Source organism: Burkholderia cepacia complex sp. TUM26381, from assembly GCF_057439935.1.
The window spans coordinates 1,479,731-1,591,890 of sequence record NZ_CM172007.1 but is presented as its reverse complement, the minus strand read 5'-3'; the positions used below and the strand labels follow the sequence as shown (position 1 = coordinate 1,591,890).

Annotated in this window: 106 protein-coding genes, 1 pseudogene and 2 riboswitches (2 of these 109 running past the window's edge); of the genes and pseudogenes, 44 read left to right on the top strand and 63 right to left on the bottom strand. The window is 67.4% G+C overall.

All coding sequences use genetic code 11. From position 1 onward, the window contains the following. Positions 1-364: the end of an alpha/beta hydrolase family protein gene (locus ACWMMN_RS23900; RefSeq protein WP_174992129.1), read on the top strand. Its footprint begins 554 nt before the window's first position; only the last 364 of its 918 coding nucleotides appear in the window; the start codon falls outside the window, past its left edge; the stop codon is at positions 362-364. Next, positions 361-792 (top strand): MarR family winged helix-turn-helix transcriptional regulator, encoded by a 432-nt coding sequence (locus ACWMMN_RS23895; protein ID WP_059240503.1) that lies wholly within the window; start codon positions 361-363, stop codon positions 790-792. Before ACWMMN_RS23900 ends, ACWMMN_RS23895 begins: the two co-directional genes overlap by 4 nt. 105 nt (positions 793-897) lie before the next feature. Here ACWMMN_RS23895 and ACWMMN_RS23890 read toward each other — a convergent pair whose 3' ends face one another. Next, on the bottom strand, positions 898-1,404 hold the full coding sequence (locus tag ACWMMN_RS23890; RefSeq protein WP_174992128.1) for a 6,7-dimethyl-8-ribityllumazine synthase: 507 nt from the start codon (positions 1,402-1,404) through the stop codon (positions 898-900). A 66-nt stretch (positions 1,405-1,470) separates the two neighbouring features. After that, positions 1,471-1,627: riboswitch (FMN riboswitch) on the bottom strand. Between the two features lie 367 nt (positions 1,628-1,994). Here ACWMMN_RS23890 and ACWMMN_RS23885 point away from each other — a divergent pair. The 3 genes from ACWMMN_RS23885 to otsA all read left to right on the top strand — a co-directional run bounded on the left by ACWMMN_RS23885 (position 1,995) and on the right by otsA (position 8,199). Beyond that, positions 1,995-4,076: a TonB-dependent receptor gene (locus tag ACWMMN_RS23885; RefSeq protein ID WP_486424042.1), complete on the top strand. Its 2,082-nt coding sequence runs from the start codon at positions 1,995-1,997 to the stop codon at positions 4,074-4,076. A gap of 465 nt (positions 4,077-4,541) precedes the next feature. Beyond that, positions 4,542-6,161 (top strand): methyl-accepting chemotaxis protein, encoded by a 1,620-nt coding sequence (locus tag ACWMMN_RS23880; RefSeq protein ID WP_486424041.1) that lies wholly within the window; start codon positions 4,542-4,544, stop codon positions 6,159-6,161. 631 nt (positions 6,162-6,792) lie between these two features. Then, positions 6,793-8,199 carry an alpha,alpha-trehalose-phosphate synthase (UDP-forming) gene (gene otsA, locus ACWMMN_RS23875; protein ID WP_059240498.1) on the top strand — a complete coding sequence of 469 codons (1,407 nt, stop codon included), beginning with the start codon at positions 6,793-6,795 and terminating at the stop codon, positions 8,197-8,199. Positions 8,200-8,214: 15 nt separating this feature from the next. On the opposite strand, the gene ACWMMN_RS23870 is transcribed toward otsA, so the two are convergent. Then, positions 8,215-8,682, bottom strand: coding sequence for an OsmC family protein (locus tag ACWMMN_RS23870; protein WP_059240497.1), 468 nt, complete (start codon positions 8,680-8,682; stop codon positions 8,215-8,217). Between the two features lie 85 nt (positions 8,683-8,767). After that, complete coding sequence (ftsH, locus tag ACWMMN_RS23865; protein ID WP_486424040.1) at positions 8,768-10,741, bottom strand: ATP-dependent zinc metalloprotease FtsH; 1,974 nt, start codon at positions 10,739-10,741, stop codon at positions 8,768-8,770. A gap of 472 nt (positions 10,742-11,213) precedes the next feature. Here ftsH and ACWMMN_RS23860 point away from each other — a divergent pair, with 472 nt between their 5' ends. After that, a complete protein-coding gene (locus ACWMMN_RS23860) occupies positions 11,214-12,878 on the top strand; it encodes an acid phosphatase (protein WP_174992125.1) in 1,665 nt (554 codons plus the stop codon). Positions 12,879-12,980: 102 nt separating this feature from the next. On the opposite strand, the gene ACWMMN_RS23855 is transcribed toward ACWMMN_RS23860, so the two are convergent. Next, a complete protein-coding gene (locus tag ACWMMN_RS23855) occupies positions 12,981-14,477 on the bottom strand; it encodes an FAD-dependent oxidoreductase (protein WP_059240494.1) in 1,497 nt (498 codons plus the stop codon). Positions 14,478-14,760: 283 nt separating this feature from the next. Next, positions 14,761-14,970: a hypothetical protein gene (locus tag ACWMMN_RS23850; RefSeq protein WP_059240987.1), complete on the bottom strand. Its 210-nt coding sequence runs from the start codon at positions 14,968-14,970 to the stop codon at positions 14,761-14,763. Between the two features lie 460 nt (positions 14,971-15,430). On the opposite strand from ACWMMN_RS23850, the gene ACWMMN_RS23845 reads away from it, so the two are divergent. The 5 genes from ACWMMN_RS23845 (at position 15,431) to ACWMMN_RS23825 (ending at position 19,368) form a co-directional block, all read left to right on the top strand. Then, a complete protein-coding gene (locus ACWMMN_RS23845) occupies positions 15,431-15,847 on the top strand; it encodes a nuclear transport factor 2 family protein (protein WP_486424039.1) in 417 nt (138 codons plus the stop codon). A gap of 3 nt (positions 15,848-15,850) precedes the next feature. After that, on the top strand, positions 15,851-16,708 hold the full coding sequence (locus tag ACWMMN_RS23840) for an SDR family NAD(P)-dependent oxidoreductase (RefSeq protein WP_486424038.1): 858 nt from the start codon (positions 15,851-15,853) through the stop codon (positions 16,706-16,708). Positions 16,709-16,754: 46 nt separating this feature from the next. Next, complete coding sequence (locus ACWMMN_RS23835; RefSeq protein WP_174992123.1) at positions 16,755-17,513, top strand: SDR family oxidoreductase; 759 nt, start codon at positions 16,755-16,757, stop codon at positions 17,511-17,513. Positions 17,514-17,550: 37 nt separating this feature from the next. Then, positions 17,551-18,387 (top strand): SDR family NAD(P)-dependent oxidoreductase, encoded by an 837-nt coding sequence (locus ACWMMN_RS23830; protein ID WP_059240490.1) that lies wholly within the window; start codon positions 17,551-17,553, stop codon positions 18,385-18,387. Between the two features lie 72 nt (positions 18,388-18,459). Next, positions 18,460-19,368 (top strand): NAD-dependent epimerase/dehydratase family protein, encoded by a 909-nt coding sequence (locus tag ACWMMN_RS23825; protein WP_059240489.1) that lies wholly within the window; start codon positions 18,460-18,462, stop codon positions 19,366-19,368. 90 nt (positions 19,369-19,458) lie between these two features. Here the strand turns inward: ACWMMN_RS23825 and ACWMMN_RS23820 are convergent, their stop codons facing one another. The 5 genes from ACWMMN_RS23820 to ACWMMN_RS23800 all read right to left on the bottom strand — a co-directional run bounded on the left by ACWMMN_RS23820 (position 19,459) and on the right by ACWMMN_RS23800 (position 24,904). Beyond that, the gene (locus tag ACWMMN_RS23820; protein ID WP_059240488.1) at positions 19,459-21,324 is read right to left on the bottom strand and encodes a phosphoenolpyruvate carboxykinase (GTP); all 1,866 of its coding nucleotides are present in this window, start codon (positions 21,322-21,324) and stop codon (positions 19,459-19,461) included. Between the two features lie 526 nt (positions 21,325-21,850). Continuing rightward, positions 21,851-22,627, bottom strand: a complete 777-nt coding sequence (locus tag ACWMMN_RS23815; RefSeq protein ID WP_059240986.1) for a glucose 1-dehydrogenase — start codon at positions 22,625-22,627, stop codon at positions 21,851-21,853. A gap of 94 nt (positions 22,628-22,721) precedes the next feature. Beyond that, a complete protein-coding gene (locus ACWMMN_RS23810) occupies positions 22,722-23,477 on the bottom strand; it encodes an SDR family NAD(P)-dependent oxidoreductase (RefSeq protein ID WP_059240487.1) in 756 nt (251 codons plus the stop codon). A 9-nt stretch (positions 23,478-23,486) separates the two neighbouring features. After that, a complete protein-coding gene (locus ACWMMN_RS23805; RefSeq protein ID WP_059240486.1) occupies positions 23,487-24,353 on the bottom strand; it encodes an SDR family NAD(P)-dependent oxidoreductase in 867 nt (288 codons plus the stop codon). Positions 24,354-24,403: 50 nt separating this feature from the next. After that, positions 24,404-24,904, bottom strand: a complete 501-nt coding sequence (locus ACWMMN_RS23800) for a nuclear transport factor 2 family protein (protein ID WP_174992120.1) — start codon at positions 24,902-24,904, stop codon at positions 24,404-24,406. A 192-nt stretch (positions 24,905-25,096) separates the two neighbouring features. On the opposite strand from ACWMMN_RS23800, the gene ACWMMN_RS23795 reads away from it, so the two are divergent. Together ACWMMN_RS23795 and ACWMMN_RS23790 are read left to right on the top strand one after the other, a co-directional pair. Next, the gene (locus ACWMMN_RS23795; protein WP_486424037.1) at positions 25,097-25,609 is read left to right on the top strand and encodes a nuclear transport factor 2 family protein; all 513 of its coding nucleotides are present in this window, start codon (positions 25,097-25,099) and stop codon (positions 25,607-25,609) included. 50 nt (positions 25,610-25,659) lie between these two features. Continuing rightward, positions 25,660-26,376: an EthD domain-containing protein gene (locus ACWMMN_RS23790; RefSeq protein WP_059240484.1), complete on the top strand. Its 717-nt coding sequence runs from the start codon at positions 25,660-25,662 to the stop codon at positions 26,374-26,376. Positions 26,377-26,448: 72 nt separating this feature from the next. On the opposite strand, the gene ACWMMN_RS23785 is transcribed toward ACWMMN_RS23790, so the two are convergent. Next, positions 26,449-28,032, bottom strand: a complete 1,584-nt coding sequence (locus ACWMMN_RS23785) for an isocitrate lyase (RefSeq protein WP_059240483.1) — start codon at positions 28,030-28,032, stop codon at positions 26,449-26,451. Positions 28,033-28,436: 404 nt separating this feature from the next. On the opposite strand from ACWMMN_RS23785, the gene ACWMMN_RS23780 reads away from it, so the two are divergent. The 4 genes from ACWMMN_RS23780 to ACWMMN_RS23765 all read left to right on the top strand — a co-directional run bounded on the left by ACWMMN_RS23780 (position 28,437) and on the right by ACWMMN_RS23765 (position 30,972). Then, complete coding sequence (locus ACWMMN_RS23780; protein ID WP_059240482.1) at positions 28,437-28,946, top strand: YbaK/prolyl-tRNA synthetase associated domain-containing protein; 510 nt, start codon at positions 28,437-28,439, stop codon at positions 28,944-28,946. Further along, positions 28,943-29,581, top strand: coding sequence for a helix-turn-helix transcriptional regulator (locus ACWMMN_RS23775; protein WP_059240481.1), 639 nt, complete (start codon positions 28,943-28,945; stop codon positions 29,579-29,581). The genes ACWMMN_RS23780 and ACWMMN_RS23775 overlap by 4 nt, the downstream gene beginning before the upstream one ends. A 50-nt stretch (positions 29,582-29,631) precedes the next feature. Continuing rightward, the gene (locus tag ACWMMN_RS23770; RefSeq protein WP_059240480.1) at positions 29,632-30,606 is read left to right on the top strand and encodes a threo-3-hydroxy-L-aspartate ammonia-lyase; all 975 of its coding nucleotides are present in this window, start codon (positions 29,632-29,634) and stop codon (positions 30,604-30,606) included. A gap of 117 nt (positions 30,607-30,723) precedes the next feature. Continuing rightward, on the top strand, positions 30,724-30,972 hold the full coding sequence (locus ACWMMN_RS23765) for a hypothetical protein (RefSeq protein WP_059240479.1): 249 nt from the start codon (positions 30,724-30,726) through the stop codon (positions 30,970-30,972). 42 nt (positions 30,973-31,014) lie between these two features. Here the strand turns inward: ACWMMN_RS23765 and ACWMMN_RS23760 are convergent, their stop codons facing one another. The 5 genes from ACWMMN_RS23760 to ACWMMN_RS23740 are packed head-to-tail and all read right to left on the bottom strand — an operon-like array spanning position 31,015 to position 34,754. Beyond that, the gene (locus ACWMMN_RS23760; protein WP_059240478.1) at positions 31,015-31,839 is read right to left on the bottom strand and encodes an SDR family NAD(P)-dependent oxidoreductase; all 825 of its coding nucleotides are present in this window, start codon (positions 31,837-31,839) and stop codon (positions 31,015-31,017) included. 5 nt (positions 31,840-31,844) lie between these two features. Next, entirely contained in the window at positions 31,845-32,720 is an 876-nt protein-coding gene (locus ACWMMN_RS23755) for an SDR family NAD(P)-dependent oxidoreductase (protein WP_342704917.1), read from the bottom strand. 30 nt (positions 32,721-32,750) lie between these two features. After that, positions 32,751-33,743, bottom strand: a complete 993-nt coding sequence (locus tag ACWMMN_RS23750; RefSeq protein WP_256086343.1) for an NADP-dependent oxidoreductase — start codon at positions 33,741-33,743, stop codon at positions 32,751-32,753. 44 nt (positions 33,744-33,787) lie between these two features. Beyond that, positions 33,788-34,420: a Dabb family protein gene (locus ACWMMN_RS23745; protein WP_256086342.1), complete on the bottom strand. Its 633-nt coding sequence runs from the start codon at positions 34,418-34,420 to the stop codon at positions 33,788-33,790. After that, positions 34,410-34,754, bottom strand: coding sequence for a hypothetical protein (locus ACWMMN_RS23740; RefSeq protein ID WP_174992115.1), 345 nt, complete (start codon positions 34,752-34,754; stop codon positions 34,410-34,412). Before ACWMMN_RS23740 ends, ACWMMN_RS23745 begins: the two co-directional genes overlap by 11 nt. Before the next feature lie 166 nt (positions 34,755-34,920). Between ACWMMN_RS23740 and ACWMMN_RS23735 the strand changes: the two genes are divergently transcribed. From ACWMMN_RS23735 to ACWMMN_RS23720, 4 genes are all read left to right on the top strand, one after another. Then, a complete protein-coding gene (locus tag ACWMMN_RS23735; protein WP_256086341.1) occupies positions 34,921-35,979 on the top strand; it encodes an AraC family transcriptional regulator in 1,059 nt (352 codons plus the stop codon). Between the two features lie 89 nt (positions 35,980-36,068). After that, a riboswitch (cobalamin riboswitch) is annotated at positions 36,069-36,261 on the top strand. 215 nt (positions 36,262-36,476) lie between these two features. Next, complete coding sequence (locus tag ACWMMN_RS23730; RefSeq protein ID WP_486424036.1) at positions 36,477-38,405, top strand: TonB-dependent receptor domain-containing protein; 1,929 nt, start codon at positions 36,477-36,479, stop codon at positions 38,403-38,405. Positions 38,406-38,536: 131 nt separating this feature from the next. Next, complete coding sequence (locus tag ACWMMN_RS23725; RefSeq protein ID WP_486424035.1) at positions 38,537-39,088, top strand: TetR/AcrR family transcriptional regulator; 552 nt, start codon at positions 38,537-38,539, stop codon at positions 39,086-39,088. A 22-nt stretch (positions 39,089-39,110) separates the two neighbouring features. Continuing rightward, the gene (locus tag ACWMMN_RS23720) at positions 39,111-40,121 is read left to right on the top strand and encodes an alpha/beta hydrolase (protein WP_256086339.1); all 1,011 of its coding nucleotides are present in this window, start codon (positions 39,111-39,113) and stop codon (positions 40,119-40,121) included. Positions 40,122-40,135: 14 nt separating this feature from the next. Here the strand turns inward: ACWMMN_RS23720 and ACWMMN_RS23715 are convergent, their stop codons facing one another. Beyond that, positions 40,136-40,774 (bottom strand): LysE family translocator, encoded by a 639-nt coding sequence (locus tag ACWMMN_RS23715; protein WP_256086338.1) that lies wholly within the window; start codon positions 40,772-40,774, stop codon positions 40,136-40,138. 116 nt (positions 40,775-40,890) lie between these two features. On the opposite strand from ACWMMN_RS23715, the gene ACWMMN_RS23710 reads away from it, so the two are divergent. Further along, positions 40,891-41,352, top strand: a complete 462-nt coding sequence (locus ACWMMN_RS23710; protein ID WP_174991136.1) for an Lrp/AsnC family transcriptional regulator — start codon at positions 40,891-40,893, stop codon at positions 41,350-41,352. A 338-nt stretch (positions 41,353-41,690) separates the two neighbouring features. Here the strand turns inward: ACWMMN_RS23710 and ACWMMN_RS23705 are convergent, their stop codons facing one another. Continuing rightward, positions 41,691-43,040 (bottom strand): collagen-like triple helix repeat-containing protein, encoded by a 1,350-nt coding sequence (locus ACWMMN_RS23705; protein WP_486424034.1) that lies wholly within the window; start codon positions 43,038-43,040, stop codon positions 41,691-41,693. Positions 43,041-43,387: 347 nt separating this feature from the next. Between ACWMMN_RS23705 and ACWMMN_RS23700 the strand changes: the two genes are divergently transcribed. Beyond that, complete coding sequence (locus tag ACWMMN_RS23700) at positions 43,388-43,843, top strand: cupin domain-containing protein (RefSeq protein ID WP_059240465.1); 456 nt, start codon at positions 43,388-43,390, stop codon at positions 43,841-43,843. A gap of 9 nt (positions 43,844-43,852) precedes the next feature. On the opposite strand, the pseudogene ACWMMN_RS23695 reads toward ACWMMN_RS23700, so the two are convergent. The 5 genes and pseudogenes from ACWMMN_RS23695 to ACWMMN_RS23675 all read right to left on the bottom strand — a co-directional run bounded on the left by ACWMMN_RS23695 (position 43,853) and on the right by ACWMMN_RS23675 (position 47,204). Continuing rightward, positions 43,853-44,206, bottom strand: a pseudogene (locus ACWMMN_RS23695) (copper-binding protein). Positions 44,207-44,297: 91 nt separating this feature from the next. Next, a complete protein-coding gene (locus tag ACWMMN_RS23690) occupies positions 44,298-45,089 on the bottom strand; it encodes a DUF2182 domain-containing protein (RefSeq protein ID WP_486424033.1) in 792 nt (263 codons plus the stop codon). Continuing rightward, positions 45,086-45,730, bottom strand: coding sequence for a DUF1326 domain-containing protein (locus ACWMMN_RS23685; RefSeq protein WP_059240463.1), 645 nt, complete (start codon positions 45,728-45,730; stop codon positions 45,086-45,088). The genes ACWMMN_RS23690 and ACWMMN_RS23685 overlap by 4 nt, the downstream gene beginning before the upstream one ends. A 167-nt stretch (positions 45,731-45,897) precedes the next feature. Further along, positions 45,898-46,197, bottom strand: coding sequence for a hypothetical protein (locus ACWMMN_RS23680; protein ID WP_059240462.1), 300 nt, complete (start codon positions 46,195-46,197; stop codon positions 45,898-45,900). Positions 46,198-46,301: 104 nt separating this feature from the next. Continuing rightward, positions 46,302-47,204, bottom strand: coding sequence for a LysR family transcriptional regulator (locus ACWMMN_RS23675; protein WP_486424032.1), 903 nt, complete (start codon positions 47,202-47,204; stop codon positions 46,302-46,304). Positions 47,205-47,418: 214 nt separating this feature from the next. Here ACWMMN_RS23675 and ACWMMN_RS23670 point away from each other — a divergent pair, with 214 nt between their 5' ends. The 3 genes from ACWMMN_RS23670 (at position 47,419) to ACWMMN_RS23660 (ending at position 51,316) form a co-directional block, all read left to right on the top strand. Then, positions 47,419-49,188 (top strand): adenine deaminase C-terminal domain-containing protein, encoded by a 1,770-nt coding sequence (locus ACWMMN_RS23670; RefSeq protein ID WP_233464088.1) that lies wholly within the window; start codon positions 47,419-47,421, stop codon positions 49,186-49,188. A 185-nt stretch (positions 49,189-49,373) separates the two neighbouring features. Continuing rightward, complete coding sequence (locus tag ACWMMN_RS23665; protein ID WP_059240459.1) at positions 49,374-50,084, top strand: YczE/YyaS/YitT family protein; 711 nt, start codon at positions 49,374-49,376, stop codon at positions 50,082-50,084. Between the two features lie 155 nt (positions 50,085-50,239). Beyond that, positions 50,240-51,316, top strand: coding sequence for a porin (locus ACWMMN_RS23660; protein WP_486424093.1), 1,077 nt, complete (start codon positions 50,240-50,242; stop codon positions 51,314-51,316). A 103-nt stretch (positions 51,317-51,419) separates the two neighbouring features. Here ACWMMN_RS23660 and ACWMMN_RS23655 read toward each other — a convergent pair whose 3' ends face one another. From ACWMMN_RS23655 to ACWMMN_RS23630, 6 genes are all read right to left on the bottom strand, one after another. Then, on the bottom strand, positions 51,420-51,668 hold the full coding sequence (locus tag ACWMMN_RS23655; protein WP_059240458.1) for a hypothetical protein: 249 nt from the start codon (positions 51,666-51,668) through the stop codon (positions 51,420-51,422). A 115-nt stretch (positions 51,669-51,783) separates the two neighbouring features. Further along, entirely contained in the window at positions 51,784-52,311 is a 528-nt protein-coding gene (locus ACWMMN_RS23650; protein ID WP_174991144.1) for an acyltransferase, read from the bottom strand. A 2-nt stretch (positions 52,312-52,313) separates the two neighbouring features. Next, a complete protein-coding gene (locus ACWMMN_RS23645) occupies positions 52,314-53,258 on the bottom strand; it encodes an electron transfer flavoprotein subunit alpha/FixB family protein (protein ID WP_340624907.1) in 945 nt (314 codons plus the stop codon). Positions 53,259-53,274: 16 nt separating this feature from the next. Then, a complete protein-coding gene (locus ACWMMN_RS23640; RefSeq protein WP_486424031.1) occupies positions 53,275-54,024 on the bottom strand; it encodes an electron transfer flavoprotein subunit beta/FixA family protein in 750 nt (249 codons plus the stop codon). A gap of 38 nt (positions 54,025-54,062) precedes the next feature. Further along, the gene (locus ACWMMN_RS23635; protein ID WP_059240454.1) at positions 54,063-54,851 is read right to left on the bottom strand and encodes an SDR family NAD(P)-dependent oxidoreductase; all 789 of its coding nucleotides are present in this window, start codon (positions 54,849-54,851) and stop codon (positions 54,063-54,065) included. A gap of 62 nt (positions 54,852-54,913) precedes the next feature. Further along, the gene (locus ACWMMN_RS23630) at positions 54,914-55,750 is read right to left on the bottom strand and encodes an alpha/beta fold hydrolase (RefSeq protein WP_059240453.1); all 837 of its coding nucleotides are present in this window, start codon (positions 55,748-55,750) and stop codon (positions 54,914-54,916) included. 137 nt (positions 55,751-55,887) lie between these two features. Here ACWMMN_RS23630 and ACWMMN_RS23625 point away from each other — a divergent pair, with 137 nt between their 5' ends. The 6 genes from ACWMMN_RS23625 to dmpG all read left to right on the top strand — a co-directional run bounded on the left by ACWMMN_RS23625 (position 55,888) and on the right by dmpG (position 62,653). Then, entirely contained in the window at positions 55,888-56,667 is a 780-nt protein-coding gene (locus ACWMMN_RS23625) for an SDR family oxidoreductase (RefSeq protein WP_486424030.1), read from the top strand. Positions 56,668-56,821: 154 nt separating this feature from the next. Then, positions 56,822-58,387: a DUF1302 domain-containing protein gene (locus ACWMMN_RS23620; protein ID WP_174991150.1), complete on the top strand. Its 1,566-nt coding sequence runs from the start codon at positions 56,822-56,824 to the stop codon at positions 58,385-58,387. Between the two features lie 37 nt (positions 58,388-58,424). After that, positions 58,425-59,807 (top strand): DUF1329 domain-containing protein, encoded by a 1,383-nt coding sequence (locus ACWMMN_RS23615; protein ID WP_059240450.1) that lies wholly within the window; start codon positions 58,425-58,427, stop codon positions 59,805-59,807. A 102-nt stretch (positions 59,808-59,909) separates the two neighbouring features. Next, the gene (gene dmpE, locus ACWMMN_RS23610) at positions 59,910-60,692 is read left to right on the top strand and encodes a 2-oxopent-4-enoate hydratase (protein ID WP_340624903.1); all 783 of its coding nucleotides are present in this window, start codon (positions 59,910-59,912) and stop codon (positions 60,690-60,692) included. Between the two features lie 13 nt (positions 60,693-60,705). Continuing rightward, complete coding sequence (locus tag ACWMMN_RS23605; RefSeq protein ID WP_059240448.1) at positions 60,706-61,605, top strand: acetaldehyde dehydrogenase (acetylating); 900 nt, start codon at positions 60,706-60,708, stop codon at positions 61,603-61,605. 16 nt (positions 61,606-61,621) lie between these two features. Beyond that, complete coding sequence (gene dmpG / locus ACWMMN_RS23600; RefSeq protein ID WP_340624902.1) at positions 61,622-62,653, top strand: 4-hydroxy-2-oxovalerate aldolase; 1,032 nt, start codon at positions 61,622-61,624, stop codon at positions 62,651-62,653. Positions 62,654-62,795: 142 nt separating this feature from the next. On the opposite strand, the gene ACWMMN_RS23595 is transcribed toward dmpG, so the two are convergent. Then, positions 62,796-63,080, bottom strand: a complete 285-nt coding sequence (locus ACWMMN_RS23595) for an HU family DNA-binding protein (RefSeq protein WP_059240446.1) — start codon at positions 63,078-63,080, stop codon at positions 62,796-62,798. 639 nt (positions 63,081-63,719) lie between these two features. Here ACWMMN_RS23595 and ACWMMN_RS23590 point away from each other — a divergent pair. Continuing rightward, the gene (locus tag ACWMMN_RS23590) at positions 63,720-64,796 is read left to right on the top strand and encodes a porin (RefSeq protein ID WP_256086332.1); all 1,077 of its coding nucleotides are present in this window, start codon (positions 63,720-63,722) and stop codon (positions 64,794-64,796) included. Between the two features lie 401 nt (positions 64,797-65,197). After that, a complete protein-coding gene (locus ACWMMN_RS23585; protein ID WP_486424029.1) occupies positions 65,198-66,577 on the top strand; it encodes an MFS transporter in 1,380 nt (459 codons plus the stop codon). Positions 66,578-66,620: 43 nt separating this feature from the next. Here ACWMMN_RS23585 and ACWMMN_RS23580 read toward each other — a convergent pair whose 3' ends face one another. The 3 genes from ACWMMN_RS23580 to ACWMMN_RS23570 form a co-directional block, all read right to left on the bottom strand. Further along, positions 66,621-66,863 carry a hypothetical protein gene (locus ACWMMN_RS23580; protein ID WP_486424028.1) on the bottom strand — a complete coding sequence of 81 codons (243 nt, stop codon included), beginning with the start codon at positions 66,861-66,863 and terminating at the stop codon, positions 66,621-66,623. Next, entirely contained in the window at positions 66,860-68,107 is a 1,248-nt protein-coding gene (locus tag ACWMMN_RS23575; RefSeq protein ID WP_174991157.1) for an alkaline phosphatase family protein, read from the bottom strand. Before ACWMMN_RS23575 ends, ACWMMN_RS23580 begins: the two co-directional genes overlap by 4 nt. A 170-nt stretch (positions 68,108-68,277) precedes the next feature. Beyond that, positions 68,278-69,174 carry an AraC family transcriptional regulator gene (locus ACWMMN_RS23570; RefSeq protein ID WP_256086331.1) on the bottom strand — a complete coding sequence of 299 codons (897 nt, stop codon included), beginning with the start codon at positions 69,172-69,174 and terminating at the stop codon, positions 68,278-68,280. Positions 69,175-69,341: 167 nt separating this feature from the next. Here ACWMMN_RS23570 and ACWMMN_RS23565 point away from each other — a divergent pair, with 167 nt between their 5' ends. Both ACWMMN_RS23565 and ACWMMN_RS23560 read left to right on the top strand, forming a co-directional pair. Further along, positions 69,342-70,121: an SDR family NAD(P)-dependent oxidoreductase gene (locus ACWMMN_RS23565; protein WP_174991161.1), complete on the top strand. Its 780-nt coding sequence runs from the start codon at positions 69,342-69,344 to the stop codon at positions 70,119-70,121. A gap of 113 nt (positions 70,122-70,234) precedes the next feature. Continuing rightward, a complete protein-coding gene (locus tag ACWMMN_RS23560; protein ID WP_059240440.1) occupies positions 70,235-71,044 on the top strand; it encodes an alpha/beta fold hydrolase in 810 nt (269 codons plus the stop codon). 171 nt (positions 71,045-71,215) lie between these two features. On the opposite strand, the gene infA is transcribed toward ACWMMN_RS23560, so the two are convergent. The 20 genes from infA to ACWMMN_RS23460 form a co-directional block, all read right to left on the bottom strand. Then, positions 71,216-71,479, bottom strand: a complete 264-nt coding sequence (infA, locus tag ACWMMN_RS23555; RefSeq protein ID WP_006483034.1) for a translation initiation factor IF-1 — start codon at positions 71,477-71,479, stop codon at positions 71,216-71,218. 467 nt (positions 71,480-71,946) lie between these two features. Further along, positions 71,947-72,150: a cold-shock protein gene (locus tag ACWMMN_RS23550; protein WP_006483056.1), complete on the bottom strand. Its 204-nt coding sequence runs from the start codon at positions 72,148-72,150 to the stop codon at positions 71,947-71,949. Between the two features lie 281 nt (positions 72,151-72,431). Further along, on the bottom strand, positions 72,432-73,511 hold the full coding sequence (locus ACWMMN_RS23545) for a 3-ketosteroid-9-alpha-monooxygenase, oxygenase component (RefSeq protein ID WP_059240439.1): 1,080 nt from the start codon (positions 73,509-73,511) through the stop codon (positions 72,432-72,434). Between the two features lie 67 nt (positions 73,512-73,578). Beyond that, on the bottom strand, positions 73,579-76,041 hold the full coding sequence (locus ACWMMN_RS23540) for an efflux RND transporter permease subunit (protein ID WP_486424027.1): 2,463 nt from the start codon (positions 76,039-76,041) through the stop codon (positions 73,579-73,581). 94 nt (positions 76,042-76,135) lie between these two features. Then, positions 76,136-77,098: a WD40/YVTN/BNR-like repeat-containing protein gene (locus ACWMMN_RS23535; RefSeq protein WP_174991163.1), complete on the bottom strand. Its 963-nt coding sequence runs from the start codon at positions 77,096-77,098 to the stop codon at positions 76,136-76,138. Between the two features lie 149 nt (positions 77,099-77,247). Further along, positions 77,248-78,453, bottom strand: a complete 1,206-nt coding sequence (locus ACWMMN_RS23530; RefSeq protein WP_486424026.1) for an acetyl-CoA C-acyltransferase — start codon at positions 78,451-78,453, stop codon at positions 77,248-77,250. A gap of 17 nt (positions 78,454-78,470) precedes the next feature. After that, the gene (locus ACWMMN_RS23525) at positions 78,471-78,956 is read right to left on the bottom strand and encodes a MaoC family dehydratase (RefSeq protein WP_342705994.1); all 486 of its coding nucleotides are present in this window, start codon (positions 78,954-78,956) and stop codon (positions 78,471-78,473) included. Beyond that, entirely contained in the window at positions 78,956-79,756 is an 801-nt protein-coding gene (locus ACWMMN_RS23520) for an SDR family oxidoreductase (RefSeq protein ID WP_059240434.1), read from the bottom strand. Before ACWMMN_RS23520 ends, ACWMMN_RS23525 begins: the two co-directional genes overlap by 1 nt. Next, positions 79,753-80,949 (bottom strand): acyl-CoA dehydrogenase family protein, encoded by a 1,197-nt coding sequence (locus ACWMMN_RS23515; protein WP_486424025.1) that lies wholly within the window; start codon positions 80,947-80,949, stop codon positions 79,753-79,755. Before ACWMMN_RS23515 ends, ACWMMN_RS23520 begins: the two co-directional genes overlap by 4 nt. Beyond that, positions 80,946-82,178 carry an acyl-CoA dehydrogenase family protein gene (locus tag ACWMMN_RS23510; protein WP_486424024.1) on the bottom strand — a complete coding sequence of 411 codons (1,233 nt, stop codon included), beginning with the start codon at positions 82,176-82,178 and terminating at the stop codon, positions 80,946-80,948. The genes ACWMMN_RS23515 and ACWMMN_RS23510 overlap by 4 nt, the downstream gene beginning before the upstream one ends. Before the next feature lie 3 nt (positions 82,179-82,181). Then, positions 82,182-83,060 carry an SDR family oxidoreductase gene (locus ACWMMN_RS23505; protein ID WP_486424023.1) on the bottom strand — a complete coding sequence of 293 codons (879 nt, stop codon included), beginning with the start codon at positions 83,058-83,060 and terminating at the stop codon, positions 82,182-82,184. A gap of 33 nt (positions 83,061-83,093) precedes the next feature. Next, positions 83,094-84,245 (bottom strand): acetyl-CoA C-acetyltransferase, encoded by a 1,152-nt coding sequence (locus ACWMMN_RS23500; protein ID WP_059240430.1) that lies wholly within the window; start codon positions 84,243-84,245, stop codon positions 83,094-83,096. After that, positions 84,242-85,312, bottom strand: a complete 1,071-nt coding sequence (locus ACWMMN_RS23495) for an acyl-CoA dehydrogenase family protein (protein ID WP_342704952.1) — start codon at positions 85,310-85,312, stop codon at positions 84,242-84,244. Before ACWMMN_RS23495 ends, ACWMMN_RS23500 begins: the two co-directional genes overlap by 4 nt. Positions 85,313-85,347: 35 nt before the next feature. Next, positions 85,348-86,517 (bottom strand): acyl-CoA dehydrogenase family protein, encoded by a 1,170-nt coding sequence (locus ACWMMN_RS23490; RefSeq protein ID WP_059240428.1) that lies wholly within the window; start codon positions 86,515-86,517, stop codon positions 85,348-85,350. After that, a complete protein-coding gene (locus tag ACWMMN_RS23485) occupies positions 86,514-87,329 on the bottom strand; it encodes an enoyl-CoA hydratase family protein (protein WP_174991171.1) in 816 nt (271 codons plus the stop codon). The genes ACWMMN_RS23490 and ACWMMN_RS23485 overlap by 4 nt, the downstream gene beginning before the upstream one ends. Positions 87,330-87,348: 19 nt before the next feature. Beyond that, positions 87,349-88,449: an NAD(P)H-dependent flavin oxidoreductase gene (locus ACWMMN_RS23480; RefSeq protein ID WP_174991172.1), complete on the bottom strand. Its 1,101-nt coding sequence runs from the start codon at positions 88,447-88,449 to the stop codon at positions 87,349-87,351. Beyond that, positions 88,446-89,366, bottom strand: a complete 921-nt coding sequence (locus tag ACWMMN_RS23475; RefSeq protein ID WP_059240425.1) for an enoyl-CoA hydratase — start codon at positions 89,364-89,366, stop codon at positions 88,446-88,448. The genes ACWMMN_RS23480 and ACWMMN_RS23475 overlap by 4 nt, the downstream gene beginning before the upstream one ends. Before the next feature lie 8 nt (positions 89,367-89,374). Next, a complete protein-coding gene (locus ACWMMN_RS23470) occupies positions 89,375-90,172 on the bottom strand; it encodes a CoA-transferase subunit beta (RefSeq protein WP_486424022.1) in 798 nt (265 codons plus the stop codon). Positions 90,173-90,182: 10 nt separating this feature from the next. Then, positions 90,183-91,076 carry a CoA transferase subunit A gene (locus ACWMMN_RS23465; protein ID WP_486424021.1) on the bottom strand — a complete coding sequence of 298 codons (894 nt, stop codon included), beginning with the start codon at positions 91,074-91,076 and terminating at the stop codon, positions 90,183-90,185. Positions 91,077-91,085: 9 nt separating this feature from the next. After that, complete coding sequence (locus ACWMMN_RS23460; RefSeq protein ID WP_059240422.1) at positions 91,086-91,982, bottom strand: VOC family protein; 897 nt, start codon at positions 91,980-91,982, stop codon at positions 91,086-91,088. A gap of 314 nt (positions 91,983-92,296) precedes the next feature. Between ACWMMN_RS23460 and ACWMMN_RS23455 the strand changes: the two genes are divergently transcribed. Continuing rightward, positions 92,297-93,541: an acyltransferase family protein gene (locus ACWMMN_RS23455; protein WP_486424020.1), complete on the top strand. Its 1,245-nt coding sequence runs from the start codon at positions 92,297-92,299 to the stop codon at positions 93,539-93,541. Positions 93,542-93,677: 136 nt separating this feature from the next. Here the strand turns inward: ACWMMN_RS23455 and ACWMMN_RS23450 are convergent, their stop codons facing one another. Then, the gene (locus ACWMMN_RS23450; RefSeq protein WP_486424019.1) at positions 93,678-94,418 is read right to left on the bottom strand and encodes a hypothetical protein; all 741 of its coding nucleotides are present in this window, start codon (positions 94,416-94,418) and stop codon (positions 93,678-93,680) included. 935 nt (positions 94,419-95,353) lie between these two features. Between ACWMMN_RS23450 and ACWMMN_RS23445 the strand changes: the two genes are divergently transcribed. The 3 genes from ACWMMN_RS23445 (at position 95,354) to ACWMMN_RS23435 (ending at position 98,176) form a co-directional block, all read left to right on the top strand. Continuing rightward, positions 95,354-96,079 carry a lysozyme inhibitor LprI family protein gene (locus ACWMMN_RS23445; RefSeq protein ID WP_486424018.1) on the top strand — a complete coding sequence of 242 codons (726 nt, stop codon included), beginning with the start codon at positions 95,354-95,356 and terminating at the stop codon, positions 96,077-96,079. Positions 96,080-96,302: 223 nt separating this feature from the next. After that, entirely contained in the window at positions 96,303-96,968 is a 666-nt protein-coding gene (locus ACWMMN_RS23440; RefSeq protein ID WP_486424017.1) for a class I SAM-dependent methyltransferase, read from the top strand. Between the two features lie 11 nt (positions 96,969-96,979). Next, positions 96,980-98,176: an acyltransferase family protein gene (locus ACWMMN_RS23435; RefSeq protein ID WP_233464091.1), complete on the top strand. Its 1,197-nt coding sequence runs from the start codon at positions 96,980-96,982 to the stop codon at positions 98,174-98,176. 131 nt (positions 98,177-98,307) lie between these two features. Here ACWMMN_RS23435 and ACWMMN_RS23430 read toward each other — a convergent pair whose 3' ends face one another. The 7 genes from ACWMMN_RS23430 to ACWMMN_RS23400 all read right to left on the bottom strand — a co-directional run bounded on the left by ACWMMN_RS23430 (position 98,308) and on the right by ACWMMN_RS23400 (position 106,586). Further along, positions 98,308-99,081, bottom strand: coding sequence for an SDR family NAD(P)-dependent oxidoreductase (locus ACWMMN_RS23430; protein ID WP_059240418.1), 774 nt, complete (start codon positions 99,079-99,081; stop codon positions 98,308-98,310). Positions 99,082-99,113: 32 nt separating this feature from the next. Next, positions 99,114-100,700: a FadD3 family acyl-CoA ligase gene (locus tag ACWMMN_RS23425; protein WP_486424016.1), complete on the bottom strand. Its 1,587-nt coding sequence runs from the start codon at positions 100,698-100,700 to the stop codon at positions 99,114-99,116. A 39-nt stretch (positions 100,701-100,739) separates the two neighbouring features. Further along, entirely contained in the window at positions 100,740-101,783 is a 1,044-nt protein-coding gene (locus ACWMMN_RS23420) for a ferredoxin--NADP reductase (protein WP_174991179.1), read from the bottom strand. Positions 101,784-101,798: 15 nt separating this feature from the next. After that, a complete protein-coding gene (locus tag ACWMMN_RS23415) occupies positions 101,799-102,317 on the bottom strand; it encodes a flavin reductase family protein (RefSeq protein ID WP_059240415.1) in 519 nt (172 codons plus the stop codon). After that, the gene (locus tag ACWMMN_RS23410; RefSeq protein WP_486424015.1) at positions 102,314-104,074 is read right to left on the bottom strand and encodes an FAD-dependent oxidoreductase; all 1,761 of its coding nucleotides are present in this window, start codon (positions 104,072-104,074) and stop codon (positions 102,314-102,316) included. The genes ACWMMN_RS23415 and ACWMMN_RS23410 overlap by 4 nt, the downstream gene beginning before the upstream one ends. Positions 104,075-104,084: 10 nt before the next feature. Then, entirely contained in the window at positions 104,085-105,278 is a 1,194-nt protein-coding gene (locus ACWMMN_RS23405) for an acyl-CoA dehydrogenase family protein (RefSeq protein ID WP_174991180.1), read from the bottom strand. A gap of 168 nt (positions 105,279-105,446) precedes the next feature. Then, positions 105,447-106,586 (bottom strand): LLM class flavin-dependent oxidoreductase, encoded by a 1,140-nt coding sequence (locus ACWMMN_RS23400; protein WP_059240412.1) that lies wholly within the window; start codon positions 106,584-106,586, stop codon positions 105,447-105,449. A gap of 260 nt (positions 106,587-106,846) precedes the next feature. Between ACWMMN_RS23400 and ACWMMN_RS23395 the strand changes: the two genes are divergently transcribed. Further along, complete coding sequence (locus tag ACWMMN_RS23395; protein ID WP_047903137.1) at positions 106,847-107,197, top strand: VOC family protein; 351 nt, start codon at positions 106,847-106,849, stop codon at positions 107,195-107,197. A 47-nt stretch (positions 107,198-107,244) separates the two neighbouring features. Here ACWMMN_RS23395 and ACWMMN_RS23390 read toward each other — a convergent pair whose 3' ends face one another. Continuing rightward, positions 107,245-108,105 carry a LysR family transcriptional regulator gene (locus ACWMMN_RS23390; protein WP_059240411.1) on the bottom strand — a complete coding sequence of 287 codons (861 nt, stop codon included), beginning with the start codon at positions 108,103-108,105 and terminating at the stop codon, positions 107,245-107,247. A 158-nt stretch (positions 108,106-108,263) separates the two neighbouring features. On the opposite strand from ACWMMN_RS23390, the gene ACWMMN_RS23385 reads away from it, so the two are divergent. Continuing rightward, complete coding sequence (locus ACWMMN_RS23385; protein ID WP_486424014.1) at positions 108,264-109,652, top strand: DHA2 family efflux MFS transporter permease subunit; 1,389 nt, start codon at positions 108,264-108,266, stop codon at positions 109,650-109,652. Between the two features lie 9 nt (positions 109,653-109,661). Here the strand turns inward: ACWMMN_RS23385 and ACWMMN_RS23380 are convergent, their stop codons facing one another. After that, positions 109,662-110,042 carry a DUF4377 domain-containing protein gene (locus tag ACWMMN_RS23380; protein WP_059240409.1) on the bottom strand — a complete coding sequence of 127 codons (381 nt, stop codon included), beginning with the start codon at positions 110,040-110,042 and terminating at the stop codon, positions 109,662-109,664. Between the two features lie 222 nt (positions 110,043-110,264). On the opposite strand from ACWMMN_RS23380, the gene ACWMMN_RS23375 reads away from it, so the two are divergent. Both ACWMMN_RS23375 and ACWMMN_RS23370 read left to right on the top strand, forming a co-directional pair. Further along, positions 110,265-111,440, top strand: coding sequence for a helix-turn-helix transcriptional regulator (locus ACWMMN_RS23375; RefSeq protein WP_059240408.1), 1,176 nt, complete (start codon positions 110,265-110,267; stop codon positions 111,438-111,440). Positions 111,441-111,592: 152 nt separating this feature from the next. Beyond that, positions 111,593-112,160 carry the beginning of a tyrosine-type recombinase/integrase gene (locus tag ACWMMN_RS23370; RefSeq protein ID WP_059240981.1) on the top strand. 626 nt of this gene lie beyond the right edge of the window, so 568 of the gene's 1,194 nt are visible here — the first part of the coding sequence; it begins with the start codon at positions 111,593-111,595; its stop codon lies beyond the right edge, outside the window.

The following is a 112,160-nucleotide window of genomic DNA, read 5'->3' as shown; positions in this document are numbered from 1 at the left end:
CCGCGAATGGAGCCGCTGGACGACGCTGCCGCACTATTTCTTCGACGATCCGACGCTCGGCGCGGCCGAACGTTTCTCGAAGCAACGGTTGCCCATCCTCGCACTCGGTTTCAACGACGATCCGTGGGCCAACCCGGCCGCGATCGGCCTGCTGGTAAGCTATCTGACCCGCGCGAAGGTCGAACGCCGTCAGATCGATCCGCACGCGGCGGGCAGCGGCCCGGTCGGGCACATGGGCTTCTTTCGCAGCCGGCCCGGCACCGTGCTGTGGCCCGACGTCGCCGACTGGCTCGCGCAGGCGCTCGACACGCCACGCACCGCGGGCCGTCCCTCCCTTTCCATTGCAGCCGGGAACCCAGCTTGAGCGAAGACCGACGACTGTTTTTCATGTTGAACATCGGCCAGCGGCGCGTGCAGCGCTGGATCGACCGCAAGGCCGAAACCGAGACGCGCGCGAGCGCCGCGCAGGCCGGCGCGTTGTTCTGTCTCGCGAAGCAGGATGGTGCGCTGATCGGCGAAGTCGGCGCCGCGCTACAGCTCGCGCCGTCCGCGATGACGGGCCTTGCCGACCGGATGGCGAAAGCCGGCCTCATCACGCGTCATGCCGATTCCGACGACGGCCGCGCAACGCGGCTGTACCTGACCGACGAAGGCCATGCGGCGCTCAAGCGAGCGCGCGTGCTGCTGCGCGAACTGAACGGCAAGCTGTGCGACGGGTTTTCCGACGACGAACTCGATGTCGTCGCGCGCTGGCTGCACGCGTTGCAGGAGCGGTTTCCGGCAGAGCGCTGAGCGAAGGCGGCAACATCGTGTCGTTGCCGCCTTCGCTGACACCCCGCGAAAGTTGACATGCGTGCCGCCGCGCAAGCAACGCGGCGGCACGCACACCGCAACGCGTCAGGCAGCCTGCGGAATTGCAGCGACCACGGGTTCCGCTTTCAGCGCCGCGACCTTGCCGATCGTATCGACGCAGGCATGCGCGAGTTCCGCGCCCTTCACGAGGAAGTGCTCGTGGAAGTAGGCGACATGCTCGGCGCCGTGGAAATGATGCGGCGTCAGCACCGCCGACAGCACCACCACGCCGGTTTCGAGCTGCACCTGCATGAGGCCGGAAATCACCGCTTGCGCGACGAAGTCATGGCGATAGATGCCGCCGTCGACCACCAGGCCGGCGCACGCGATGGCCGCGTACTTGCCGGTTTTCGCGAGCAATTTGGCATGCAGCGGAATTTCGAAAGCGCCTGCCACTTCGAAGAAATCGCAATCCGCCTGGCTCAGGTTCGCGTTGGCGAGCCCGTCGACGAACGCGTTTCGGCACTGGTCGACGATCTCCTTGTGCCAGCACGACTGGACAAAAGCGATACGCGGCGCGGCAGTTTGGGAGGGGGAAGCAAGTTGGGTCATCGATGGGTCCTGTGTGAGTTGAATGGGCGCACAGGGACAAGCCGCGTACCTTGCGTACGCAACGAACCCCGCTCTCTCTCATCCGGACTTTAACCGTCGGCCCCGGAATCAAACCGGGTCTGCTGACCTTGCCGGACACATGCGTGCCGGCAAGCGCTCGCGGGCTACGCGCAATCGCGCGATTACCGCCGGTGGGGAATTTCACCCCGCCCTGAGAACGTTCGCGGCACATTGGCCGCGCCGGAAATCTATCACACTCTCGACGTGCAGGCGCATGGACATCGCCGCTCGCCTCATGCGCTCGGCGCACCCCGTCCCACGTTTCCCGCCATCGCCCCTCCGCTCCAGCCGCCCTTTTCACCGATCCGACAGAAACCCGACGGGAACCTGCCATCCGGCTTGGAATTTGAAATGATATAACATATCATTTCGGGTGCTCGTCCGCCCGACGCTGTTCCACTGTGGGTGGCCGGGCCTCGCCGAGCCATGTTCCAACGGGTCACTGCGCGTCATTGACGCAACAATATATCGTATCTAGCGGTGACCCGTATCGCTCGTTATCCGATCCGATTCCAACCGATTCACCGACCATGCGCGACCTCCCTCGTCTACCGCTTCGCCCGCTCTCGTCTCTTTCGCTGATGCTGTTCGCCGCCGTCGCCCACGCGCAGACCGATACGCCCGCGTCGTCGAATCCGGCACCGGCCGCCGCCCCGCTCGCGCCGATCTTCGTGACCGCGAACCCGCTCGGCGACACCGAGCCGATCGCGCCGACCGTGCAGCTTTCCGGCGATGCGCTGACGCGCCGCCAGGCCGATTCGCTCGGCGAAACGCTCAACGGGCTGCCCGGCGTGTCGACCACGACCTACGGACCGATGGTCGGCCGCCCGATCATCCGCGGAATGGACGGCGACCGGATCCGGCTGCTGCAGAACGGCGTCGCGGCCTACGACGCGTCGTCGCTGTCGTACGACCATGCGGTGCCGCAGGATCCGCTGTCGATCGAACGCGTCGAAATCGTACGCGGCCCGGCCGCGCTACTGTACGGCGGCAACGCGGTCGGCGGCGTGGTCAACACGATCGACAACCGGATCCCGCGCGAAGCGATCCAGGGCGTGACCGGCGCGCTCGACGCGCGCTACGGCGGCGCCAATTCCGTGCGCGCCGGTGCCGCGCAAGTCGAAGGCGGCAATGGCCGCTTCGCGTTCCACGTCGACGCGTTCGACCGCGAAACGAGCAAGCTGCGGATTCCCGGTTACGCGCGCAGCAGCCCGCAACGCGCGATCGACGGCCCCGACACGCCGCAGCCGGAAGGCAACGTGCCGAACAGCGACGGCCGCGTGCATGGCGGCGCGCTCGGCGCGTCGTACACGTGGGCCGACGGGTTCGCGGGCCTGTCGTACAGCGGTTACGAATCGAACTACGGCTCCGTCGCCGAAAGCGACGTGCGGCTGCGGATGCGGCAGGAACGCCTCGCGTTCGCGTCCGAGATCCGCAACCTGAGCGGGCCGTTCACGCAGCTGAAATTCGATTTCGCTTACACCGACTACCGTCACAAGGAAGTCGACAACGGCGAAACGGCGACCACCTTCCGCAATCGCGGCTACGAGGCGCGCATCGAGGCGCGGCATCGCAAGATCGGCCCGTTCGAAGGCGCGATCGGCGTGCAGTTCGGCCAGAACACGTTCTCCGCGCTCGGCGACGAAATGCTCGTGCCGTCCACGCGCACGAACAGCGTCGCGCTGTTCGGCCTCGAGGAATGGCAGGTCGTCCCGGCGCTGAAGCTGAGCCTCGGCGGCCGCTTCGAGCATGTGAAGGTCGATCCCGATCCGGCCGGCGTCGAGAAATTCGCGGGCGCGCAGCCGCGCGACTTCAACGCGGGCAGCCTGTCGGCCGGCGCGCTGTTCTCGCTGACGCCGGTATGGTCGGTCGCGGCGAACGTCGCGTACACCGAACGCGCGCCGACCTTCTACGAGCTGTATTCGAACGGCCCGCACGATGCGACCGGCCAGTTCCTGATCGGCAACCCGAACGCGTCGAAGGAAAAAGCCGTGTCGACCGACCTGTCGCTGCGCTATGCGAGCGGGCCGAACCGCGGCAGCGTCGGCGTGTTCTACAACCGCTTCTCGAACTACCTGACCGAGTACAACACGGGCCGCGTCGTGAACGACGACGGCGAACCCGCCGCACCCGGCACCGACGGCTCGCTCAACGAGGCGATCTATCGCGGCGTGCGCGCCGAGTTCTACGGCATCGAGCTGGACGGCAAATGGCGCGCGTTCTCGCGACGCGGCCATACGGTCGATCTCGAACTGACGGCCGACTACACGCATGCGCGCAACGTCGACACGGGCCAACCGCTGCCGCGCATCGCCCCGCTGCGCGCGACGCTCGCGGCCGACTACGGTTACGGCCCGTTCGGCGCGCGCGCGCAGGTCACGCACGCGTGGTCGCAGCATCGCGTGCCCGACAACGACTTCTCGACGGACGGCTACACGTCGCTCGGCGTGATGCTGACCTACAAGTTCCGCGTCGGCCCGACGCACTGGCTCGCGTACCTGCGCGGCGACAACCTGACGAACCAGGAAATTCGCTACTCGACGTCGGTCGTGCGCGGCTTCGCACCGCAAGGCGGCCGCAGCGCGATGGCCGGGTTGCGCACCACGTTCTGACCCCACACGGCTCGCGGCGCCCGCCGCGAGCTTGTCGGGCGCGCCGACATGGCGCGCCCGCCTCTGTTAATCCTCCCATCGCGCCAATCGAGCGGCGCACGCCGAGCACCCGCATCGGCGTCCTTCCGGGATTCGTCGAAAACGAAATTCCGTTATTCATCCATAAATCGAAACAAAATCATCAGACGATTATTGGTTAAAAGACGTTTCTTGTTTCACCAATAAAACCGGTTTCAAATTCCACGTATAAACCCTTTAATTACGGGCGACCCAAGGCTTTTTGATCGAGATCAAGAACGCCCAGCTGGCAACGGTTTCAGCACTAAAAAAATTAATATCAGGGTTTTCGAAGGGTAAAGAAATATCCCGTATACCCGTTAATGCCGGCACGAGCCCGTATCTGGTCGAACAATAAATTCCATTTGCCAACCACTCGCGCAGAGGCACAACGTGAAAATCGCCAGAATGAGCATCAAAACAAAACTCCTTGGCGGCTTCGGCTTGCTCGCCGCGGTCGTCGTGATCGTGTCGGGCATGGCCCTCAAGGCACTGTCCGATACGAATGCCGAGTTTTCCCGCTACATGAACGGCATCAGCGCGCGGGCGAACCTGTCCGCGCAAATCCGCACCGCAGTCGACCGTCGCGCGATCGCCGCGCGCAACCTCGTGCTGGTGACCAAACCGTCCGACGTCGAGGTCGAACTCGCCGAAGTGAACCAGGCGCACAAGGATGTGCAGGAACATCTCGCGAAGCTCAAGGACATGATGGCGAACGCGACCGACACCTCCGATCGCGCACGCGAACTGGTGGGCGACATCGTGCGGATCGAAGGCAGCTACGGGCCGGTCGCGCTGCGCATCGTCGGGCTCGCGCAGGCCGGCAAGAAGGACGAGGCAACCGCCGACATCGACGACAATTGCCGCCCGCTGCTCGCGCAGCTGGTGCGCGCGACCGACGCATACGCAACCTATACGCATGAACGCGAACTCGCGATCGCGCAGCAATTCGCGGACCGCTACGTGATGGAGCGCAACCTGCTGGCCGGCATCTGCCTGATCGCGGTCGCGGTCGCGGTCGCCGGCGGCCTGTGGCTGACGCGCAAGATCACGGTGCCGATCGGCTCGGCGGTGGATGTCGCGCGCACGGTGGCGGACGGCGATCTCGGCAGCCGTATCCAGGTGAGCGGCAACGACGAGACGCGCGACCTGCTCGAAGCGCTGCGGACGATGAACGAGCGGCTGATCGGCATCGTCGGCCGCGTGCGCGATTCGTCGAACAGCATCGCGCATGCGGTGAGCGAAATCGCGTCGGGCAACCTCGACCTGAGCCAGCGCACCGAGGAACAGGCCGCGTCGCTGCAGGAAACCGCGGCGACGATGGAGCAGTTCACGTCGACGGTGCGGCTGAATGCGGAAAACGCGCAACAGGCGAGCACGCTCGCCGCGAATGCGTCGGACGTCGCGCAGCGCGGCAGCTCGGTGGTCGGCCGCGTGGTGGATACGATGACGGAGATCGGCCTCAGCTCGTCGAAGATCGCCGACATCACGGGCATCATCGAAGGCATCGCGTTCCAGACCAACATCCTCGCGCTGAACGCCGCCGTCGAAGCGGCGCGCGCGGGCGAACAGGGCCGCGGCTTCGCGGTCGTCGCGAGCGAGGTGCGCAGTCTCGCGCAGCGTTCGTCGACGGCGGCGAAGGAAATCAAGGAGCTGATCTCCGTGTCGGTGCAGACGATCCAGGACGGCTCGGCGCTCGCGGGTGAAGCCGGCAAGACGATGTCCGACGTCACGCAGGCCGTCGCGCGCGTGACGGACATCATGGGCGAGATCGCCGCTGCGTCGGCCGAACAGAGCCGCGGCATCGACCAGGTGAACCTGACGATCACGCAGATGGACGAGACGACGCAACAGAACGCGGCGCTCGTCGAGCAGGCTGCAGCCGCATCGAAGTCGCTCGAGGCGCAGGGCCGCGAACTGTCCGAAACGGTCGCCGCGTTCCGGATGCCGTGCGGGGCACACGCGGCGGCGTCGGGCACGCATCCGCAGGGAGCCGACATGCGGCACTGGCAACCGGCCACCGCGTAACGAAACGCGAAAGAGACGACGATGCGCACGCTGTTCCGCTCATCCGCCTGCATCGTGCGTACGTGCACCGCACGATGCGCGGCCACGCGCGGGACGCGGTTCGGCAGCGCATCGTCGCCATCCGGTGCGCGAAGGATCACGCGCGCACAACGACGCGCAGCGCCGGTCCGCGTCGCGCGTTCGCGGCCCACTTTCAGGTAGATCGCGCATCGGCATCGGCGCGCCCGGCATCGGCTTTCATTGCCGCCGATCCCCATTCCGTCGTGCGCACATGCACGTCGTCGCGGACGATCGCACGTCATGCGTCCGCACGCTGCCTTGCGTCGCGCACGCTGCGTTCGCAGCGACGCGCAAGTTTCGATCCTGCCCGCATTTCGTGCGTTGCCACACCGGCGTCATGGAAATCGCGCTGCATTCGCACTCGCGACGTTCGTCGATACAGACTTTTAAAACGAACGAATGACGAGTATGCTTAAAAAAGCACCCCCCGTTCGGACGGCGAATCGCGTGCCCTGACTCCCGTCCGTTCGCATTGCGGCCCCATCGCATCGCGCCCCGCGCGTCGATGGCGGCGTCTGCTTCTCGCGCCTCGGCCGCACGAATCTTTCCCCAACAATTATCAGGAGAGCTAGTGAGCCGACTCGTCGTCGTATCCAATCGCATCGCAGACCCCCGTAAAGCCGCGGCCGGCGGCCTCGCCGTTGCCGTGAAGGACAGCCTGCAGGAAACCGGCGGCGTATGGTTCGGCTGGAGCGGCAAGCTACGCGGCGGCGACGATCAGCCTACGCATGGCGACGACGTGCAGATCCAGAACGTCGGCGGCATCCAGCTCGCGACGATCGACCTCGATCCGCAGGATTACGACGCGTACTACCTCGGCTATTCGAACAACGTGCTGTGGCCGGTGTTTCACTACCGGCTCGATCTCGCACAGTTCGACCGGCGCTTCGCCGACGGCTACCGGCGTGTGAACCAGTTGTTCGCGCGCAAGCTGCGCACGCTGCTGCGGCCCGACGACACCATCTGGGTTCACGATTACCAGCTGATTCCGCTCGCCGCCGAGCTGCGCGCGATGGGCTGCACGAATCCGATCGGCTTCTTCCTGCACATTCCGATGCCGCCGCCGCCGATCATGGCCGCGATCCCGGAACACGAATGGCTGATGCGTTCGCTGTTCGCGTACGACCTCGTCGGCTTCCAGACCGAATCGGATCTGCTCCACTTCGAACATTACGTCGAAGCGGAAGCGGGCGCGGCGCGGTTGCAGGATGGCCGGCTGCACGCGTTCGGCCGCACGCTGTCGGCCGGTGCATTCCCGATCGGCATCAACGTCGACGAATTCGAATCGCTCGCGCGCGATCGTGACGGCATCGACATGTTCGACCGGATGCGCGACGAATATTCGCGCCGCCAGTTGCTCGTCGGCGTCGACCGGCTCGATTACACGAAAGGGTTGCCGCAGCGCGTGCATGCGTTCCGCCAGTTGCTCGAACAGTATCCGGAGAACCGCGACCGCGCGACGCTGATCCAGATCGCTGCACCGAGCCGCGAGGATCTCGGCGCGTACGACGACCTGCGGCGCGAGATGGACAGCCTGTGCGGCGCGATCAACGGCGACTACGGCGAGCTCGAATGGATGCCGATGCGCTACATTCACCGCACCGTCGCACGCAAGCGCCTGCCGGGCCTGTATCGCGCGAGCCGCGTCGCGCTCGTCACGCCGCTGCGCGACGGGATGAACCTCGTCGCGAAGGAATTCCTCGCCGCGCAGGACGCGGCCGATCCGGGCGTACTCGTGCTGTCGCGTTTCGCCGGTGCGGCCGAGCAATTGAAGCCGGCGCTGCTCGTCAATCCGTACGACACGCAAGGCACCGCGCAGGCGATCCAGCGCGCGCTCACGATGCCGCTCGAGGAACGCCGCCAGCGTCACTCGGCGCTGATGGCGATCGTGCGCAAGACCGACGTGCACTGGTGGCGCACGCGTTTTCTCGACGCGCTCACCGAAGCAGCCGAAGTCGCGGCCGCGACCGAATCCTGACGCGCCGACGCGCGCTTACGCATCCGTCGCCGCGAATTCGAGCGTCGCGCCGTTCATGTCGCACACGTCGACCGAAATCGGGATGCCCGCGCGCATGCTCTCGGTCACCACGCAATACGCATCGAACCGGTCGAGCACGCGCGTCGCCGCCGCGAGATCGGCCCACGTCTTGCCGATCGACAGCCGCACGGCCATCGCCCCCACGCGCACCCGCCCTGCTTCGTTCTGCACCATGTCGACGTCGATATGCGCGGCAATCGGCTGTGGATCGACGTGCTGCTTGTCGAATGCGAACAGCAGGCTCGCCGACAGACAGCTCGCAACAGCCGCGGCCAGCAACCGGATCGGGTTCGGCCCGCATCCTTCGCCGAGCGGCGGCGGTTCGTCGGTGAGCACCGGCGCCAGCGTCGTGCCGGCAAACCTGACTTCGAAGCGGAAACGCGCCTGCTGCGCGACATCCACCGATACGTGCGCGTCGCTCATGGCGACTCCGTGACTGGAAAGAGGGAAAGAAAGCGCGGCGCATCGACAGGTCGACGCGCGCCGCCCGCAGGTCGGCGCAGCGCGTTCAGCGATCGGGGTCGCGCGGCCGGCCGTACGCGACGAAATCGCGCTCGACCGCAGAAGCCTGCTCCGTTTCGATGGCGCCGCCGCGTGCGCCCGCTTCGTCGGGGGGCGCCGACGGGGCCGACGACGCGTCGACGCGCCCGTCGATCAGCGCCTGAAGCGCGTCGCGTTCGAGCACCTCGCATTGCAGCAGCCGTTGCGCGATGCGTTCGAGTGCATCGCGGCGCTCGCCGAGCGTCGCGGCCACCCGCGCATGCGCATCGGTCAGCAGCGTGCGCACTTCGTCGTCGATCATCCGTGCCGTGTGCTCGCTGCAGCGGCCGTCGCCCGCATGCCAGGCGCCCGGCATGCCCTGGCGCGCATCGCCGTCGTCGAACGTCGCGAGTCCGATCTTCTCGCTCATCCCGTACTGCATGACCATGTGACGCGCCATCGCGGTCGCGCGTTCGAGATCGTTCTGCGCGCCGGTCGATACATCGCCGAACACCAGCTCTTCGGCCACGCGCCCGCCGAGCAGCGCATCGATCCGGTCGAGCAGTTCGCTCCGGCGCAGCACGTAGCGATCCTCGGTCGGCACCTGCTGCGTATAGCCGAGCGCGGCGACGCCGCGCGGAATGATCGACACCTTCTTCACCGGGTCGCAATGCGCGCGGCTTTCCGCGACGAGCGCGTGACCGGCTTCGTGATACGCGATGGTCAGCTTCTCCTGCGCGTTCATCACGCGGCTCTTGCGCTCGAGGCCCGTCAGCGCGCGGTCGATCGCCTCGTCGAAATCGGCCATGCCGATCGCCGGCTTACCGAGTTCGGCCGCATGCAGCGCGGCCTCGTTGACGACGTTCGCCAGATCGGCGCCGACGAAGCCCGGCGTACGCGACGCGAGCTCGCCAAGGTCCACGTCGGCTGCGAGCTTCACGCGCTTCACGTGCACGCCGAGAATCTGCCGACGGCCGTTCACGTCGGGCCGGTCGATCGCGATGTGGCGATCGAAGCGGCCCGGCCGCAGCAACGCGGGATCGAGAATCTCCGGCCGGTTCGTCGCGGCCATGATGATCACGCCGGAGCCGGCCTGGAAGCCGTCCATCTCGACGAGCAGCTGGTTGAGCGTCTGCTCGCGTTCGTCGTTGCCCGACATCGGGCCGACGCCGCGCACCTTGCCGAGCGCATCGAGCTCGTCGACGAACACGATGCACGGCGCCTTCTGCTGCGCCTGCTCGAACAGGTCGCGCACGCGCGCCGCCCCCACGCCGACGAACATCTCGACGAACGCCGAGCCGCTGATCGAGAAGAACGGCACGGCCGCTTCGCCGGCCACCGCACGCGCGAGCAGCGTCTTGCCGGTGCCCGGTGCGCCGACGACGAGCACGCCCTTCGGGATCTTGCCGCCGAGACGCTGGTAACGGTCGGGATTGCGCAGGAACGCGACGAGCTGCTGCAGCTCGGCTTTCGCTTCGTCGATGCCCGCGATGTCGTCGAACGTGATGCCGGTTTCCTGCTGCACGTACACGCGCGCGCGGCTCTTGCCCATCCCGGTGAAGTCCTGCAGCCCGCCGCGCCGGCGCAGCATCATGTTCCACACGAACACGAACAGCACGAGCGGCAGCAGCCACGACGCGAGCGCGGCGATCCAGCCCGTGTCGGGCGTGCCGTGATAACGGATGCCGGCGGCGGTCAGCGTGTCGGTCAGGTGCTCGTCGGTCACGCGGTTGGTCGTGAAGCGCCACGGCGCGCCGGCCTGCTGCACGGCTGCGGCCTCGGATGCCGGCAGCATCGTGCCGGCCCGCGGCATCTTCAGCGTGCCCGAGATCGACGCGGGGCCGACCTCGAGATCGTCGACGAGCCGCGCGGCGACGAGCGTGTGGAAATCGCTGTACGCGATCGATGCCGACGACGGGTGCAGCATCAGCAACTGCGCGGCGAACAGCACGAAGAAGCCCGCCGCGATCAGCAATCCCGGGTAGTCGAATTTCCTGTCCATGGCATCGGGCCAGCCTCGTGTGCTGCGCGGCGTGCGCTCACGCGGGCACGCGCGCGCAACCGGCACGCGGCATCGGCGGCCCTGCGAAAACGGCATCCATCCGCGCCATCGTCGCCTCGCTGTGTCGCCTTGTTTCGTCGCATCGACGACGCCGCGACGACACCGTCGGCCGGCGCCGCCGGGCGATCCTCGCCCGGGCGGCACGCCGCGACGCGCCGCCCCTGAATCCAGTCTAGCTCGCGCAAAGGCGTCGCGCATTGCCCGCCGCGCGAGTCGATTCGTCCGACAAACGGCTTTCATTCGCGGCACTCGCCGCGTTATAGTCGCGTTCGTGACATTTTTATGACAATTCGATCGCCGGCCTTTCCGCGCCGCGCCCGGCATTGCATTTCGTCACGCATCGCGGCAGCCTGAGCGACGCCGCCGCACATCGAACGATACCGCCCACCCGCCCATTCGAGGAGCCCACGACGTGACCGACACCCCCGATCGCCCCGACGACCTTCCCGCCGATCCCGACCGCCGCCGCGTACTCGGCGGCCTCGCCGCGCTCGGCGCCGGTGTCGCGCTCAGCGGCTGCGAAACCACCGCCGGCAGCGCGCCGCGTTCGGCCGCCGACCTGCGCATCGACGAGGCGTTGCGCCAGCGCGTACGCCACATCGTCGTGATCTATGCGGAAAACCGCAGCTTCTCGAACCTGTACGGCGATTTCCCCGGCGTGCAGCACCCGCTCAGCGAAGTGCGGCCCGAACACGCGCAACAACTCGATCGCGACGGCAAGACGCCGCTGCCCGTGCTGCCGAAGATCTGGGGCGGGCTCGTGCCGCAGGCGCAGGAAGTGGACGGCAAGCGCTATGCGATCGCCGAGCGCGACATCGACAAGCTGCCGAACGCGCCGTTCCGGATCGCGGACGCCCAGGGCAAGCCGCTGCCGAACAGCGTGATCACGCGCGACCTGTGGCACCGCTTCTATCAGAACCAGATGCAGATCGCGGCCGGCCGCAACAACCAGTTCGCCGCGTGGGCCGATTCGGGCGGCCTCGTGATGGGCCATTACCGCAATTCGGCCGATTCGCTGCGGCTGTGGAATCTCGCGCGGCAATACACGCTGTGCGATAACTTCTTCATGGCGGCCTTCGGCGGATCGTGGATGAACCACATGTTCCTGATCTCCGCGCAGCCGCCGCTGTATCCGGACGCGCACAAGCATCCGCATGCGGCGAAGCTGCTGTCGAAGGTCGAAGGCAACGATCCGGCCGGCACGCGCCTGAAACTCGCCGACGATTCGCCTGCGTCCGCACTCGAAGGCCCGCCGAAGTTCGCGGGCGACGGCCCGCTGACGCCGGACGGCTACGGCGTGAACACGATGGCGCCGCCGTACCAGCCGAGCTACGTGCCGCCGCCCGATCCGGGCAACGCGGCGTATGCGGACCCGGCCGACCATCGCGTGATGCCGCCGCAGGGCTATGCGACGATCGGCGACCGCCTGTCGGAAAAGAACGTCGACTGGGCGTGGTACAGCGGCGCGTGGCAGTACGCGCTCGAACATCGCGATACGGGCACCGTGCCGGATTTCCAGTACCACCACCAGCCGTTCAACTACTTCGTGAAATACGCGCCGGGCACCGAGGCCCGCCGCCAGCACCTGCGCGACGCGGGGCTCGGCGACGCGCCGTCGACCAACCATTTCATCGCCGACATCGACGCGGGCCGCCTGCCGGCCGTCACGTTCTACAAGCCGCAGGGCAACCTGAACATGCATGCCGGCTACGCGGACATCGAATCGGGCGACCGTCACATCGCGACGGTGATCGACCATATCCGGCGCGGGCCGCAATGGGAAAACACCGTGATCGTGATGACGCACGACGAGAACGGCGGCTGGTGGGATCACGTCGCGCCGCCGGTAGGCGACCGCTGGGGCCCCGGCTCGCGGATTCCGGCGATCGTGATCTCGCCGTTCGCGAAGAAGGGTTTCGTCGATCACACGCTGTACGACACGAACTCGATCCTGCGCTTCATCAGCCGCGTGCACGGACTCGCGCCGCTCGACGGCGTGGTCGTGCGCAACCAGGCGTTCGCCGCGCGCGGTGCGACCCCGCCGGGCGATCTCACGAACGCGCTCGACCTCGGGTGACGGCCGGTTGGTCGCGCGATCGGTGATTGCGTGACCGCTTGAACCGACGACGCCCCGGGCAATGCGATCGATTGCCCGGGGCGTCTTTCGTTTACGGCACCGCTACGCGGCGCTGCGCAATGCGTCCCGCACGGCCTGCGCCGCGTGACGGCCGGCCTGCCGGCCGAAGAACGTCGAGTCGGCCAGCGACAGCCCCGAGCTGTACCCGGCGCCCCAGCGCGGCAGCCCGCACGTCGTCCGGCCGGCCGCGTAGAGGCCCGGCACCGGCGCGCGCGCCGCATCGAGCACCTGCCCGGTCGGCAGCGTATCGAGCCCGCCGAGCGTGAAGTGCGGATAGAACGCGTAGTCGATCCGGCAATCGAGCGCGACGAACGGCGGCTCGATCAGCGGCTGCAGCCATTTCTTCGCCTTGTGGAACAGCGGATCGGCGCCTTCGGCCGCATGGCGGTTGTAGACGTCGACGGTCGCCGTCAGCGTGCCGGCCGGCATCTGCAGGTCGCGCTCGACTTCCTCCCACGTTTCCCCGGCCGCCGCGATGCCGATTCGCGCGATCGCGGGCGGCGCCTCGTAGGTCGCCTGATCGACGAGCAGGTAGATGCGGTCGTCGGCCTGATGGAACGCGTGATGGCCCGTGCGGCCGTGATAGCCGTCCTCGTTGATGAAACGCTGCCCGCGCGCGTTCACGAAGATCCCCTTGATCAGCGCTTCGGGCGCATAGAACGGCAGGCTGACGAAGCCCTGGTCCATGTGGATCGCCGCACCGCCCGCGCTCTGGCCGAGCAGGATGCCCGAGCCGTCGTCGCCCGGGCTGCCGATCGGCTCGTCCGAGCGCAGGAACTGCGGCGCGTGCCGGCGCACCATGTCGCGGTTCATCGCGAAGCCGCCCGCGCACAGGATCACCGCACGGCGCGCCCGCACGAACGCGGTCTCGCCGTACGCGCGCAGCACGGCGCCGCATACCGTGCCGCCGTCGTCGACGATCAGCGCGATCGCGCGCGTGTCGTAGCGCGTGGCCACGCCGAGCGCCGCGACGCGCCCGGCCAGCACGCGCATCAGCATCTGCCCGCCGCCCCAGCCCGGCCATTGCGGCGTGTGGCCGCGCGGGCACGGCTTCGCGGCTTCGCTGAACGGCCAGGCTTCCTCGCTGCCCGACCAGATCAGGCAGTCGTCGGTTTCCGGTTCGACGATCCGCTCGGCGATGAACGTGTTCTTGTAGGTCAGGCCCTGCGCGACGAGCCAGTCGTGGTGCGCAAGGCTCTCGTTCGCATAGACGCGCACCTTCGCCTCGTCGGCGTCGCGGCCGCCCGCGAGCATCAGGTAGCGGTACAGATCCTCGGTGTCGTCGGTGAAGCCGGCCTGCCGCTGTGCGGGCGTGCCGCCGCTGCCGCCGAGGTAGATCTCGCCGCCCGACAGCGCGCTCGTGCCGCCGTAGCTCGACGCGCGCTCGACGATCAGCGTGTCGGCGCCGGCGCTCGCGGCCTCGATCGCCGCGCACGCGCCGGCCGCGCCGAAGCCGACGATCACGACATCGTGTTCGGCATCCCAGCGAGGCACGTCGCGCAGGTTCAGGGGGTGGTTCAGGGAATAGTCAGATGACATGAGGAAGGCGTCAGCGTGAAGGGAATCTGCGGAAAGCGGCAGTCGTGGCACGAGCCCGCCGGCACACGGCGTGACGCGGAGCAGCGCGGTCGATACGAACACGCTGCGATGCGAGCGCAGCCGCGTGCGGCGTCTTGCGCGGTGGAAAGCGAACGGCCGTCGAACGGCGTGAAGCCGAACCGGCCGCGCGATCCGGTAGGACACGCGACGATTGCGTCGCGGCCTCGGCGCACCGTCACGCCGCGACGGCGCCATTCCTGCGCGGCGCGTGGCCGCGCCGGCGTCACATGCCGCGCAACGCGGCGAAACCGAAGTGCGACGGATCGATCGGCACACACCCGGTCGGCAGGCCGTTCGGATCGACCGAACGGCATTGCAGGATGCCGGCCGCATACGGCGGCGACGGGACTTCGTCGGCGCCGTATCGCGCCATCGCGATGGCAGCGAACGTGCCCATCGCCAGTACGCACAGCTTGCGAGTCGTCAGTCTCATGATCGTCGTCCTCTCCGGTTGGCCGCTGGTGCGGTTCGTGTCCGGCGCGCATCGCTTGCTGCGCCGGATGACTGCACGGTAGCCAGCGCCCGGCCGCAAGCCATCGTCCATTTCGACTAGGGGCAAACGCTGAGCGGATGCGGCATCGCATGCCGCGCTGCACCACGACGGTCAGCGGAATTTCGCGCAGGAAGGAAACACGGCACGCCGGACGCCTTTCTCGACCGGGCGGACCCATCGTCAGACGCATGCGTGATCTGGTTCGCCGCATCGCACCATCAACACGCGATCGCACGATGCGCGGCGGTCGACCCCGGTGTTTTCCCCGACCCTCGCCCTGCTCCGTATGGATGATGAGTCGCGACCGGTCCGATGCGAACCTGCGCATCGACGTCGCAATGCCGTCGCGTCCGCACTCGCGGCGCGGCTGACTCTTTCCGTTTTTCCACGGGAGCACTGCATGACCGATTCGAATCCCCGCCACGCGCTGTACGACCTGGCGTGCCGTTACGCGCAAGCCGTCGACCGGCGCGACTGGCCACGCCTCACTTCCCTCTTCACCGCCGATGCCACGCTGGCCGGCCCCGGTTTCCGCTTCGACGACCGCGATGCGATCGTCGCGGGCATGCGCGTGATCGAGCGCTACGACGCAACCCAGCATCACGTGCACAACCAGCTCGTCACGCTCGCCGGCGGCGAGGCCGATGTCGAGACCTACGGCATCGCGTGCCACGTGTACGTGCGCGACGGCGTGAAGCGCAAGCTCGACTGGGGGCTGCGCTATCGCGACCGCTGCGTGTTCGACGGCGGCTCGTGGCGCTTCGCCGCGCGCACGCTGCACGTCGACTGGTCCCAGGACCTGCCGCTGGAGGGCTGAACGATGCGCACCTCTGCTCCTCTCGCCGGCCGCACCGCGCTCGTCACGGGCGGCGCGGGCGGCATCGGCGCGGCCTGTGCACAGGCGCTCGTCGCCGACGGCGCGGCCGTCGTGCTGATGGGTCGCCGCCGCGATGCGCTCGAGCGCGCACAACGGCAACTGACCGATGCGACACCCGGCAGCCGCGTCGCGATCCATGCGGGCGACGCGGGCGACGAAGGCGACCTGCAAGCCGCGCTCGACTGCGCCTGGGCGCTCGACAACCGCCTCGACATCGTCGTGCCGACCGTCGGCGGCGCCGGCTTCCGGCCGCTGCTGCTGCACGATACCGACAGCTTCCGCGCGGAAATCGACCTGAACCTGCACAGCGCGTTCGCCGCGATCCGTCATGCCGCGCCGCGGCTCGCCGACAGCGGCGGCGGCGCGATCGTCTGCATCTCGTCGACAGCCGCGCAGATCAATTTCCGCTGGCTGTCCGCGTACTGCACCGCGAAGGCCGCGCTCGAAGCGCTGGTGCGCGGCGCGGCCGAGGAACTGGCCGGCGCGAAGATCCGCGTGAACGCGGTACGCCCGGGCCTCACGCGTTCCGAAGCCACGGCGCCGATGTTCGACAACCCGGCGCTCGTCGACAGCTTTCTCGAACAGATTCCGCTGGGCACGCTCGGCGAACCCGACGCGATCGCGCACGCGGTGCGCTATCTCGCGGGCCCCGAGTCGGGCTGGGTGACCGGCCAGAGCTTCGCGGTCGACGGCGGCCACGAACTGCGTACCAACCCGCGCGTCGACGACACGATCGCGCAGATCTACGGCACGGCCGCGCTCGATGCGATCAAGGCCGGCCGCGCACCGGGCGCCGCATGAGCGCCCGCCTTCCCTCACCCACCCCCACAAAGGACACCGACCGACCATGAATCGAGTCGCAAACAAGGTCGCGCTGATCACCGGCGCGGCAAGCGGCGTCGGCCGCGCGGATGCACTGTTGCTCGCCGCCGAAGGCGCGCGCGTCGTCTTGACCGACATCGACGAAGACGCGGGCCGTGCGCTCGCCCGCGAGATCGGCGACGCAGCGCTGTTCGTACGTCACGACATTGCCGACGAAGACGGCTGGCAGCACGCGATCGCATCGACGCTCGACCGCTTCGGCCGCCTCGACGTGCTCGTCAACAACGCGGCGATCTGCCCGGTCGGCTCGATCGAGGACACCAGCCTCGACACGTGGCGGCGCGTGATGCGCACCAATGCCGACGGCTACTTCCTCGGCTGCAAGTACGCGATCGGCGCGATGAAGGGCAACGACACGCCGGGCTCGATCGTGATGATGTCGTCGGTTGCCGCACTCGGCGGGCTGCCGATGATGTGCGCGTACACCGGGTCGAAAGGCGCGGTGACGGCGCTCGCGCGCAGCGTCGCCGTGCACTGCAAGCGCAGCGGCTACCGGATCCGCTGCAACTCGATCCATCCGGACGGGATCTGGACGCCGATGACGCAGGCGCTGATGCCCGACCTTGACCCGGTCGCGCTCGGCATCGGCAGCGATCCGATGGCGCGCATGTGCGACCCGCAGGACGTCGCGAATCTCGTGCTGTTCCTTGCGTCCGACGAATCGCGTTTCGTCAACGGTGCGGAACTGCGGATCGACAACGCGCAACTGGTGTCGTCGCTGTGACGCGCCCCGGCACTTTCCCGTTCGAAGGAGTCCCCAGATGATTTCATTCACCGGCAAGACCGTGCTGGTCACCGGCGGCGGCGCGGGCATCGGCCGCGCCTGTGCGGAAGCGTTCGGCGCGGCCGGCGCGCGCGTGGCCGTGGCCGAAATCGACGCGGCGCGCGCGCAGGACGTGCGGGCCGCCCTCGAAGCGGCCGGCGTCGATGCGCTCGTCGGCACCGTGGACGTCACGCGCCGCGACGAGGTCGATGCATTCGCGCGGACGATCGACGCACGCTTCGGCGGCCTCGACGTGCTCGTCAACAACGTCGGCGATTTCCTGCAGATCGCGAAACCATTCGAGGATTGCACCGACGACGACATCGAGCGGCTGTTCGACGTGAACCTGCGCCAGGTGTTCACGGTCACGCGCGCGATGCTGCCGTTGCTGCGCCAGCGCGGCGCGGGCAGCAGCATCGTCGGCGTGTCGTCGATCGAAGGCTTCCGCGCGATTCCGAACTGCGCCGTGTACGCATCGTTCAAGGCCGCGTTGACCGGCTTCACGAAAAGCCTCGCACTCGAACTCGGGCCGGCCGGCATCCGCGTGAACCAGATCGCGCCGGAAACCACCGAGACGCCGCAGGTGCCCGTCACCGCGATGGTCGCGGCCGAACACCACAGCCACATCCCGCGCTGGATTCCGCTCGGACGTTTCGGCGCGGCCGGCGATATCGCGGGCGCCGCGCTGTACCTCGCGAGCCCGCTCGCCGCCTGGGTCACCGGCACGACGCTGCACGTCGACGGCGGCGCCCTCGCCGCAGCCGGCTGGTATCGCGACCCCAACGGCTTCTGGACCAACATGCCCGTCGTCACGGGCAACGGCTTCAATTTCTGAACGGCGCAACGCACGCGCGCCACTTCATCCGTTCAATTTACGCGGCGCGTCTGCGCCGCCACCGGAGACACCATGAAGATCCTGATCGTCGGCGGCACCGGCCTCATCGGCGGCCATGCCGCGCTGCACCTGCAAGCGCAGGGCAATCACGTCACGCTCGCCGCACGCAAGCCGCCTGCGGCCGGCAGCGCGCTCGCGCAGTTCGACGTGCTGCAGCGCGACTACGTGGCCGGCAACTTCACGCGCGACGATCTCGCGCCATTCGACGCGGTCGTGTTCGCGGCCGGCAACGACATCCGGCACCTGCCGCCCGGCACGGACGAAGCCGCGCACTGGGAACGCGCGAATGTCGACGCCGTGCCGCGTTTCTTCGCGCTCGCCCGCGACGCGGGCGTGAAACGCGCGGTGCTGGTCGGCAGCTTCTATCCGCAGGTCGCACCGGCGCTCGTCGACACGGTGCCGTACGTGCGCTCGCGCCATCTCGCCGACGAACGCGTGCGCGCGCTCGCGACGCCGTCGTTCGCGGTATGCAGCGTGAATGCGCCGTTCGTCGTCGGGTCGGTGCCGGGGCTGCGCAACGAGATGTTCGCCGCGTACACGGGCTATGCGCAGGGGCAATTCGCCGGGCTGCCGGTGTACGGCCCGGCCGGCGGTAGCAACTTCATCTCGACGCAATCGCTGTCGGAAGCGATCTGGGGCGCGCTGCAGCGCGGCGAAGCGGGCAAGGCCTACCTCGTCGGCGACGAGAACCTGAGCTTCGCCGACTACTTCGCCGCGTTCTTCCGCGCGGCCGGCAACCCGCAAGACGTCCCGTCGCTCGACCAGGAGCATCCGCTGCTGCCCGATATCGCGATCTACACGGGGCGCGGCAACGTCGTGTCGTACGAGCCCGATGCGGCGGACCTCGCGCTGCTGCGCTACCGGCGCGGCGACGTGCAGCGGGCAGTCGACGAAGTCGTCGCGCATTGCGGCGCGCAGTAAGCAACGCGGATGCAAAAACGTCCCGCCGCCGGCAATGCATGCCGGCGGCGGGACGTCAGGAGCGATGCGTCGATACGCCGACGCGGATCGTTACGCGCCGAGGCGCTGCTCGATCTTCATCATCGTATCGGTCATTTCAGCCGGCAAACGCAGCTTCAGCGTATCGAACAGCGCTGCATGCAGCTTCAGCTCCTCGCGCCATTCGTCGGCGTTCATCGACGTCACCGCGTCGAACTGGTCGCGCGTGAAATCGAGGCCGTCCCAATGCAGGTCTTCATACGCAGGCGACACGCCGAACGCATGCTCGCCGCCGCCGCCGGTGCCTTCGAGACGATCGAGCATCCACTTCAGCACGCGCATGTTCTCGCCGAAGCCCGGCCACACGAACTTGCCGTTCGCGTCCTTGCGGAACCAGTTCACGCAGTAGATCTTCGGCAACGTCGCCCCCGTGGCTTCGAGCTGCTTGCCGAGTTTGAGCCAGTGCGCGAAATAATCGCTGACGTTGTAGCCGCAGAACGGCAGCATCGCGAACGGATCGCGACGCACGATACCCTGCTGGCCGACCGCGGCGGCCGTCGTTTCCGAGCCCATCGTCGCGGCCATGTACACGCCTTCGATCCAGTCGCGCGCCTCGGTCACGAGCGGCACCGTCGTCGAGCGGCGGCCACCGAAGATGAACGCGTCGATCGGCACGCCGGCCGGATTCTCCCAGTCGCCGTCGATCGACGGGCACTGCGCGGCCGGTGCGGTGAAGCGCGAGTTCGGATGCGCGGCCTTGCGGCCCGTTTCCTTGCCGATTTCCGGCGTCCACGGGTTGCCTTGCCAGTCGGTCAGCTTCGCGGGCGGTGCGTCGGTCAGCCCTTCCCACCACACGTCGCCGTCTTCCGTCAGCGCGACGTTCGTGAAGATCACGTTGCCGGTCAGCGTCGAGATCGCGTTCGGGTTCGTCTTCACACCGGTGCCCGGCGCCACGCCGAAGAAACCGGCTTCCGGATTGATCGCATACAGGCGGCCGTCGCGACCGGGTTTCAGCCACGCGATGTCGTCGCCGATCGTCGTGACCTTCCAGCCGTTGAAACCCTGCGGCGGGATCAGCATCGCGAAGTTGGTCTTGCCGCAGGCGGACGGGAACGCGGCCGCGACGTGATACTTCTTGCCAGCCGGCGACGTCACGCCGAGGATCAGCATGTGTTCCGCGAGCCAGCCCTGGTCGCGGCCCATCGTCGACGCGATGCGCAGTGCGAAGCACTTCTTGCCGAGCAGCGCGTTGCCGCCGTAGCCCGAGCCGAAGCTCCAGATCTCGCGCGTTTCGGGGAAATGCACGATGTACTTGACCGGATTGCACGGCCACGGCACGTCCTGCTGGCCGGCTTCGAGCGGATGACCGACGCTGTGCACGCACGGCACGAATTCGCCGTCCTCGCCGAGCACGTCGTATACGTCGCGGCCCATGCGCGTCATGATCCGCATGTTCACCGCCACGTACGGGCTGTCGGACAGTTCGACGCCGACGTGCGCGATCGGCGAGCCGAGCGGGCCCATCGAGAACGGCACGACGTACAGCGTGCGGCCACGCATCGAGCCGCGGAACAGCCCGTTGAGCGTCTCGCGCATTTCGGCCGGCTCGATCCAGTTGTTGGTCGGGCCGACGTCGTCGCGCGAAGCGGCGCAGATGAACGTGCGATCCTCGACGCGCGCAACGTCCGACGGATCGGATTGCGCGAGATACGAGTTCGGGCGCTTCGCCGGGTTCAGGCGCGTGAGCGTGCCCTGGTCGACCATCGCCTGGCACAGCGCGTCGTTTTCTTCCTGCGAACCGTCACACCACACGACGCGCTCGGGCTCCGTCAGTGCCGCGATGCGCGACACCCAGTCGATCAGCTTGCGATGTTTGACGAAAGCCGGCGGAGCGATCAGCGGGCCGTGTGTTGCTTCGGCCATAGTGTTTTGCGACATGGGAATGTCTCCAGATTATTGGGCGGGGATGGGGGGTGCGGGGCGAGCCCGCGAGATGGGGTATGCGATTGGAGCGCAGGAGGAGACAGCACGCAGGACGGGACGCGCGAGCGGAGCGCGCGTCGATGCCGCGATGCGTGCGAGAGAAGGTGAAGTCTCGTTAGAGGGTGCGAACGCGAGTTTCGCCATGCAAGCAACCTGCCATACAACTCCATTCCGGCCAGCATACCATCGCCGTTATTGGACGGACGTTGCGTTGCAACAAGAAACAACTGTGACCGCGGGCCGGCACGCCCGTTGCGAGCCGGTCTTTTTCGACGGCGCCGTTGCGCGCGCTTTGGGGACGAAACGGCCGGAACGTCCGCCGGCCGTGGGTTTCGCGGGCACGGCAATTTCGCTGTGCCGTCCCCGCGTGACGCAAACGCGAATGCGCGCCGGGCGAATTCACGTTTTCGCTACTCAGGCAAACCCTGAATTAGGTTGCGTACACAAACATCCGGATTGAATGCCCGATGCACGCCCCCGCTCAAAACGGTGCGCCGGGCAATCCGGGGTAATACGCGCCCGCCGCCATCCCGCCGTCGACGGCCAGTTCCGCGCCGTTGCAATACGACGCCTCGTCGCTCGCGAGGAACAGCGTCGCGCGCGCGATTTCTTCGGGCAATCCGACGCGCTGCTGCGGCACGTTCGCGTAGTGCTTGTTGATTTCCTCGAGTGGCGCGCCGGTCGGATTCGACATCGCGGTGTTCACGCCGCCCGGATGGATCGAATTCACGCGCACGCCCTGATGGCCCAGTTCGAGCGCCGCGACCTTGGTCAGCCCGCGCACGCCCCATTTGCTCGACACGTACGCCGCCAGCGCATTCACGCCGCGCAGCCCGTCCACCGACGAGATATTGACGATCGACCCGCTCTTCTGCGCAATCATGCGCGGCGCAATCGTGCGGATGCCGACGAACGTGCCGACGAGATTGATCGACACCGCGCGTTCGAAATCGCGTTTCGACAGCTCGGTGATGCCGCCGAACGTCAGCACGGCCGCGTTGTTGACGAGCACGTCGATGCGGCCGAACTGCTCGACGGTCGCCTCCGTCACGCGCACCCAGCTCGCTTCGTCGGCCACGTCGAGCCGCATGAAGCGCGCCGCGTCGCCGAGTTCGCGCGCGAGCGCTTCGCCTTCCGCGTCGAGCACGTCGCCGATCACGACGCGCGCGCCCTCTTCGACGAACAGCCTGCACGTCGCCGCACCCATGCCGCGCGCGCCACCCGTGACGATCGCCACCTTTCCTGCCAGTCGACCCATGTCGTTCTCCATTCGATTCCGGTTTGCCGGCCGCCTTGCGCATGCAAGCGCGCAGTTGCCGAATTCATGATTGGTTGGTACCGGCTGTGCGCCATCAGCCCCAGTAGGCCTGCCCGCCATCGAGCGGCAACGTCGCGCCCGTCAGGTAGGCGGCATCGCGACTCGCGAGAAACACGATCGCGCGCCCGATGTCCTGCTCGCAGTCGCCGACGCGACCCAGCGGAATCGTGCGGAAGAATGCCGCGGCTTCCTGCGGATTCGCCTCGACCCAGCCTTTCAGGCCCGGCGACAGCGCATGCGGCGCGACCGCGTTCACGCGGATGCCGTCCGCGCCCCATTCGCATGCGGCCGCGCGCGTCAACGCACGAATCGCTTCCTTGGTTGCCGCGTATGCGCCGTACCCCGACGCATCCCAGCGCACCGCGGCCGACGACGCGAAGTTGACGATTACGCCGTCGCCCTTCAGATGCGGATGGCACGCGCGCATCATCCGCAGCGTCGCGATCGGCCCCGATTCGAGCCCCGCCATGAAATCCGCGTCGGTCACGTCGAGCAGGCGGCCGAGCGGCACGACCTGCGCGTTGTTGACCAGGATCTGCACGCCGCCGAGCCGTTCGGCGACAGCATCGACGCACTGTGCGATCTGCGCGGCGTCCATCACGTCGCACACGAACGGCTCCGCCACGCCGCCGCGCGCGTGGATCGCCTCGCAAGTGGCAAGCAGCTTGTCGCGCGTGCGGCCGACCACCGCGACGTGCGCGCCTTCGGCCGCGAGCGCATGCGCGACGCCCTGGCCGACGCCCTGCCCTGCGCCCGTCACGAGCGCGACCTTGCCCTTCAGGATGCCCATGCGCGCTCCTTAAGCGACGATCGCCGGATGCGCCTGCACGGGCCCGCCGAGCAGTTCGCGATACGACGGCGGCTGCTTGCCGTCGAGATCGGCAATGCCGTACTGCAGCGCGGCTTCCGCACCGACGAGCACTTGCCCCGACAGCGCCATGCGCTGCGGATCGCCGTGAATCGCGTGAATCACGCGCCCCGTGAACTCCGGGCTTTCGGCGACGAGCGAGAACTCCTGGTACAGATCGGGGTGTTCTTCCCACACGCGCGTCGTGCGCTCGGTGCGCAGCGGGCCCATCCAGATCGACACGGCCGCGACGTCGAACGGCTTCAGGTCGACGGCCATGTCCTTCGCGAACTTGTCGACGCCGGATTTCTGCGCGCCGTACGCCGCGCCGTGCATGTAGCAGCTCGCGCCGAACGACGACGTGAACGCGATCAGCCCGCTGCGGCGCTTCGCCATCAGCGGTGCCGCATGCCAGCTCGCGACATACGCCGAGCGCAGCCCGACATCGAGGATGTTCACGAGGTCGAGCGACTTCTCCCAGAACGGGCCCGGCAGGATCAGCTGGTCGTGCAGGTAAGTCGCGTTGTTGACGAGGATGTCGAGCCGCCCGCAGTCGCGCTCGACGCGTTCGAACAGCGCCTTCACCTGGGCGTCGTCCGCGTGGTCGCAGGCCACCGCGATCCCTCGGCCGCCGAGCGCGTCGATCTCGCGCGCGGTTTCGTGGATCGTGCCGGGCAGCGGCGCATCGCCTTCGTTCTGCGAACGGCCCGTCACGTAGACGGTCATGCCGGCCGCGCCGAGCGCGCGCGCGATGCCCTTGCCCGCGCCGCGCGATGCGCCCGTCACGACGGCGACCGGCGCCTCGTGGTTCTGTGTCATGTTCGATGTCTCCTGTGGAATGTCCGCCACGACCGTGGCAATCGTGCGCGTCAGGCGGCCGGCGGCTGCGCGCCGGCGAACAGCACGCCGGGTGCATCGCCCTCGTAACGGACCGACAGCGTCGACGTGACGACGCAGCGCGTGGCCGCGATCTTCCATTCGCCGTCGACCTTCCGGTACGCGTCGTCGTAGTACGCGCCGAGCTGCGTGAGCGTGCGCGCGTGCGTGTCGATCATCTGGTAGTGCAGGCCCCACGTGCCGCGCGCATGCGTGTCGTCGAGCACGGCGATGTCGGGATTCACGCCGTGATGCATCTCGACGATGTGCGGATGGCAACCGAGCTGCTCGAACACGTCGACGAGCGCGTCGCGCGTGTCGAACGTGCCGATCCGCCCGTAGTCGATCTGCACGGGGCCGGCCACGAAGCAATCGCGCATCCCTTGCGGATCCTTGCGGTCGCAGCACGTGAAATAGCGCGCCTTCAGCCGGCGGATCGCGTCGGCGTCTTCGAGCCGGCGCACGCGCGTTTCCAGCGATTCGATGAGGGTCATCCCGTCTCCTTGTTCGGTGCTGGCGCGGTTCGAAGGCCGCGTCGATGCCACGTTACCGCCGCGCGATGCATCGGCCATCACCCGTTCGGATTAAGCCGGCGGTTCATGTGTATTCCGCTTTCGTCCGAACAGACGATGTGATGCGGGCGGCTTCGTTCCTACCATCGAACAACACCACCACGAGACACGGCGATGGACGACACGACCCGCACGCTCCACGAGTACGAGCAGATCCGACAATTGAAGTACCGGTATTTCCGCGCGGTCGATACGCACGACTGGGTGCTGCTCGCGGCGTGCCTGACCGAGGACTGCGAGGCGCGGCTGTATGGCGGCCGTTATGCGTACGACGGCCGCGACGCGTTCGTGTCGAGCCTGCGCGAGCTGATCGGCAAGCCGACTTTCCTGACGATGCATCACGGCCATCACCCGGAACTCACGCTGGTGTCAGCCGATCACGCGTGCGGCGTGTGGTTTCTCGAGGATCACGCGATCAATCTCGAGGACAACTACCTGTTGCACGGCACCGCGTTCTACGACGACCAGTACGTGAAACGCGACGGCGTGTGGCGCATTCACGCGACGCGTCACGAGCGGCTGTTCGAAACCGTCACGTCGCCGATCCCGCCGTCGCTCACGCTGACCGCGAACCGGTTCGCGCCGGGCGCGCATCAGGCGGCCGGATCGACGGCAACCGCTTCCTGAACCCCGGCGGCAACGCCGCCGATCCCGTCATTCCCTCTGGAGCCGGAACAATGGAGAAAGTCATTTACGTGTTGTGGCGCGATACGCAGGCCGCGCCCGATCGGTGGAACCGCACGGTGCGCGCGCAGCTCGCCGACACGCTGCTGTCGCTCGGTGCGCACGGCGTGCAGGTGAACGTCGTCGATGAAGATGTCGCGCCGGCCGCCGGCCTGAAGCAGACCAACACGCACCCGGGCATCGACGGGATCGTCGCGGTGTGGATGGACAGCGCGAACGCGAGGTTCCGCCAGCCGTTCGACGAGGCGGTGCGCGCGGCGGTCCCGCACATGGCCGCGTACCTCGTCACCGAGTCGCAGCCGATTCCGAACACGCGCTTCCCCGCGCGGCCCGGCGAACGCACGACCGGCTTCTCGCAGCTCGCGTTCCTGAAGCGGCCGCCGCGTCTCACGCACGAAGCGTGGCTCGACGTGTGGCACGGCCATCACACGCGCGTCGCGATCGATACGCAGGACAATTTCCTGTACGTGCAGAACGTCGTCGTGCGTGCGCTCACGCATGCGGCGCCCGGCTACGACGCGATCGTCGAGGAATGCTTCCCGGCTGCCGCGATGACCGATCCGCACGCGTTCTTCGATGCGGTCGGCGATGAGGAGAAATTCCAGCGCAACGTGGCTGAAATGATGGACAGCTGCGGGCGCTTCATCGATTTCGACAAGATCGACGTGGTGCCGACGAGCCAGTACGTCGTGAAGGCCGTGCGCGGATAACGCGCCAGGATCGAGCGGATAAAAAAACGCCAGCCCCGGGGGGCTGGCGTTGTGCTTCGGTTCTGACGACGATCAGAACTGGTTCATCGTGTTGTCCTTGCCCGCCGCCTTGAGCGCCGCGTCGCCGCTGAAGTATTCCTTGTGGTCGTCGCCGATGTCCGAACCGGACATGTTCTGATGCTTCACGCAGGCGATGCCCTGGCGGATTTCCTTGCGCTGCACGCCTGCCACGTAGCCCAGCATGCCCTGGTCGCCGAAGTATTCCTTGGCCAGGTTGTCGGTCGACAGTGCAGCCGTGTGGTACGTCGGCAGCGTGATCAGGTGGTGGAAGATGCCTGCTTCACGCGATGCATCGGCCTGGAACGTACGGATCTTCTCGTCGGCCAGTGCCGCCAGTTCCGTCTGGTCGTATTCCACGCTCATCAGCTGCGCACGGTCGTAGGCCGACACGTCCTTGCCTTCTGCCTTCAGCGCGTCGTACGCCTGCTGACGGAAGTTCAGCGTCCAGTTGAACGACGGGCTGTTGTTGTACACCAGCTTCGCGTTCGGGATCACCTTGCGGATCTCGCTGACCATGCCGCCGATCTGCGCGATATGCGGTTTTTCGGTTTCGATCCACAGCAGGTCGGCGCCGTTCTGCAGCGACGTGATGCAGTCGAGCACGCAACGCGCTTCGCCCGTGCCGGCGCGGAACTGGAACAGGTTGCTCGGCAGGCGCTTCGGACGCAGCAGCTTGCCGTCGCGCTTGATGACGACGTCACCGTTACCCAGTTGGTCGGCCGACAGCTCTTCGCAATCGAGGAACGCGTTGTACTGGTCGCCCAGGTCGCCCGGCGTGGCCGTCACGGCGATCTGCTTGGTCAGGCCGGCGCCCAGCGAGTCGGTACGGGCGACGATGATGCCGTCGTCCACGCCCAGCTCCAGGAACGCGTAGCGGATCGCGCGGATCTTCGCGAGGAAGTCTTCATGGGGCACCGTGACCTTGCCGTCCTGATGGCCGCACTGCTTCTCGTCCGACACCTGGTTTTCGATCTGGATGCAGCAGGCGCCCGCTTCGATGAACTGCTTGGCCAGCAGGTAGGTTGCTTCCGCGTTGCCGAAGCCGGCGTCGATGTCGGCGATGATCGGCACGACGTGCGTCACGTGGTTGTCGATCTTTTCCTGGATCGCAGCCTTGGCCGTCGCGTCCTTCGCCGCATCCAGCTCGCGGAACAGGCCGCCCAGCTCACGGGCGTCGGCCTGGCGCAGGAACGTGTACAGCTCGCGGATCAGCGCGCTGACCGAAGTCTTTTCGTGCATCGACTGGTCCGGCAGCGGGCCGAACTCCGAGCGCAGCGCGGCGACCATCCAGCCCGACAGGTACAGGTAACGGCGTTCGGTGCTGTTGAAGTGCTTCTTGATGGAGATCATCTTCTGCTGGCCGATGAAGCCGTGCCAGCAACCCAGCGACTGCGTGTACTTGGCCGGGTCGGCATCGTACGCGGCCATGTCGGCGCGCATGATCTTCGCGGTGTACTTCGCGATGTCCAGGCCCGTCTTGAACTTGTTCTGGGCACGCATGCGAGCGGCGTACTCGGGGCTGATGGCATTCCACGCGGTGCCGTGGTTTTCCTTCAAGCCAGCCACTGCCTTGATGTCGTCTTGGTACTGGGACATGTCAATCTCCTGGGAACGAAGCGCATTTGAGTAAAGGGTTCAGCCTGCCCGCTTCGTGTGACGAAGCGAACTGCATGGACTCAATATTAATCCTGTCCGGTGCGCTTTCGGACAAGTCTTATATAAGACATAAGATATAAATTTTCCTTGTTTTTCAATGAGATAGCCGATCGATTTTGCGATGCAAAACAAGTTTTCAAGCGGCGAAAAGGAGACGCGACGGGAATTCCGCGCGCATTTCGCAATGTGAAAAGACCTTTCGCAGTTGGAGAAAGGCCGGGCGCGGCGGCGCCTGCATTCGCCACATCGCATGACAAAACGTCTATACTTGGACAATCCATCGACAGCGAGCCGGCAGGCTCGCGCCACGTGCGCCGCGATGCGCCCCCCCTGCCCGGAGCGACATGAACGACACTCCCGTTTTCGACACGCTGTGCGATCTGCTGAATACGTCCGGTGCGCGCTTCCGCGTGCTGGAACATCCGGCGGAAGGCAAATCCGACGTGATCGCCGCAATCCGCGGCACGCGCCCCGAACAAGGTGCGAAGGCGATGCTCTGTACGTTCAAGGACGGCGGCGACACCGCCGCGCTCGCCGTGATCCCGGGCCATTTGAAGATCGACTTCCGCAAGGTTGCCGATGCGGTCGGCCGCCGCAAGGCGACGCTCGCGTCGCCCGATGTCGCGGCCGCCGTCACGCGCTGCGTGATGGGCGCCGTGCCGCCGTTCGCGTTCGACGCGAACGTGACGCTCGTCGTCGATCCCGCGCTGGTCGAGCGCAACGCCGAAATCGCGTTCAACGCGGGCCGCCTCGACCGCTCGGTCGTGCTCGACTCGGCCGACTACGTGCGGATCGCGCGCCCGCTGCTGGCCGACATCACGCGGCCGGAATCGACGGACCAGGACAACGCATGAGCACGAACCGCAAACCGCCGCTGACGGAACAGGCGTCGCTGATCGAGCAGGTGCAGCACATCGCCGAAGGGCTCGGCGAGATGTTCGCGCCGTTCACCGAGGTCGTCGTGCACGACCTGCGCACGCCCGAGCACGCGATTCTCGCGATCCACAACAACCTGTCCGGACGCGCGGTCGGCGATCCCGCGACCGAGCTCGGCCTCGCCCGCATCGCCGACGACGATTTCCCGCAGGTGCTCGCGAACTACCCGAACCGCTTCGCCGACGGCCGCACCGCGAAAAGCACGTCGATCGGCATCAAGGATTCGACCGGACGCTACGTGGCCGCTCTGTGCCTGAATGCCGACGTCACGTTGTTCCGCGGCTTCCAGGGCATGCTGAACCAGTTCTGCCGCACCGACGGCGAGACGGTCGTCGACACGCTCGACCCGGCCGGCGCGGACGCGATCCGGCAGCGTATCGACACGTTTGCGACGCGCCTCGCGACGACGCCGCGCGAGCTGAAGACCGACCAGCGCCGCGAGCTGATGCAGACGCTGAAGGCCGACGGCTTCCTCGAGGTGCGCCGCGCGATGGAAATCGTGTCGCAGCATCTCGGCGTCTCGCGCGCGACCGTCTACAACGATGCGAAGTGATGCCGGCGCGCGGCTTTCCAGTTGACTGACCTTTCCGACCTCGAGCAACCATGAACTCTCCGACTCTCCCCACGTACGACGACGTCGCCGCCGCCGCGGCCCGGCTCGAAGGCCATGCGCACCGCACACCGGTGATGACGTCGCGGACGGTCGACGAAGCGCTCGGCGCGCAGGTGTTCTTCAAGTGCGAGAACCTGCAGCGCATGGGCGCATTCAAGTTCCGCGGCGCATTCAACGCGCTGTCGCGCTTCAACGCGGAACAGCGCCGCCACGGCGTCGTCGCGTTCTCGTCCGGCAATCACGCGCAGGCGATCGCGCTGTCGGCACGCATCCTCGGCATTCCCGCGACGATCGTGATGCCGCAGGACGCGCCGGCCGCGAAGATGGCCGCGACGCGCGGCTATGGCGGCAACGTCGTGACCTACGACCGCTATACCGAGGATCGCGAGCAGATCGGCCGCGATCTCGCGGAAAAGCACGGGCTCACGCTGATCCCGCCCTACGACCACGCGGATGTGATCGCCGGCCAGGGCACGGCAGCCAAGGAACTGTTCGACGAAGTCGGCCCGCTCGACGCGGTGTTCGCGCCGCTCGGCGGCGGCGGGCTGCTGTCGGGCACCGCGCTGTCCACGCGCGCGCTGTCGCCGCACGCGACGCTGTACGGCGTCGAGCCCGAAGCCGGCAACGACGGCCAGCAGTCGTTCCGCTCCGGCGCGATCGTCCGGATCGACACGCCGCGCACGATCGCCGACGGCGCGCAGACGCAGTACCTCGGCAACCTGACGTTCCCGATCATCCGCCGCGACGTCGACGACATCCTGACCGCGACCGACGCGGAACTGGTCGACTGCATGCGCTTCTTCGCCACCCGTATGAAGATTGTCGTCGAGCCGACCGGCTGCCTGTCGTTCGCCGCCGTGCGGCGGATGAAGGACGCGCTGCAGGGCAAGCGCGTCGGCGTGGTGATCAGCGGCGGCAACGTCGACCTCGAGAACTTCTGCGCGCTGGTGTCGGCACCGGCATGACGCAGGCGGCGCACATGAATATCCTGTCATCCGTGCGCCGATGCGCCTTCACGACGCGTTAAGTTTCGCGCCCTAGACTGATTAGGTTGTCCCGCAGTCAGTCGTGAAGGAGCCACCATGAACACGCACGCGATCGTCGCCGCCACCCTGGCGGCCGCTTCCCTTTCGGCGCTCGCTCAACCGGGCATGACGTCGCCCGGTTCCCCCGCCACCGCTTCGCGCGATGTCGTCGCGCAGGTCACGCACCGTTCGCCCGGCGCGCTGCCGCCCGCCGGCTTCGTGCTCGCGAAGATCGATCAGAACAATACGCCGCCCGATCGCGGCGGCGACCCGGGCGGCCGCACGCACGCCGGCACGCACATGTGACGGCGCGCGCCGGGCGCCGCTGCCGCGCCCGGCCGCCGGCATTCAGAACGACGGCAGCGACGGATCGCGTGCGGCGAGGATGTCGTCGGTGCGCCGCTGCAGCGCGCCGTCGATCGTCTCCGGTTGCGGAATCAGCCAGTAGCGCCCTGCGCGGATGCCGTCGAACACCCGCTCGGCAAACGCGTCGGGCGTGAGCCCGTGCGCGTTCAGCATCGAGCGCATCGTGTCGACGAAACCCTGCACCTCGGGCCGGTCGTGCGCGGCGCCGAACGGATCGTTGAAGATGCCCGACTGCACGGGGCCCGGCGCGAGCAGCGACACGCCGACTGGCGCGCCGAGCATCTTCAGTTCGCCGTACAGCGATTCCGTCAGCGCGACCACCGCGAATTTCGTTGCCGAATACGGCGACATCAGCGGGCTCGGCAGGAAGCCGCCGACCGATGCGGTGTTCACGACCCGCGCCGGCACGTTGCGCTCGAGCATCCGCGGCACGAAGCTGCGGATCCCGTTCAGCACGCCGTGCACGTTGATCGCGAAGCTGCGCTCGAAGCGTTCCGGCGTGATTTCCCAGCTGAAGCCGGTCGCCATCACGCCCGCGTTGTTGAACAGCAGGTCGACGCCGCCGAAGCGCCGCCATGCGGCTTCGGCCAGCGCGTCGACCGCTTCCGGCCGGCTCACGTCGGTCGGCACGCACAGGACGTCGGTATCGAGCGTCGCGGCGAACGCGTCGAGTTTCGCCGGGTCGAGATCGGCCAGCACGACGCGCATGCCGAGCGCCGCGGCATGGCGCGCCAGCCCGCTGCCGATGCCGCTGGCCGCGCCGGTGATCACGGCGGTGCCGCCGTCGAAGCAAATCGAATTCGTCATGTCAGTCAGCGTCCTGTGGGGTCGATGAGGGGATGCGCATACTCGGGAATCACCGGTGGCGGCAACGATGTGCGGCCGTCGAGCGAACGCACCGCGAGTTGCTGCGCGAGCGGGAAATGCAGGCTGTGCGTGACGAGGCCCGTGCGTTCGCGCGCCGGCAGGCTGCACAGCGCGAGGGCGGTTTCGGCGAGATACGCGACGTCCTCGGTCGGATAGCCTTCGGGGATGTAGCGGGCCGCGCCCGGCGTGCGGATCGCGGTGCTCGGCGCGACGAGGTTCACCGCGATGCCGTCGGCTTCGAGTTCGGCCGCGAGCCCCTGCGTGAAGCGCGACAGCGCGGCCTTCACCGCCGCATAGACGGTCGCGCCGCCCGCGCGCGAAAAATCGTCGAACGGCCGCAGCGGCGGCAGCGCCGTCACCGAGCCGACGTTGACGATCCAGCCCGCGCCGCGCGCGCGCATCAACGGGATGGCGGCCTGCGCCAGCGCGAACGGGATGCGCAGATAGTGCTCGATCGTCGTGTCGAACATCGTCATCGGCATCGCGTCGACGCACGCGTAGTCGGCCACGCCCGCGTTGTTCACGAGGATGTCGAGGCCGCCGGCGGCCTGCGCCGCGCGCCCGACGAGCGCGTCGCGCTCGGCCGCGTCCGACAGGTCGCCCGCAAGCGCGATCGCACGGCCGCCGGCCTGTTCGATCAGCGCAACCGTTTCGGCGAGCGTGCCGGCGGTGCTGGCCGATTGCGTGAGGCTGCGCGCCGTCACGACGACGGTCGCGCCTTCGGATGCGAGGCGCTGCGCGATCGCGCGGCCGATGCCGCGGCTCGCGCCCGTCACGAGCGCGCACTTGCCCGCGAGGATCCGGGATGGGGTGTCGGTCATGATGTCTCCAGTCATTTCGATGCGTGTTGTTCAGCCCGCGATATCCGCAACGTGCAGCACGAACTTGGTTTTCGCCTCGCCCGTTTGAACGAGATCGAGTGCGCGGGCCGCCTGTTCGAGCGGGAAACTGTCGAAGCGCGGCACGCGCAACGCGCGCCGGCCGAGCCGTTCCGCGATCGACGCGAGCGTGGCGCCGCTCGGCATCCGGCTGTAGGTCAGCGCGACCTGCAGCCCGCGGCGCGCGGCTTCGGCGCCGGTCGCGGCCGACCGTTCGGCGTCGCCGGCCGCGAGCGTCATGATGTTCACGAGCGTGCCGCCCGGTGCGAGCAGGTCGAGCGCATCGGGCAGCGTGCCGCCGCCGACCGCGTCAAGCACGAGGTCGATGCCGCCGGGCGCCCACGTGCGGATGGCGGCGTCGATGTTCCCGGCGCGATAGTCGATGGCGATCTCTGCGCCCAGCGATTCGACCGTGTCGCGGTTGCGCGCCGAACACGTTGCCGCGACCCGCGCGCCGGCCTGCGCCGCCAGCTGGACCGCGAACGTGCCGACCGCACCCGCGCCGCCATGCACCAGCACGGTTTGTCCGGCACGCAGCCCGCCGTCGTCGAACAGGCCGGCCCACGCGGCCAGCGCGGGGGTCGGCGTCGCGGCCGCTTCCGCAAGACTCACCGCGTCGGGCAAGCGCACGACCGAGTCGTGGCGCACCGCGACGTATTCCGCATACGCACCCCAGCGCCCCGCGCCAACGTCGGTCTGCGCGAACACGCGCATGCCGGGTTCGAACCCGGCGACGCCGTCGCCGACCGCTTCGACGATTCCCGCCGCATCGAAACCGATCACGAACGGGAACGTGTACTGCATGAACGCGCCGAGAAAGCCTTCGCGGCATTTCCAGTCGGCGGGATTGACGCCCGCGTACGCGACGCGGATCAGCACGTCGCCGGGGCCCGGTTTCGGCGCCGGCACGTCGGCCAGCCGGAAGGCGTCGGAATGACCGACGCGGTCGATCAGAAGCGCTCGCATCTTCGTGTCTCCAGTGGTGTTGTCGGTTGGGTGTGCGCGGCGCTTCACGCCGCCGTGTCGGCCAGCAGGCTCGACGCGAGCGGACAGAACGCATGCGAGATCGCATCGACCGTCCAGTCGGGGCTTTCGGCATCGAACCGGCGGTCGACCCAGCCCCAGTGATACGGATGCAGCAGGTACTCGCCGAGCAGATCGTCGACCTGCGCGAATTCCTGTTGCCACACGTGCGTCCAGGCGCCGGGGGTTTCGATCCGGTTCAGGCGCCAGTTGCGGATGCCTGGCATGAACGCGGGCATGTGCAGCAGTTCGTGCTCGAGCGAGGCAACCTGTGCTTCGCTTGCCTGCGGGCGTACCCGCAACATCAGCGTGCGCCACACGCCGTCGCGTAACGCGGGTTCGCGCAGGCCGCCGCCGATCGCGCGGCACGCCGCGCCGTCGAGGCGCGCAATGCCGGGCAGTTGCGCCAGTGCGGCGAAATCGGCTGCGGAATCGGCGGATCGTTCCTCGCGCAGCACATCGAGCGTGTAGTCGCCCGCGCCCCAGCAGCCTTCCAGATTGCGCGCGAGCGTCACGCGTTTCGCGCCCGGCAACGCCTGCGCGGCCTCGCGCAATGCGTGCTCGATCGCTTTTGCAGCGTGATCCGTCAAAACGAATACCTGCGCGGTGTCATGCCGCATGGTCGGCCTCCGTCAGCGCGGGCAGCGGCGTGTCCGCGTCCGTCATCACATGGCGGCGGCGCGCATCGCACAGCCCGTCGACCGCCATCCAGAACGCCACCACGTCGCCATCGGTCATCGCGCGCATCCGGTAATAGGAATACGCATCGTCGACCTGCCACGTCAGCCACAGCGTGCTCGGCTGCCCCGGCACCGCGACGGGCGGCGACACCCAGCGGCCGGCCGCCGTCAATCCGCGTGCCGCATGGCCCGGCAGATAGCGGTCGCGCAGCAGCGCGAGCACGTCGGGAATGCGCTCGGGCGCGAGCGTGATTTCGTCTACGATCTGGATCATTCGCGTATCGTCCGTGGTCGTTCGGGTCGGGATGGCTGGCCGGCCTACGCCGTTCCGGCGAGGCCGAAGCCGGCCGGCGTGGATAGCATTCTTGCGTGGGGGCAGCTCAAGAACCCCTACCGGCCCGCTCACCGGCCCCTGTCGCAGCGATCAGATCGGGAGACTCATGAAACAGCGTGTATTGCCGGCGAGCGGACGCGTGCTGCCGGGTCTCGACGCGCGCCTGCTGAGCGAACTCACGCGCAGCGGCGCGCCGCCGGCCGACCGCACGGCGCAACCGCAGCAAGCGGCGACGACGCCGGGCGGCTTCGTCGCGCTGTACCGCGACGCGATCGTGCGGCTCGAGGCGCAGGTCGCGCGCGGCAACGGCCATCCGCCGATGCGCAAGCAGGAAGTCGACCTGATGTGCCGCTGCCTGCTGAGCTGTGCGACGCTCGCCGACGCGATCCGCTGCGCGCGCGACTTCTGCGAGATGCTGACGCCGCGCGCCGGCGTGCTGTCGCTCGCGGTGCGCGACGGCCACGCGACGTTCCGGATGGACTCGCTGCGTCGTACGCGCAGCCCGGCCGCATGCCTCGTCGACTTGACCGGCCTGTTCTGCTATCTGCAGCTGTTCGGCTGGCTGATCGGGCAACCGCTGCGGCCCACTGGCGTGTGGCTCGGCCATCCGCGCCGCGACGACGCGGTGCCGCTGCTCGGGCTGTTCAACGCGCCGGTCGACGTCGGCCGGAAAACCTACGGCTTCGCGTTCGACGCGACGCGGCTCGATTGCCGCGTGATCCGGCAGCCGGGCGAGCTCGACGCGTTTCTCGTCGACTTTCCGTTTCGTCTGATCGATGCGGCGCCGGCCGTCGTGTCATGGGCGCAGCAGGTGCGCGGTTTTCTCGATGCGGCGCTCGCGCGCGAACAGGCGCTGCCGGCGCTCGCGGAACTGGCCGCGTGGCTCGGCGTCAGCGACGCGACGTTACGGCGGCGGCTCGCGGCGGAAGACAGCGGCTATCACGTGCTGCGCGAACAATGCCTGGCCGATGCGGCACGGCGATGCCTGCACGAGACGGACTGGCCGATTACGCGCGTGGCCGCGTATCTCGGCTTCGGCGGCGAAGAAGCATTCCGGCGCGCGTTCGTGCGCTGGACCGGCGTCGCGCCGAGCCGGTTCCGGCGCGAGCGCTGGGCGCCCGATCACCCCGATTCTTCAGACGAAAAACACGACACCGGCGCATAAGCGAAAGGATTCGGAAAGCAGTTGCCGGGTAATGACGTTTTTTCGCATCCCCGCGCGGCGCGGCAATTGACGCGCCCGAGCGCACGCCATTACCCTTGCGCGCTGATGGTTCCCGGAGACGGGATCAAAAGGGAACGCAGGAGGGGCAACGCCTCGAAACTGCGGCTGCCCCCGCAACTGTGAGCGGCGAATCCGTGCCACTGCATGCCACTGGGAAACCGGGAAGGCCTGCACGGATGACGACCCGCGAGCCAGGAGACCTGCCATCGACCCGAGGTCCAGCAGCCGCACCGGGCGGGGTGTCCCGATGCGCAAGCACCGCCGTTGGCGGTCGCCCGTTGCATGGACGACCCGACCTCAGGATCCGTCAGATGCCCTTCGTTCCCGAATCCGCTTCCCAGCCGGAAGCGTCGCACCGACACGCCGTCGGCATGCACAACCTGCCCGCCCTTCGCTCGCGACCGCCGTACGCGCAACACGCCTTCTCCCGCTGTCTCATGAACATTCGCCATCTGCTCGCCACGTCCGCCGCCACCGCGCTGCTCGCCCCGATCGCCCATGCCGCCGGCGACACCGCGCTCCAGCAGCCGCCCCAGCCGGTGGAAAGCGTCGACCTGCCGACGATCAGCGTGACCGACACGCGTCGCCTGCCCGAATCGTTCGACGGGCGCTATGCGACGACCCAGGTCCTCACGCGAACCGACCTCGACCGGCTGTCGCCGAGCGACCCGAGCATCACTCAGGCGCTTGCGACGCTGCCCGGCGTGACCGTTTCGCAGAACGGCGGCCCCGGTTCGTCCGCATCGGTCAGCATCCGCGGCTCGTCGGCGAGCCAGGTCGCCGTGTTCATCGACGGCATCCGCATCGGCTCGCCCACCACCGGCATCGCGCCGTGGGCCGACCTGCCGACGGAAGCGTTCGAACGGGTCGAAGTGATCTCGGGCCCGGCCGCCGCGTCGTTCGGCGCCAACGCGATGGGCGGTGTCGTGCAGCTGTTCACGCGCCGCTCGTCGAGCCAGCCGAACCAGACCACCGTGTCGTTCGGCGGCGGGTCGAACAAGACGTTCGACACGCAGTTGCGCACGTCGGGCACAGTGCCGTCGACCGGGCCGCTCGCCGCGCTCGGCGGGCTCACCTACTCGCTCGGCCTGCACACGTACAACACGGCCGGCATCGATTCGACGCGGCCGGTCTTGCCGTATCACGAGGACGGCCGCAATCCGTATCACGCGCAGGATCTCGATGCGCGCCTCGGTTACGCGCGCGACAACTGGTCGGTCTCGACGTTCGCGCTGTATCACCGCTCCGACCTGTCCTACGACAACAGCGGCTATCCGAACCGCCAGCTCGATCACCAGCTGACGACCGGTCTCGCGTTCCATCTCGACATCACGCCCGATACGCAGTTCGACCAGTCGTTCGGTTATGCGAACGATCGCCAATTCCTCTACGCGAGCGATCCGGCCATCCCGACCGACCAGATCAATTCGCAGCGCATCAGCACGTCGACCTCCCTGACCCATCAGGAGCGCGGGTTCCACCTGTTCGGCCTGCCGCTATCGGGCGAGAGCAAGCTCGGGTACGACTTCACGCGCGAACAGGCGTTCCTGCCGATCGACGCGCCCGGCGGCATACCGACGCGCAACGACTCCGCGTTCTCGCTGCATCAGTCGGCCACGCTCGGCAGCGTGACGCTGTTCCTCGCGGGGCGTCGCGAGATCATCGCCGGGCAAGGCGTGAACACCGGCAATGTCGCGCTGTCGTGGGCGATCACGCCGGTCTATACGGCGCGCGTGTCGTACGGCAATGCGTTCCGCCTGCCGAGTTTCAACGACCTGTACTACCCCGGCTACGGCAATCCGAACCTCAGCCCGGAACGCAGCACGTCGGTCGAGGCCGCGCTCGACGCGAACACGTCGTACGGCACGTTCACCGCCGCGATCTACGACACGCGCGTCAGCAACCTGATCGCGTACAACCCGGCGACGTATTCGCCGATGAACATCGGCCGCGCGCATATCCGCGGGATCGACCTGTCGTACAAGGGGACGATCGGCCGCTACACGCCGGTGAGCGTCGCGATCGGCCTCCTGAATCCGCAGGACGAGACCCATGACAGCTGGCTCAACCGCCGGCCGCGCCAGACGGTCAGCCTGAACGTGGACCACACGTGGGACGAACTGCACCTGCACGCGCTCAGCACGGGGGCGTCGCTGAACTACGGCGGGACGACCTTCGACGATCCGGTCAACACGACGTACCTGCCGTCGTACCTGACCGTGAACCTGCGCGCGTCGTACCGGATCAATTCGCACCTGACGGTGTCGGCCACGCTGTCGAACCTGTTCGACCGGCAATACATGACCGCGTACGGCTACAACACGCTCGGGCGGACTGCGTTCGGCAAGGTCAGCTACACGTTCTGACGGCGCGTCGCCTCGGCGCCTGCGTCGCGGGCGCCGGCACGCACGGGAAATTGACATCGCAGCAAAACCTAATAGAATTAGGTTTTTGACTAACCTGCATAGCATCCGTCATGGCACGTGCCGGCATTACCATGGACAAGCTCGTCGAAGCCGGCGCGCAGCTCGCCGATGAAACCGGCTTCGAACAGCTCACCGGCGCAGCGCTCGCGCGGCATTTCGACGTCAAGCTGGCCAGCCTGTATTCCCATATCCCGAGTTTCGACGACCTGAAGAGCCGGATCGCGCTGTTCGCGCTGCAGGAGCTCGCCGATCGCGCGACCGACGCACTGGCCGGCCGCACCGGCAAGGACGCGCTGGCCGCGCTCGCGAACGTCTATCGCGACTATGCACGCGCGCATCCCGGCCGCTTTGCGGCCGCGCGCCATCCGGTGAGCGCCGAGCGCGCCGCCGGGAGCGCGGGCGGCCGGCTCGTGAGGATGACCTCGGCCGTACTGCGCAGCTACGACCTGCCGGATGCCGAGCAGGCCCATGCGATCCGCCTGCTCGGCGGCTTCTTCATGGGCTACGTGACGCTCGAAGGCGCCGGCGGCTTCTCGCACAGCGCGCCGGATTCCGATGCGTCGTGGTCGCGCAGCCTCGATGCGCTCGACGTGATGCTGCGCCACTGGCCTTCGGCCGCATGACGCGCCGGCTGGAATTCAAGCGATGAAAGACAAACCTGACGGCGTCGTACTGGCGAGCCGTGTCGTGCCTTTCCCGGCATCGATCAGCGACGAAGCGCGAAGCGCGTTGCAACGACTCGTCGGCAACGACGGCGTGCCGCTGAATGCGCTGCACGTGATGCCGGCGCTGGACGATCGCGACGCGTGGATGCGCGTGAAGGCGGCCGCCGATGAGCACTACGCGGCCGCCGTCGAGAAGCTCGCCGGGTATCTGCGTTCGAGCGTCGAGACGATCCGCGCCGGCCACGCGGACGTGCATGTCGCGACGCCCGAAGCGCCGGTGTCCGATGCATGCGCCTACATCGACCTGCACGGCGGCGCACTGATCGTCGGCGGCGGCGCCGCGTGCCGCGCCGGCGCGCAAATGCAGGCCGACCGGCTCGGCATGCGCTGCTACGGCGTCGACTACCGCATGCCGCCCGGCCATCCGTATCCGGCCGCACTCGACGATTGCATCGCGACCTATGCGCACGTGCTGGCGCGCCACGCGCCGGAAAACGTCGTGATCGGCGGCCGCTCGGCCGGCGGCAATCTCGCAGCCGCGATGGTGCTGCGCGCCCGCGACGAAGGCTTGCCGCTGCCGGCCGCGCTGGTGCTGCTGTCGCCGGAAGCCGACCTGACCGAATCCGGCGACAGCTTCGAGACCAACCGGCTCGTCGATGTCGTGCTGCCCGCGTCGCTGATGCCGAACAACCTGTTGTACGCGAACGGCGCCGATCTCGCGCATCCGTACCTGTCGCCGCTGTTCGGCGATTTCGCCGCCGGCTTCCCGCCGACGTTCATCCAGAGCGGCACGCGCGACCTGTTCCTGTCGAACGCCGTGCGCCTGCATCGCGCGTTGCGGCGCGCGCAGGTGCCCACCGAGCTGCACGTGTTCGAAGGGATGCCGCACGGCGGGTTCATGGGTGCGCCGGAGGACATCGAGCTGAGCCAGGAGATCGCGCGCTTCGTGCATGCGCATTTGCCGGCGCTGCCTGCCGCAAGCACTCGCTAGAACGGCGCCCCGCGTCAGGACCCGAGCAGGCCGCGCACACCCGCGACCAGCTGGATCGCGCCGAATACCGCGATGACGGCGGCCGACACGCGCGACAACCCGTGCATGAACGCGAACGACAGCTTCGTGCGCAGCGCCGCAGTCGCGCTGCTCAGGCACAGCCACCACGTGGCGGAACCGATGAACACGCCGGCGACCATCCACGCCACGGCCGGCCACATCGCGCCTTCCCGCGCAGCCTGCAGCGGGCCGAGCGCCGCGAAAATCCCGATGAACGACACGATCGTCATCGGGTTCGACAGCGTGAGGCCGAACGTCGTCAGGAAATCGCGCAGGACGGTCGTGCGCGGCAGGTCGCGTTGCACCGCCGACGCGGCCGGCGCCTGACGCCCGATCGTCCACGCGAGCCACACGAGGAACGCGCCGCCGCCAATTTTCAGGCCGACGGTCAGCATCGGGAATGCGGTGACGATACCCGCGATGCCGAGCGCACCGAGCAACCCGTAGATCGCATCGGCACACGCGGCGCCGATGCCCGTCGCGAACCCCGCCTGAAAGCCGCGGCTCAGGCTGCGCTGAATGCACAGCATGCCGATCGGGCCGACCGGCACCGCGATCGACAGCCCCATCACGACGGACTTGATGAACAACATTGCCTGCTCCTTGCGACATCCCGCGGGTTGAACAGGCATCGTAGGGAAAGTCCGGTCATCGCTGAATGCGGTTTTTAAGGAAAAATGGGGGCTCCACCTTAAAAAATCCCGCCGCGATGGATGATCTGGACTGGAAGGTACTGGCGCTGTTGCAAGCGAACGGCCGCATCAGCTATACGGAACTCGCGCGTCAGGTTCACCTGTCGGTGCCGGCGGTGACGGAGCGCGTGAAGCGCCTCGAGGCGTCCGGCGTCGTCGAGGGTTACACGGCCCGGATCAATCCGGCCGCGGCCGGCTACCCGGTGAGCGCGCTGATCGGCATCACGGTGCCGCAGCCGGCCAAGGCGAAATTCCTCAAGCTGCTGGAGTCGATTCCCGAAGTCGTCGAATGCCGTCACGTGACGGGCGCGGATTCGTACGTGATGCGGTTCGTCGCAACCAGCATGACCCATCTCGAACAACTGATCGAGCGCATCAACCTGTACGGCGAAACGCGCACGTCGATCGTCATGTCAACGCCCGTGCCGGTGCGCGGGCTGGCACGGCCGCCGTCGAAGGTCGACGGCACCCGCGCCTGACCTGTCGATCGACACGGTACGGCCGGCCTCGTCGCGACCGTCGCGAGTGGCGATGACCGGCCGATCTCCGGCCGGCGGCCGGCCATCCGACGTGCCCGGGACGATCGGCACGCGCCGGTTACTTACCGGTTACTTACCTGCTACTTACCTGTTACTTACCTGTTACTTACCTGTTACTTACCTGTTACTTACCTGTTACTTACCTGTTACTTACATGTTACTTACCGGTTACTTGCCGGTTACTTGCCGGTTACTTGCCGGTTACTTGCCGGTTACTTGCCGGTTACTTGCCGGTTACTTGCCGGTTACTTGCCGGTTACTTGCCGGTTACTTGCCGGTTACTTGCCGGCGACGCCGCCGGTCACGCCACCGAGCAGGCCACCCACCAGCGACGTAACGGGTGCGAGCGGATTGCCCGCGCCGCCCGACGCCGTACCGCCGCCCGTACCGGCCCCGGGCCCGTTCACCACGGTCGCCGGTATGCCGCCGACGACGCTGGTCACCAGACCGGAAACCGGCACGCCGCCGTTCGCGCCTTTCGGACTCACGAGACCGCCTGCATTGGTCACCGTGTTGCCGAGCGCGAAAGCGACCTGTCCGAGGGCGCCGACGATCGGCTGCGACGACGCGGACGTCACCTTGACGCCTGCCGACGTGATCGCTGCACCGACTTGCCCGAGCAGGCCGGCAACCGGCTGTCCGAGGCCCGTCGCCGTGCCGACCTGCTGCGTAAGCTGGCCGGTGGTCGTGACGAGTGGCGTGATCGCGTTGCTGATCGCCTGCGTAGTCTGTTGCACCGGGCCCGACGACAGGGTCGCGCCGAGTGTTGCGCCGCCCGCCTGGAGACCGCCGGCCACCGTGTCGAGCAAGCCGCCGACCGGCGCCGTGACGGGCGCCAGCGGCGCGAGCGGCCCGGTGCCGAGCGCCTTCACGGCCTGGCTCAGGCCGGTGACCGGGTTACTCGTCGAACCGACGATGGAACCGAGGCCGGCAACGGTCGTGCCGACCGGATTCGACGCGATGCCGATCTGGCCGATCCCGTTGCTCACCGCATTGGAGGTATCGCGAATGATCGTGCCGGCGCCGATGACCGTGTTGCCAAGCCCCGCCGTCACGTCCTTGCCGACGGGGGGCGTCACGCCTTTGATCGTCGTGCCCGCTGCCATGACGACGCCGCCGATGGAACTGATGATGCCGTTCGTGCCCGGCGTACCGCTGCTCGAACCGCTGCTGCTGGTGCCGCTGCTGCTGGTGCCACTGCTGCTGGTGCCACTGCTGCTCGTGCCACTGCTGCTCGTGCCGCTGCTGCTCGTGCCGCTGCTGCTCGTGCCGCTGCTGCTTGTGCCGCTGCTGCTCGTGCCGCTGCTGCTCGTGCCGCTGCTGCTCGTGCCACTGCTGCTCGTGCCACTGCTGCTCGTGCCACTGCTGCTCGTGCCGCTGCTGCTCGTGCCGCTGCTGCTCGTGCCGCTGCTGCTCGTGCCACTGCTGCTCGTGCCACTGCTACCGCTCGTGCCGCTACTGCTTGTGCCGCTGCTACCGCTCGTGCCACTGGTCCCGCTCGTGCTCGTCCCGATGTTGTTACCCGGCAGCGTCGGCGCCGTGATGTCGCCGCCGCCGCATGCCGCCAGCGCACACGCCGCAGCGATGGCCGCGACCGCAACATTTGCATTGATGAAATGATTGTGCATGGAAATCCCCGTCCGTTTTTTTGCTCGATCCTTCCAGCAAGCATCTACCGTGCCATCGCCCTCAGGATCTCTGACGATCCGGCCATCGCATCGGATCGCGCCGTCCCGCCGCGCCTCACGCGGGTGACGCCCGGCACCGTCGCCCGCTCGATCCGCGCACGCGCACCTTACGTTCCGGTAAACCGTGCGTAACACGCATCCGGCGTTACGTAGCACCGCGCGACAAATGACCGGGCGCGACGTCGCCGCTCTCCTTCGCGCACACCCAACGGTGCTATCGTCGATACCTGCCCCGATATCCCCGCCATCGGCGCCACCGGCGCCCCGATCCCCGGACCAGACAGACGATGAACAATCCGCGAGAAATCCTGACCGCCGCCGAGATCACCGCAATGGAACCGGAACATTCCGTCCATCCGTTGAACGCGAATGCCGCGCGCCTGAAGCGATCTCTGGGTGATGCGACCGGGCTGACGCAACTGGGCTTCCATCTGATGACCTTGATGCCGGGGCACGAATCGACCGAATATCACCGGCACCTGTACGGGGAAGAATGCGTCTACGTGCTGTCCGGAAGCGGCGAAGCCACCATCGACGGCCAGACCTGCCCGGTCGGCCCGGGAGATTTCATGGGATTTCCGCGCGGCGGCCCCGCGCACACGATGCGCAATACCGGCGACGCGCCGCTTGTCTATATCGTGGCCGGCGATCGTCCGGAGCACGACGTGTGCGACTACCCGAATCTCGGCAAGCGGTTGTACAAGGCGGGCGCCAACAAGGTGTTCGTGGATCACGACGCATGACGTCACCCGTCACGGCCGCTTTACGAGCTTTACGAGCTTTACGAGCTTTACGAGCTTTACGAGCTTTACGAGCTTTACGATCGTGAGCGTGCCGTTGACGTCTTCAACCCGGACCCTCACCTTGTCGCCCGCCTACAGCGGCGGGATCATGCCCGCATCGCCGACCTTGAACGCCATCGTCATCGGCGGCATCCCGACGTTGTCGAGCGTGCCGTGCTTCAGCGTCACCCGCCCGCGCCCGGCGTCGATCTCCTTGACCTCGGCGTCGGACAGCTTCGCATCCGGCGCCGATATCGACGTATCGCCCATGTTCGTGCCGGACATGTCGCCGCCCGCGAACACCGGTGTCACCACGAAGACCATCGCGCACCGCGCGCCGACGGCTTGAAAGCACGTCTGCACCGCTAGCCTTCCATCGGGCCGGGCACGTTTCGCTGTACGCCGGCGCGGCGCGTCACACGATCAACGTGACACCGGCCCACGCGATCAGCACGACGCCCAGCACGCGGCCGATGCGTTCGCCGCCGGGCAGGACTTTTTCCGCGAACACGAACAGCGACAACGCGGCGATCCACACGACGTTCATCACGCCACCGACGAACAGCAACGCCATCAGCAACCAGCAGCAGCCCACGCAAACCACGCCGTGCCGCACGCCGAGCAGAAAACTGCCGGCCACGCCCGGCCGCCAGTGCGCGACGAGGAACGCGGCCGGCGCACGGCATTGCCGCAGGCACGCGCGTTTCAGCGGCGAGAATTGATAGAGCCCGGCCAGCGCCAGCACGATCGCGGACAGCACCGCGCTCTTCGACCACAGCATCATGGCGGAGATCAGCCCGGCCGGCTGCAACATCGCCTGCAGCAACGCCGCGCCGATCGAGAACGCGAGCCATGTCGTCAGATAGCCGGCCAGCAGCGACACCGACGTCAACGCCGAGCCCGCCTCCCCGCCGCCGCGCTGCCGCAGCACACGCCGGTACAGCATCACGAGCGGCGCGGCGCCGGGTGTCATCATCGCGATCATCATCACCCACCACATGACGATCACGGTCGGCAGCGACGGGTCCATGCTGCCCATGCCGCCCGCGAGCCGATGCGGAAAGAGCGCGACGGCCGTCATGTCCAGCGCCGACATGCCGGTTCCCGCACCCGTCCACAGGTAGAACCAGCAGATGCCGACGAGCACGGCCATGCCGAGCAGCGTGATGACGCGCTCCCGCCCGAGCCAGGTGTCGAACGGGGTCATGCCGCGACGCGATGCCGGATCAACCCGTGGTTGTTCAGGTGCAGCCGCGCGAACTGCGCATAGGTGCCGTCGAGATTCAGCGCGATGTTGCCTTGCGAGCGGCCCGTGCCCGAACCGATTTCGGCCAGCTCATACTCGAAACCGTTCGGCAGGTCGATCCGCACGCGGTGCTCGGCGCCCGTCACCGGGTTGCGGATCGGTTCGCCACTGGCGTCGAACACGCCTTCCACGTGAATCTGGCCGCGCCGCGCATCGACATCGACGTCGAAATCGATCTTCGTGAAGATCGGATCGAACGCATGCTCGAGCGTCGACGCATACACCGAGAACATCGTCGCGAACGGATCGGTATCCTGACCGGTCATGATCTTCAGCACGGCGTCGCGCTGCGCCGGACTGGCGCGCTCGTCGACGATCGGCTGGCACTTGCCCCGGCCTTCGTGCACGGCGCCCGGCCACTGGAACACGACCGCGATCCTGACGCCGTCGAGCACCACGTCGCCGTAGTGACCGCTGTCGATCGACAGCGCCCCCATCGCTTCGCAATTGCCGTGGGTCGGCAGTGCATTGAACTGGCACGGGCAACCGTACGAGCAATTACAACTGATCATTTCGGTACCCTGAATCTCCCAAGGCGTCATGGCTCCACCTCGCGCGTTTCAATACATGAACGCTTCGAATCTAGTGCACGGTATCGGGGAAATCAAAGCACGGATGGCAGCGTGAAAACCCGGCGTGCCGGCCTTACGCAAGACATTGCGACGCATGCCCGCAAGGCGGCGCCGGCGATCGTCCCGGCGCCCGGATCTCACACGAACAGCGACGCGACGATCGCACACCACACCAAACTCGCGCCACAGAGAAACACGCGCCGCGCGACGAACATCCGCGACTCGTCGTCGGGCGTTTTCATCGGCGACGTCGCGAGAAACGGCACGCTGGCGAGGCACGCGAAGCCCGCGAGCGCGGGTAAGATCACGACGTAGTCGCCGAACCGCCAGGGCAGCGCCTCGTGCCAACCCCAGTAGCCGAGAAACAGCATGCCCAGCGAAAACATCGTCGCGGCGGCCGAACTCAGCGCGACCACCGATCCCGTCGGAAATTGCATGGGCGTCTCCCCTCGCGCAGCGCGCGATGCCGGATCATTATCCCGGCACGAAAGGGAAAAACACAACGATTGCCGGTGTGCGCGAGCCCGCTGCGCCGAGCCGCTCAGCTACTCATCTCGCCGAGGATCGTCATGATCTCCTCGGCCAGCAGCAGGCTCGCCAGCCCCCGGCCGTGCTTTTCGCGGCGCACGAGCGCGAGCACGTTGCGGCTGAACGCGCGATCGCGGATCGGCCGGTACGTCAGGCTCTCCTGCCGGTATTCCTCCGCGATGTCGAATTTGCTCAGGAACGCGATGCTTTCGCTCGCGGCAGCAAGCCGCTTCATCGTCTCGATCGAATTGGTGCGGAATGCCGGCTCGACGTCGATCCCCGCCTCCTCGAACGTATCGGCGACGATGCCGTGCATCAGCATCGCGCGATCGGCAAAGATCAGCGGATACGACGCGCAGTACGCGAGCGGAATCGATTCCATTCGCGCGAGCGCATGCTTCGGCGACATCACCGCGCCGAGGCTCGTATCCATTTCCCACAGGCTTTCGAGCTGCGGCGACGGCGGCAGGTTGAAGCCGAGGCCGAGATCGGCTTCGCCGCTGGCGAGCGCTTCGGCGATCTCGCGCACGGACATCACCCGAATCGAAATCCTGACGTGGGGATGCTGTGCGCAGAAATTCGCGGCCGCAGTAGACGCGATGCCGCTGGCCAGGCCGGTCACCGTCGCGACGATCGCCTCGCCCTTCTGCAGCGTGTTGAGATTGCGGATCTCGGCCTCGACCTGCCGGTACTCCGACATCGTCCTGCGCACGTGGGCCAGCAGGATCTCGCCGGCCGGCGTCAGCCGCAGCCCGCGCGGCAGGCGCTCGAACAACGGCTCGCCGATCTCCTCCTCGAGCAGCAACACGTGCTTGTTGATCGCGGACGGCGCGACGTGAAGCTTTTCGCCGGCCGCGCGAATCGAGCCGCACCGCGCGACTTCGTCGATGTAGCGCAGCAATCGTGAATGGAGCATGGCACCGGTCTCCTGGAGTCGGCCAAGCGTACTCGAAAAGCGCACGCTCCGCGCAAAAAACGCTGCTTTTTAGAAACGGTGAATTCGGTTTTCATGAGTCCTGTCGCGTTCGTGGGCCGACGGCACCGCCCGGCCGGTACGCGCACGCTGCGGCGACCGCGTTTGCTGCGGCGCAAAAGCAGGTTCAAACCAACCGATGAAAGCGAGACAAGTCATGTACCAAGCAGTCAGCGAGAGAACGGCCGGCACCGCCGGACAACGCGACCAGGTGGCCGCCCACTACGACCAGGTGCGCGCGATTTTCGACATTCTCAACGGGAAGAAGGAAGCCGATCTCCTGCTGAAGAATCTGAACATCCTCGACGTGCACAGCGAGACGGTCTATCAGGGCTCGATCCTCGTGTACGACAAGCGCATCGTCGCGCTGAACCCCGACGAAACCGCGATCCGCGTGCGCGAGGTATTCGATGGCGAAGGCCTCTACGCGATTCCCGGGCTGATCGACGCGCACATCCACTTCGATGCGCAGCTCGCGCATCCGGCCGCGTTCGCCGAGGCGATCGTGCCGTGCGGCACGACGACGATCTTCTCCGAATGCCTCGATTTCGTCAGCGCCGCCGGTGCCGAGGCCGTGCCGGCCACCGAGCAGTTGTTCCGCGATCACGACCGCCTGCCGTATCGCGTGTTCGCGTTCGCGCCCGGCAAGAAGACCTCGGTCGACGTGACCGACGCACTGCTGAAGATGGATCCGGTGATCGGCCTCGGCGAACTCGCGCATCTGACCTACAGCGTGGGCAACGACGACGACTTCCGCAAATCGGCGCTGGGCCGCGCGAAAGGCGGTTTCATGAACACGCACTGGGGCGTGACCGCGCTGTCGGACATGATGCTGAACTACATGCCCGCGATCGGCGCGTTCGCGAACCACGACGTGTGGAAGGAAGACGACATCGAGAAAAGCGTGCGCTACGGGCTGCAGACGCAGATCAAGTTCGGCGTCGGCAGCCCCGAGGTGATCAAGATCATGCTGCGCGCGATCGTGAAGCGGAAATGGCCATCCGAGAACTTCCAGCTGTGCGCGGACAACATCTCGGTGGACCGGCTGCTGACCAAGGGCCACATGGACTGGATCGTGTCGCTGTGCGCCGAGATGGGCATCGATCCGATCCAGGCGATCAAGATGGCGACGCTCTACACGGCGCGCGCATTCCGGATGGACAACCGCTTCGGATCGCTGACGCCGGGCCGCTTCGCCGATATCGTGCTGACCGACAGCCTGTCGAAGATCAACCCGCGCTACGTGTTCAAGGACGGTGAACTGGTCGCCCGCGACCGCAAGCTGCTGAAGCAGGCCGACGTCGACTACTCGGGCATGGTGAAGCAACCGGTGCCGGGCCTCGGCGACCTGACGCCCGCACAACTGGATCTCGTGCCGCTCGAGGTCTCCGAAGACGGCACGCAAGCGAAGGTCTACCTGTTCGACGTGTACGGGCGCGGCCACGAGAAGTTCTTCCAGGAAGTGTGGGTGCCGTTCCGCGACGGCAAGGTCGTGCCGGAGGTGGCGGGCGTCACGCTCAACCGCATCGCAGTCGTGCAGCGCTATGCGAACGGCAAGCGTCACGTGGTCAACGGGCTGTTCAAGGGCGTGTCGATCGAGCGCGGCGCGGTGGCGACGTTCTGGCCGGCGCCGAAGGCGTACTTCGTCGCGGTCGGCCGCGACAGCGACGAGATGTGCCATTGCCTGCGGCAGGTCGATTCGTACGTGGGCGGCTGCGTGGTGACCGACGACCGCGCGGTGAAAGCCGTGCTGCCGCTCGACATCTACGGCGTGATGGCGAACATGAACCTCGCCGACCTGCTCGGCGCGACGCGTTCGATCGACCAGGCACTCGAAGCGCTCGGCAACCGCAATGAGGGCGAACCCGTGGTGAACAAGCTGCTGACGCTGTTCATCTCGCTCGACCGCTTCGGCTTCATGGCCTGACGCCGGCCTGCAGGAGGAGACGACCGGCGGGCGCCCACGGGCCCCGCCGGCTATGGGAAGCGCGGATGGCACCGGCACTTTCGCCCGGTTACCTTCGTGCGTGCCCGCCCACGACAGCGCATCGCGCCGCCGGCCAACCGGCGCCCCGACACGCGCGGCAACACGAAGACCACCAAGGGACCACCATGGCGCACCATGCAAGGGAAGCGGAAGTCATCGATACCGGCAGCCTCACCCGGCGCTGGATCACCTATGTCGTCGGCATCTACATCCTCACGCTCGGCATCAGCTTCGCGATCCGTGCCGGCATCGGCATCTCGCCGCAAAGCAGCCTGACGCGGACGATGACGCTCGTCTACCGGCCGCTGAGCCAGGGCACGTACAACTTCATGCTCGAGCTGTTCATGCTGTTCCTCACGTTCCTGGTGCTGCGCAAGGATTTCCGCGCCAGGCACCTGGCGTCGCTGATCCCGGCCTTCGTGCTGGCCAGCTGCCTCGACCTGAACCTGATGCTGACGCGCTCGATCGGCTTCCAGGACTACCTGCCGAAACTGGGCCTGCTCGCGTTCGCGGATGCGCTGCTGGCGTTCGGCTTGTTCCTGATGATCCGCGCGAACCTCGTGCTGATGCCGATCGACATGTTCGTCAACGCGATCTTCGAGCGCACCGGCTGGCGCTGGGGCGACATCAAGACGAGCTTCGACTGCACACTGCTGCTCGTCAGCGCGGCGATCGGTCTGGCCTTCCTCGGCAAGCCCGAATTCATCCGGGAAGGCACGTTCATGAACGCGATCCTGGTCGGGCAATACATCAAGCTCTATTTCTTCCTGTTCCGGAAGGCCAGGGGCATGACGGCGTCGCTGCAACGCCGCTCGCTGGAGCACCGCGCCCACTAGCGCCCTTCGCTTCGCCCGGTGCCGCGGCGCAGCCGCACACCGGTTCCTGCGCGGCTTGCGCGCCGCTCCCCGCCTTGCATCCCGGCACCGACGCTTCGTTCGCGGCGCCGGCTTCCGCTCGCCGTCAGAAAGAGTGAAGAGAACCCATCATGCCGATCAAACGCATTTGCATCGCCACGCTGAACCGGATGGTTCGCCTGGCCGCCCCCGTCGCCGCATTGGCGATCTGCACACACGCGCACGCGCAATCGACCGTGCAGCTGTACGGCATCGTCGACGCGTGGGCCGGCTACCAGCGCGTGCCCGGCAACCCGGGCACCGCGCAACAGGGCGGCGGCGGGCTGTCGACGTCGTTCTGGGGATTCGGCGGCCAGGAGGATCTCGGCGGCGGCTACAAGGCCGTCTTCGCGATCGAAGGCTTCTTCCGCCCGCAGAATGGCCGGTTCGGCTCGTTCGACGGCGACCCGACGTTTTCCCGCAACGCGTATGTCGGCATCGGTTCGCCATATGGCGCGCTCGCGCTCGGGCGGCAGAGCAGCCTGCTCTACCTACAATCGGCGAAGTTCAATCCGTTCTACGCGTCGTTCACGTTCTCGCCGACGATCGTGCAGCTGTATTCCAGCCTCGGCACCTACCCCGGCTTCCCGACCGACCAGGGCATACCGGGCGGCACGTCGTGGAGCAACGCCGTCCAGTATTCGACGCCTGACTTCGGCGGGCTGAGCGGCGCGGCCATGTACGCGCCCGGCAACCAGCCGGGCGAGAACGGCGCGAAGAAATTCGCGGCGCAGGCGCAATTCACGCGCGGCGCGCTGGCCATCGGCGCCGTCTACCAGTACCTGAACTTCAGTTCCGCACCGGGCGATCTCGGCAAGCTGCTGAAGGGCTTGCGAAGCCAGACGGCCGCACAGATCGGCGCATCGTACGACCTGCGTGTCGTGAAGCTGTTCGGCGAATACACGTATCTCGGCAACACGCTGGCAGGCGGAAACTTTCACGTGAACCTGCTGCAGGGCGGCGTCACGATCCCGGTCGGCATCGGCCGGATCCTGGCGTCGTATGCGTATTCGCGCGACAACAGTGCGCTCGACCAGGCACGCAGCACGGCGTCAGTCAGCTACGACTATCCGCTGTCGAAACGCACCGATGTGTATGCGGGGTATCTGTACGATCGCGTGTCGAACCTGTCGGCCGGTTGCACCTACGGCGCGGGGATCCGCACGCGGTTCTGACGGTTCCGGTGGCATGGCGCCGCCGGCGCAGCACGTGATTGCACCGCGCCGATCCGCGTTGTCACGGATTGACAGCGATCGCGTTCGACCCGCTCGGCGGCGGCTAACCCGGCTTCTTCGCGGCCTGCGCAACGGAAATCCAGCCGACCACCGCCGCGGCGACCCAGCAACAGGTGATCATCAGGTCCAGATCCATCAAGCCTTCGAAGTTCGTGCTGTTCTCGAAACTGCAACGCTGATAGCCCCTGACCCACATGCAGCCGCTGATCAGTTGCTGAATGTGCATGTAGATGCTGTACACGGCCACGGCTGACGCGATGACGGCGACCCGCAGGCTGATGCTCTTCTTCATGGGCGCTGAACGCGTGGATGGACTCACGCCGATCTTAAGCCAATGACGATGCACGATGCAATCGATCGGTTATCGACCCGATTGACCGCCCCGCGCGAATGATGTGCGGTCTTGGTCAACCGTCGACCGACCTGATCGTCCTCAGGCAATCCGCTGCCAGTTGCTGATAAATCCGCGTCCCGTTCGCCTTCGCTTCGATCTCCGCATCGCTCAGCCGCCGCACGACGCGCCCCGGCATGCCGGCGAGCAGCACGCCGCGCGGCACGTCGTAACCGGCCTTCACGAACGCGCAGGCCGCGACGATCGTCGTCGCGCCGATCGTCGCACCGTCCATCACCACCGCGTTCATCCCGATCATCGTGTCGGGTTCGAGCGTCGCGCCATGCACGATCGCGCCGTGGCCGATGTGGCTGTTCACGCCGAGCCGGCACGTCTCGCCGATCCCGACATGCAGCACGCAGCCGTCCTGCACGTTGCTGCCGTTCTCGACGACGATCGCGCCGAAGTCGCCGCGCAGGCTTGCATGCGGGCCGATGTAGCAGCGCGCGCCGATCGTCACGTCGCCGATCACGACCGCACTCGGATCGACATACGCGGACGGATCGACGCGCGGCCGCATCCCGTTGAATTCGAACAACGGCATCGTCAGAGCGCCGCGACCGCTTCCGGCACGAGCGTGAACAGGTCGCCGACCACGCCGTAGTCGGCCACGCTGAAGATCGGCGCGTCCGGATCCTTGTTGATCGCGACGATCACCTTCGAATCCTTCATGCCGGCCAGATGCTGGATCGCGCCCGAGATGCCGACCGCGATGTACAGTTGCGGCGCGACGATCTTGCCGGTCTGGCCGACCTGGTAGTCGTTCGGCACGTAGCCGGCGTCGACCGCCGCGCGCGATGCGCCGAGTGCGGCCTGCAGCTTGTCGGCCAGCGGTTCGAGCACCTTCGTGTAGTTGTCGCCGCTACCGAGGCCGCGCCCGCCCGACACGACGATGGTCGCACTGGTCAGTTCCGGCCGGTCCAGCTTCGTCACTTCACGGCTCACGAACTGCGACTGGCCTGCGTCGGCCGCTGCCGCGATCTTCTCGACCGTCGCATTGCCGCCTTCGGCCGCCACCGGATCGAAACCCGTCGCACGCACCGTGATCACCTTGACCGGATCGCTCGACTGCACCGTCGCAATCGCATTGCCCGCGTAGATCGGGCGTTCGAATGTATCGGCCGACACGACGGCCGTGATCTCGGAGATCTGTGCGACATCCAGCTTCGCGGCGATACGCGGTGCGATGTTCTTGCCGCAGGCGGTCGCGGGCGCGACGACATGCGAGTACGCGTTCGCGACGTTCATCACCGTCGCTTCGACGTTCTCGGCCAGACCGTCTGCCAGGTGCGGCGCATCGGCCAGCAGCACCTTCGACACACCGGCGATCTTCGCCGCTGCGTCTGCCGCCGCTTGCGCATCGTGGCCAGCGACCAGAACATGCACGTCGCCGCCGCCCGCTGCGCCAAGTGCCTGGGCTGCCGCCACGGCATTCAGCGTCGCGGCCCTGATCGATGCATTGTCATGCTCGGCAATTACCAGAATCGTCATTTCGTTGCGTTCCCTGTTACAGCACCTTGGCTTCGGTCTTCAGCTTCGCGACCAGCGTGTGCACATCCGGCACCTTCACGCCGGCCGCGCGCTTCGGCGGCTCGTTCACGTTGAGCACCTTCAAACGCGGCGTCACGTCCACGCCAAGGTCGCCGGGCTTCACGATTTCCAGCGGCTTCTTCTTCGCCTTCATGATGTTCGGCAGCGTCACGTAGCGCGGCTCGTTCAGGCGCAGGTCGGTCGTCACGACTGCGGGCAATTGAAGCGACAGCGTTTCCGCACCGCCATCGATTTCGCGTGCGACCGTCGCACGGCCGTCGGCGATCGCCACCTTCGACGCGAACGTCGCCTGCGGCAAGCCAGCGAGCGCGGCCAGCATCTGGCCGGTCTGGTTCGAATCGTCGTCGATCGCCTGCTTGCCGAGGATCACCAGTTGCGGCTGCTCCTTGTCGGCCAGCGCCTTCAGCACCTTCGCGACGCCGAGCGGCTCGACCCCGTCATTCGATTCGACGAGGATCGCGCGGTCCGCGCCGATCGCGAGCGCCGTGCGCAGCGTTTCCTGCGCCTGCGCCACGCCGACCGATACGGCGACCACTTCGGTCACGACACCGGCTTCCTTCAACCGCACGGCCTCTTCCACCGCGATCTCGTCGAACGGGTTCATCGACATCTTCACGTTCGCGATGTCGACGCCCGTCCGGTCGGATTTCACGCCGACTTTCACGTTCGCGTCGACCACGCGTTTCACTGCCACGAGCACTTTCAACTGCCTGTCTCCTGTTCCGTTGCGCGTACCGACTCGCGTTAGCGCGCGGTGTACCCGCCGTCGATCACGAGCTCCGCGCCCGTCACGTAACGACCGGCCGGCGACACGAGATACAGGATGCCGGCCGCGATGTCGCGCGGGCTGCCGATCTTCGCCATCGGCACATGCGTCTGCAGATAACCGAACACGTTGTCGGGGTCCTGCCCCATCTGGCGGAACGCGTCCTCGAGCATCGGCGTGCGGATATAGCCCGGATGCACCGAGTTCGCGCGGATGTTCTTCGCCGCGTACAGCATCGCGTCGACCTTCGCCATCATCCGCACCGCGGCCTTCGATGCGTGATACGCGGGCACGTCGGGGCCGCCGACGATCCCGTACATCGACGACAGGTTCACGATCGACCCGCCGCCGGCCGCGTCGATATGCGGAATCGCCGCGCGCGTGCACAGGAACACGCCGTTCACATTCACGTCCAGCACGCGCTGCCACTGCGCGAGCGTGAGCTCGTGCGTCGGCACGTTGTGCCCTTCGATGCCCGCGTTGTTCACGAGCACGTCGAGGCGCCCGAAGCGCGCGACGATCTCGCCGAACACGCGCGCCACGTCGGCCTCGTGCGTCACGTCGAGCGACCAGAACGCCGCCTCGCCGCCCTGCGCGCGGATTTCCTCGACCAGCGCTTCCGCCGGCTGCGACAGCACGTCGAGAATGGCCACGCTCGCGCCGGCGGCGGCCAGCGTGCGCGCCGTCTCCGCGCCGATGCCGCGGGCGCCGCCGGTGATCGCGGCGACCTTGCCGCGCAGGTCGAACAGTTCTTCGATGAGTTTCATGGTGTCTCCGTAGGTTCAGAGGGGCCGCTCGCCTGCGCGGCGGCCTTGAGGGGCATCCGGCGTTATCGCGTATTCCGCGTCGCCAGAAAATCGAGGCATTCCCGATTGAAATAATCGGCGTGTTCCACCATCACCCAGTGGCCGCACCGGTTCATCAGCACGAAGCGCGCATCGCGGCAGCGTTCGAGGAAGGTCAGTGCGCCGCCAACCGGATTGAAGCGATCGTCCGTACCCCAGAATCCGAGTATCGGGCAGCGCAGGTCGCCGAGCGCACCGGTCAGGTTCGGCACGCTCATCGTCGACAGCACTTCGGTCGGCTGCTCGACGCACACCTTCATCCGCTCGGCGACGAGCGCGTCGGTGACGATCGCCGGGTCGTGCACGAGCAGCGTCAGCAGTTCGCGCATCGTGTCGTCATTCATCTGGCGATTGGTGAACAGCTTCACCATCCGCTGGATCCCTTCCATCCGGAAATAGGTTTCGCGATCCTCGACGCCGCCCGGCGCCATCATGATCAGCCCGTCGATTTCGTCCGGATAGTCGAGCGCGTACTTGAGCGCGATCGCGCCGCCGAGCGAGTTGCCGAGCAGCACGGCCGGTCCGATCCCGAGCGCGGCCAGTTGCGCATGCAGCGCGTCGACGAAGAAATCGAGCGTGTAGGCGACGTCGGACGGCTTCGACGATTGCCCGTAGCCCGGCAGGTCGACGACGATCGCGCGATAGCCGGCCGCCGCGAACGCCGGGACGTTGTGCTTGAAGTTGCTGAAGCCGCTGGCGCCCGGGCCGCTGCCGTGGATGAACACCACGGGCCGACCCTCGCCCGCCTCGAAATGGTGCAGGCGCATGCCGCCCGGTACGTCGGTGAAGATGCCGGCCGGCGGCGTCGTGAGGGTCGTCATCGCGGGTTGTCTCCTTCGTCGTTCGATGGATGCCTGCCACGATGATTGCGCCGCCAGCCCCGGCCGGCATCATCCTTTCAGACTACGAAGCCGCGCGCGCTTCTTCCTATCATCGGCCCACCGAAACGGAGGCAACGATGAACGGATTCGACTACAGCGGCAAGACGGTGCTCGTGACGGGCGGCACCAAGGGTATCGGGCGGCGTATCGCCGAGGGGTTTCTCGCGGCAGGCGCACGCGTGTTCGTGTGCGGGCGCAGCGCGCCCGACACGCCGCCATCGGCCAATGGCCGCACGGCGGCCTTCGTCGCGGCCGACCTGCGCGACATCGAGCAGGTCGACGCGATGCTCGCGACGATCCGCGCGACGGCCGGCGGCCTCGACGTGCTCGTCAACAACGCGGGCGGCTCGCCGTTCGCGCTCGCGGCCGATGCTTCGCCGCGCTTCACCGAATCGATCGTGCGGCTGAACCTGATCGCACCGCTGCAGCTCGCGCAGCGCGTGAACGCGATCATGCAGCCGCAGCCCGAAGGCGGCGTGATGCTGTTCATCGGGAGCATCAGCGCGTCGCGGCCGTCGCCCGGCACGGCCGCATACGGCGCCGCGAAAGCGGGCCTCGTCAACGCGGTCACGTCGCTCGCGGTCGAGTGGGCGCCACGCGTGCGCGTCTGCGCGATCAGCCCGAGCCTCGTGCAGACGGAATCGGCCACCGAAGGCCACTACGGCAACGACGATGCGCTCGATGCGATCCGCGCGACGATTCCAGCCGGACGGCTCGCGACGCCCGACGACGTTGCATCCGCCTGCCTGTTCCTCGCGTCGCCCCATGCGTCGTACACGTCGGGCGCGAACCTGCGGCTCGACGGCGGCGGCGAACGGCCCGCGTTCCTGTCGGCCGCGCAGGCCGACGCACGCTGAAACACGCCATGCAAGCGGTGCGGGGGCATTCGTTTCCAGTCCTAGGGAAGTCATCTAGTTCATTTTGACGATTCCCTGCTACCGCGATCTCCCTACTCTGCCTCTCACGACAACGCACAGACGACCGTCGTCGATACCCCCAAGAGGAGACACCATGCATCAACGGATTTCGCGCCGTACCGACAAGCGGGCAACCGCCACGCTGTCGACGCTGGCCGCCGCACTGCTGACATGCGCCGTTCCCGACGCGCATGCAGGCAGCACGATCGGGCTGGGCGCCGACACGACGCTGGACTACACGTTCACGCTCAGTTACGGCCTCGGCATGCGCACCCGCGCACCGAGCGGCAATCTGCTGACGCCGGCGAACATCAACGGCGACGACGGCGACCGCAACTTCGCGAAGAACAAGCTGATCGAGAACCAGGTCAGCCTGCTCGGCGAAGTGAACCTGAAGCACGACGACTGGGGCGTGTTCGTGCGCGCGAGCACGTTCTACGACCAGGCCTATCACCGCCCGAACTACAACGATGCGCCGGGCACCGTGAACCAGTCGGGCCAGTACAACAACTTCACGAGCGATGCGCGCTACTGGTCGGGCGGTCACACGACGCTGCTCGCCGCGTATGCGTACAACACGTTCCATATCGGCTCGACGAGCCTGAACGTGAAGGTCGGCGACCAGGTCGTCGCATGGGGCGAGAGCCTGTTCTTCCCGAACATCGCGGGCGCACAGGGCCCCTCCGACGCGACCAAGTCGTACATGGCGGGCGCGCAAGTGAAGGACATCCTGCTGCCGGTGCCGCAGATCTCGACGCAGTGGCAGGTCACGCCGAACTTCAGCCTGCTCGGCTACTACCAGTTCTCGTTCCAGCAGAACCGGCTGACCGCGCCCGGCACGTACTGGAGCTACTCCGACGTCACGGGCCCCGGCGCGCAGTACATCATCGGCCCGGGCGGAATGATCATTCCGCGCGGCCCCGACGACAAGCCGAGCGCGAGCAACCAGTGGGGGATCGGCGCGCGCTTCCGCGTGCTCGGCGACACCGAGCTCGGCCTGTACTACCTGCACTACAACGACATGAACCCGAGCGTCGTCACCACGTACTTCCCGACGCTCCAGTACCAGCAGACCTACTTCAGCAACATCAAGCTGACCGGCGCGAGCTTCTCCACGCAGGTCGGCCCGGTGAACGTCGCGGGCGAAGTGTCGTACCGCCAGGGCGCGGCCGTGCTCGTCAATACACCGACGGGTGTGCAGTCGACGCGCGCGAACGTGCTGCAGACCAACCTGTCCGGCATCTACTCGATCGGGCCGAGCTTCCTCGCGAATTCGCAGTCGCTGACAGGCGAAATCACGTACGTGCATGCGGGCGGCATCTCCGAGCTCGACGGCTCGACGACGCTCGCGAATTCGCGCAACGCGCTCGCCATGGAGATCGCGTGGACGCTCAGCTACAAGAACGTGTTCAACGGCTGGGATCTCGACGTGCCGCTGACCTACGCGCACGACCTGACGGGCACGTCGCCGCTCGCCGGCGCGCTCGGCTCGCTGACGGGCCAGGGCGACCACCGCGTGACGGCCGGCGTGACCTTCACGCGCCTGAGCAACCTGCAACTGTCGCTCGTCTACGCAAAGTTCCTCGGATCGCCGAACCCGGTCACGCGCCCGCTCGCGGATCGCGACTACGTGCTGGCCACGGCGACCTACCACTTCTGAGCGGCCCGGCCGCTCGTCACTCAGCAAGAGGATTGTCATGAAGAGAATTCGTCTCCCCCTCCTGCGCGCGTCGGTGATGGCCGCGTGCGCGCTCGCTGCGACGGCATCGTTCCCGAAGGTCACGCCGGACGACCTGAAGGCGCTCGACGGCACGCTGACGCCGATGGGCGCGGTGCGTGCCGCGAGCAAGGACAACAGCGTGCCCGACTGGTCGGGTAAGTGGCTCGGCACGCCGCCCGACGTGCAGTACAAGCGCGGCGGCCGCTACCCCGATCCGTACGCGAACGAGAAGCCGGTCGCGACGATCACCGCGGAAAACATGGCGCAGTACGCGGAGCACCTGACCGACGGCCAGAAGGCGATGTTCAAACGCTATCCGGCGACGTTCAAGATCATCGTCTATCCGAGCCACCGCGACTTCCGGTATACGGACGCCGTCTACAAGGACATCCGCACGTACGCGCCCGATTCGACGATGACGTCCGACGCGAACGGCCTCACGAACGCGCCGCCGCAGGCGCCGTACCCGATCCCGAAGACCGCGGCCGAGCTGCTGTGGAACCAGCGGATGTCATCGGCAATCGGCACCGAGCAGGCGATCTATGACCAGGCGGTCGTCTACTCCGACGGCAACATCGCGTGGGGCAAGGTGCGCTACGACATCTACTCGCCGCGCAATGTCGGCAAGTACGACGTGAAGAGCGACCTGAACAACCGGACCTACGCGCGCGTCGCCACGGAGCTGCCGCTGTCCGACCGCGGCTCGATCACCCTCTCCTTCACGAACTGGGACAAGGCCGGCGCGGACAACTCGTCGCGCACGTGGATGTACAACCCGGGCACGCGGCGCGTGCGGCAGGCGCCCGAGTACGGCTACGACCAGCCGATGGGCCCGGGCGGGTTCCGCACCGTGGATGACGACCGTCTCTTCAACGGCTCCGGCGACCGCTACGACTGGAAGATCCTCGGCAAGCGCGAGATCTACGTGCCGTACAACGACTACAAGGCGATGGACAGTTCGGTGAAGTACAGCGACCTGCTGGGCAAGAACCACGAGAACCCGGCGTATATCCGCTATGAACTGCATCGCGTGTGGGTGCTGCAGGCGACGCTGAAGAGCGGCTATCGCCACCAGTACGCGAAGCGCGTGCTGTATCTCGACGAGGATACGTGGATGACGCCGCTCGCCGACAACTACGATGCGCGCGGCCTGCTGTGGCGTACCAACGTCGCGACGTCGCTGTATGCGTTCGATGCGAAGACGTTCTACCCGGGCGTCGTGTTCTATCACGATCTCGTCTCCGGCGCATACATGGCCGACCGCCTGACGAACGAAGGCCCGATGCCGAAGCTCGACAACAGCCCGCAGTTCAACGAGGCGTACTTCTCGCCCGACGCGATCCGCAGTTCGGGTAACTGACGTATCGACTGACGCGGCACGCCCGCGCCCCCGCGCCGGAGCCCGTGCTCCGGCGCACGACGCCGCCCGCGACGGCGGCCTTTTCCATTCGAGGGCCCTTTCATGTCTTCCCGCCTGCATACGACGCTCGGCGACGAACTGTACGCCGCGTGGCACGCGCGCGCACCGGTCGCGCCGCTGTCGAACCGTCCGCGCCGGCTGTCGCTCGACGACGCCTACCGCATCCAGCAACGCTTCATCGAGCGTCGCATCGAACAGGGCGAAGCGGTCGTCGGCAAGAAGATCGGCGTGACGAGCCAGGCCGTGCAGGACATGCTGAACGTGCGCCAGCCCGATTTCGGCATCCTGCTGTCCGGCATGCATTACGCGGCCGGCGAGGCGATTGCCGCCGACTCGCTGATCGCGCCGCGCGCCGAGGGCGAGATCGCGTTCATCCTCGCGCACGACCTGCGCGGCCCCGGCATCGACCGCACCGACGTGATCGCCGCGACGGCCGCCGTCGCACCCTGCTTCGAGATCGTCGATTCGCGCATCCGCGACTGGGCGATCCGCATCGAGGACACCGTCGCCGACAACGCGTCGTGCGGCGTGTACGTGCTCGGCGATGCGCGCGTCGACCCGCGCACGCTCGATCTCGCCGCGTGCGAGATGACGATCGACAAGAACGGCGAGCCCGTCGCGCAAGGACGCGGGGATGCGGCGCTCGGCCACCCCGCCGACGCGGTCGCGTGGCTCGCGAACACGCTCGCCGCGTACGACGTGCCGCTGCTGGCCGGCGAGATCGTGCTGTCCGGCTCGCTCGCGAAACTGATTCCGGTCACGGCCGGCGACACGCTGTCGATGCACATCTCGGGCATCGGCAGCTGCGATGTCCGCTTTATCTAAAGGAAGAATCCTGATGAAGAAAATCAAATGCGCACTGATCGGGCCCGGCAACATCGGCACCGACCTGCTGTACAAGCTGCGCCGCTCGACGGTGCTCGAACCGGTGTGGATGGTCGGCGTCGATCCGGCATCCGACGGCCTCGCCCGCGCGCGCGAGTTCGGCCTGAAGACCACCGACAAGGGCGTCGACGGGCTGCTGCCGCACGTGGCCGCCGACGACATCCGCATCGCTTTCGACGCGACGTCGGCGTACGTGCACCGCGACAACTCCGACAAGCTCACCGCGCTCGGCGTGAAGATGATCGACCTGACGCCCGCCGCGATCGGGCCGTACTGCGTGCCGCCGGTGAACCTCGACGCCCATCTCGACAGCGCGCAGATGAACGTCAACATGGTGACCTGCGGCGGCCAGGCGACGATCCCGATGGTGTACGCGGTATCGCGCGTGCAGCCGGTCGCGTACGGCGAGATCGTCGCGACCGTGTCGTCGCGCTCGGTCGGCCCCGGCACGCGCAAGAACATCGACGAGTTCACGCGCACGACGTCCGGCGCGATCGAACAGGTCGGCGGCGCTCGCAAGGGCAAGGCGATCATCGTGATCAACCCGGCCGAGCCGCCGCTGATCATGCGCGACACGATCCACTGCCTGACCGACGGGCCGCCCGACGTCGACGCGATCACCGCGTCCGTGCATGCCATGGTCAAGGAAGTGCAGCGCTACGTACCCGGCTACACGTTGAAGAATGGCCCGGTGTTCGACGGCAATCGCGTGTCGGTGTTCATGGAAGTCGAAGGGCTCGGCGACTATCTGCCGAAGTACGCGGGCAACCTCGACATCATGACCGCCGCCGCAGCCGCCACGGCCGAGCGTTTCGCCGAACAGATGCTGGCCGCGACGGCCGCTACCGCTTGAGTCGAGGAGTCACACGATGTCACTTGCAGGCAAGAAGATCACCGTCCACGACATGTCGCTGCGCGACGGGATGCACCCGAAGCGCCACCAGATCACGCTCGACCAGATGCGCAACATCGCGCGCGGGCTCGACGCGGCCGGCGTGCCGCTGATCGAGGTCACGCACGGCGACGGCCTCGGCGGCGCATCGGTCAACTACGGTTTCCCCGCGCACACCGACGAGGCGTACCTGAGCGCCGTGATTCCGGAACTGAAGCAGGCGAAGGTGTCGGCGCTGCTGCTGCCCGGCATCGGCACCGTCGAGCATCTGCGCATGGCGCACGAACTGGGCGTCGGCACGATCCGCGTCGCGACGCACTGCACCGAGGCCGACGTGTCGGAGCAGCATATCGGCCTTGCGCGCACGCTCGGGCTCGATACGGTCGGTTTCCTGATGATGGCGCACATGTCGTCGCCGGAGCAGCTCGTCGTGCAGGCGAAGCTGATGGAGTCGTACGGTGCGAACTGCATCTACATCACCGATTCGGCCGGCCACATGCTTCCCGACGACGTGACCGCGCGAATCAGCCAGGTGCGCGACGCACTGAAGCCGGAGACGGAACTCGGCTTCCACGGCCACCACAATCTCGCGATGGGCGTCGCGAACTCCGTCGCGGCGGTTGCCGCCGGCGCGAACCGGATCGACGCGGCCGCGGCCGGCCTCGGCGCCGGCGCGGGCAACACGCCGATGGAAGTGTTCGTCGCGGTGTGCGACCGGATGGGGATCGAGACGGGCGTCGACGTGTTCGCGATCTCGGACGTCGCCGAGGATCTCGTCGTGCCAATCATGGATGTGCCGATCCGCCTCGACCGCGATGCGCTGACGCTCGGCTATGCGGGCGTCTACTCGTCGTTCCTGCTGTTCGCGAAGCGCGCGGAGGCGAAGTACGGGATTCCGGCGCGCGACATTCTCGTCGAACTGGGCCGGCAGCGGCTCGTCGGCGGCCAGGAGGACATGATCGAGGATGCGGCGCTGACGATGGTGCGGGCACGGGAGGTGGCGGCGTAATCACGCGGCTTCATCGCCGGTCGTACGGGACGGGGCACATGCCCCGTCTTTTTTTGAGGACGGTTGTTGCGCCGGGCGGCGTGTCGCTCGAACGGTACCGTTCGATCTGCGCCGCCAGCTGGCTGGCGCCCCGCCGCCCCGCTTACTTCTTGATCGCATTCACCGCACTCTTGAATGCGGTGCCCGCGGTGAACTTGACGGTCTTCACGGCCGCAATACGGATCTCTTCTCCGGTCGACGGATTTCTGCCCACTCGGGCCGCGCGCTTCCCTTGCCTGAACGAGCCGAAACCGACCAGCTGAACGGCTGCGCCGGCCGCGACCGCGCCGACGATCGTATTGATCACCGTGTCCACTGCTTCAGTGGCCGCGACCCGGTTCAACCCGGTGGAAAAAACCACGGCGTCAACCAATCCTTGTTTATTCATCAGTGGCTCCTGCGTCAAAAGAAAAACCGGTATTCGTGTTACCGGCCTTGTTGTATTCGCGATGTCCTGCTGCGGTTCGCGTAGCGCGTGCCACGGCCGGCCGTTCGAAACGGCGCAAGACCCGCTGCGACTGCCATCATCGGCAACCCGGCAAGGCTGCACCGAAACGGCGCATCGCACGTCGTCCAACCGGACCATATGACAACGATTGCAATCCGTCTGTCAGGTACCCCGAGGACACCGTCCGGCCTGCTTCGTCAGTGTCTCTCCGGTATTGCGCGACAGCGCCCGATCCGGAAAATGGTAAATGTTCGTCCATATCGGCTGCGCATGAAATCCATCGCATAAATGGCGCTGTATGAGCGTATACGCCGATATCGACATGCATCCCGGCGCATAACCCTGACTTATACGGCTTGGCGTATACGCATGATGCCCTTCGTCCAATGGCTGATCAGAAGCAACAAATTTACGATTCAACCTCATTCTGACGAGGCAATTCAGAAGCGGATAAATCACGCGGTTTCATTTGGCCTCGATCGCGCCTCACACCGCCGTCCAATCGAATTCCCCTTCTTACCCCGGGCAATGCATTACTCGAAACCAGTCAGCCCGCCATCAATCAATACAGGAGACCTCATGAAGTCATTCGCTCGCCGTGCGTCGCGCACGTCCGTCAAGCTGATCGCCGCAGCCGCCTGCGTGGCGGCCACTGCGCCCGTCCATGCACAGTCGAGCGTGTCGCTCTATGGTCAGGTTGACGAATGGGTCGGCGCAACCAAGTTCCCCGGCAGCGACCGCGCATGGAACGTGAGCGGCGGTGGCATGTCGACGTCGTACTGGGGCATGCATGGCGCCGAGGATCTCGGTGGCGGCTACAAGGCGATCTTCACGCTGGAAAGCTTCTTCCGCGCGCAGAACGGCCAGTACGGCCGCTTCCAGGGCGACACGTTCTTCGCGCGCAATGCGTACGTCGGCATCGATTCGCCGTACGGCACGGTGACGGCAGGCCGCCTGACGACGCACCTGTTCCTGTCGACGATCCTGTTCAACCCGTTCTACGACTCGTACACGTTCTCGCCGATGGTGTATCACGTGTTCCTCGGCCTCGGCACGTTCCCGACCTACCCGAGCGATCAGGGTGCGGTGGGCGATTCCGGCTGGAACAACGCGGTGTCGTATGCATCGCCTTCGTTCGGTGGACTGAACTTCGGCGCGATGTACGCATTCGGCAACCAGGCCGGCGACAACGGCTCGAAGAAATGGAGCGCTCAGTTCAACTATGCGAACGGCCCGTTCGCGGCAACCGCCACGTATCAGTACGTGAACTTCAACAACGGCCCGCGCGACCTGAGCGCGCTCGTCGCCGGGATGAAGAGCCAGGGCATCGCGCTGGTCGGCGCAACCTACGACCTGAAGCTCGTGAAGCTGTTTGGCCAGTATATGTACACGAAGAATGACCAGGTCGCCGGAAGCTGGCATGTGAACACTGCGCAAGGCGGCGTGTCGGTGCCGCTCGGCGCGGGCAACGCGATGGCCTCGTACGCGTATTCGCGCGACGCAGGCGGCCTCGACCAGACGCGCCAGACCTGGGCCGTCGGCTACGACTACCCGCTGTCCAAACGCACGGACCTCTACGCCGCGTACATGAACGACCGCATCAGCGGCCTGTCGAACGGCAACACGTTCGGCGCGGGGATTCGCGCGAAGTTCTGATCGCAGCGCTGTTCCGAACGTCCGGAAACGTGGGTCACGCGCGCTGCGTCATCCCGGTTCCGGGCACGTCGAATGCATCCGCGGCAATCTCGCTGCGCTTCGGTCAGCTCAACTACGCCGACGTACCTCCTTCGCACGGCGTAGCTGCAGCATTTTCCCTTTGAACCGCAGCACCGCAGCACCGCAGCACCGCAGCACCGCAGCACCGGCAGGATATTCCAGCATGCTGGCCATGCCGCAAGCCAGGCCGCAACGCATGACGGGCACGTGTCGCGTCTTTCGACGTGATCGGTCATGACGGCAGGCACACCGTTTGCATGCCCTCGCGCTCGTCTGCTGACACCACGCTGTCAGCAGACGGTATCTAAGCTCGATGGACCGAAACCCGAGGAGCACCGCCCGTGGCTCATACCGGAGGACTCGCCGCACTGGCCGAGCGCACCGCCAAACGGCGCGGCCTCACGCTCCTGACCCTCTGCCTCGCCGTGCTCGTCGCACAGGTCGACACGGCCGTCGTGAATCTGGCGACGCGCGCGATCGGCGACTATTTCCACGCCGGCGTCGGCGCGTTGCAATGGGTCGTCGACAGCTACAACCTCACTTACGCGGTGCTGCTGCTGACGGGCGGGCTGCTCGCCGACCTGCACGGCCGGCGCCGCCTCTTCATCGCCGGTACCGCGCTCTTTACCGTCGCGTCGCTGGCGTGCGCGCTCGCCCCGTCGGTATCGGTGCTGATCGCCGCGCGCGCGCTGGCCGGCGTCGGCGCGGCGCTGCTGCTGCCGGCCTCGCTTGCGATCGTGCGCGTCGTGTGGCGCGATCCGGTCGAGCGCGGCCGCGCGCTCGGCATCTGGGCCGCGTGCAACGGCGTGGCGATGGCGATCGGCCCGACGCTCGGCGGCGTGCTGATCCGGCACTTCGGCTGGCGCAGCATCTTTTTCGTGGTCGTGCCGTTGGGCATCGCGGCGATGCTGTTCGCGATTCCGGCCGTGCCCGAGTCGTCCGATCCGCGTGGCCGGCATGTTGACGGTGCGGCGCAAGTCGCGGGGGCGCTCGGGCTCGGCGCGCTTGCGTATGCGGCGATCGTGTTCCGCGATTCTGCGGCCGCGTGTGCGTTCGCGGGCTGCGTTGCAGTTGCGTCGTTCGTCGCCTTCGCGGCGATCGAACGCCGCCGCGGCGAAGCCGCGCTCGTGCCGCTCGACCTCTTCCGGATCAGCGCGTTTCGCGGCGCGATCGCCGCGACCACCGGCATGACGTTCGGCATGTACGGCGTGCTGTTCCTGCTGCCGCTGACGTGGCAGAGCACCGGTCGTCTCGATTCGACCGGCGCGGGCCTTGCACTGCTGCCGATGGCACTCGTGTTCATCGTCGTGTCGCCGTGGTCCGGCCCGCTGTCCGAGCGCCTCGGCACGCGCACGACGACGGCCGGCGGCGTCGCGGTGATCGCGAGCGGGCTCGCCGTGATCGGCGCATCCTCCGGTTCACCGGGCCTGCTCGACGCCGAGATCGGCCTCGCGTTGACAGGGCTCGGGATGGGCATCGCGACCGGCCCGCTGATGACCATCGCGGTCGGCACGGTCGAGGCCGCGCGCTCGGGCACCGCAAGCGCGCTCGTCAACGTCGCGCGGATGACCGGCGCGACGCTCGGGATCGCGGTGCTCGGCACGCTGTTCGCGGCCGCGCACGGCGGCGCGGCAGGCTTGCGCGCGGCGATGTTCGTCGGCGCGGCCGTGCAACTGACGGGCGCGGTGGTGTCGGCGGTCAGCGTGCAGCAGGCAACGTGACAGGCGGCGTTCCTGCTGGGTACGGCGCTACCGCACTATCCGCTCAGTGATGTTTCCCGCCGTGCTTGCGCGCCCGGTGCTCGGCGCGTTTCTGCAGCAGCGCCGGCATCAGCTCCTCGATATATTGCCGCGCCTGTCCGCGCGTGACGATCTCGCTGAAGCGCTGGTGCGCCTTGTCCTGGCCGACCAGCTCCGCATGCGCCTTCCTCAGGATGTGCAGATACGCGATCAGGCTCGTGCCGTCTCGCACGGGCAGCGCATCGCGCGGGTCCGGGGTCGTACTCATGTTCCGATCCTTTGCGGACAATCCGTCCGGCACGTTGTCGTCACGAGCGCCAGCAGGTCGTTGGCGAGCCGGTCGCGGTCGGTCAGCGGCGCACAGCCGAACAGCCGCTCGAGCGTCGCGGCGACCGACGCATGGTCGTACGGCGTGTGGTCGACCTGCCCGGCCGCGACCCACGGCGAAATCACGATCGCCGGCACGCGCACGCCATACACGTCGAAACCGAAGCCGCTCGCGTTCAGCGTCTCGGCCGCGCCGTCGTTCGGCGGCGGCGCGGCGCCCGGCCGGACCGAATCGTAGAAACCGCCGTGCTCGTCGTAGACGATCACGAACAGGCTGCTGTTCCACACCGGCGAATTGCGGATCGCGTTGTACACGCGCGCAGCGAGCTGGTCGCCGCCGGCCAGCCCGTCCATCGGATGCTGCGAACTGCCGTTTTGATAGGTGCCGTGCACGATGTCGCCGTAGCCGGGCTCGATGAACGTGTAGCGCGCCGTGTAGCCGGCCGCGAGATCGGCTTCGAAGTGCGCGAGATCGTCGACGTCGAAGAAGCTGATGCCCTTCAGCGACGCAACCTGCGGCACACGGCCGAGCGGGTCGCCGGTCTGGTCCTGGTAGATGCGCCAGTTGCCGTCGCCGAGCGCGCCGAAGATCGAGCCCTTCGGATAGGGAAAGCCGTCGAATGCGTCCCATCCGCCCATCTCTTCCTTGGTCGGCGAATGGTCGAGCCCGGCCGACGACGCGCCGTGCAGGAAGAAGCGGTTCGGCCAGGTCGGCCCCGGCATCGACGCATGCCACGCATCGCACAGCACGAACGCATTCGCGAGCGCGTACAGCGACGGCGCCTGCGTCGCGACGTTGACGCCCTGCATGATCTTGCCCGCGTCGGCCGGCTGCGGCGGCGTGCCTTCGGAATGCGACGTCGCGTAGTTCGACACGAAACCCGTATTGCCGACCGGCGGATAAGCCTGCCCTTTCACGAACGGCACGCCCGCGCCGCACAGCTGCTCGAGCACGTCGGTGAATTCGTGGCATGGATCGGTCGGCATCCGGTCGGGTGCGCCGCCACCGAACGGATAGACCGCGCCGCCATACGCGTTGCTGTTGCCCGGCGACGCGGCGACGATGTCGGCGATGCCCGACAGCGCGAACAGGTGATCGAAGGAACGGTTCTCGAGCATCAGCACGAACACATGCTGGATGCGGTCCTGAACGGACGGGGATGCGGGGGCTGCGTCTGCACTCATGGCGCCTCCTGGCGTCGCGTGACGAATGTCCGGCTGGCACGGTCGTTGGCCCGCTGAAAGCCACTGAAGGGATTGAAAGCCACACGCGCGGGCCGCGAATTGCCGACGAGTGTACGACCGCGCCGCCCCGCGCGTAAAGCGTCATACGAACCGCGTCACCGCGTGTCGGTTCAGCCCTCGACCGGCGCGGTTTTCAGCGTGACGACATCGCGCCGTGGCGGCGCGCCGAACATCCGCGCGTATTCGCGGCTGAACTGCGACGCGCTTTCGTAGCCGACGCGATACGCGGCCGTTTCCGCGTTCGCCGCGCCGGTCACCATCAGGTGCCGCGCTTCGAGCAGGCGCAACTGTTTCTGGTACTGCAGCGGCGTCATCGATGTCAGCGCCTTGAATTGCCGGTGAAATGCCGACGGGCTCATCTGCGCGACGGCGGCGAGCTCCTCGACGCGAATCGCCTCGGCAAACTGGCCGCGCAACGCATGGATCGCCGCGACGACGCGCTGGGCGTGACCGTTGGCGAACACGACGCGCGAGACTTCGCCGCCGTGCGGGCCCGCGAGCAGCCAGTAGCAGATCTCGCGCATCACGAGCGGCGCGACGACCGGAATCGCGGCCGGCGTATCGAGCAGCCGCATCATCCGCAGCACGCAATCGGCGAGCGGCCCGCCGAAATCGGTCACGCACACGCCATGCCCGATCGGGCCGGCCGCCTGCGGCGGCGCATCGAGCCGTTCGAGCACGTCGCGCATCATCGCGAGATCGAATTCGAGCACGATGCCGAGGAACGGTTCGGTCTCGCTGGCCTTCACGATGCGGCTCGTCGCCGGCATCTCGACGCTGACGACGAGCGCGCGGCCGGGCCCGTAGTCGTAACGCCGCCCGCCGAACGTGGTCCACTTCGCGCCTTGCACGACGACGCACAGCGCGGGTCTCATGATCAGCGGCGCGGGCAGCCGCTCGCGGTTGGAACGCAGCAGGATCAGCCCGTCGATCGCCGTCTCGAACCGGCGTTCGTCGCCCTGCTCGCCGGTCAGGCGCGCGACGCGTTCGACCAGTTCCTCCGACATGGTGCAGCCCTCCGTATCCCGATGTGCGGATGGTACACGCGGCACCGCGCGCATCGGGGCGGCCGGGCAGGATCAGGCAAGAATGCAGCCGGTTCCGGCATTCATCGGGGACGACGGCCGCCGTACGCTTGCGGCTGTCCGTCACCGACTTCGACCAGGAGCACAGCATGACTGCAGTACATTCCACCGGTACCGCCCGGAAAATCGCCGTCGTCACCGGCGGCAGCCGCGGGCTCGGCCGCAACACGGTGCTTCACCTCGCGCAACGCGGCGTGCGCACGATCTTCACCTACCGCTCGAATCGCGCGGAAGCCGATCGCGTCGTCGCGCTGGCCGCCGACGCCGGGCAACCGGCGCTCGCGCTGCCGCTCGATACGGGCGATACCGCCACGTTCGGCCGCTTCGCCGAACAGCTCCGCGACGCGCTTTCAGGCTGGGGCGCCGACCGCTTCGACTTCCTCGTCAACAATGCGGGCACGTCGCATCACGCGCCGATCGCCGAGACGACCGAAGCCGATCTCGACGCGCTCTATCGCGTGCACTTCAAGGGGGTGTTCTTCCTCACGCAGACGCTGCTGCCGCTGATCCGCGACGGTGGCCGCATCGTGAACGTGTCGTCGGGCCTCACGCGCGTCGCGGTGCCCGGCAGCGCGGCCTACGGGTCGATGAAGGGCGCGGTCGAGGTGCTGACGCGCTATCTGGCGAAGGAGCTCGGCCCGCGCGGCATCGCGGTGAACGTCGTCGCGCCGGGCGCGGTGGCGACCGATTTCAGCGGCGGGATGGTGCGCGACAATCCGGAGGTCAACCGGCGCGTCGCTGAATGGACCGCGCTCGGCCGTGTGGGCGAGCCTGACGACATCGGGCCGATGATCGCGTCGCTGCTGTCGGACGACAACCGCTGGGTCAATGCGCAGCGCATCGAGGTGTCGGGCGGGATGGCGCTCTGAGCGTTGACTTTCGCCGGGCGGCCCGATACGATCGATGCACTTTCAAGACGCCCTCCCGGTCCGCCGGGAGGGCGTTTCGTTTTGGTTCACCAACCAGAAGGAAACGACTTGAAATGAACCCGATCGACCCCGCCCTCGCCGCCCGCCCGGACGGCCGCCACGAGGGCCTCGGCTACCTGCAGCACGGCACCGGCCCCGAATGCGTGATGGTGCTGCACGACTGGCTCGGCGACCATACGAACTACGCGGCGCTGCTGCCGTATCTCGACGAAACGGCCTTCACGTACGTGTTCGTCGACCTGCGCGGCTACGGCGCATCCCGTCACCTGAGCGGCGCATATACGATCGACGAAATCTCGGCCGATTGCCTCGCGCTCGCGGATCGCCTCGGCTGGCAGCGCTTTCACGTGATCGGCCATTCGATGACGGGCATGGCGACGCAACGGCTCGCCGCCGATGCGCCATCGCGCATCAAGAGCGCGATCGCCGTGTGCCCGGTGTCGGCGGCCGGCAACCGCCTGCCCGGCGACGCACGCGCCTTCTTCGCGAGCACGACCGTCGACGACGACGCGTTTCGCCGGCTCGTGCGGTTCGTGACGGGGGGATTGTCGGCGCGCTGGGCCGACCTGAAGCTGCGGCAGAACCGCGAGCGGGTGGCGCCCGGTTGCCGGCTTCCGTATCTCGACATGCTGACCGGCACGGATTTCGTCGATGAAGTGCGCGGGCTCGACACGCGTTTTCTGGCGATCGTCGGCGACAAGGATCCGGGGCTCGACGCGCCGGCGATGCAGGCGACCTTTCTCGCATGGCATCCGAACGCAAAGCTCGTGACGATACCGAATTGCGGGCATTACCCGATGCAGGAATGTCCGCCGTACTTCGCGAAGGTCGTCGAGGATTTCCTGCGGGACGCGGCTGCCTGAGCGTTGCGCACGCGCGGCGGCCGGTAAAGGCGGGACTGGCCGCCGCGGCGCGATGGCGCCGCCGGCGACCGACGAACGGTACGCAGCGTGCCGTTCATCCGGTTCGTCCGGCCGTGTGGCCGGACAGGTTTCGACCGGGGGCGCGATGTGCCGCGCGCCGGCCGTCGCCGCTTAACGACGCGGCTGGCCGCTTCGCGGCGGACGCGGGGAATTCGCGTCCTTGTGACGGAAGTTGATACGGCCCTTCGTGAGGTCGTAGACCGACAGTTCCAGCGTCACGCGGTCGCCCGCGAGAATGCGGATGTGGTTCTTGCGCATGCGGCCCGACGCGTACGCGCCAACCACGACGCCGTTTTCCAGCGTCACACGGTATTTGCTGTCCGGCAGCACTTCGTCGACGATCCCGTCGAGTTCCAGCAGTTCTTCTTTTGCCAAACCAATTCCTCCAGACAAGGTGATAGACCGCGGCCGCGGCGATCTGCCCGGCGCCGCATCCCGCAACGGGACGGCCGCCGGCAGGCTGCCGGGGATCGGTTCGTTCAGACGGGCCAAGGGCCTGTCTTGCGATCGGAGCCCGGCGCGTTGCGGCGTTCGGGCGGTCGGTGGCGGCGGCGGGATGAGCGCCGCGCAAGTCGGGACCGCGCCAGCTACGACATGGCGGCGGTCTGCTCAGGTTGATGCGTTGAAGCGGTGATGCGCTCGCGAAGCAGCGTGCGCTTCGCAAGGGCGTTGCGTCGCATGCGGGTTACGCATGCGATGAGGGAGGCGTCACGACCGATGCATCGAGAATGTCGCGATGCATCGGTCGTGCGCATCGGAACGCGCAGGCCGCCGTCATGCGGCGCCCCGCGCGATACTCCATCCGGCCTCGGCCGCCGACCGGCGACCGCTGCCGATGCGGCTTACTGCGGCGTGATGTTCGACGCTTGCAGACCCTTCGGGCCACGCTTCACTTCGAAGCTGACCTTCTGGCCTTCGGCCAGGGTCTTGAAGCCCGTGCCGCGAATTTCCGAGAAATGGGCGAACAGATCGTCGCCGCCGTTGTCCGGGGAAATGAAACCAAAGCCCTTGGTTTCGTTGAACCACTTGACGGTACCGGTATCCACAAATACTTCCTTAATACAAACGATTGAACATGCGCCCTCGACGGGCACAGAAAGAATCAAAGAGGGAGAGACCAACGACTGCCGCACAGCGTGCGGCGAATGATGAGCAATCGAACTTCTTGACGACTTCGGTCTAGGACACTACGCGGGAGTGGGCGTTTCGTCAAGTCATTTTGGTGCGACGCACAAGCGAAGGTGCCGCCGCGCCTTGTACGGCGGGGGTTGCCGGCCGATGCCCCCCGTTTCGATGCGCCCCTGTTTTTCGGCCGGCCTGCCCGTTTTTACTGCGGCTCGAACACGTGATGCAGCGCCGGCGGCTCGCCGCCTTCCCGAATCCGCATCTCGAACGCCTTGCGCGCGACGCTCGTCGGCCGCACGTCGGCGGCGTCCAGGTAGAACTGCGAATACCAGTCGCGCATCTGGTACAGCGGGCCGTCGCCTTCGCACAACAGCGGGTTGTCGATCCGCGTCTTGCTGTGCCAGATGTCGACGTCCTCGTAGAACGCACGCTGCGCTTCCTTCACGTACGCGTTCGCGATCTCCATGTTCTGCTCGTCGGTCAGCCCGGCCACCTTCTTCACGATCACGCCGTAACGCAGCTCGAAGCTGTTCATGTCGATCGGCACGTGGCAGTTCAGCAGCACCGAGTGGATCGGCTGCCCGTTGCTCTGCCCCGTCATCTGCGTGATGTGCACGGCCGGCCCGAAATAGGTCGACAGCGCGGTCAGGCTGTCGCCGCCGAGCTTCTCGCTGCGGCCGACCATCAGCTGCGTCGCCTTGTGGTCCTCGAACAGGTTCGCGAAATAGTCGATCGGCGCGTGGTGCACGGTCGCGAAGTGAGCGACATCCGAGATGTTGTCGACCAGTTCACGGCAGTTGGCCTGGATCACCATCTTGTCGACGACCCAGTCCGACCATTCGTCGGAGAAGCACACGTCGAGGCGCGGAATCGCGACGTCGGCCGGCGGCGCATTGCCTTCCGGGTCGTTCCACACGAACAGCAGGTTGTTTTCCTCGCAGGTCGGCCACGCGCCGATGCGCGCCTTCGGCGGAATCCGCTTGCAGTACGGGATCGACGCGCACTGCCCTTCGCCGCTCCACGCCCAGCCGTGGAACGGGCACACGAGGTTGTCGCCTTCGACCGTGCCGAGGCTCAGGTCGGCGCCCATGTGCGGGCAGTACGCGTCGACGACGTTGACCTTGCCGGTCGAATCGGCGAACGCGGCAAGCTTGCGGCCGAAGACGTTCAGCGTATGCGGCTTGCCGTCCTTGTAGTCGCGGGCGAGCCCGAGGCAGTGCCAGCCGCGCGCATAGCGCTGCGCGAGCGGCTGGGCTTCGATCTTGTAAGGGCGTGCGGACATGTGGGTTGACTCCTTCTTTGGGAGAACGCGCGGCGGCCGGCCGCGCGCGGGGGAAATGGGGCGCCGTTCAGCGCATCGGGTTGCCGGGTTCGAGTGCGGGCGACGGCTTCAGCGGCGCGGGCGTCGCCTGCAACGGCTGCGGCTGCTTCGACACGCGGCGCTCGGCACGCTCGACGCCGAGCCACGCGGCAAGCGCGGGCAGCAGGAACACCGCGCCGAACAGGTTCACGAGGAACATGAACGCGAGCAGCACGCCCATGTCGACCTGGAACTTCAGTGCGGAGAACGCCCACGTGCCGACGCCGATGAACATCGTGACGGCCGTGAACAGCGCCGCGGTACCGCGCTGGCGCATCGCGTCGGCGAAAGCGTCCGGCAGCGTCGCGCCGTGGCGGATGTCGTGCTGCAGGCGCTCGTACAGGTAGATCCCGTAGTCGACGCCGACGCCCACGCCGAGCGTGATCACCGGCAGTGTCGCGACCTTCAGCCCGATGCCGAGCCGCGCCATCACCGCATTGCACAGGATCGACACCAGCGTGAGCGGCACGATGATGCAAAGCACCGCGCGCCACGAGCGGAACGTCACCGCGCAAAGCAGCGCGATCGCCCCGAAAATCGACAGCAGCATCGCGACCTCCGCGTCGCCGACGGCCTCGTTGGTCGCGGCCATCACGCCGACGTTGCCGCCCGCGAGCCGGAACGCGACGTTCGGCGTCGGGTTCTCGGCCGCGAAGCGCTTGATCTCGTCGACGATGTGCGCGATGGTCGTGCCTTCGTGGTTCTTCGTGTAGATCAGTACCTGGATCGCCTTGCAGTTCGCGGTGTTCATCCCGTTGTCGGGGTCGAACGCATTGGAACCCTGCGTGAGCCCGTCGCCGGAACGCGGCAGCGCGGCCCAGCGCGGGTTGCCTTCATTGAACGCGGCGATGAACACCTTGCCCTGCGACGACACGCTCGTCACCGACTGCACGCCGGCCACGCCGCGCATGTTCATCTCGAACTTCTCGATCGCGCTCATCACCGGGTAATGCAGGCACGCGTCGTCGAAGCCGGTCGTCTCGACGATCACCGACAGCACGTCCACGCCGATGTTGTACTGGTGCGTGATTGCCGCGTTGTCGATGTTGTAGCGCGAGTTCGTGCGCAGTTCGGGCGCGCCCGTGCCGATGTCGCCGATTTCCAGCTTGCGCGACTCGAGCGTGCCGTAGGCGAGCAGCGCGAGCGCGACCGCGAACACGCCGAGCGCCGGCGCCGGCCGCGCGAACACCGCGAAGCGCGACCACATCGGGCTGCCGCCGGCCGCCGCCGTGCGCTGCGCGCGCGCCAGCGTGCCGCGTTCGAGGCGCGTGTACGACAGCAGGATCGGCAGGAACACCTTGTTCGTGACGATCATCAGCAGCACGCCGAGGCAAGCGGTGATGCCGAGCTCGCGCACGATGTCGATCTTGATCCGCATGATCACCATGAAGCCGAGCGCGTTGGTCAGCAGCGCGACGGTGCCCGGCACGAACAGCTTGCGGAACGCGTCGCGCGCGGCGTCGACCGACGACGCGCCGCGCACCAGCGCCTGCTTCCACGCATTGGTCATCTGCACCGCGTGCGAGACACCGATCGAGAAGATCAGGAACGGCACGAGGATCGACATCGGATCGATGCCGAGCCCGAGCAGCGGCAGCGAACCGAGCAGCCAGACGACCGGCAGCAGCGCGACGACGAGCGCGAGTACCGTGGTCTTCAGCGAGCGCGTATAGGCAAACAGCAGCGCAGCCGTCACGAGGAACGCGAGTGCGAAGAACGCCATCACGCCCGCGATGCCGTTCTCGACGTCGCCGACCAGCTTCGCGAAGCCGATGATGTTCACGTCGATGCCCTGCTTCGCATACTTCGCGCGGATCTCCTCGAGCTGGCGCGCGACCGCGCTGTAGTCGAGCCGCTTGCCGGTCGCCGGATCGGTCTCGCGCAGCTCCGCGCGGATCAGCGCCGACTTCAGGTCGTTGCCGACGAGGCGCCCGATCTGCCCCGAACGCGCGACGTTGCGGCGTACTTTCGCGAGATCGTCCGGGTTCGCGCTCGAGAACTGGCCGGGCACGACCACGTCGCCGCGGAAGCCGGCCTCGGTCACCTCGGTGTAGTGGACGTTCGGCGTGAACAGCGAGAACACGCGCGAGCGGTTGACGCCGGGGATGAAGAACACGTCGTCGGTCGCATGGCGCAGCCCGTCCATGAACGTCTGGTTGTAGATGTCGCCGTCGCCCTTCCAGCGCAGGCTCACGAGGATCGTGTTCGCGCCGGGGAACGCACCCGCATAGCGTTCGAACACCTGCATGTACGGGTGCTGCATCGGGATCATCTTGTTGAAGCCCGGATCGAGCTTCAGGCGCGTCGCGGACAGTCCGAGCGCCAGCGTCACCGCGACGCACAGCAGCATCAGCAGCTTGCGTTGGCGGATGATCGTATTGGCGCAGCGCTCGACGAACGTCGCGAGGCGCGACGCAGGGACGGCTTCAGGGGGGCGTGACTGGTCGTTCATGGAATTCTCGTGTCGGTACGGACTGGCGATGCGAAACGAACGGAAGCGTGCGGAAACCGGCGGCCGCGTCTGTCGCGGCCGCCGCGGCCGCGCGTCAGGACGGCGACGCGGCGAGCGGCGCGACGCCGGATTCGCCGCCGAGCAACAGCGCACCGTGACCCATGTCGAGCACGGCCGCGAGGCTCTGCACGCCGCCGAGCTTGCGCACGTCGAAGGTCAGCCCGCCGTCGCGCGATGCGACGATCGCGCCGCCCTGGCCGACCAGCACGAGTTCGCCGTCGGCAAGCTGGGTCGCGCCGAAGTACGACACCGGCACGTGGCTGTCGACGTGCGTCCAGGTCGCGCCGTGATCGGTGCTGCGCACGACGTTGCCGCGCATCCCATACGCGACCCAGTCGCCGTTCGCGAGCATCAGCGCGCCGAACAGCGAACCCGCATACGGTGACGCCAGCTTGTCCCACGTGGCGCCGTTGTCGCTCGAGCGCAGCAGCGTGCCGCTTTCGCCCGCGATCAGCAGGTTGCCGTGGCCGTCGCCGACGATCGCGTTCAGGTGGCGATCACCGGCCGGCGTCTTCACGGTCTGCCAGTTGACGCCGGCGTCGTCCGAGCGCAGCAGTTGGCCGAAGCTGCCGGCCGCGAACAGCGGGCCGTCCGCGGTGCCCCATATCGACAGCAGCGGGTCCGAATGTTCGTGGTCCATGTGGACCTCGCGCCAGTGCACGCCCGCGTCGTCGCTGCGGACAATCAGGCCGTCGTGACCGACCGCGATCCCGAGCGTCGGCGTGATGAAGCGCACCTGCGTGAGGGTCGATGCCTGGTCATGCGCGATCGACGCCGGCCGCCAGTGCGCGCCCGCGTCGTCGCTCAGCAGGATCACGCCGCGTTCGCCGACCGCGACGATGCGCGTCGTGCCGGCGCGGGCGAGCCCGTTGATCTGCAGCCGGTCCGCGTGGATCGCGGTGGCCGGGAACGCCGGCAGCGGGCGCGGCGAAAACGCGAACAGCGCGGCGCCGAGCACGAGCGCCGACATCGCGAGTCCGGGCAAGGTTCGTTTCATGCTTGTCTCCTGTGTCTGCGTTCGACGGCGGTTCGCGCCGAAGCGCCAGCCGCCGCCGGCTGCAAGTCTCCGGGCCGCCGGTCGTTGCCGCGGCCTCGAATGGTCCTGACTGGATGGCCGCGTGTGCGGCGCGGCCTGCCCGCGTACCGCTACGCGCCGACTTCGAACAGCGCAGCGGCACCCATCCCGCCGCCGATGCACATCGTCACGACCGCGTGCCGCACGCCGCGCCGCGCGCCTTCGAGCAACGCGTGCATCGTCATGCGCGTGCCCGACATCCCGAACGGGTGGCCGAGCGCGATCGCGCCGCCGTCCACGTTCAACCGGTCGTCGGGAATGCCGAGCATGTCGCGGCAGTACAGCGCCTGGCACGCGAACGCCTCGTTCAGCTCCCATAGCCCGACGTCGGCCACCGTCATCCCGAAGCGCGCCAACAGCTTCGGAATCGCGAACACCGGGCCGATGCCCATTTCGTCCGGCTCGCAGCCGGCCACCGCAAGGCCGCGGAACGCGCCGAGCGGCGTCAGCCCGCGGCGCACCGCTTCGCTGCGCGACATCACGACCACGGCCGCCGCGCCGTCCGACAGCTGCGACGCATTGCCGGCCGTCACGAACTCGCCCTGCTCGACGACCTTGCCGCCGCTCCACGACGGCTTCAGCCCCGCGAGCCGTTCGGCCGTCGTGTCGGCGCGCACGCCTTCGTCGCGTGCCGCACGCAGATCCTCGTGGCCGGCCGGGTTGCCTTCCTTGTCGAACAGCGCGCGCCGCACGTCGAGCGGTGCGATTTCCGCGTCGAAGCGGCCGGCCGCCTGCGCGTCGGCGGTGCGCTGGTGGCTCTGCAGCGCGAACGCGTCCTGCGCGTCACGCGAGATCCCGTAGCGGCGCGACACGATCTCGGCCGTTTCCATCATCGCGATGTACGCGGCCGGCTGGTGGTCGAGCACGGCATGCGAACGCGCGCGATAGGCGTTCTTGTGCTTGTTCTGCGTGAGCGAGATCGACTCGACGCCGCCGGCGACGACGATCCGCGCGTCGCCCGCGCCGATGCTGCGCGCGGCGCTCGCGATCGACATCAGGCCCGACGAACACATGCGATCGATCGCCATGCCGGGCACCGAAGCAGGCAGCCCGGCCGCCGCGGCCGACAGGCGGCCGATGTTGTAGCCCTGGGTGCCCTGCTGCGCGGCGCAGCCGATCAGCACGTCGTCGACGTCGACCGGCGCAACGCCCGCGCGTTCGAGCGCGGTGCGCACGACGTGGCCGCCGAGCGCGGGCGCTTCCGTGTCGTTGAACATGCCGCGAAACGCCTTGCCGATCGGCGTGCGTGCGACGGAAACGATGACTGCGTCTTCCATGTGCTGGCTCTCTGAATCTAGAAGTAGTAACGGCTGATCGTGTCGGCGACGCAGCCGGGCTTCGCTTCGCCGTCGATCTGGACGGTCACGCGAACCCACGCCTGCACGCCGCCTTCGAGCGGCTCGACGCGCAGCAGCTCGCCGACGCCGCGCACGCGCGCACCGACCTTCACCGGCGCCGGGAAACGGATCTTGTCGCAGCCGTAGTTGACGCCGAGCCGCGCGCCGTCGATGCGCACGATCTGCGGCAGGAAGTAATTGACGAGCGAGAGCGTCAGGTAGCCGTGCGCAATGCACGCGCCGAACGGGCCATCCTTCGCGCGCGCCGGGTCGACATGCACCCACTGGTGATCGCCCGTCGCATCGGCGAAACCGTCGATGCGGCGCTGGTCGATCGCGAGCCACGCGCTCGCGCCGAGCGTGTCGCCGACCGCGGCCGCGAGTTCGCCGGGGTGCGCGAACACGCGCGGCGTCGCGAGCACGGGTTCGAGGGACGTGTCCATCATGCGTGCTGGCTGCTGACCGACAGCACTTCGCCCGTCATGTACGACGCGTAATCGCTTGCAAGAAACACCATCACGTTCGCGACCTCCCAGACTTCGGCGGCGCGCCCGAAGGCTTCGCGCGACGCCAGTTGATTCAGCAGATCGGCCGGAGCCGACTTCTTCAGAAAATCGTGCATCGCGATGCTCGGCGCGACCGCGTTGATGCGCACGCCGTACGGCGACGCCTCGAGCGCCGCGCAGCGCGTGAGCGCCATTACGCCCGCTTTCGCGGCCGCGTAGTGCGCCTGTTCCGCCTGCGCGCGCCAGCCGAGCACCGATGCGTTGTTGACGATCGCGCCGCGGCCTCGGGCCTGCATGTGCGGCAGCATCGCGCGCGTCATCCGGAACGTCCCGGTAAGGCTAATGTCGATCACGCGCGACCATTCGGCATCGTCCATATCGACGATGCGGGTCGACCCGCCGAGTCCGGCGTTGTTGATCAGCACGTCGACGCCGTCGAGCTTGTCCTGCGCGTCGGCGACGAGCGCCTGCACGTCGGCCTCGACCGCGACGTTGCACAGACGGCCGTGGATCTGTTGCAGCCCCGTTTCCGCGCGCAGCGTTTCGACAGCCTGCTCGAGGCGCTTTTCGTGGATGTCGGAGATGAACAGCGCGCGGCAGCCTTCCTCCGCGCAGCGGCGTGCGGCCGCGAAGCCGATGCCGGCACCGGCGGCGGCCGTGATCAGCACCGATTTGCCGGCGAGCAGCTGGTGGCCCGGCACGTAGGCCGGTGCTTTCTGGATCTGGGGTTCGTTCATACTGTGCCTCGTGGTTCTCTGGGCATGCCGAGCCCGCGCTCGGCCATGATGTTGAGCTGGATTTCGTTGGTGCCTGCGTAGATCGTGTCCGCGCGGGAGAACAGGAACACGCGCTGCAGATGGGTGAGCTTTTCGTCGGCCGGATCGATCACGTTCGCGCGCGGGCCGAGTGCGTCCATCGCCAGTTGGCCGAGGTCGCGGTGCCAGTTCGACCAGAAGTACTTGTAGATCAGCGCCTCGCGGCGCAGCGGCGCGCTCGCGTCGGCGTCGTCCGCGCCGGACAGCATCCGCAGCGCGTTGTAGCGCATCACGCGCAACCCGGCCCATGCGCGGCCGATCCGCTGGCGCAGCACGGGGTCGCGATCCGCGCCCGATTCGCGCGCGGCGTCGATCACCCATTCGAGTTCGCGGACGAACTGCATCTGCTGGCCGAGCGTCGACATTCCGCGCTCGAAGCCGAGCAGCGTCATCGCGATCCGCCAGCCGTCGCCCGGCGCACCAACCAGGTCGCGCGCTTCCGCACGCGCGCCGTCGAAGAACACTTCGTTGAATTCCGCACCGCCGTTGAGCTGCTTGATCGGGCGGATCTCGACACCCGGCTGGTCGAGCGGCATCAGCAGGAACGACAGCCCCTTGTTGCCCTTCGACTCGGGATCGGTGCGCGCCAGCACGAAAATCCAGTCGGAATCGTGTGCAAGCGACGTCCACACCTTCTGACCGACTACGCGCCAGGTGCCGTCCGCGTCCTGTTCCGCACGCGTACGCACGTTGGCCAGGTCGGAGCCCGCGCCCGGCTCCGAATAGCCCTGGCACCAGAACTGCGTGCCGGCCAGGATGCCGGGCAGGAAGCGCACGCGCTGGTCGTCGGTGCCGCACGCGACGAGCGTCGGCCCAAGCAGCCCTTCGCCGATATGGCCCATCCGCCCGGGGCCGCCCGCGCGGGCGTATTCCTCGTGGAAGATCACCTGCTCGGCGACCGAGAAGCCACGCCCGCCGGCGCTCACCGGCCAGCCGAGCCCGGTCCAGCCGCCCTTCGCCAGGGCCTGCTCCCACGCCTTGCGCAGTTCCGGCCATGCTTCCTCGTCGCCGGGGCCGCCGCGGTATTTCAGGCACGCGAATTCGCCGGTCAGGTGCGACTGCACCCAGTCGGCCACTTCGTGCCGTAATTGCTGTTCGCGCGTTTCGCTGTTCATTGGAGTGCTCCTGCGCGCGCGGCCGACGGACGGGACGCTGCCGCAACCGACGGCGCGTGCGTGTCGTCGTGCTGCGAGGCACCGTCGTCGATCGCATGACAGGCGATCCATTCGAGCAGTTGCGGCGTGCCGCCGAACTGCGCGCCCGACGCCTGTGCACGCTTGAAATAGAGATGCGGGTCGTATTCCCACGTGAAGCCGACGCCGCCGTGCAGCTGGATCGCTTCCTGCGCGCAAAACGCATACGCGTCGTTCGCGGCGGCTTTCGCAGCCGCGATGTCGGCGCGCAGCGCGACGCCCGGTGTTGCGCCCGCTTCGGCGTCCCACGCATGCGCGGCGCCGAGCACGGCCGAGCGCGCCGATTCGATCAGCACCATCATCTGTGCGCAGCGGTGCTTGACGGCCTGGAACGATGCGATCGCACGACCGAACTGCACGCGCTGGCTCGTGTAGTCGAGCGTCAGGTCGAGGCATTGCTGCGCGCCGCCGAGTTGTTCGGCGGCCAGCGCGAGCGCCGCGAACCATGCGGCGCGTTCGAGCACCCGTGCAGCAGCGGCGCCGCTGGCGAACAACGCGTCGCGGAGCAAGCGCGTGTCGTCGAGCGCCACGCGAGCGATCGGCCGCGTCGCGTCGAGCGTGTCGAGCGGCGTGACGGTCAGGCCCGACGCCGATGCCACGTCGATCGCGAACACTCCGATCGCCTGCCCTTCGTTTGCGATTCGCGCGGGAATCAGCAGCAGGTCGGCGCGCGCACCGTCGATCACCTGTTCGATCGTGCCGGACAGCGCATAGCCGCCCGCCGCTTCTTCCGCAACGACCGGCAGTCGCCCTACACCGGCCGGCAAGTCGAACGGCAGCGCGAGCGTCGCGCTGCACGTGCCGCCGGCGATGTTCGCGAGCCAGCCGTTCGCCAGCGGCGTGTCGCAGCCGGCCAGCGCGGTCGCCGCGAGGCACGCGGTCGGGAAATACGGCACGCACGCGACGCGCCGGCCGAGCTGTTCCATCAGCACCGTCTGCTCGACCGCCCCGAGCCCAAGCCCGCCGGCCGCTTCCGGCAGCGCGAGCGCGTTCCAGCCCAGTTCGCCCGCGAGCGTGGCCCACAGCGCGTCGTCGCGGCCGGCCGACTGCTCGAGCGCGCGGCGCACGTCGGCCGACGCGCTGCGTTCGGCGAGCACGTCGGCGGCCGCGTCGCGGATCATCGCCTGTTCGTCGGTGAGCGCCAGATCCATCTGTCAGCTCCCGTACACGCGCTGCGCGGGCCGTGCATCGGCGAGCAGCTGCGCGACCGCCGGGCCGACCTCGGCCGCCGCCCAGCGCGCGCCGCGATCGACGCTCGGTCCCGTGCGCCAGCCTTCCGCGACCGCGATCATCCCGCCCGCGACCTCGAACACCTGGCCCGTCACGTCGGCCGACAGCGTGCTGCCGAGCCACACGACCAGCGGCGCGACGTTGGCCGGATCGAAATAGTCGAAGCCGCCGTCCTCGGGCTTCTTCATCATGTCGGCGAACACGCCTTCGGTCATCGACGTGCGCGCGGCCGGTGCGAGCGCATTCACGCGCACGCCGTAGCGCTGCAGCTCGGCCGCCTGCATCAGCGTGAGCGCGGCGATGCCGGCCTTCGCCGCGCCGTAGTTCGACTGGCCGATCGAGCCTTGCAGGCCGGCGCCCGAACTCGTGTTGACGATCCGCGCATCGACCGTGCGGCCCGCTTTCGCCGCATCGCGCCACACGCGCGCCAGCACGCTCGACAGGCAGAAGTGGCCGCGCAGGTGCACGCGCATCACGTCGTCCCAGTCGGTTTCGGTCATGCTCGTGAACATCTTGTCGCGGCAGATGCCCGCGTTGTTGACGAGCACGTGCACGTCGCCGAACGCTTCGCGCGCCGCGTCGACGATCCGCTGCGCGGTGTCGGTCTGCGTGATGTCGTCCGAATTCGCGAGCGCGCGGCCGCCACGCCTGGCGATCTCGTCGCACACGGCCTGCGCGGCGTCGTGCCGGACGTCGTTGACGACGACCGCCGCGCCTTCGGCCGCGAATGCCAGCGCGTATTCGCGCCCGAGCCCGCCGCCCGCGCCGGTGATGATGACGGTGCGTCCGTTACAGATTCCCATGCTTGTGCCTCGTGGATCGTGAAAGTGACGCGCTCACAGGCGCTCGATGATCGTGACGTTCGCGAGGCCGCCGCCTTCGCACATCGTCTGCAGCCCGTAGCGGCCGCCGGTGCGTTCCAGCTCGTGCAGCAGCGTCGTCATCAGGCGCGCGCCGGTCGCGCCGAGCGGATGGCCGAGCGCGATCGCGCCGCCGTTCGGGTTGGTCTTTTCAGGCGGGAAGCGCGTGTCGGCGAGCCACGCCTGCGCGACCGACGCGAACGCCTCGTTCAACTCGACGACGTCGATCTGCGCCAGGTCGAGCCCGCTCTTCTTCAACGCGGCCCTGGTTGCCGGAATCGGCGCGGTGAGCATCCACAGCGGATCGTCGCCGAGCACGCTCAGGTGATGGATGCGCGCACGCGGCGTGAGGCCGTAGCGCTTCAGTGCATCTTCCGACACGATCAGCAGCGCGGCCGCCGCGTCGCAGGTCTGGCTCGCGACGGCCGCCGTCAGCGAGCCGCCCGGCGTCAGCGGTTCCAGCGTCGCCATCTTCTCCAGCGACGTATCGGGGCGCGGCGTCTCGTCGTGCATCACCCCTTCGAGCGGCACGATTTCCCGCTTGAAATGGCCGGCCTCGATCGCCGCGACCGCACGGCGGTGACTTTCCAGCGCATAGCGCTCCATCGCGTCGCGCGACAGGTTCCAGTGCTCGGCGATCCGCTGCGCGGCGACGAACTGCGACACCGGCGCATCGCCGAAACGTGCGCGCCAGCCGGCGCTGCCCGAGAACGGGTCGGTGAAGCCGAACGGTGCCGCGCAGGTCATCGCGGACGAGATCGGGATCTGCGTCATCGTCTGCACGCCGCCCGCGACGACCACGTCCTGCACGCCGCTCATCACGGCCTGCGCGGCGAAGTGCACGGCCTGCTGCGACGACCCGCACTGGCGGTCGACCGTCACGCCCGGCACCTGCAGCGGCAGCCCGGCTGCGAGCCAGCAGGTGCGCGCGATGTTGCCCGCGAGCGGGCCGATCGTGTCGACGCAGCCGAATACCACGTCGTCGTATTCGTCGGCCGGGATCGCGTTGCGCTCGACGAGCGTCTTCAGCACGAAGCCGCCGAGATCCGCCGCATGCACGTGCGCGAGCCCGCCCTTGCGGCGGCCGGTCGGCGTACGCAGCGCGTCGACGATATAGGCTTGTTTCATTGGTTGGATTCCTCGAGGTCGAAGGTCTGCGCGGGGCCGATCGGCAACGCGTCGCCGAGGATCGCGTCGGCCACGCGGGCCTTGTGGAACGCGCTGTCGCCCCAGCTTCCGGAGAGCGCCCAGATGCGCTTCATGAAGATCTGCAGGTCGAGTTCCCACGTGTAGCCGATCGCGCCGTGTACCTGCATCGAGTGGCGCGCGGCCAGTTGCGCGGCCGACGTCGCCGCAAGCTTCGCGTGCGACACGAACACCGCGCGCTGCGGGTGATCGTCGGCGATCGCCTGCGCGGCGCGCGCGACCACCGGCCGCGCGAACTCGTAGCGGATCGCGACATCGGCAAGCAGGTGCTTGAGCGCCTGATACGAGCCGATCGCCTTGCCGAACTGCTTGCGCTGCGCGCTGTAGTCGATCGCAACGTCGAGCACGCGCTGCGTGAGGCCGAGCAACTGCGCGGCGACCGCGAACGCGCCGTGATCGAGCGCGCGGTTCAGCAGCGGTGCGGCATCGTCGGCCGTCGCGATGCGGGTCGCCGCCGACGGTTCCCAGTCGAGCGTGAACAGGCGCCGCGACGGGTCGACGCTGTCGACCGCCCGCCATGCGCACTGCGCGGGGTCGACGCGGTGCAGTTCGCCGCGGTGTTCGCACAGCAGCGTGTTCGCAACGTGCACGTCGGCCGCGTACGGGTTCACCGGATGTACGAGCGCGACGCGCGCGCGCCCTTCGGCGATGTCGCGCAGCAGCGCGTCGCGCCAGTCGCTCGCGGGCAGCCGCGCCAGTACGCCGGCCGACACGAGCGCCGTGTCGAGCAGCGGCTCGGGGCTGCCGAAATATCCGTAGGCCTGCGCGAGCAGCGCCCATTCCACTTCCGTCAGGCCGAGGCCGCCCTGCACCTCGGGCACCGACACGGCGGTCAGCCCCTGCGACGCGAACAGCGCCCACAGGTCATCCGAGCGCCCGGTCGGCGTCGCCCAGAGCTCGCGGATCAGCTCGGGCGTCATCTCGGTCATCAGCAGGCGCTTCACGCTGTCCGCGAGCGCTTCCTGGTCTTCATCGAATACGAAATCCATGGGATGTCCGTTCAGTGAGGGGGGCGCCGGCGCCGTTATGCGCGCGGCATGCCGAGCATCCGTTCGGCGACGATGTTGCGCTGGATCTCGTTGGTGCCCGCGTAGATCGTGCCGGCCTGCGCGAACAGGAAGCCGTCGAGCCAGTGGCCGAGCGTCGCGTGCTGCGCGGGCGTCTGCGGAACGACCTCGCCGTGCGCCCCGAGAATGTCGAGCGCGGTCTGGTGCATGCGCAGGTCGAGTTCCGACCAGAACACCTTGTTGGTGCTCGATTCCGCGCCGATATGGCCGCCCTTCAGCAGCCGGCTCGCGGTCGCATAGGTCGACAGCGCATAGGCCTGCGCATCCATCCAGGCCTGCACCACGCGCTCGCGCAGCGTCGGGTCGCGATCCGCGCTGTCGCGGTGCGCGAGATACAGGTCGCGCAGTGCCTGCGCGGTGCGCTGAAAGCGCGCGGGCGAACGCAGCATCAGCCCGCGCTCGAAGCCGGCCGTCGCCATCGCGACCTGCCAGCCCGCGCCTTCGGCCGCGAGCCGGTTCTCGACCGGCACGCGCACGTCGTCGAAGAAGATTTCCGCGAAACCCGTCTGCCCGTTGAGCTGCCGGATCGGCCGCACCGTGATGCCCGGCGCGGACAGCGGCACCATCAGGAACGTGAGGCCATGGTGGCGCGACGATTCGGGATCGCTGCGGAACAGCCCGAACAGCCAGTCGGCCCACACAGCGCGGGTCGACCAGATCTTCTGGCCGTTCAGCACGTATTCGTCGCCGATACGGGCTGCGGTCGTGCGGATCGCGGCCATGTCCGAACCGGCATTCGGCTCCGACCAGCCTTGCGCCCACACGTGCTCGCCGGCCGCCATCGCGGGCAGGAAGCGCGCCTTCTGAGCGTCGGTGCCGAAATCCATCAGCGTCGGGCCGAGCAGGAAGATGCCGTTCTGGTTCACGCGCATCGGTGCGTCGGCACGCCAGTACTCTTCCTCGAAGATCAGCCACTCGATCAGGTCGCAGCCGCGCCCGCCCAGCTCGCGCGGCCACGTGACCATGCTCCAGCGGCCCGAGTGCAGCGTGCGCTCCCATTCGCGGTGCGCGGCGAAGCCTTCCTCGGTGTCGAAGCTCGGCAGCCGCTCGCGCGGCACGTGCGCGGCGAGCCATTCGCGGATTTCCGCGCGGAACGCCTGCTGTTGCGGCGTATAGGTCAGGTTCATGCGCGTGCCTCCCCGGCGGTTGCCTGCGCGTCGAAACGCGCATCGCGCTTCTCGACGAACGCGGCGCGCGCTTCCGTCGAGTCGTTCGTCATGTACGCCTGCAGCGTGAAGCCCTGCTCCCAGCGGTACTTGTCCTCGAGATTTCCGTCCTCGACGCCGTTCAGCGCCTCCTTCGCGAGCCGCACCATCGCCGGGCTCTTCTCGGCGATCTTGCGGGCGATCGCGAGCGCCGCGTCGCGCAGCGTGTCGCGCGTGACGACCTGCTCGACCGCGCCGAGCCGGTACGCTTCGGCCGCGTCGATCATGTCGCCGGTGAAGTACATCGCGCGGACCTTCTGCACGCCGAACAGCCGCTGCAGGTGCGCGCCGCCGCCCATTGCGCCACGGTCAATCTCCGGCACGCCGAAGCGCGCGCAATCGGCCGCGACGACGATGTCCGCCGCGCCGCAGATGCCGATCCCGCCGCCGAGCACGAAGCCGTGCACGGCGGCGATCACCGGCTTCGGGTTGCGGTGCACCGCGCGGAACGTCTCGTAGTTGCCCGCGTTGACCGACACGATCCGTTCCGGATGCGCGGCCAGCTCCTTGATGTCGACGCCCGCGCAGAAGCCCCGGCCCTCGCCGCGCACGACGATCACACGCACGTCGTCGTCCGCGCCGAGCGCGTCGAGCGCACGCGAGAGCGCATGCCAGCCCTGCGCGTCGAGCGCGTTCACGGGCGGCTGGGCGATCACCAGTTCGGCGATGCCGTCTGCGCGATCGATCCGGAACGGCATCGCGCCGGCCGGTTGATTGGATGCTGTCATCTCCATTGCCTCCCTGTGATGTGTGTCATGCGGCCTGCGCCGCTGCCGCGCCGCGCAACGCGGCCAGCGCATCGATCCGCTCGCAGGCTTCCGTGACGATCCGCGCGATCAGCGCGTCGCACGACTCGATCGCACCGATCATCGCGGCCGCCTGGCCGCTCGGCAGCACGCCTTCATCCGGGCGGCCCTCGACGATCGCGCGCTGGATCAGGAACGGCGCGTTCGCGGCCATCAGCGTCTGGCTCGCCGTGTAGTCATGCGAGCGCAGCGCCTTGATCGCGAGGCCGAGCATGTCGCCCGTGCTCAGCCCGTTCTGGCGCCGCCATGCCTCGGCGGTCTTCAACGCGAACCACGTGCGGCGCAGCGGGCCGAAGCGTTCGAGTTTCAGCAGATACGGGTTGTCGATCATTCGTTGCGGCAGCCCGTCGAGCGCGTCCGACACGCGGATGCGCGCCGGGTCGCCGACCGCGACGTAGCGGTCGAGCGTCTCGCGCGGCACCGGCGATTCGGCGCTCATCAGGAAGCGCGTGCCCATCGCGATGCCGGCCGCGCCGTACGCAAGCGCGGCAGCCAGTCCGCGCCCGTCGAAGAACCCGCCGGCCGCGACGACCGGCACGCGCACCGCATCGAGCACCTTCGGCAGCAGCAGCGTGGTCGGCACCGAGCCCGTGTGGCCGCCGCCTTCCGCACCCTGCACCGTCACGATGTCCGCGCCGAGTTCGACGGCCTTCGCCGCATGCTTCGGCGCGCCGACGGTCGGCATGCAGACGATGCCGGCGTCCTTGAAGCGGCGGATCGTCTTCGCATCGGGCCCGCGGCCGTAGCTGACCGCGCGCAGCCGGTGCTTGATCGCGAGATCGACCACCTGTGCGGCGTTCTTCTGGAACATGTGGAAATTGATACCGAACGGCTTGTCGGTCAGCGACTTCACCTTCAGGATCTCGGCCTCGACCTGCTCCGGCTCGATCGTCGCGCCCGCGAGGAAGCCGAAACCGCCGGCGTTCGCGGTCGCCGCGACGAGCCGCGCGTCGGCCACCCAGCCCATCGCGGTCTGCACGATCGGGTAACGGCAGCCGAGCAGGTCGCACAGCGGCGTATGCAGCGGGCTCTGAAGCGTCGTGCTCATGCGGCGGCTCCGTTGACGGCAACCGGGGCCGCCGCGTCGCCGCGATCCGCGCCGTTCGGCTGGCGCTGCGAGCTGGCCATGCTGCGCGCGTCGTAGCCGCCGAGACGATCGCCACTGACGAGTTCGTTGTGCGCATGCGCGAAGTGATGCCACGCGAACGCCGCATCCATTGCCGCGCGCTTGCCTTGCAGTTCCTCGACGTGGTTCAGCGCCTGCTTGGTGAGCGTGAGCCCGAGGCGCGGCATCGTCGCGATCTTCGCGGCGATCGCGTAGGTCGCGTCGCGCAGCCGCTCGCGCGGCACCACGCGGTTGACCATCCCCATCTGGTACGCGCGCTCGGCCGGCATCCGCTCGCCGAGGAACAGGAATTCCTTCGCGATGCGCGGGTTCAGCTCGTAGGCATGCGCGAAATACTCGACGCCCGGAATCCCCATCCGCACGACCGGATCCGCGAAGAACGCATCCTCCGACGCGACGATCAGGTCACACACCCACGCGAGCATCAGCCCGCCCGCGATGCATGCGCCCTGCACCATCGCGATCGTCGGCTTCGGCAGGTCGCGCCAGCGCCGGCACATCCCGAGGTATACCTCCTGCTCGCGTGCATACAGGAATTCGCCGCCTTCCTTGTCGACGTGGTCGTACCACAGCGACGCGCGATCGAACGATTCGTGGATGTCGCGGCCCGGCGTGCCGATATCGTGGCCCGCCGAGAAATGCTTGCCGGCGCCCGCGAGCACGATGGCCTTCACTGCGTCGTCGTGCGCCGCGCACCGGAACGCCGCGTCGAGCGCATACGTCATCTTCGAGTTCTGCGCGTTGTGATACTCGGGGCGGTTCATCGTGATCGTCGCGATGCCGTCCTCGACCGCGTAGTCGACGACACCGTCGCCGAACGTCATCTGGGTCGCTTCCATGTCGGATCTCATCCCCGGCGCGGCGCCGGATTGTTGCGCACGATCGTCGCGCGCAGGTTGTGCGGATCGAGCGCGCGCACGATGCGCAGGTCCTCCGCGTTCGGCGGCGCCGTCGTGCCGATCTCGGGTGCGGCGATCAACGGGAAGCCCGTTGCGTCCTGCACTTCGTCGAAGCTCACGCCGGGGTGCAGCGAACGCACAAGGATCGCATGGTCGGGGCCGCCGAAATCCATCACGCACAGGTCGGTGACGATGCTGCGCAGGTCGACGAAGGTCTTCATCCCCGGCAGCCGGCGCGCCGGGTTGTAGCCGACCGTGCACACCATGTCGACTTCGCCGTCGACGAACGTGCGCTTGCCGTGGCCGCTGACGAAGAACGAGTTCGCGTGGTTCGTCGTGTTGCCGGGGAAGCCGCGCGCGCCGAGCAGCTGGGTTTTCGGGCGGTCGTAGTCGTCGCCGAGCCACGAGATGTTGGCCTGGCCGAAACGGTCGATCTGCGTCGGCATCACGAGCGCATGGCGGCGGCCGTGCCACAGGCAGTCGAACACGCGCTCGTAGGTCATCCAGCCGCTCGCCTTCACGCGATAGCCGTCGGGGCGCGGGCCGAGCGGCACCGGCTCCTCGACGAGATACGCTTCGCCGTCGGTCAGCATCAGCCCGCTGTTGTACGCGAGCCGCGCGAGGCCGGCCGCGAGCCGCGGACCCGTGCCGATGCCGGTCGCCAGCACTTCGCCGTCGTCGCGCCAGAGTCGCGCGGACGCGACGATCATCAGTTCCGCGAGGGAATGGTCGAGAGATTCGCTCACAGGCGCTCCTTTACAGAATCGGCAACGGCAGCGTCGTCACGTGCGACAGCCCGCCGACGCCTTCGAGGTACTGGCGTTCGTCCTGGCCGACCACGTCGCGCAGGTACGCCGCCGTTTTCGCATCGTCTTCCGCGCTGGCGCAGTACGCGCGCAGGTGCGGCAGGTCCCAGCCGTAGGCCGGCCCGCACGACGTCGGGTGCGCGCCGCCCGGCGCGTGCACGACGCCGTTGACGAGCGAGCGCTCGAACGGGTTGCGTTTGGCGGCATCGAGGTCTTCGCTCGCAAGCGATGCGTCGACCGTTTCCGACGACACGTAGCAGCGCCGCGCGGCGCGCGCCATCCACGCATCGAAGAACGGATCGGGGCCGTCGATGCGCGTGTTGCCCATCCGGTCGGCCGCATTCACGTGCAGCAGCGCGACGTCGAGTTCGATCGCCGGCATCGCGAGCAGCGTCTCGCCGTCGTCGTACGGCGATTGCACCGTGCGCAATTGCGGCGCGTGATCGAGCAGCGCGGTGCCGAGCCCGGCGCGCGTCGGCAGGAACGGCAGGCGCGCGGCCGCCGCGCGCAGGCCGAGCTGCAACATCCCTTCGTCGAGTTCGAGCACGTCGATACGGCCCTGTTCGCGGGCGCGGCGGAAATGCGGCTCGAGCGGGATCACGTCGAGCGACACGAAGCCGAACACCGCCTTGCGCACCTTGCCGGCCGCGCACAGCAGGCCGACATCGGCGCCGCCGTACGCAACGATCGTCAGGTCCTTCAGGTTCGAGCGCGCGATTTCGCGCACCAGCGCCATCGGCTTGCGCCGCGGCCCCCATCCGCCGATGCCGATCGTCATGCCGTCGGCGAGTTGCGCGACCACGTCGCGCGCGGACATCGTCTTGTCGAGAGGTTTCATCGTCATCGTGCTGGCTTACCGGTATCCGATGCTGAAATCGTGGCCCCACTGGCTCACCTTGGTGGCCTCGAACACCGCGTGCTTCGACCAGTCGACCGTGAGGCCGCCGAAGCCGTATTCGAGATCGAAGCCGCCGGGGGTCTTCATGTAGAAAGAGATCATCTGGTCGTTGCAGTGGCGGCCGAGCGTCGCGGACATCTTCACGTCGTGCGCGGCGACGCGATCCAGCGCGCGGCCCACTTCGTCCATCGAGTCGACTTCGGTCATCACGTGCACGCAACCCGACGGCACGGCCATCTCGAACAGCGCGAGGCTGTGATGGCGCGCGTTGCGGCAGTGCATGAAATGGATGCGCTTTTCCGGTTCGGCCGGATCGGGCGTGAACTTCACGCGGTAGATGTCGGACAGCTCGAAGCCGAGCACGCCGCGCACGAACGCGTCGGTCGCATCGAACTGCGGTGCGGGCAGCACCGCGTGGCCGAGCCCCATGTCGCCGGTGACGAACCGTGCGACGCCCAGCGGCGACACGAAGCGGCGGAAGTCGCAGCGCGCGCCCCAGTACAGCTCGTGGCGGTTGCCGGACGGGTCGCTACACCACGCCATCGCCTGCACGCGGCGCAGCGCGGCTTCGTCGCGCGTCGCGCGCACCGGCTCGACGCCCGCGCGCTGCAGTGCCGCCAGCGCGGCGTCGAATGCGGCGCCGTCGGGCAATTCCCAGCCCGACGCGAAATAGCGGTCGGTCGCGCCGGGGACGATCACGTAGCGGAAATCACGCTCGTCCATCTTCAGGTACAACGCACCGTCGGGCGCATCGAGCGCCTGCATGCCCAGCACGTCTTCCGCGTAGCGGCGCCACGCATCGACGCGCGTCGCCTCGACGACGACGTAGCCAAGCGCACGGACATCGATCATGTCGGCCTCCTCCTGGTTCAGAATCCGTTGTTCGTGTAAGGATTCTGGCCGGTCGGGGGTGGCGTTACATCGTCTGTTGGGACGAGAGAAGCGGCGGGAAAAAGCCGGGGTGGCGGCGCGAACGGTGTGCCGGACGGGGATCCGGTGGCAGGGTGCGGCGCGAGCGGCTGCCGCGAGGTCGTACGGTCCGGGCATCGGCCGGATTGCGTCCCGGAAGACGATCGCGCCCTTGTTCCCAATGTGAACGAACGGGCTGCCACCGCCGGCGCGGCCTTGTCGCGGCTGCCGGGCCGGAGAATTCACCGCAGGCACTTTTGTTAAACTTCGCCGTCCAACCGCCTCTTTCACCGATGACGAAGTACGCCCCTTCCTCCCCAAGCCAGCGTGTATTCGGACTGGATGTACTGCGCTCGGTCGCCGTCCTGCTTGTGCTGGCCTGTCACACGGTCGCGCATGGCACACCGCCCGCGTGGCTGAAGTGGTATTTCTGGGCTCAAGGGACCATCGGCGTCGAGATCTTCTACGTGCTGAGCGGCTTTCTCATCGGCAGCATACTCATCAAGTCATACAAAACCGGCAAGCTCCGGGCGCCGCGCGACATTCTCGATTTCTGGAAACGTCGTTGGGCACGAACGCTGCCGCTTTATGCGTTCTTCCTGCTCGTCTATCTTCGGTTCGACTACCACGGCCCGGCCACCCTCGACGTCGCGTGGCCGTTCTTCCTGTTCCTGCAGAACCTGGCCTGGCCGATGGCGCCGTTCTTCGAGCACTCGTGGAGCCTCGCCGTCGAAGAATGGTTCTATCTGCTGCTGCCGTGCGCGTTTCTTGCCGCGCTCACGGTACTCAGGACGAACGGGCGTGCATTGCTCGCGACCTGCGCCGCATTCATCGTGCTGCCGCTCTGCGCCCGGATCTATTTCGGCTGGCACGCGCAATCGCTGGCCGATGTCGATCGTTACGTGCGATCCATCGTGATCTGCCGCCTCGACTCGCTGTTCATCGGCGTCATTGCCGCCTATCTGCGCATCGAGCGGCCCGCGATGTTCGCCCGTTTCGCGAAGTCCTGGAAAATGCCGCTGGCGTTGTTTGTCGGCCTGACGTTCTATTTCGCGTTCGGTGCGCCCTATCTCGCCGGCAACGGCCTCCTGCGTGTGATGTTCTTCCCGATGCTGTCGGTCGTCATCGCCGCGCTGCTGCCCGCAGCGATGCAGGTTCGCACATCCGGCAGCCGTCTGTTCGACCGTTTCATCGGCTGGACCAGCAAGATTTCGTATTCGCTGTATCTCGGTCACATCTGCATGCTGACGCTCGGGCTCGGTCTCTTTGCCAGTCGCGGCATCTCCATTGACGGGCAACTCGCGACGGCCGCGCTCTACATCACGCTTGTCTGCCTGTACTACGCATTCGCGACCCTGACCTACACGTTCATCGAACAACCTTATATTCGCCTTCGAGACAGATCGATGGGGAACACCGACGATCGCAGCGGCGCGGTTGCGATCACGAGCGACAAGCAAACGGCCCGAGCCGAACCCGAGAAAGTCGCCGGATACCATTGATGCGTCGCATACGGAAACAGCCGCCGGCCGCGCAGCTTGCCGGCGGATCCGATGGCGGCTCCCGGATTGCGGGCAACCGCCGGCACGGCCTTGCCGGCAATACCGTACCCGGAAAGTACGGCGACCGCGCATCCGCTCAGAACCGGTACGAAATCCCGATCTGCAAGACCGGATACCACCGATATCGCGACATCACCTGTCGCAGTTCATCGAGCCCGCTCGCGACCAGGACCTGACTCTTCGCCGGCCCGGCCGCGGCAGCCAGTTCGGGCGACAGCGTGTACGAGCACTTCGGGATCCCGTACGCGACACCGATATCGGCGACGAATCCAAGCCCCTTCGACGCCGGCCGGTGCCCGTAGCCGATCCCGACATACGGCATCACGGTCGGATAGCGCGCTTCCGCCACCGCGTACATCCCCGGCAGCGCCGGATAGCGCTTGCCGCCGAACACGTAGGTCCCGTTGGTCGGCACCGACACGCCGCGCAGCTCGTCGTCGTTGAAGCGCAGCCCGATCGTCGCCCGGAAACCGCTGCCGTGCCACGGAAAGATGTCCGCGTACAAGCCGCCCTGGCGCAGTTTCAGGTCGTCCTGATAGCGATTGCCGGCCACCGTGAAGTCATGCGAAAGGTCGATCGCATTGAAATCGGCATGCGCACCCAGCATCGAATTGAAGCTCACGGCAGCCCCGATGCCGACGCCTTGCGTGCCGCCCTGCAGGTAAATTTCCTGCGCGTGCGCGCTCGCGACGAACATCACCGCGACCGCTGCCCATTGGTTCACTGTCGTTTTCACGGGCGCCTCCCCCGACTTGTGCCGGGTGCGACGCGTCGCGCCCGCGGCCTTCGTCGCGATGCGCGGTGCGAACCCCGGCACGACACCTTGCAAGCACGCTTGCTGTTCGACGGATCGGGAACGCGGTGCGCCGTGCGCATGACCGATACATCATGCGCGGCGCATGCGCCGTGACACGCGGCGCCCGCGACCCGATCCGATTCCCCGTTTGTTTCGATGTCGCTCCACGCCGCCGATGCACTGATCGTTCTGGCGAGATTCGTCTGCACAGGCGGCACCGGGTCAATCGCAAGGCACGTGCCATATAACGCAAACCCACGCGTGGCAAGCGTCGCGGGTCAACACGCGCGATCGCACAGCGCGAAACAGGGGGAAATGTTTCAGGAACGCATCGATATTCGGCGCGCAAGCCTGCCGCGCGCGATTGTGTGCGCACGCATCGATATCGCGATGCGCGCAGAACAAGGCCGGGCGGCCGTCAGCGCGGGTTCGTCACCGTTACCGCCGGGCACACGTGGCGGCATGCATCGAAGAAGCGTTGCAAAGGTGCGACCTCGCACGGAGCGCGTGCGAGGTCGCTGCGCAAGCTTGCCCGGCGAGTCAGGGTGAATACGGATGCCGGTGTGTTCTCATGCAAACGCAATCGCGGCATGCAGATTTACCGAATTTTTGTATTCGCATCCGAACATAGTGCCTTGGTACAATCCATTGACCAAGACAGGTTGATTTAGAAATCCACACCGCCACCAAAAAATTGCGGGCGATACATTTCACCTCGCATATCCGGGAAAACCATCGGAAATTAATAATATCAATCGACTATCGGGGGAATTGTGAAACAAATAGCACTTATTCTATTGGCTGCAACCCTTGTAATCGGTTGCAATTCGAAGCAATCCGACAACAGTGCTCCGTCGTCAGCGGCGAGCCCCAGTACGTCAAGCGACACCTCCACGCCACTGCAACCGTCTCCAGCTGTAGCTCGTGTGCCGCAGCCCCCTTCACACAACTATGCAATGAGCCAAGATGGCACGTATGGTTACGAGCCTGCGCTTAGTGAAGATGACGTACGGGCAGGAAAAGCGGCGAAGGCGCTTGTCATGATGCGCTACGTCGGCGTTAGGGATGGCAACTATATTCTGCTCTTGGTCGACGAAGACAATCCGAACATTTCTAATCGTATTACTTGTTCGGCGCCCTGTAATTTTGCCAAGTCGCAAACCATGGCCGGCGACTCGATTCTGAAAACCGAAACTATACGGGTTGTACCTAACTCCCTGATCGGTGCGATGATCGAAGATGCAATGGCAGGGCAACTAACACCCTATGGTCAACGCACGCCAACATCGAATCAAGCTCAACAGTCGGCAATGCCCGCACTCTCGACACCATCAACCCTGCCTGCCGCTCAGCCAGTGGCAAGCCAATCTGCAAGCGACGCAACGACTTCCGCTCTGCAGCAAACAAGCTTCGACTGTACAAAAGCCAAGTCCATTCCAGAATTTCTCATCTGCCACGATCCGGATCTCGCTGCGTCCGACCGCGATCTTGCCGCGACATACCAACAAGCAAAAGATGCCGTCGTCGACAAGTCGGCCTTCGTGGATCGAACACGCAAACAGTGGAACTTCCGCGAGAAGAATTGTCGCGACAAGGAATGCCTGACATCGTGGTACGCCTACCAGAAACGCGTGCTAACGAAGATCGCGCAAACCGGCGACGTTAACGTCCAAGACAACTGAGGCGACTTGGGTGACTCCAAAGCCCGCTTGTCCGAGCGGGCATTTTTGTCCGATATCCAGTGCCGTGCTCACGGCACCAGGAATCACAATCCTGTATTCCATCCCCATCCGGAAAGGCCTCCGATTACCGCGCGGATCCTCGCAACACCCAAAATTTCGTCGCCCGATGACAGCCTGCCAGCGGATGATAGAATCGTCCGTCCATACCCTCTGGACGGACACAATGCAAAAATTGCAGTGGTCTAGCGGAATCGATAACGAAATCGAATTCTGGTCGAAGTGGTTGGAGACAAAGGGCGGTGCGTGGCCAGAAGACTTTCAGTTCCGCATCAACCCCGACACCGAAGTACATCAGTGGATGGCCGCACTGCTGAACGGCATCCCGAATCCGAAGATCCTCGACGTGGGCGCCGGCCCGATGACGGTGCTGGGCAAGAAGATGAACGGCCTGCCGCTGGACATCACCGCCGTCGATGCGCTGGGTGACCTGTACAGCCGCCTGAATTTCCCCTCAGGGCTTCCCCTCATCAAAACCCGGCAGTGCGAAAGCGAGTGCCTGACCACGATGTTCCCGGCCGACACGTTCGACCTGACTTATGCGAAGAACACGCTTGACCACAGCTACAATCCGGTCGAAGCGTTTCGGCAGATGATCGCCGTGACGAAACCCGGTGGCTTCATCGCGACCGAGCATGCAGCGAACGAGGCGCTGAACGAGAACTGGGAAGGCTTCCACCAGTGGAACTTCCACGTCGTCGGGCGCGACTTCAAGATTTCGGATCGAACGGATACCTTCAGCGTCTCGCAGGCGATCGAAGGCATCGCGCAGATCGTTGAACTGTCCCCGGATCATTCCGACTACATCGGTTGCGTGATCCTGAAGCTTTAGCCGATACATCAGTGACGACCCATCAGAACAACACGGGTGCGCAACCGCGCACCCCGCTTCCCCGTGACTTCAACATGCCGAGCGACGTTCCCTATCTGAACGGCTTGCGCGGCATTGCCGCAACCTGGGTCGTCATCGCCCACTGCATGATCTGGGGCGGGTGGACGCTCACCGCGATACCGGACCCGAAGATCGCCGTCGATCTGTTCATGACGATCTCAGGCTTTCTGATGGCCTACAACGCCCGCCGACGAGAGTCGATCGAGCCCATGACGCACCCCGCCACCTGGGCCCGGTTCTATATCCGCCGGTACTTCCGCATCGCACCGGCCTATTACCTGTCGCTCGCGTTCGCGGTCCTCGCATCGGCGCCCTTTTTCGACGGCTACAAGGCACTCCAGTCGATGAACCCCGGATTCTGGGGAAGCGGCGGCATTTACGATCCGTACACGATCAGGTTCACCGCGGCCAATCTGCTCGCCCATGTCACGTTCGTTTTCGGAGCGATACCGAAATACACGTTTGCGACCATGCTGCCCGACTGGAGCCTCAGCCTCGAGATGCAGTTCTATCTCGCGTTCCCGCTGCTCTATCTGCTGATGCGGAAAGTCGGCCCGCTGACGGCGTCGATCGTACTGGCCGCCCTCGCGCTCGCGGCAAGCCACGCGCTCGCCGGCGTGTTTCCGGAGCCGGGCTTCCTGCCGTTGAAGCTCTCGCTGTTCGTGACCGGCATGCTGATCGCCGAGATTCCGTTCGGCACGGACAAAACCGCCACGATCCTGATCGGCATGCTGGCGTTGCTGCTGCCGTTCGCTCAAACGTCGAGCTACGCTGCCCAGTCGTGGCTCCTTCCGGTCATTTCCGCGTCGCTATACGCGCTGACGGTCAACCGGAAACCGGTGTCGTCGCTGCTGCAACCCGTCGCGAACCGCCTCGGCGGCCGGCATGCCCATGCGCTATCGGATGCCTCGTACGGCATGTATCTTTTTCACGGCTTCTTCATCGCGTTGACCGGATTGGTGCTGTCGGGCGAGTTTCCCCGCCTGGCGGCACACGGCAACATCAGGACGATCGTCCTGTTGGCCGTTGCGTTGCCGGGCTCGCTGCTGGTATCCCCGCTCATCCACCGCTTCGTGGAGCAACCAGGTATCGCGCTGGGCAGAAACGCAGCCGCATTCCTGTCGCAGCGCACCTCGGGATCGCGCTGAGTCGGCGACGGAAGGCATCGGTCCGGTCATGCCGGCGTGCGCCGCGATACCGCAGGCATGACCGGCCCGCCAATGCAAAGGCCGCTCGCAACGAGCGGCCCGTCCGGCACGATCGGTCGGCCGCGCGACAGCTACAGCCCGTACCCCCCGGAAACATTCAACTGCTGCCCCGTCACATAATCAGCCCGATCCGACGCCAGGAACACGGCCGCCCGCCCGACGTCGTGCGCCTTCCCCCAGCGCTTCAGTGCGAGCATCTTCTGCGTCTCGTCGATCCACGCCTGGTCGAACTGCCCCTGTTCGAGCAGCACCGGAAACATCCCGGCCTCGATCACGCCGACCAGGATCGAATTCGCGCGAATGTTGTAACGCCCTTCCTCGCGCGCCAGCCCCTTGACCAGCGCCTCGTTCGCCGCCTTCGGCGCGACCGACAGCCCGTCGCGATCGGGCCAGCGCAGGTGTCCGGCCGAGCCGAGCGTCACGAACGACCCGCCGCCCGATGCGCGGAAATGCGGCAGCGCAGCCTTCGCGGCCACGAAGAAGCCGATCGTCTCGACATCGATCGCGCGGCGCCAGTCGTCGTGCGTCATGTCGCCGATATGGCGCTGGTTCACGAACGGGCCGGCGGCCCACACGACCGTGTGCACGCGACCATGCGCGTCGATCGCGGCCGCGAGCGCGGCATCGACCTGCGCGGGATCGGTCACGTCCACGCAGTGCGTGGTGGCCGCCGCGCCTTCGCCGCGAACGTCGCGCGCGACGCGCTCGGCGACGTCGGCCTTGCTGCGATAGCCCACCGCGACCGGTACGCCGGCGCGCGCAAATTCGAGCGCGACGCCCTGCCCGATCCCGCCGCTACCGCCGAACACGAGTACCGCGCCCGGCGGAAATCCGTTGTCGTTCATGCGTTCATCCCGTTCATGTGTCGCTTCATCGCTCAGGCCGCCGCCTCGGTCGCTGCGCGCAGCCGGTACTTCAGCACCTTCCCCGCCGCGCTCGTCGGCAGTTGCTCGACGAACGTGAAAAAGCGCGGCACCTTGTAGTTCGCCATGTTGCTGCGCGCCCAGTCGTTCAGCGCATCGGCATCGGCCTGCGCGCCCGGGCGCAGTACGACATACGCGTGACCGACCTCGCCGAGGCGCGTATCGGGCACGCCGACCAGCGCGACCTGCGCGATCGCCGGATGCGCGGCGAGCAGCCGCTCGATCTCCGCCGGATAGCAATTGAAGCCGCCGACGATGAACATGTCCTTGATGCGGTCGGTGATCTTCAGGTTGCCGTTCGCATCGACGCAGCCGAGATCGCCGGTATGAAGCCAGCCATCGGCATCGACGGTCTCGCGCGTCGCGTCCGGCTGGTTGAAGTAACCGCGCATCACGTTGTAGCCGCGCACCCAGATTGCGCCGGTCTCGTCCGGCCCGAGCGGCACGCCGCCCGGCCCCGCGATGCGCAGCTCGACGCCCGGCATCGGCCGGCCCGACGTATAGGCAACCGTCTCCGCATCGTCGCCTTGACGGCACAACGTCGCGAAGCCGCACGATTCGGTCAGTCCGTAGCCGGTCAGCACCGTCTCGAAGCCGAGCTCCGCACGCATCCGCTCGATCAGGCTCGGAGCGATCGCCGCCGCCCCCGTCACCGCGATCCGCAGCGACGACAGGTCGCGCGTCGCGCGATCGGGCGCGTCGAGCAGCGCGTAGTACAGCGTCGGCGGGCCGGGCAACACCGACACGCGGTCGTCGGCCACGCGCCGCAGCACGTCGGCCGGCTGGAACACGAGATGCGGCAGCACGGTCGCGCCGCTCGACAGCGCGGCGAGCCAGCCGGCCTTGTAGCCGAACGTGTGGAAAAACGGATTGACGATCAGGTAGCGGTCGTCCTGCCGTACACCCGCGATCGCCGCCCACGCCTGCGCGGCGCGCAGGTTCTGGCCGTGCGCGGTCATCACGCCTTTCGGGCGGCCCGTCGTGCCGGACGTGAACATCAGGTCCATCACGGTGTCGGGCGTGACCTGCGCCTCGCGTTCGCGCACCGCGGCAAGCGGCACCGCCGCGCCGCGTGCGAGAAATGCGTTCCAGGTCTCGTCGCGCGCGCCTGAAGGCGGTTCGCCGTCGAATACGACAACGCGCTCGAGCATCGCAGGCCGGTGCGGCGCGAGCATCGCCGGATACGATTCGCCGAGGAAGGTGCCGCAGCAGAACAGCAGCCGCACGCCGCCGTCGTGCAGGATGCCGCCGACCTCCATCCCCTTCATTCGCGTATTGACCGGCACGAGAATCGCGCCGACCGTATGGATCGCCAGCGCCGCGACGATCCATTGCGGCAGGTTCGGCGCCCAGACCGCCACACGGTCGCCGGCGTCGATACCGCTCGCCAGCAGCGCACGGGCCGCATCGAGTCGTGCGGCATCGAGTTCCGCGTAGGTCAGCCGGCCGTGCTCCGACTCGATCGCCGGATGCGTGCCGTGGCGCGCGGCAGCCCGCGCGATCAGCGCGGGCGTGGTCAGGATTTCGTTGTCCATCGTCATAGATCAAGGTTGCCGTGCGCGCCGCCGGCGCGGCACGGCTCAGTCGGGAAACACCACGCGCAGCGCATCGCTCGCGGGCCGCGCGCAACAGGCGAGCGTCCAGCCGGCCGCAATCTCGTCGTCGTCGAGCACGTGGTTGCTGTCGAGCACGACCTCGCCGCGCTCGATCCGGCACATGCACGCGCCGCATTGCCCCATCCGGCAGGAATTCGGCGCAGGGACACCCGCACGCAGCATCGCATCGAGCAGCGTTTCGCCGGGCGCACTGTCGAACGCGAATGCGTCGCCGTCGAGCACCGTCTCGATCGCCGCGCCGTCGCCGGACGCCGCCGTTGCCGCGGCTTGCGCCGCGGTGTCGGCCTGCGCCGGCGCATCGGGCAGCGACGCGAATCGCTCGACATGCACGCGCGCACGCGGCAACCCGAGGCCGAGCATCGCGGCCAGCGCGTTCTCCATGAACAGCGCGGGCCCGCAGATGAACGTCTCCTGCTGGCTGAACGGCCGCGCGAGCTCCTCGAGGTGACGCTGCTGCGGAATCCCCTGCACGCTGTCGAGCCAGTGGATCACGCGCACGCGGCCCGGATGACGCTGCGCGAGCTGCTGCAGCTCGTCGCGGAAAATCACCGAGCGTTCGTCGCGGTTCGCATAGATCAGCGTCAGCATCCCGCGCCCGCGCACGAGCGCCGATTTCAGGATCGACAGCACCGGCGTGATGCCGCTGCCGCCCGCGAACAGCAGCAGGTCGCCGTCGAGCGTGCGTGGCGTGAACACGCCGGCCGGCGGCAGCACGTCGAGCGCGTCGCCTGCCTTCACGCGGTCGCACAGCCAGTTCGACGCGCGGCCGTCGCGCACGCGCTTGACGGTGATCTTCGGCGCCGCGTCGATGCCGGGTGCGCTCGACAGCGAATAGCAGCGCGCGACGGTCGCGTCCGCACACGGCACGTTCAGCGTCAGGAACTGCCCGGGCCGGTACGTGAATGCATCACGTAGCCCGGCCGGTACGTCGAACACGAACGAACACGCGTCGTCGCTTTCGGCAATCACTTCGGCCACGGTCAGCCGGTGGAAGCGTGGATCGCTCATGGCCAGATCCTTGCGTCACGCGGCCACACGGGCCACCGGCGCGCCGGGCGTCGTATACGCGCCGTCGAGATAGACGAGCGGATCGACGTCACCGCTCATCAGCACCTCGCGGATGCGCCCGATGAACACCGTATGCGTGCCGTATTCGAAACGGCCGTCCTGCTCGCACACGAGGCTTGCCTGCGAATCGCGCAGATACGGCACGCCGTGCGGCGACGTATCCCAGTCGCCGGTCGTGAAGCGCGCCTCGCCCTTCAGGCGGCCGCTGCAGTCGATCGCGATGCCTTCGTGCCGCGCGGACAGCACGTTCACGCAGAACGGCGCGCCCGCATCGAGCGGTGGATACAGCGACGCGGTGCGGTTGATGCAGATCAGCAGCGAAGGCGGATCGGTCGACAACGAATCGACCGCCGTCGCGGACATCGAGTAGCGCCGGCCGTCGTGCGTGCTACTGATGACCGTGACGGAGCGCGCGAGGCGGCGCATCGCGAGCAGCATGTCGGTGCGCAGTGGATGGTTGGTGAGATCGCTCATGATCGGACTCCGTCAAGTTCAGTCGTGGATGGCCGGGCCTGCCGGCCTCCGGCCTCGGCTGCGCGAGCAGCCAGGTGGTCGGCGGCGAGATACCCGAAGGTCATCGCCGGACCGAGCGTCGAGCCCGCGCCGGGGTAGCTCGTGCCCATCACCGATGCGCTGGTGTTGCCGATCGCGTAGAGGCCGTCGATCGGCTCGCCATCGGCACGCAGCACGCGGGCGTGCACGTCGGTGACGAGCCCGCCCTTCGTGCCGATATCGCCCGCATCGACCCGCGCCGCGTAGAACGGCGCTTCGTCGACCGGCCCGAGACACGGGTTCGGCGTATTGCGCGGATCGCCGTAGTAGGTGTCGAACGCGTTGTCGCCCTTGCCGAACGCTTCGTCGACGCCGATGGCCGCGTAACGCGCCATGTCGCGCAGCGTGTCGTGCAGGCCGGCCGCGTCGACACCGATCTTCGCGGCAAGCGCATCGATCGTGTCGGCCTTCACGAGTACCTCGCGAAACGCTTGCGGAATCCGCGCATCGGGCATCATCGACGCCGGCATGACCGGCCCGCACGGATACTTGCGGCGAAAGCGCGCGTCGAACACCATCCACGCGGGCACGGTCACGCCGGTGCGCGCATGGTCGCGATACATCGCGGGCACGAATTCCGAATACGGCGCGGCTTCGTTGACGAAGCGCTTGCCGAGACCGTTGACGATCACGCAGCCCGGCAGGTTGCGTTCGACGAACAGCCCGCGCTGCTTCTCCTCGCCCGCGACGCGGACCGTCGGCACACCCCACACGTGCTCCATCAAATCCAGCGCGCCGCCGAGCCGGTGGCCTTCGGCGATCGCGTCGCCGGTGTTGGACGGCGGCGTCGCGCTCCACTGCGCCTGGGTCGGCTGCGGCAGGTAGCGCTCGCGCATCGGCTGGTTGCGCTCGAAGCCGCCCGCGCCGAGGATCACGCCGTGCCGCGCGGCGATCGTCACCGGCTGCCCGAAGCGTTGCGCGCGCACGCCCGTCACGCGGCCGTCCACATCGAGCAGGTCGCGCATCGGCGTGTCGAGCCACACGGGCACGCTGCGGTCGAGCAGCGCACGACGCAAGCCGCCGATCAACGCGTTGCCGAGCGTCAGGCGCCGGTCGCGCCGCGTGCGTCGGCGCATGCCGAAATCGAGCCAGTAGCGGCCGAACTGCCTGATCGTGAGCGTCATGAAGCCGGGGCCGCGCGCAAACAGCGTGTGCGCTTCCTTCGACGTCACCGCGAGACGCCCGAAGATCAGCGTGCCGGGCGACGGCGGCCGCAGCCGGTCGAACTCGTCGCCGAGCAGCCCGCCGTCGAACGGCATCGGATCGAGCGCGCGATAGCCCGGCATCGCGCCCGGCAGCTTCTGGAAATAGTCCGCGTATTTCGGCAACGCCTGGAAGCGCACGGGTGTCTTCGATTCCAGATAGCGCAGCATCTCCGGCGCGCGATCGAGATACGCGTCGAGCCGCTCGGGTGTCGACGCGCCGGCCACGCACGCGTCGACATAGCCGCGCGCGGCTTCGCGCGAATCGGTCGCACCGAGTTCGGCGATATGGTGGTTGCACGGAATCCAGATGCCGCCGCCCGAAACGGCCGACGTGCCGCCATACAGCGCCGTCTTCTCGATCACGACGACGGACAACCCGTGGTCGGCCGCGCGGCACGCGGCGAGCAGCGCGCCCGCGCCCGAGCCGACGACGACCACGTCGAACGTGTATTGCTGTGCTTGCGTGTCGTTCATCACGGCCTCGTCAGATGAAGAAGTCCGTGTTTTCGCGGCCGAGCATCACCGCGCCGAGGTTCTGGCCGAAGCGGTCCACGTTGTTCGCGTAGTGCGCGCGGGCCGCATGCAGATCGAGGAAGCGGCGCACCAGCGGATTGCGGTGATAGATGCCGTTGCCGCCCGCATAGCGCAGCAGCGTATTCGCGGCCTGCGCGCAGCGCTCGGCGACCTGTGCGGACTGGTAACGGAAATGCACGCGACGCTCGATCGACACGGCCGGCCCGCCGGTCACCGACGCCATCAGTTCCGCGAAATTGCGCTTGAGCAGCACCTTCATCTCGTCGATCGCGACGGCCGCGTTCGCACACGCGTTCTGCGCGCCCGGATCGTCGGTCGTCTTCGCGCCGCTGTTCGCGGACACGCGCGTTGCCGCATAGCCGGTGAAATCGTCGAGCGCGCCCTGCAGCGCGCCGATGCACGACGTGCACACCGCGCGCACGAAGATCTGCGCGAACGGCAGCTTGAACAGCGGCGCGTCGTTGAGGGCGAGACCGGGGCTCGTGCCCATCATCCCGTCGATCGCCTTGTGCGTGCGGTACGCAGGCACGAACGCGTCGTCGACGACGATGTCGTGGCTGCCGGTCGCGCGCAGGCCGAGCACGTCCCAGTCCTGCTGGATCCGGTAGTCGGATTTCGGCAGCAGGAAGGTCCGGTATTCAGGCGGCTGGCCGGCTTCGGCCGGCGGCACCAGCGCACCGAGGAACACCCATTCGCACAGTTCGCTGCCGCTCGAGAACTTCCAGTGGCCCGACAGGCGGAAGCCGCCGTCGACCGGCGTCACGCGACCGACCGGCATGTAGGTCGACGCGATCAGCGTCGCCGGATCGTGGCCCCATACGTCCTGCTGCGCGCGTTCGTCGAACAGCGCGAGCTGCCAGTTGTGCACGCCGACGACGCCGTACACCCACGCGGTCGACATGCAGCCGCGCGCGAGCGCCATCTGGATGTCGAAGAAGGCCTGCGGATCGAGCTCGTGGCCGCCGTAGCGCTTCGGCTGCAGCACCTTGAAGAAGCCGGCGGCCTGCATGTCGGCGATCGTCTCGGCGGGGATGCGGCCCTGCGCTTCCGCCTGCGCGGCGCGGCCGGCCAGTATCGGCGCCAGTGCCTCGGCCCGGGCGATCAGCGTGGCAGCCAATGCGTTCGAATCGTTGTCGCGATGCACGAATGTCTCCTGTGGAACGGGGGCTGCGCCGTGGCACCCGCCCCGCTCTCGTTCAAAGTTGTTCGGCGCGGCCTGGCCGCGGGCGATGCTCGCCACCACCGATGGTCGGCTTCGCGCGACCGCGCCGCATCGTCCGACCGGACGGGACGACGGGCGCGGCCTCATGCATCACGCGCAGGCGCGTTCCTTCTCGCGGTTGAAGAACGGGATCACGTGCTCGCCGATGTTGCGGATGGTCTCCATCTGCGCTTCATGCGGCACCGTGCCCATCTGGCACAGGAACAGCACTTCGTCGACGCCGGCCTCCTGCAGGCGGCCGACATAGCCGATGCAGTCGTCCACCGTGCCGTACGCGTGGTTCGGGTTCATCATCGCGAGCGCCGGGTCGGCGAAGTTCACGACGACTTCCTCCGACGCGAAGCGCGAGCGGATCACCATCTCGCCGGTGTCGGCCTGCACGAGATCGTCGCCCCACTTCGCCGGGTCCGGACGCTCGCCGCCCGTGTACCAGTACGCGAGCGATTCCATGAAGTAGCGCTGGCCGCGGATGCCGATCTTGCGGGCCGCCTGGCCGTCGGCCATCACGACCGTCGGGCACAGCGCCGCGAGGTGCTGGGTCGGGCGGAAGCCGACCTGGTCTTCCGGCTTGCGGTTCGCCCACGCTTCACGGTAGACGGCGTTCTTCTTCGCGACTTCGTCGGGGCCTCCGAAACCGAGCACCAGCGCGCCCATCCCGCGCTGGCCGGCGCGCAGCAGCGCATCGGTGTTCGTACACGCGAGGTACATCGGCGGGTGCGGATCCTGGAACGGCTTCGGGTGGATCGGGCGCTTCGGGATCTTGATGTACTTGCCGTCGTGCTCGATCTCGTCCTGCACGAACATCTTCGGCACGAGATACATCGATTCGTCGATCATCGGCTGCAGTTCGTTGAGGTCGTAGCCGAACGCGCCGGCTTCCTGCTGGCTGCCGCCCTTGCCGACGCCGAAATGCACGCGGCCGCCCGACAGGATGTCGAGCAGCGCGACGCGTTCCGCCACCTTGATCGGGTGGTTCATCGCCGGCGGCAGGCACACGACGCCGTGGCCCAGGCCGATGCGCGTCGTGCGGCCGGCCAGGTAGGCAAGGAAGGTTTCCGGCGCGCTCATGTGCGCATAGTTGGTCAGCGACGTGTGCTCCACGCACCAGATCGTGTCGAAACCGACCTGCTCGGCGAGCAACGCCTGCTCGACCGTCTCCTTGAACACCTGGTGGTCGCCCTCGCGCGATGCGTCGGTGGTCTGGGCTTCGTAGATGAGGGAAAACTTCATTGCGTGCGTCTCCATGTATGTTGGACGAGTCGGGGTCGTGCGGCCCGCCCGCACGATACGGACGAATAGCGACGGTCCACGAATGGGAGTGTCGGCGCGCCGGCTGGCGTGGGCATCATCTGTTCGGAGTATCTGTATGCCGGCGGGGACAGAGGGGTTTCACCGTCATCCGATCGGACTGCGTGACGGCGCGAGCGACGCGCTAGCATCGACCGGCGGCGCATTGCACGCCGCCCTCATCAAGACAAGGGAGAACCGGAATGAAGGTATCGATGCTGCTGTATCCGGTCGACGACATCGACACGGCGCTGCCGCTGTTCGTCGACGGACTGGGCCTGAACGTGAAGTTCCGCGACGGCGACCGCTATTGCGCGCTCGACGGCGGCCCGCTGACGATCGCGCTGGTCGCGGGCGACGAGCAGATCGTCGAGCGCGCGGCGCTCACGCTGCGCGTCGACGAGGACGACGACCTGTATGCGGCCATGGCGCGGGTCGTGAAGGCCGGCGCATCGGTGCGCGTGCCCGTGCAGGCCGGGCCGCACGAATACCGCGCGGTGCTGGAGGACAAGAACGGCGCGCTGCTCGTGATTTCGCAGAAGCGGTCAGCCTGACGACGCGCGGCGCGGGCACGCCGCACGCAACACAGGCGCAAGCGGCGTTACGCGTCCGCGCCCGACGCGCGCAGGTCGCTGGTTTCGAGCAGCTCGAGCAGCGTGCCGGCCGGCTGGCTCAGCCGCTTCGCGGCGAGCGCGATGAATTCGACGTCCGGCAGCACGGGCAACCCGTCGCCGTTCACGGGTGGCGCAAGGCCACGCGCGGACAGGTATTGCGACGTCGCGGTCAGCCCGAGCCCCGCACGGGCGGCCGCGATGCAGCCCGGCTGGCTGCTGCTCGAACACACGACTTCCCAGCCGATCCCCTTTTCCGCGAGCGCATTCAGCACCACCGCGCGCGTGACGCTCGGCTCGGCCACCAGCACGAGCGGGAGCGGCCGCTCCAGGTCGACGACGGTGCCGGGCCGCGCGACCCATTCGAGCCGTGCGCGCAGCAGCGGCGTGCCGCGCCGCTCGCCGAGCCGCCGCTTGCCGATCATCAGATCCAGCGCGCCTGCATCCATCAGTTCGTAGAGCCGGCTCGTCATGCCGGTGGTGATTTCCAGCGCGACGTCGGGATGCGCAGCGCGGAACCCGGCAAGCACGTCCGGCAGCGCGACGAGCGCGAGGTCGTCGGACGCGCCGAGCCGCACACGCCCCTGCAGCCGCGGCTTGCGGAACTGCGATTCCGCGCGGTTCAGCGCCTGCAGGATCACGTTCGCATGCACGAGCAGCGCCTCGCCGTCGGCCGTCATCGCGATCGAATGCGTGTCGCGCACGAACAGCCGCCGGCCGACGCTCTCTTCGAGGCGACGGATGTGTTCGCTGACGCTCGACTGGTTGAGCCCGAGCTGCCGCCCCGCTTCGGTGAAGCTGCGGCAGTTCGTGACGGTCGCGAAGGTCTTGAGCCAGACGGGATTGAGCATTCCGCATTGTCATCGGCAATTCCGATGACAGTCAATGTCTTGAGGCGGCTTCCCGATGATCACCGGAATCGGTACCATCGAGCGCTTGAAGTCCGGTAGGCGCCGCGCGACCGCGCACCGGCGCACCTGCGCCGGGCTTTCGCACCACCGATTTCGCCATGTCCCGGGAACCCACACACTCCGCGCTGCTCTGGATCGTCGCCGCTGCATTCTTCATGCAGTCGCTCGACACGACGATCGTCAACACCGCGCTGCCTTCGATCGCCCAAAGCCTGCATGCGTCGCCGCTCGCGATGCAGCCGGTCGTGGTCGTCTACACGCTGACGATGGCGATGCTCACGCCGGCGTCCGGCTGGCTCGCCGACCGGTTCGGCACGCGCCGCGTGTTCTCCGTCGCGATCCTCGTGTTCGTGCTCGCGTCGATCGGCTGCGCGGCGTCGCACACGCTCGGCCAGCTCGTCATTGCGCGCGCCGTGCAGGGCATCGGCGGCTCGATGCTGCTGCCGATCGGGCGGCTCGCCGTGCTGCGGCGCGTGCCGGGCGAGCAGTACGTCGCGGCGATCGCGTTCGTGTCGATCGCCGGCCAGCTCGGCCCGATCGTCGGGCCGACGCTCGGCGGCTGGCTCACGCAGGCGATTTCATGGCACTGGGTGTTCATCGTCAACGTGCCGGTCGGCGTAGTCGGTTTCATCGCGGTGCAGCGCTACCTGCCGCACGACCAGGCGACGCAGCCGCCACCGTTCGACTTCGTCGGCTGTGCGCTGCTGTCGGTCGCGATGATCGCGCTGTCGCTCGCGATCGACCCGCCCATGCCCGCGCATCGCGCCGCGTGGGCGGTCGGGCTTGCCGTGGCCGGCCTCGCGAGCGCGCTCGCGTACCTGCCGCATGCGCGGCGGCGCGCGCAACCGCTGTTCCGGCTCGGGCTGTTCCGCGAGCCGAATTTCGGTTCCGGGCTGCTCGGCAACCTGCTGTGCCGGATCGGCACGAGTTCGGTGCCGTTCATGCTGCCGCTGCTGATGCAGGTGCAGCTCGGCTATACGCCGCTGCAATCGGGGTTGATGATGCTGCCGGCCGCAATCGCAGGCGTGATCGCGAAACGCTGGATCGCGCCGCTCGTGAAGCGCTTCGGCTATGCGGCGTTTCTGGTCGTGAATACGGCAATCGTCGGCTGCGCGATCGCGGGATTCGCGCTGGTGTCGGCGCGGCCCGCGCCGGTGCTCGAAGGTGTGCTGCTGATCGTGTTCGGCGCGGCGAACTCGATGCAGTTCGCGGCGATGAACGGCGTGACGCTCAAGGGGCTCTCGCATGCCGACGCCGGCAGCGGCAACAGCCTGTTCACGATGATGCAGATGCTCGCGATGGCCCTGGGTGTGTCGATCGGCGGCGGGCTCGTGAACCTGTTCGCCGCCTATTGGGGCTCGATGGCGCACGGATTCATGCTGTCGTTCGCGTGCATGGGGGCCGTCACGTTGCTGTCGTCCGCCGTGTTCCGGCGGATCGATACGGCCGCACCGCCGACCCATGCGGCGGCACGATCGTCCGCGTAAGCGCGGCCGTCAGTTCACCTGACGGCGTTCGACCACGCGCTTGAGCACCCAGCGGATCGACGAACCGTCGGCCGGCGGCTGCGCGACGTGGTATTCGTCGATTTCAAGCGTGTACAGGTAACCGGGCTGATAGGCGAACCCTTCGATGCCCGCGTACCACAGGCTCCACGGCTCGCTCGGGCTGCTGCGCACCTGCAGGCACTCCATCGGCGCGACGCCCATGCAGCGCGCGGACTGCGGCGCGACATAGACGGTCCTGGTCACCGGCTTGCCGTCGGCCGGGCGGGCCGCATTCGGTGCCGTGGCGGCCGCGTCGGTCTGGCATCCGGCGAGGAGCGTGCTGCCGGCAATGACGGCCGCGCCAAGCAGCGTTCGGGTCTTGTGAATCATCTGATGTGCCTCTGGAAGCGTTGGAGGGCCGATTAGACGCCCGGCGCGGCGAGAAAGTTCACAATTACCTTACAGAACGTGCCCGCCCCCCTCATTTATGGGATGTCGCGCCTATCCCGATACGTTACCGTGTTCCGGTGCCGCCGCGCGTATCGCCGCCGGTGGCCGAACGTGCACGCCAAGCGCATCGCGACCCGGCGGCCGAAACAGGAGACAACCCGAATGACCACGGCGCCCCCGGCCCTGCCGCCGAACCTTGCCCAATCGAAACTGACGCTCGAGCAGTTCGACGCTTTGCTCACGAAAATCTACGAAGGCCCGCTCGAGGACGTGCCGTGGGGCGCCGCACTCGAGCAGATCCGCGTGCACCTCCACGCGAACTACGTGACGATGATCCTGCGCTGGCCGGCCAGCGGCCATACAGGGCTGATGATCAACGCGTCCGAGGAGAGCGCACCGCTGACGGGCGTCGCGTCGTACAACAACTATTACTACGCACTCGATCCGTTCGTGAACCTGCCGGCCGATCGCGTCGTCACCGTCGACGAACTACTCGGCGTCGGCGTGTGGCGCAACAGCGCGATGTATGCGGAATTCCTGCAGCCGTTCGACGTCGGCTATCTGATGGGCGCCGACCTGCGCACGCACGACGGCGTCGAGTGCCGCTTTCGCGTCTGCCGTTCGCATCGCGGCCACGCGTTCTCCACAGCCGACAAGGCCGTCTGCAACGCGCTGCTGCCGCACCTGAAGCGCGCGGTGCGGCTGCACGCGAAGTTCGGGATGGTCGAATCCGAGCGCACGCTGTATGCCAGCACGATCGACCGCATGCTCGTCGGCACCGCGATTCTCGACGAGCGCGGCACGATCATGCGGACCAACTCCGTCGCGGACGAGATCTTCGCCGAATGCGACGGCCTGCGCGTGCGCGGCGGCACGCTCGAAGCGTCGTATCCGCTGGAGGACCGCAAGCTGCAGAAACTGATCCGCCAGGTGCTCGCGGAACGCACGGGCGTCACGCCGTCGGTCGCGCACGCGATCGCGGTGCCGCGCCCGTCCGGCAAGCCGCGGCTCGGCGTGCTGATCCGTGCGGTGCCGTTGAGCGAGTGGTCCGAGGACAACCCGCGCCGGCCGGCGTGCGCGATCTTCATCCGCGATGCCGAGCGCAAGTCGCAGGCGTCGCACGACATCGTGCGCAAGCTGTTCGACCTCACGCCGGCCGAGACCGCGCTGGCACTCGCGCTCGTCAACGGGCAAACGCTCGAGGAAGCGGCCGACGAACTCGCAATCAGCAAGAACACCGCGCGTTCGCACCTGCGCGCGATCTTTTCGAAAACCGGTGTCACGCGGCAGGCCACGCTGGTGCGGATGTTGTTGAACAGTGTGCTGTCGCTGGGGTAACGGGCGCTTCGTCACCGGCCAGTCGATCGCCTCCGACGGCGGTTTCACCGTGCGGTGATCGTGTACCATCGGCGCTTCCCGATACGCATTGACGCGCTGCCGTCGTCCGCCCGGCCGTGCCCGCGCGGTTCGTGCAGCGCGCCTCCCTTCGCATGCCCTCACCCGTTCCGTCCGACGCCGCGCTGCGCCCGCTGCCGATCGATACGCTGACCGTGCCGGCCTCGCTCGACGGACGCACCGGCTCCAACCGTTCGGGCAGCGCGCATCCGCAGATCGCCGCGACCAACGATCTCGACGCCGTGCGCGCCTGGCTCGCGCGCTTCGTCGACACACCGACCACGTTCCAGAACTACCGCAAGGAAGCCGAGCGTCTGCTGCTGTGGGCCGTGATCGCGTGCGGCAAGCCGCTGTCGTCGCTCACGCACGAGGATCTCGTCGTCTACCGGCAGTTCCTGCTCGCGCCCGCGCCGGCCGACCTGTGGTGCGCAAACGGCGGCCGCAAGCATCCACGCGACGATCCGCGCTGGCGGCCGTTCTACGGGCCGCTGTCGGCGGCCAGCCAGCGGCAGGCGCTGGTGATCCTGAACGTGATGTTCTCGTGGCTCGTGCAGGCCGGCTATCTGGCCGGCAACCCGCTCGCGTTGTCGCGGCAACGGCAGCGCCGGCCCGCACCGCGCGTCACGCGCCATCTCGGGCAGCCGCTATGGCAGTCGGTCAAGG

What these genes read in the sequence shown, in the direction of transcription:
- ACWMMN_RS23770 (WP_059240480.1), top strand. Translation starts at nt 29,632, where the DNA reads ATGAACTCTCCGACTCTCCCCACGTACGACGACGTCGCCGCCGCCGCG.
- ACWMMN_RS23480 (WP_174991172.1), bottom strand. Translation starts at nt 88,449, where the DNA reads ATGAGCACGACGCTTCAGAGCCCGCTGCATACGCCGCTGTGCGACCTG.
- ACWMMN_RS23385 (WP_486424014.1), top strand. Translation starts at nt 108,264, where the DNA reads ATGTCCCGGGAACCCACACACTCCGCGCTGCTCTGGATCGTCGCCGCT.
- ACWMMN_RS23420 (WP_174991179.1), bottom strand. Translation starts at nt 101,783, where the DNA reads ATGAGCGATCCACGCTTCCACCGGCTGACCGTGGCCGAAGTGATTGCC.
- ACWMMN_RS23715 (WP_256086338.1), bottom strand. Translation starts at nt 40,774, where the DNA reads ATGTTGTTCATCAAGTCCGTCGTGATGGGGCTGTCGATCGCGGTGCCG.
- ACWMMN_RS23780 (WP_059240482.1), top strand. Translation starts at nt 28,437, where the DNA reads ATGAACGACACTCCCGTTTTCGACACGCTGTGCGATCTGCTGAATACG.
- ACWMMN_RS23825 (WP_059240489.1), top strand. Translation starts at nt 18,460, where the DNA reads ATGAAGATCCTGATCGTCGGCGGCACCGGCCTCATCGGCGGCCATGCC.
- ACWMMN_RS23870 (WP_059240497.1), bottom strand. Translation starts at nt 8,682, where the DNA reads ATGAGCGACGCGCACGTATCGGTGGATGTCGCGCAGCAGGCGCGTTTC.
- ACWMMN_RS23845 (WP_486424039.1), top strand. Translation starts at nt 15,431, where the DNA reads ATGACCGATTCGAATCCCCGCCACGCGCTGTACGACCTGGCGTGCCGT.
- ACWMMN_RS23880 (WP_486424041.1), top strand. Translation starts at nt 4,542, where the DNA reads ATGAGCATCAAAACAAAACTCCTTGGCGGCTTCGGCTTGCTCGCCGCG.
- ACWMMN_RS23560 (WP_059240440.1), top strand. Translation starts at nt 70,235, where the DNA reads ATGAACCCGATCGACCCCGCCCTCGCCGCCCGCCCGGACGGCCGCCAC.
- ACWMMN_RS23590 (WP_256086332.1), top strand. Translation starts at nt 63,720, where the DNA reads ATGAAGTCATTCGCTCGCCGTGCGTCGCGCACGTCCGTCAAGCTGATC.
- ACWMMN_RS23495 (WP_342704952.1), bottom strand. Translation starts at nt 85,312, where the DNA reads ATGGATTTCGTATTCGATGAAGACCAGGAAGCGCTCGCGGACAGCGTG.
- ACWMMN_RS23775 (WP_059240481.1), top strand. Translation starts at nt 28,943, where the DNA reads ATGAGCACGAACCGCAAACCGCCGCTGACGGAACAGGCGTCGCTGATC.
- ACWMMN_RS23380 (WP_059240409.1), bottom strand. Translation starts at nt 110,042, where the DNA reads ATGATTCACAAGACCCGAACGCTGCTTGGCGCGGCCGTCATTGCCGGC.
- ACWMMN_RS23795 (WP_486424037.1), top strand. Translation starts at nt 25,097, where the DNA reads ATGGACGACACGACCCGCACGCTCCACGAGTACGAGCAGATCCGACAA.
- ACWMMN_RS23510 (WP_486424024.1), bottom strand. Translation starts at nt 82,178, where the DNA reads ATGGATCTGGCGCTCACCGACGAACAGGCGATGATCCGCGACGCGGCC.
- ACWMMN_RS23810 (WP_059240487.1), bottom strand. Translation starts at nt 23,477, where the DNA reads ATGGGCATCCTGAAGGGCAAGGTCGCGCTCGTGACGGGCGCAGGGCAG.
- ACWMMN_RS23395 (WP_047903137.1), top strand. Translation starts at nt 106,847, where the DNA reads ATGAAGGTATCGATGCTGCTGTATCCGGTCGACGACATCGACACGGCG.
- ACWMMN_RS23540 (WP_486424027.1), bottom strand. Translation starts at nt 76,041, where the DNA reads ATGAACGACCAGTCACGCCCCCCTGAAGCCGTCCCTGCGTCGCGCCTC.
- ACWMMN_RS23840 (WP_486424038.1), top strand. Translation starts at nt 15,851, where the DNA reads ATGCGCACCTCTGCTCCTCTCGCCGGCCGCACCGCGCTCGTCACGGGC.
- ACWMMN_RS23575 (WP_174991157.1), bottom strand. Translation starts at nt 68,107, where the DNA reads ATGAGTGCAGACGCAGCCCCCGCATCCCCGTCCGTTCAGGACCGCATC.
- ACWMMN_RS23670 (WP_233464088.1), top strand. Translation starts at nt 47,419, where the DNA reads ATGTACCAAGCAGTCAGCGAGAGAACGGCCGGCACCGCCGGACAACGC.
- ACWMMN_RS23655 (WP_059240458.1), bottom strand. Translation starts at nt 51,668, where the DNA reads ATGAAGAAGAGCATCAGCCTGCGGGTCGCCGTCATCGCGTCAGCCGTG.
- ACWMMN_RS23830 (WP_059240490.1), top strand. Translation starts at nt 17,551, where the DNA reads ATGATTTCATTCACCGGCAAGACCGTGCTGGTCACCGGCGGCGGCGCG.
- dmpG (WP_340624902.1), top strand. Translation starts at nt 61,622, where the DNA reads ATGTCACTTGCAGGCAAGAAGATCACCGTCCACGACATGTCGCTGCGC.
- ACWMMN_RS23850 (WP_059240987.1), bottom strand. Translation starts at nt 14,970, where the DNA reads ATGAGACTGACGACTCGCAAGCTGTGCGTACTGGCGATGGGCACGTTC.
- ACWMMN_RS23740 (WP_174992115.1), bottom strand. Translation starts at nt 34,754, where the DNA reads ATGATCCAGATCGTAGACGAAATCACGCTCGCGCCCGAGCGCATTCCC.
- ACWMMN_RS23690 (WP_486424033.1), bottom strand. Translation starts at nt 45,089, where the DNA reads ATGACCCCGTTCGACACCTGGCTCGGGCGGGAGCGCGTCATCACGCTG.
- ACWMMN_RS23440 (WP_486424017.1), top strand. Translation starts at nt 96,303, where the DNA reads ATGCAAAAATTGCAGTGGTCTAGCGGAATCGATAACGAAATCGAATTC.
- ACWMMN_RS23375 (WP_059240408.1), top strand. Translation starts at nt 110,265, where the DNA reads ATGACCACGGCGCCCCCGGCCCTGCCGCCGAACCTTGCCCAATCGAAA.
- ACWMMN_RS23505 (WP_486424023.1), bottom strand. Translation starts at nt 83,060, where the DNA reads ATGGGAATCTGTAACGGACGCACCGTCATCATCACCGGCGCGGGCGGC.
- ACWMMN_RS23445 (WP_486424018.1), top strand. Translation starts at nt 95,354, where the DNA reads ATGAGCCAAGATGGCACGTATGGTTACGAGCCTGCGCTTAGTGAAGAT.
- ACWMMN_RS23570 (WP_256086331.1), bottom strand. Translation starts at nt 69,174, where the DNA reads ATGTCGGAGGAACTGGTCGAACGCGTCGCGCGCCTGACCGGCGAGCAG.
- ACWMMN_RS23535 (WP_174991163.1), bottom strand. Translation starts at nt 77,098, where the DNA reads ATGAAACGAACCTTGCCCGGACTCGCGATGTCGGCGCTCGTGCTCGGC.
- dmpE (WP_340624903.1), top strand. Translation starts at nt 59,910, where the DNA reads ATGTCTTCCCGCCTGCATACGACGCTCGGCGACGAACTGTACGCCGCG.
- ACWMMN_RS23710 (WP_174991136.1), top strand. Translation starts at nt 40,891, where the DNA reads ATGGATGATCTGGACTGGAAGGTACTGGCGCTGTTGCAAGCGAACGGC.
- ACWMMN_RS23430 (WP_059240418.1), bottom strand. Translation starts at nt 99,081, where the DNA reads ATGAACGACAACGGATTTCCGCCGGGCGCGGTACTCGTGTTCGGCGGT.
- ACWMMN_RS23650 (WP_174991144.1), bottom strand. Translation starts at nt 52,311, where the DNA reads ATGCCGTTGTTCGAATTCAACGGGATGCGGCCGCGCGTCGATCCGTCC.
- ACWMMN_RS23755 (WP_342704917.1), bottom strand. Translation starts at nt 32,720, where the DNA reads ATGACCGACACCCCATCCCGGATCCTCGCGGGCAAGTGCGCGCTCGTG.
- ACWMMN_RS23390 (WP_059240411.1), bottom strand. Translation starts at nt 108,105, where the DNA reads ATGCTCAATCCCGTCTGGCTCAAGACCTTCGCGACCGTCACGAACTGC.
- ACWMMN_RS23725 (WP_486424035.1), top strand. Translation starts at nt 38,537, where the DNA reads ATGGACAAGCTCGTCGAAGCCGGCGCGCAGCTCGCCGATGAAACCGGC.
- ACWMMN_RS23400 (WP_059240412.1), bottom strand. Translation starts at nt 106,586, where the DNA reads ATGAAGTTTTCCCTCATCTACGAAGCCCAGACCACCGACGCATCGCGC.
- ACWMMN_RS23545 (WP_059240439.1), bottom strand. Translation starts at nt 73,511, where the DNA reads ATGTCCGCACGCCCTTACAAGATCGAAGCCCAGCCGCTCGCGCAGCGC.
- ACWMMN_RS23520 (WP_059240434.1), bottom strand. Translation starts at nt 79,756, where the DNA reads ATGAACGAACCCCAGATCCAGAAAGCACCGGCCTACGTGCCGGGCCAC.
- ftsH (WP_486424040.1), bottom strand. Translation starts at nt 10,741, where the DNA reads ATGGACAGGAAATTCGACTACCCGGGATTGCTGATCGCGGCGGGCTTC.
- ACWMMN_RS23700 (WP_059240465.1), top strand. Translation starts at nt 43,388, where the DNA reads ATGAACAATCCGCGAGAAATCCTGACCGCCGCCGAGATCACCGCAATG.
- ACWMMN_RS23705 (WP_486424034.1), bottom strand. Translation starts at nt 43,040, where the DNA reads ATGCACAATCATTTCATCAATGCAAATGTTGCGGTCGCGGCCATCGCT.
- ACWMMN_RS23500 (WP_059240430.1), bottom strand. Translation starts at nt 84,245, where the DNA reads ATGAAACAAGCCTATATCGTCGACGCGCTGCGTACGCCGACCGGCCGC.
- ACWMMN_RS23665 (WP_059240459.1), top strand. Translation starts at nt 49,374, where the DNA reads ATGGCGCACCATGCAAGGGAAGCGGAAGTCATCGATACCGGCAGCCTC.
- ACWMMN_RS23615 (WP_059240450.1), top strand. Translation starts at nt 58,425, where the DNA reads ATGAAGAGAATTCGTCTCCCCCTCCTGCGCGCGTCGGTGATGGCCGCG.
- ACWMMN_RS23460 (WP_059240422.1), bottom strand. Translation starts at nt 91,982, where the DNA reads ATGATCGATGTCCGTGCGCTTGGCTACGTCGTCGTCGAGGCGACGCGC.
- ACWMMN_RS23635 (WP_059240454.1), bottom strand. Translation starts at nt 54,851, where the DNA reads ATGAAACTCATCGAAGAACTGTTCGACCTGCGCGGCAAGGTCGCCGCG.
- ACWMMN_RS23720 (WP_256086339.1), top strand. Translation starts at nt 39,111, where the DNA reads ATGAAAGACAAACCTGACGGCGTCGTACTGGCGAGCCGTGTCGTGCCT.
- ACWMMN_RS23685 (WP_059240463.1), bottom strand. Translation starts at nt 45,730, where the DNA reads ATGACGCCTTGGGAGATTCAGGGTACCGAAATGATCAGTTGTAATTGC.
- ACWMMN_RS23475 (WP_059240425.1), bottom strand. Translation starts at nt 89,366, where the DNA reads ATGGAAGCGACCCAGATGACGTTCGGCGACGGTGTCGTCGACTACGCG.
- ACWMMN_RS23645 (WP_340624907.1), bottom strand. Translation starts at nt 53,258, where the DNA reads ATGACGATTCTGGTAATTGCCGAGCATGACAATGCATCGATCAGGGCC.
- ACWMMN_RS23885 (WP_486424042.1), top strand. Translation starts at nt 1,995, where the DNA reads ATGCGCGACCTCCCTCGTCTACCGCTTCGCCCGCTCTCGTCTCTTTCG.
- ACWMMN_RS23605 (WP_059240448.1), top strand. Translation starts at nt 60,706, where the DNA reads ATGAAGAAAATCAAATGCGCACTGATCGGGCCCGGCAACATCGGCACC.
- ACWMMN_RS23515 (WP_486424025.1), bottom strand. Translation starts at nt 80,949, where the DNA reads ATGAACAGCGAAACGCGCGAACAGCAATTACGGCACGAAGTGGCCGAC.
- ACWMMN_RS23805 (WP_059240486.1), bottom strand. Translation starts at nt 24,353, where the DNA reads ATGACACAGAACCACGAGGCGCCGGTCGCCGTCGTGACGGGCGCATCG.
- ACWMMN_RS23465 (WP_486424021.1), bottom strand. Translation starts at nt 91,076, where the DNA reads ATGACGATGAAACCTCTCGACAAGACGATGTCCGCGCGCGACGTGGTC.
- ACWMMN_RS23745 (WP_256086342.1), bottom strand. Translation starts at nt 34,420, where the DNA reads ATGCGGCATGACACCGCGCAGGTATTCGTTTTGACGGATCACGCTGCA.
- ACWMMN_RS23735 (WP_256086341.1), top strand. Translation starts at nt 34,921, where the DNA reads ATGAAACAGCGTGTATTGCCGGCGAGCGGACGCGTGCTGCCGGGTCTC.
- ACWMMN_RS23730 (WP_486424036.1), top strand. Translation starts at nt 36,477, where the DNA reads ATGAACATTCGCCATCTGCTCGCCACGTCCGCCGCCACCGCGCTGCTC.
- ACWMMN_RS23425 (WP_486424016.1), bottom strand. Translation starts at nt 100,700, where the DNA reads ATGACGATGGACAACGAAATCCTGACCACGCCCGCGCTGATCGCGCGG.
- ACWMMN_RS23765 (WP_059240479.1), top strand. Translation starts at nt 30,724, where the DNA reads ATGAACACGCACGCGATCGTCGCCGCCACCCTGGCGGCCGCTTCCCTT.
- ACWMMN_RS23820 (WP_059240488.1), bottom strand. Translation starts at nt 21,324, where the DNA reads ATGTCGCAAAACACTATGGCCGAAGCAACACACGGCCCGCTGATCGCT.
- ACWMMN_RS23835 (WP_174992123.1), top strand. Translation starts at nt 16,755, where the DNA reads ATGAATCGAGTCGCAAACAAGGTCGCGCTGATCACCGGCGCGGCAAGC.
- ACWMMN_RS23580 (WP_486424028.1), bottom strand. Translation starts at nt 66,863, where the DNA reads ATGAGTACGACCCCGGACCCGCGCGATGCGCTGCCCGTGCGAGACGGC.
- ACWMMN_RS23760 (WP_059240478.1), bottom strand. Translation starts at nt 31,839, where the DNA reads ATGACGAATTCGATTTGCTTCGACGGCGGCACCGCCGTGATCACCGGC.
- ACWMMN_RS23630 (WP_059240453.1), bottom strand. Translation starts at nt 55,750, where the DNA reads ATGACGACCCTCACGACGCCGCCGGCCGGCATCTTCACCGACGTACCG.
- ACWMMN_RS23415 (WP_059240415.1), bottom strand. Translation starts at nt 102,317, where the DNA reads ATGAGCGATCTCACCAACCATCCACTGCGCACCGACATGCTGCTCGCG.
- ACWMMN_RS23790 (WP_059240484.1), top strand. Translation starts at nt 25,660, where the DNA reads ATGGAGAAAGTCATTTACGTGTTGTGGCGCGATACGCAGGCCGCGCCC.
- ACWMMN_RS23815 (WP_059240986.1), bottom strand. Translation starts at nt 22,627, where the DNA reads ATGGGTCGACTGGCAGGAAAGGTGGCGATCGTCACGGGTGGCGCGCGC.
- ACWMMN_RS23750 (WP_256086343.1), bottom strand. Translation starts at nt 33,743, where the DNA reads ATGCGAGCGCTTCTGATCGACCGCGTCGGTCATTCCGACGCCTTCCGG.
- ACWMMN_RS23530 (WP_486424026.1), bottom strand. Translation starts at nt 78,453, where the DNA reads ATGGAAGACGCAGTCATCGTTTCCGTCGCACGCACGCCGATCGGCAAG.
- ACWMMN_RS23855 (WP_059240494.1), bottom strand. Translation starts at nt 14,477, where the DNA reads ATGTCATCTGACTATTCCCTGAACCACCCCCTGAACCTGCGCGACGTG.
- ACWMMN_RS23675 (WP_486424032.1), bottom strand. Translation starts at nt 47,204, where the DNA reads ATGCTCCATTCACGATTGCTGCGCTACATCGACGAAGTCGCGCGGTGC.
- ACWMMN_RS23485 (WP_174991171.1), bottom strand. Translation starts at nt 87,329, where the DNA reads ATGGAGATGACAGCATCCAATCAACCGGCCGGCGCGATGCCGTTCCGG.
- ACWMMN_RS23565 (WP_174991161.1), top strand. Translation starts at nt 69,342, where the DNA reads ATGACTGCAGTACATTCCACCGGTACCGCCCGGAAAATCGCCGTCGTC.
- ACWMMN_RS23620 (WP_174991150.1), top strand. Translation starts at nt 56,822, where the DNA reads ATGCATCAACGGATTTCGCGCCGTACCGACAAGCGGGCAACCGCCACG.
- ACWMMN_RS23785 (WP_059240483.1), bottom strand. Translation starts at nt 28,032, where the DNA reads ATGTCCCAGTACCAAGACGACATCAAGGCAGTGGCTGGCTTGAAGGAA.
- ACWMMN_RS23625 (WP_486424030.1), top strand. Translation starts at nt 55,888, where the DNA reads ATGAACGGATTCGACTACAGCGGCAAGACGGTGCTCGTGACGGGCGGC.
- ACWMMN_RS23410 (WP_486424015.1), bottom strand. Translation starts at nt 104,074, where the DNA reads ATGAACGACACGCAAGCACAGCAATACACGTTCGACGTGGTCGTCGTC.
- ACWMMN_RS23525 (WP_342705994.1), bottom strand. Translation starts at nt 78,956, where the DNA reads ATGGACACGTCCCTCGAACCCGTGCTCGCGACGCCGCGCGTGTTCGCG.
- ACWMMN_RS23890 (WP_174992128.1), bottom strand. Translation starts at nt 1,404, where the DNA reads ATGACCCAACTTGCTTCCCCCTCCCAAACTGCCGCGCCGCGTATCGCT.
- ACWMMN_RS23490 (WP_059240428.1), bottom strand. Translation starts at nt 86,517, where the DNA reads ATGAACCTGACCTATACGCCGCAACAGCAGGCGTTCCGCGCGGAAATC.
- ACWMMN_RS23595 (WP_059240446.1), bottom strand. Translation starts at nt 63,080, where the DNA reads ATGAATAAACAAGGATTGGTTGACGCCGTGGTTTTTTCCACCGGGTTG.
- ACWMMN_RS23680 (WP_059240462.1), bottom strand. Translation starts at nt 46,197, where the DNA reads ATGCAATTTCCGACGGGATCGGTGGTCGCGCTGAGTTCGGCCGCCGCG.
- ACWMMN_RS23800 (WP_174992120.1), bottom strand. Translation starts at nt 24,904, where the DNA reads ATGACCCTCATCGAATCGCTGGAAACGCGCGTGCGCCGGCTCGAAGAC.